The sequence below is a fragment of the Streptomyces sp. HNM0645 genome, from assembly GCF_030056615.1.
In the GTDB taxonomy this organism is placed as follows: domain Bacteria; phylum Actinomycetota; class Actinomycetes; order Streptomycetales; family Streptomycetaceae; genus Streptomyces; species Streptomyces marianii.
The window spans coordinates 57,672-149,512 of sequence record NZ_JASHLT010000011.1; the positions used below are offsets into that span (position 1 = coordinate 57,672).

Consider the following 91,841-nt stretch of genomic DNA (forward strand, 5'->3'; position numbering starts at 1 on the left):
GGCGGTCCAGGTGCCCGCGCCCCCGAGCACGGCGAAGGCGGCGACGGCCGCGAGCCATCGGCTTCGGCGCCGGGGCAGCACGGCTCGTCCGGGGAGTCGGATCCTCATGCCCGAAACCATAAGCGGACGGCCGGCCCGGTTTCCGCTGCCGCCGGTCGGAACTCCATGACCTCCTCGGGTAGTACCGGATGCCCTCGCCGTACACCAGCCGCGGTACACGGAATCAGGAACTCCAGGTGTGCGGGACGGACCGGGCGCGCGTACGGCCAGGGCGCTCGACGGGACGCGCCGGTGGGCGCAACGAGCCGTGCGGGCTTCCGGCCGGGTCTCCGGGACGCCTCGAGCGGAGTGGTTTCACCGTCACCGTCCAGCACTTCACCGCATGTCGCTCATGGCTGGTTCATCCCGATGCGTGACGGGACCGCACAAGCCCGTGCGCACCGTGCGGATGTCGCCGATGTCCGCCAAATTACCCATGCCACCAGGGCTTTTGCTCCAACCCATCGGTAACAACCCCTTGTGTGCCGCATCACCTCACGAGACGCTGTGCCGGCATCCGCACCGCCGCGCGGATGTTTGTCATGCTCCGATCAAAGAGAGAGGTCAGGTGCACGAGATGAGATTCACTGCCCGCCGCTCCATACGTATGGGCGCGCTGCTCTCCGCAGCCGTCGTCGCGGCCGGTCTCCAGTTCGCCGTCACCCCCACAGCGCACAGCGCGCCGCTCGGCGATCTCCGTCTCGCCCCCACTGCAACCGCCGTACAGAACAGCTGGATCGTCGTCCTGAAGGACGACGGCACCCGTGTCTCCGAACTCGCCGCCGCCGAGGACGTGACCCCCAAGCGCGTCTTCCGGTCGGTGCTGAACGGCTTCTCCGCCTCCATGTCCAAGGCCAAGGCCGAACGGCTCGCCGCCGACCCGCGGGTGGCCTACGTGGAGCAGAACAGCGTCATCCGCCTCAACGAGACCCAGACGAACGCGACCTGGGGTCTGGACCGCGTGGACCAGCGCAGTCTGCCGCTGTCGACGACGTACACGTACAACGCGACGGCCGCGAACGTGAACGCGTACATCATCGACACCGGCATCCGCACCTCGCACGCCGAGTTCGGCGGCCGGGCGGGCGTCGGCACGGACACCGTCGGCGACGGCCGGAACGGCCAGGACTGCCAGGGCCACGGCACACATGTCGCCGGCACCGTGGGCGGCAAGACGTACGGGGTCGCCAAGGACGTCAACCTGATCGCGGTTCGCGTCCTGGGCTGCGACGGCTCCGGTACGACCGAGGGCGTCATCGCGGGCGTCGACTGGGTGACGGCGAACGCGTCCAAGCCGGCCGTGGCCAACATGAGCCTGGGCGGCAGCGCCAGCGCCGCCCTGGACGACGCGGTGAAGCGGTCCATCGCCTCGGGTGTCAGCTACTCGATCGCGGCGGGCAACGGCATCCTGATCGGCATCCCCGTGAACGCGTGCAACTACTCGCCCGCCCGCGTCCCCGAGGCCATCACGGTCGGCGCCACGGACAGGAGGGACCGGCGGGCGTCGTTCTCCAACTACGGTTCGTGCCTCGATCTGTTCGCCCCCGGCGTGGACGTCATCTCCGCGTGGAAGGACGGCGACGGCGCCACGAACACCATCTCCGGTACGTCGATGGCCACCCCGCACACCGCGGGTGTCGCCGCGCTCTACCTGGCGAACAACCCCACGGCGTCCCCGGCACAGGTCCGCGACGCCCTCGTCAACAACGCGACCAGCGACAAGGTCACGGACCCGCGCGCGGGATCCCCGAACAAGCTGCTGCACTCGCTGTTCTGATCCCGGCGGCGCGGCCGGGACGAACGGCCCGGTCCGGCGTCCCGGCCAGGGCGATCCCCGCCGCCACGGCGACGGCTCCGGAGCAGCGGCCGTGAGATGCCCGAGGAGCTCCTCCCCGACGGGGCAGGACCGCTCCTCGGGCATCAGCCGTCGTGCGGCTGCGCCCCCGGCGTACCCGGTCGTGCATCCCGTGCGCGGGCGGGGTCATGCCGTCGATGTGCACCGTCCGCTGGTCCGCGAACCGGGGCCGACGCCCCCCAGGCGCGTCCCGGCGCAGCGAGCGACACGACAGGGCCACCGGCCGCATCGGCACGTCGCCCGGAGGAACGAGGTTGCGATCCGCGGCGAGCGGCGTCACGGCCGGGACCTTCCAGCCGCTGCTCGGCTTCTGGTCCGCACCCGGACGCCGGGAGCGGCACACCAGCTCATGCACGACGGATACGACATTCGTCGCAGCATTGAGCAAATACACTCGAACAACAGCCGTGTCCTGCATAGTGAACACTCCACGACACGGGTCATCGGATCAGCCGTCTTCGCCCGTACCCGGCCGGCCCGTGTTCACCGCCGCACGGGAGAGCACCATGGACTCCGGCCACCAGCACGGGAAGCGCCGTACCGGCGAAAACGCCCCGCGCACGCACGAAGCCGGCTCCCGGCCGTCGCGCCCCGGGCTGACGCTGATCGCCTCCTCGCTGTGCATCTTCGTCGTGCAGCTCGACTTCCTGGCGCTGAACCTGGCCCTGCCCCAGATGGCATCGGATCTGGGCACGACCACCACGGACCTCCAATGGGTGATCAGCGGCTACATGCTGGCGCTGGCTGCCGCCCTGATCCCGGGCGGCAGACTCGGGGACATCGTCGGCCGCAAGCGAATGCTGATCATCGGCCTCGTCGTCTTCTCCCTGTGCTCACTCGGCGCCGGTCTCGCCTCCACCCCCGAAGCCGTGACCGTGATGCGGATCGCCCAGGGCGCCGGAGCGGGCGTGCTGTTCCCGCTCGCCATCGCCGTGATCACCGACGCCTACCCACCCGACCGGACGATGCGGGCCATCGGGAACGCCTACGGGGTGGGGGCCCTGGCCCTGGCCCTCGGTCCCGTGTTCGGCGGCGGGGTGACGGAGCTGCTGAGCTGGCGGGTGGTGTTCTTCGTCAACGTCCCCGTGGGTGCGGCGGCCATCGCCATGGTCGTCGCCGGGGTACGCGAGTCGCGTGACACCACGGTGCCCCGCTCCATCGACCTGCCGGGCCTGGTCATGGTGACCTTCGGCATCGCTCTCGTGACGCTCACGGTGGACCGTCTGCGAGCCTGGCCCGCCGGAGTCACCGTGGGTGTCGCCGCCGCCGGGGTGCTGCTCCTGGCCGGGTTCGTGCTGCGGGAGCGGGTGGCGCGCTGGCCGCTGGTCGCGCTCGATCTCTTCCGCAACAAGCCCTTCGTGGTCATCACCCTGATGGCGACCGTCGCGAACATCTCCTTCGTCCTGGCCATGTACGGCGTCACGATCTACCTGCAGCAGGCCGCCGGGCACACGCCGCTCACGGCCGGAATGATCTTTTTGGCCGCATCCGTCGCCGCGGGCGTGGCGGCGCCGCTCTCCGGGCGGCTCGGCGAGCGCTTCGACGTGCCGCGGACGATGGGCGTCATGACCCTGGTCGGCGCGCTCGGCCTCTTCCTCGTGTCGCTCGGCGGCGACTTCCGGTCCTACATTCCCGGTCTCGCGCTGACCGGATTCGGATACGGCATGGGGTGGGCGATGGGCAGCAGCGGCACCCAGGCCGTCGTCCCCTCCGAGCGGGCCGGTCAGGCCTCCGGTGTGGAACTCGCCATCGTCATCGGGGTCGCCGGCGTGTGTGTGGCCGCCGGTGCGACCCTGATCGAAGTCCGCACCAGCAGTGTCGGGCTCGCCTCGGCGATCGACGGCGTACTCCGATGGATCGCGATCGGCAGCGCCGTCGCCGCGACCGCCCTGGGCATCGCCACCGCCCGTGCGACGCCGTCGGAGCACGGTCGCGGTTCCCGAGTGTGAAGCCGTGGCGAGTTCCCGCGAGGGTGCCCCGCGTCTCGCCACCCCCCGGCAGTGGCACCGGCGGGCAATGACGCGCGGCAGCACCGCCGGCCGGATGGCGCCGCCCGCAGTGCTGCCGACCCGCTGCGAGCGACCGGCACCCCGGCGCGCCTTGCCGGTCAGAGCCCGGCGTCGACGGGTGTGTCGAGGAAGGAGCGGACCTCCCGGTTGAACGCGTCAGGGTTCTCCCAGAACGCGAAGTGACTGCCGCGCTCGCCGAGAATCCGCAGGGTGGCACCGGGAATGGCCGAGGCCACCGACTGCGCCGCGGTGGACGGGATCACACTGTCGTTCCCGCCGATGACCAGCGTCGGCACGGTGATCCTGGGCAGGACGTCGCGCCAGTCCTGCATGACGTTGTCCAGCAGCAGCCTGCCGGCGTACTCCCGCGGCAGCAGAAGGTTCTGGGCGAGGACCCACTGGCGGTCCGCCTCGGCGGCGGCCGGCGTCCACATGGCGTCGAGGAAGTCGGCACTGAGTGCCTCGGCGTCCGAGCGCGGGTCGCGGAGTCCCGCGACGACGTCCGCGATCTGCCCGAGGCCGTACAGCGCGCCCAGACGTTCCGCGAGGCCGTCCGGCCAGTACGGCTGCCGGACCAGAACGGCGGGTTCGTCGAAGAGCACCAGGCGCGCCAGCCGGTCCCCGCCGAACAGGTCCCAGTAGGACCATGCCAGCGCGCAGCCCATCGAATGGGCCACCCAGACGACCTCGGTGAGACCCAGGAGCCCGACGAGCTCACGGATGTCGGACGCCAGACGGGCGATCCGGTAGCCGTGATCCGGCCGGTCGGAACCACCGTGACCACGATGGTCGACCGCGATGACATGGTGTGTGCGGGCGAATTCGGCGATCTGGTGTCGCCACTGAGCGGCGGACTGCGACCAGCCGGGCACGAGCAGCATGTCCGGACCGCTGCCGGCCTCGAGATAGTGCAACCGCACTCCGTCGTTGGTCGTGGCGTGACCACTGCGAACGCCGCGCATTCCGTCCTCCTCAGGCACAGCCGCCGCGCCCGGCGGGCCCCCGCGCGAGGAAGCGCGGCGAGGCTCCTCCGATTCCGCACTGCCGCAGACTCGGGAAACGATCATGCCGGTGCCTGCCGTACCGATCAACCTCCCGCACCGGCCGCCCGCTCCGCAGACGGGTGTACACGCTCCCAGCCCGCAGACGGCCAACGCCCGCACGTCATGGGCACACCCCTGCGAACGCGGTGTGACGACCACCCGTCCTCCGGTCCCGCTTCAGACGGGTCCGGGAACCGGCCGCCCCGTGCGGCGGGCATGCCGATCGCAGGAGTCGTACGCCCGGTGGACGGTGATCGTGGTCCCGGTGTGAAGCGCCCGGATCCGGTACGCGGGTGGCGTCATGGCGCTCGAACGCCGCCCGCGAGGGCCGAGGCAACGCCCGTGGTTCTCCCCGGGGCCCGCGGAACCCGGGACGCACGAAGTCCGGCCCCGCGTACGCGAACCCCGCGCCGGCCCGCCGAACGCGGACGGCCCGTGACGCCGCACGCGGCCCGTACGGGTGAGGGTTCCGTACGGGCCGCGTGGCGTCGCGGGCCGGGTGGCGCCGAGGTTCGGCGGGGGCCGTCAGTGGTTGCGCGGGAAGCCGAGGTCGACGCCGCCGTGAGGCTCGGAGGGGTCGGGCCAGCGGGTCGTGACGACCTTGCCGCGGGTGTAGAACTGCACGCCGTCGTTGCCGTAGACGTGCAGGTCGCCGAAGAGCGAGTCCTTCCAGCCGCCGAAGGAGTGGTAGCCCACCGGGACCGGGATCGGCACGTTCACGCCGACCATGCCCGCCTGCACCTCCAGTTGGAAGCGCCGGGCTGCGCCGCCGTCACGCGTGAAGATCGCCGTTCCGTTGCCGAACGGCGAGGCATTGATGAGCGCGAGGCCCTCCTCGTAGGTGTCGGCGCGCAGCACGCACAGGACGGGGCCGAAGATCTCGTCCCGGTACGCGTCGGAGTCGGTGGACACCTTGTCGAGGAGGGAGAGTCCGATCCAGTGGCCGTCCTCGTAGCCGTCGACGGTGTAGCCCGTGCCGTCGAGGACGACGTCGGCGCCCTGGCCCGCGGCACCGTGGACGTACGAGGCGACCTTGTCACGGTGCGCCTTGGTGATGAGCGGACCCATCTCCGACGTCGGGTCGTCGCCCGGGCCGATCTTGATCTTCTCGGCCCGCTCGCGGATCTTGTCGACGAGTTCGTCGCCGACGGCGCCGACGGCCACGACCGCGGAGATCGCCATGCAGCGCTCGCCCGCGGAGCCGTACGCGGCGGAGACGGCGGCATCGGCGGCCGCGTCCAGGTCGGCGTCCGGCAGGACGAGCATGTGGTTCTTGGCACCGCCGAGCGCCTGGACGCGCTTGCCGTTCGCCGAGGCGGTGGTGTGGATGTGGCGGGCGATCGGCGTCGAGCCGACGAAGGAGATCGCCGAGACGTCCGGGTGTTCCAGGAGGCGGTCGACGGCGACCTTGTCACCCTGGAGGACGTTGAACACGCCGTCCGGCAGCCCCGCCTCGGCGAGCAGTTGGGCGATCTTCAGCGACGGGGACGGGTCCTTCTCGCTCGGCTTGAGGACGAAGGTGTTGCCGCAGGCGATGGCGAGCGGGAACATCCACATCGGCACCATCGCGGGGAAGTTGAACGGCGTGATGCCGGCCACGACCCCCACGGGCTGGCGGATCGCCGCCACGTCCACCCGGTTGGACACCTGGGTCGACAGCTCACCCTTGAGCTGCGTGGTGATCCCGCAGGCCAGGTCCACGATCTCCATGCCGCGGGCCACCTCGCCGAGCGCGTCCGAGTGGACCTTGCCGTGCTCCGCGGTGATCAGCTCGGCGATCGCGTCGCGGTTGGCGTCGAGCAGCGCGCGGAAGCGGAAGAGGATCGAGGTGCGCTGGGCGAGGGAGGAGGTGCCCCAGGTCTCGAAGGCGGCCTTCGCCGAGGCGACGGCGCTGTCGACCTCCTCGACCGACGCGAGAGCGACGCTCGTGGTCACGGCACCGGTCGCCGGGTCGGTGACCGGTCCCCAGTTGCCGGACGCGCCCTCGACGATCTTGCCACCGATCCAGTGGTTGACGGTCTTCGTCATGACGGAAAGCTCCTTCGGGTCCCTCAGAGATGGCGGCGCCGGGCTGCGACTTGCCGGTCGTACTCCTCCCGGGCCTTGACCGCCGACGGGCGGGTCGCGGTCTCGGCCACAGGAACATCCCACCACGCCTGTGCCGGGGGTGCGCCCGACACAGTGTCTGCCGTTTCGGTCTCGACGTAGACACATGTGGGGCGGTCCGCCGCGCGGGCCTCGGAAAGGGCTTCGCGCAGGTCACGCACGGTCCTGGCGCGGATGACCCGCATCCCGAGGGATGCGGCGTTGGCGGCGAGGTCGATCGGGAGCGGCTCTCCCGTGTACGCGCCTCCCCCGGTGCCCCCGGGCCCTCCCGGCCCGCCGGCCTGCGACGCCCCCGGCTCCCGGTGGCGGTAGGCGGTGCCGAACCGCTCGGAGCCGACCGCCTCGGAGAGTCCGCCGATCGACGCGTACCCGTGGTTCTGCAGGACGACCACCTTGATCGGGACGTTCTCCTGGACCGCCGTGACGATTTCGGTGGGATTCATCAGATAAGTCCCGTCTCCGACGAGCGCCCACACGGGCCGCCCGGGAGCGGCCATGGCGACCCCGATGGCCGCCGGGATCTCGTAGCCCATGCACGAGTAGCCGTACTCCACGTGGTACTGGTCGCGGGAGCGCGTCCGCCACAGCTTGTGGAGGTCGCCCGGGAGCGAGCCGGCGGCGTTGATCACGATGTCGTCGCCGGTGACCAGGCCGTCGAGGGCGCCGAGGACCTGGGTCTGGGTGGGGCGCGCGTCCTCGTCGGGCGCCTCGTAGGCGGTGCCGACCCGGCGCTCCCAGCGCTCCTTTCCGTCCGCGTACTCCGTCTCGTAGCCGTGTTCGACACGGTGTCCGCGCAGAGCCTCGGTCAGGGCCTCCAGTCCGGTCCTGGCATCCGCGACGAGCGGGAGCGCGGCGAGCTTGTGGGCGTCGAAGCCGGTGATGTTGAGGTTGAGGAAGCGGACACCGGGGTGGCCGAAGAGGGTCGCCGAGGCGGTCGTGAAGTCGGTGTAGCGGGTGCCGACGCCGATGACCAGGTCGGCCGTCCCGGCGAGTTCGTCGGCGGTGGCGGTGCCGGTGTGGCCGATGCCGCCGACGTCCGCCGGGTGGTCGTACGGGAGCGAGCCCTTCCCTGCCTGGGTCGAGGCGACGGGGATCCCGGTGGCCTCGGCGAGGGTCCGCAGGGCGCCCTCCGCCCCGCTGTGGTGCACTCCCCCGCCTGCGACGATCAGCGGCCGGCGCGCGGACCGTACGGCGCGGACCGCCGCGGCGAGTTCCTCCGGATCCGGCCACGGCCGGCGCACGTGCCAGACGCGTTCGGCGAAGAACTCCTCCGGCCAGTCGTACGCCTCCGCCTGCACGTCCTGCGGCAGCGCGAGCGTGACCGCGCCGGTCGCGGCCGGGTCGGTGAGGACCCGCGCCGCGGCGAGCGCTGCCGGGACCAGCGCCTCGGGACGGGTGATCCGGTCGAAGTAGGCCGACACCGGGCGGAGGCAGTCGTTCACCGACACGTCCCCCGCGTACGGGACCTCCAGCTGCTGGAGGACGGGGTCTGCGGGGCGGGTCGCGAAGGTGTCGCCGGGCAGGAGCAGGACCGGCAGCCGGTTGACGGTGGCGAGGGCGGCTCCGGTCACGAGGTTGGTGGCGCCCGGGCCGATGGAGGTCGTGACGGCGTGCGTGGACAGGCGGTTGGACTGGCGGGCGTGACCGACGGCCGCGTGCACCATCGCCTGCTCGTTGCGCCCCTGGACGAAGGGCAAGTCCTCGGACTCGAGGAGGGCCTGCCCGATCCCGGCCACGTTGCCGTGGCCGAAGATGCCCCACATGGCTCCGACGAGCCGCTGTCTGCGGCCGTCGCGCTCGGTGTACTGACGGGCCAGGAACCGCACCAGCGCCTGCGCGACGGTCAGCCTCGGTCCGCTCATCGGTAGCCCTCCGTGTGGTCGGGGTGGAAGCAGATCCGCCACTCTCGCTCGGGCCCGGGGCCCGCCATGACGTTCAGGTAGTACATGCCGTGGCCCGGAGCGGCGATGGAGGGGCCGTGCCAGCCGTCCGGGACGAGGACGGCGTCACCGCTGCGGACCTCGGCGAGGAGATCCGTGCCCCCGGGGCGGGACGGCGAGATCCTCTGGTAGCCGAACCCGTGCTCGCCCTCGATCTCGAAGTAGTAGATCTCCTCGAGTTCCGTCTCCTCGCCGGGGCGGTGCTCGTCGTGTTTGTGCGGCGGGTAGGAGGACCAGTTGCCTCCGGGGGTCAGCACCTCGACGGCGATGAGGCGGTCGCAGTCGAAGGTGCCGGCGGCGGCGAAGTTGTGCACACGGCGGGCGCAGGTGCCCGAACCCCGGTCCTCGACCGGGACCTCCGGCGCGGGGCCGCGGCGAGCGGGGAGTCGTCGCTCGCACTTCGCTCCTGCCAGGGCGAAGCGGCCTCCCGCACCGGAGGCGATCAGTGCCCGGGCGTCGCGCGGGACGTACGCGAAGTCGGTGACTCCGGCGAACACGTTCTCCCTGCCCAGCAGTTCCATGGTCGTGCCTTCGGTGTGCACCGAGCACCCGCCCGCCAGCGGCAGCACGATCCACTCGCTGTCGCCGGTCTCCAGCAGGTGGGAGGCGCCGGGGGCCAGCTTCAGGATCCGCAGCGCGGAGTACCCCCAGCCGGCCGTCCCGGGATCGATGTCGAGCGCGTACGGTCCGGCGGCCGCGGTCCCGGCCCGCAGATGCCGTTCCGGTGCGGTGTTCCTGTGATCCATGAGTCCTCCGTACCCCCTAGAGCAGGCCCACGGCCGTGTCGACCGCCGCCGGGACGTCGCCGTCGACCGGATAGAGCAGTGAACGGCCCGCCACCAGTCCCTGGACCGTGGGAAGTTGCAGCGCCCCGCGCCATTTCTCGTACGCCGCCGCCTGTCCGCCCGCGGGGTCGCCCACGTCGCCTCCGAGCAGCACCGCGGGGAGCGTGGAGGTCTCCATCACCCGTGCCATGTCGTCGGGGTTCTCCGTGACGGGGATCTTCAGCCAGGTGTACGCCGAGGTGCCGGCGAGGCCGGAGGCAATGGCTATGGAACGGGTGACCGCCTCGGCGGAGAGATCGTTGCTCAGCACCCCGTCGACGCGGCGGCAGATGAACGGCTCGACGAAGACCGGCAGCCGGCGGGCGGCCATCTCGTCGATGGCGCGCGCGGTGGAGTGCAGGGTGGCGAGGGAGCCGGGGTCGTCGTAGTCGATGCGGAGGAGCAGCTTGCCCGCGTCGAAGCCGAGCCGCGCGAGGTCCTCGGCACGGTAGCCGGTGAACCTGTCGTCCAGCTCGAAGGCGGCCCCGGCGAGTCCGCCGCGGTTCATCGATCCCATGACGACCTTGTCGTCGAGTGCCCCCAGCAGGAGGAGGTCCTCCAGAATGTCGGCGGTGGCGAGGACGCCGTCCACGCCGGGACGTTCGAGCGCGGTGCACAGGCGCTCCAGGAGGCCCAGCCGGTTGGCCATCGCGTACCGCTGGTCGCCGACGGCGAGCGCGCCGCGGGCGGGGTGGTCGGCTGCGACGATCATCAGTCGGCCGCTGCTGCCGACGAGGGGCCGGCGCCGGCGGCGGGCCGCCGCCTCGGCCACGGCCTCCGGGTGGCGGACCCTGGTCCTGACGAGGTCGGTGAGGTCGACGCGGGTCACGACGCAGCTCCGGGCGCCGCCCCGGTTCCGGGCCCGCCGTCCGTGCCGGGCCGGGGACCGGCGGGCACCTCGGGTTCGGGGTCCGCCTCGGGGCCCGGAGCGTGGCCGTCGAGAAGGGCGTCCACCTCCGCGGCGTAGGGCATGGCCGACGAACAGGCGAGGCGGGCGGCGACGATCGCGCCCGCAGCGTTGGCGAACCGCATCACCCGCTCCAACTCCCAGCCGGAGAGGAGCCCGTGGACCATCGCCCCGCCGAACGCGTCGCCCGCGCCGAGTCCGTTGACCACGTCGACCTTCACCGGCGGCCCCTCCGCGACCGTACCGTCGCTGTGCACGGCCAGAACGCCCTCGGGGCCCTGCTTGACCACGGCCAACTCGACCCCGGCGCCGAGCAGCGCACGGGCGGCGGCGTACGGTTCGCGCTCCCCGGTGGCGATCTCGCACTCCTCGAGATTGCCAACGGCGACGGTGGCGCGGGCGAGCGCCTTCGCGTAGTACGGCCGGGCCCCGTCCGCCGAAGTACCGCCGGCGCTGTCCCAGAACATGGGCCGCCAGTCCAGGTCGAAGACGGTCGTCCCGGACTTCGCCCGGTGCTCGAGCGCGGCGAGCGTGGCCTCCCTGCTGGGCTCGGCGCACAGGCCGGTGCCGGTCACCCAGAAGACCCGCGCCGCACCGATCGCGTCCATGTCCAGCTCTTCGGCGCGCACTTCGAGGTCGGGTGCCTTGGGCTGCCGGTAGAAGTACAGCGGGAAGTCGTCCGGCGGGAAGATCTCGCAGAACGTCACGGGGGTCGGCAGCCCCGGCACCGCGGTGACCCAGCGGTCGTCGACCCGGAACTCGCGGAGCGCCTGGTGGAGGTAGTCCCCGAAGGCGTCCTGGCCGGTCCGGGTGACGACAGCGGCGCGTCGGCCGAGCCGGGCCGCCGCGACCGCCACGTTCGCGGCGGAACCCCCGAGGAACTTCCCGAAGGTGTCGACCTGGGCCAGCGGGACCCCGGCCCGAAGGGGATAGAGGTCCACCCCGATCCGGCCCATCGTGATGACGTCGTACGGCTGAGGCATACGTGTCCCTTCGGTTCCACGCCCGGCTGTCCCCTGGTCTAGCCCGCATCCCTGAGCACTGTCAACATTTTGTCCTTACATTCGGACGAAAGCTTGACACCTTTCTCCGGCGGCCGGAAAGCTGGCCGCCATGACCTCCTCCGCAGCCTCGTTCAACCGCATCCGGATCGGGTCGGCCCCTGACTCCTGGGGCGTGTGGTTCCCCGACGATCCCCGTCAAGTCCCCTGGCAGCGCTTCCTCGACGAAGTGGCACAAGCCGGCTACGAATGGATCGAACTCGGCCCGTACGGCTACCTCCCCACCGACCCCGCACGGCTCAGCGAGGAGACCTCGTCCCGCGGGCTGAAGGTCTCGGCCGGCACCGTCTTCACCGGACTGCACCACGGCCCGGCCGCCTGGGAGAAGACCTGGGCCCATGTCGCCGGCATCGCCGCCCTGACCCGTGCGATGGGCGCGGACCACCTCGTCGTCATCCCGTCCTTCTGGCGCGACGACAGGACCGGCGAGGTGCTGGAGGACCGGACCCTCACGCCCGAGCAATGGCGCCACCTCACCACCCAGACCGAGCGCCTGGGGCAGGAGGTCGGAGACCGCTTCGGGCTGAGGATCGTGGTCCACCCCCACGCGGACACCCACATCGACAGCGAGGAGAACGTCAGCCGCTTCCTCGACGCGACCGACGCCGACCTGGTCTCACTTTGCCTGGACACCGGCCACTACGCCTACTGCGGCGGCGACAGCGTCAAGCTCATCGAGACCTACGGCGAGCGGATCGGCTACCTCCACCTCAAGCAGGTGGACCCGGAGATCCTCGCCGAAGTGGTCGCGAACGAGGTGCCGTTCGGCCCCGCGGTGGCGCGGGGGGTGATGTGCGAACCGCCGGCCGGAGTTCCCGCGCTGGAGCCCGTACTGGCCGCGGCCCAGCGGCTCGACGCCGAGCTCTTCGCCATCGTCGAGCAGGACATGTACCCCTGCCCGCCGGAGAAGCCGTACCCGATCGCCGAACGCACCCGGCGTTTTCTCCGCTCCTGCGGCGCCTGAAACCCCGTTCCCTCCATCTCTTCACCTCCGTCATGTCACAACAGTCACCCCTTCGTCACACATGTCTCGGTTACGCGGGCCTTGCGTCACAGAACCTCGACAGCCCCTCCCCTGTCGTCACTCTGCGTCGTTCAACGGGCACAGGCTGAGTGATCGCCAGCGCCCGCGCCGCAGCTCCCCCGACGGCTCCCCGGCCGCCGCTGCGGCGCATACAGGGAGGTGCCACAGATGACGGACAGAAGACTCTGGTCCTACAAGGACATCGCCGCACACATCAAGGTGCAGCCGGACACGGTCCGTTCGTACCGCAAGCACGGCCTCCTGCCCCCACCGGACCACGTGGAGTCGGGCAAGCCCTACTGGTACGCCGACACCATCCGCGTCTGGGTGGCCAACCGCCCCGGCAACAGGGGGCGCAGGAGCTGAAACACCCAGCCCCGCATCCCCGGGTGCGGGGCCCTACGGGCAAATGACTTGCCCCTCGCACCGCCCCCTTCCGACAATCCCCCGATGACCGAGCGACGACCGGCGGACTTCTCCGTCAAGCCGACCCTCACCGGAGCGAAGGTGGTCCTGCGCCCCTTCTCCGAGGAGGACACCCCCACGATGGCGGCGATCCTGCGCGATACCGAGGCACTTCTCCTCACGGGCTCCGCCGGTACCCCGCCTCTCCCGGACGAGCGGCTGCGCTCCTGGTACGCCACCCGCGGTGATCAGCCCGACCGTCTCGACCTCGGCGTGGTCGACCGTGCCTCGGGCGAGCTCGTCGGCGAGGCCGTCCTGAACAACTGGGACGAGCGGAACCGCAGTTGCAACTTCCGCATTCTGATCGGCCCTCGCGGCCGTGACCGCGGTCTGGGCACGGAGGCCGTCCGGCTCATCACCGGCTACGGCTTCGAGCGGCTCGGGCTGAACCGGATCTCCCTGAGCGTCTACGACTTCAATCCCCGGGCCCGCCGGGCCTACGAGAAGGCGGGCTTCGTCGCCGAGGGCACCGAACGCGAGGTCCTGCGCCACGAGGACGGCTGGGTCGACGCCACGAACATGTCGGTTCTCGCCCGCGAGTGGGCCGTCCACCGAGGCCGGCCCGAGGACTGAACCGGCAGGGGACCAGGCGGCCCGCCCGGCTCGACGATCGCCCCGGCGCCCCATCCATGGCCTGCAGGGCGCGGGGGCGGCTCGATCGGGACCACCGAGATCACCAGCGGATCCGGTCGCAGCGCCCCGAGCGGACCATGCCCGGCGTCGGCCCGCCGGCTCGTACTCCACCCGCTCCCGCCCCGCGGGCACCACCACCGGACCCGGCCCGAACCTAACCGCCCACGGGGACGTTGTCGCGGTCACGGTCGTCGTATCGGCCGTCCCTCCCGTCCGCGGTTCCGCCCCTGCCAGCCGGGGAGAGCCCGCCCCGCTCCTCGGCGTCGCGCTCCTGTGCGACGGAGTCCGCCGGGGCGGGCCCGGATATCCCGCCCTCGCTGAGGCCGAACCTCGCATGGAGCGCCCGCAACGGAGCCGGGGCCCACCAGGTGGCCCTGCCCGTCAGCTTCATCACCGAGGGAACCAGCAGGCTGCGCACCACCATGGCGTCCATGAGCACGGCGAGGGCGATGCCGAGGCCGAGCATCTTGGTGTTGCTCACCCGCGAGGTGCCGATCGCGACCATCACGACCGCGAGGATCACGGCCGCCGCGGTGATCAGCCCTCCGGTGCGGCGCAGCCCGAAGGCCACGGCGTGCTCATGGTCGCCGGTGCGGTCGTATTCCTCCTTGATACGCGAGAGCAGGAACACTCCGTAGTCCATGGAGAGACCGAAGGCGACGCAGAACATGAGCACGGGAAGCGTCGTCTCGATCGCGCCCGTGGCGGTGAAGGAGAGCGGGCCGGAGAGATGCCCCTCCTGGAAGACCCAGACCACGGCCCCGAACATCGCTGTGAGACTCAAGCCGTTGAGCACCACGGCCTGAAGTGGGATCAGCACGCTTCCGGTGAGCAGGAAGACGAGCAGGAGGGTGACGACGACGATGATCGCCGCGGCCCACGGCAGCCGCTCACCGATCGCGTCCTTGGAGTCGACCAGCATCGCCGCCGCACCGGTCACGGACGTCTCGAACGGGGCGGGCTCCGCACGGAGGTCGCGGACCAGCTGCTGCGACTCCTCACCGACGGCCTCCTCCTCGGGCAGCACCGTGAACACCGCGTGCTCACCGGAGACCAGCGGTCCGTCGACACGCAGTACCCCCGGAAGGGCCTCGACGCGCTCGCGGTATCCGGCGTACTCCGCGGGGGTGGCAGCGCCCTCGACGAAGACGTCGAGGCCACCACCCGGGCTTCCGGGGAATCCGTCCCGGATGTGCTGCTGCACGACGTGCGACTCCGCGCCGGACGGGAGCTGGCGGTCGTCCGCCGGCCCGAACCGCACTCCCAGGAAGGGCAGTCCAAGCAGTACCAGCCCGGCGGTGGTGGCCACGGCGAAGACGGGTGCTCGACGCATCACCAGGCGCACCAGGCGAGCCCAGCGCACCCCGTCGGCGTCTGCCGCCGAGCCCATTGCGGCGTTCGGCAGCCCGGCCTCGCCCGCCCCCTGCGGGCGACCGCGGCGGAGCAGCTTCCGCAGATCGAGTGCGTTGACGCGGTCGCCGAGGAGCATCAGCGCGGCGGGGAGCAGCACGAGCGCGGCCGCGGCGGCGAGCAGGACCACGGCGATCCCCGCGTAGGCGAACGACCGCAGGAAGTACTGCGGGAAGACCAGCATCGCGGCCAGTGACACGGCCACCGTGAGCGCCGAGAAGAGCACCGTGCGGCCGGCCGTGCGGACGGTGGTCGCGATCGCCTCCCCGCTCTCCGCCCCGGCAGCCAGTTCCTCCCGGAAGCGGCGGACGATGAACAGGGCGTAGTCGATGGCGAGTCCGAGGCCAAGGGCCGTTGTGAGGTTCTGGGCGAAGACCGAGACGTCGGTGAACTCGGTCAGTCCGCGAAGGACGGCGTTCGTCCCCAGGATGGCGACGATGCCGATACCCAGCGGCAGCAGGGCCGCGACCGCGCTGCCGAAGACCATCACGAGCAGGACCAGCGTCACCGGCAGCGCGATCAGCTCGGCACGCAGAAGGTCCTCCTGGATGATCGTCTCCATGTCGTGCATGACTGCGACCGGCCCGCCGACGGAGACCTGCACCGGCCCGTGCGTGCCCCGGTACCGGGGCACGATGCGCTCCAGCACCCCCGCGGCCGTCTTCTCGTCGCCCTCGATCCGGGCGACGACGAGTGCCTCACGACCGTCCTCGGCACGCAGGGCGGGCGACTTGGTCCGCCAGTAGGAGCCGACGCCCGTCACGCCCTCCTCACCGGTCAGACGCTCGGTCAGCCGCTCGGCCTCGGCAGCGACGGAAGGATCGTCCACACCCTCGGGACCGGTGCCCACGAGGAGGAGCAGATTGGGCCGTGCGGCTGGGAACTCGCGATCGAGGGCTTCGGTCGCATAGGTCGACTGCGCATCGGGGTCCTCCCACCCCCCGCTGCCCATCCGGTCGGCGACTCCGCCGCCCGCCAAGACTGCGAGGGCGGTGACGACGAGGGCGAGGAGCAGCGAAAGACGTGGGCGCGCGGTGACGAAGCGGGTCCAGCCACCCGGCGGCGGCTCGTGATCGACGTCGGACATCGGGTGGTGCTCCCCTCCCCCGAGACCGGTGCCGCGCAGGAGGCAGCACGGGTCGGCCATTGCCATAGACTGGAAAACACGAGTCATCACTCGCGTTCCACAAGAATGCGAGCGCGCACTCGCGTTTGTCAACCGAGCCCGGAGAGCTGGGGATTGGTGGTTCGCATGCCAGAGACACCGGACGTCGGGGAGCGAGGCGGGTCCGCGCAGCCGCGCCGCCGCCAGGCGCGGGGCGAGCGCCGGGTCGCCCAGCTCCTGGAAGCCGCCGCCGGAGTGTTCTGCCGCAGCGGCTACACCGCCGCGAGCACCAACGCCATCGCCCGCGAGGCAGGCGTCTCACCGGGCACGCTGTACCAGTTCTTCCCGAACAAGGAGGCGATCGCCGTCGAGCTGGGCGGTCGACTGATGCAGCGCTGGCGCGAAACCCATGGCGCCGCATTCGACACCCTCGACCCGAGCCTCCCGCTCGACGAGCTGCTCGACTCGGTCCTCGATCCACTGATCGAGTTCAACTGCGAGAACCCCGCCTTCGCCGTCCTCATGCACGGCTCCGAGATCCCCGGCCGGATCACGGAGGAACACGACGCGGTGCACTCGGCACTGCTCGAGCGCGTCGAGCGCCTTCTCGGAGACTTCCTCCCCGAGGCCGGACCCGCCGAACTCAGCCGTGTCGCGAACATGACGTTCTCCGCGGTCAAGGCGGGACTGGAGTTGGTCCTCGCCCACGAGGGAGCACAGCGGGACGCGTACAGAATCGAGCTGAAGGCCATGGTGCACCGCTACCTCCAGCCACTGGTCGACGCCGCCCCACAGCCGGAGAACACTCGCATCGATACCCCCTAGGGGTATAGAGTGGGACGAGCGTCGGGGCTCAGCACTCCCAGGACCCCGGACGCACCACACCTTCACCGGACGAAACGATCGCGAAGCGACACACCCGCACAGAGGAGAACGCCATGACCGCCGAGAGGACCACCGGCACCATCGAGACCACCGGCTCCTGCTGCTCACCCACCGGTTCCCGCCACGGCGGCGCGGCGGGCGCCGAGCCGAGCGGCACCACCTCGGTCTACCTGGTGAAGGGCATGACGTGCGGCCACTGCGAGGGCGCCGTGTCCGAGGAGATCTCCGCGATCACCGGCGTCACGTCCGTCAAGGCCGTCGCCGCGACCGGACAGGTCACCGTGGTCTCGGCCGCTCCGCTCGAGGAGGCGGCCGTACGCGCGGCGGTCGAAGAGGCGGGCTACGAGCTCGTCGGCAAGGCCTGACCTCACCGCACGCCCCGGCCTCACACCTCACCCCTCCCGGCCGGCACCGGTTTCACGGAAAACGTCGACCACACCCCGAAGCCGCCCCTGACTCCACCCGGGGCGGCTTCGCCGCTCCCAGGCCCGCCGAAGCGGCCCCGCGCCCCCGACCGGCCACACGCCCGCCCCCTCGACCCCGCGGGGGAGCCCCGCCGGATCCCGCCCGCCCTCGCCCGCGTTTCCGGGCACTCGGCGACACGGCGTCCGCCGTCCCGGCCCGCCGAATCCCGCGGCCTCGGCCCGCCGAATCCCGCGGCCTCGGGAATTACCAGGACCTACTCATCCGTTTCCGTGGTCAGCGGGAGGCTGCATCTGCGATCCTTCACGTGGTACACAGGACCTTCACAAAGAGACCCAGATCACAGATATTTGTGGGTAACCATTCGGGCTCTTCGCGAGTCTAAGTGGGCGATGCCAGAGCGTCTTGGGGGACGCTCATGGGATGTCTTGGGGGACGTCCCAGGCAAGCGTTGGCCGGGGCACGTACGACCGGGGAGCTTTGAGCGGCCCTCCCGTAGATACGTACCCCGGCAGACCGCGTCGCGAAGAGCTTCTGCTGGACACCAGCAGACGCCCGGCCGGATCCCGTGGGGGGAATCCGCACCGGGGATATGGGAAGCGCCCCGCTTGCCGACCCGTGGGGGGATCGGCAGCGGGGCGCTTCTCTGCGTACAGGACTCCGCCGCACCCGGGCGCGACGGGAACTGCCGAGCAGGCCTCAGCGGGCCTCGACCGGGACGAAGTCGCGCAGGACCTCGCCGGTGTAGATCTGGCGCGGGCGACCGATACGGGAACCCGGCTCCTTGATCATCTCGTGCCACTGGGCGATCCAGCCCGGGAGGCGGCCGAGGGCGAACAGCACGGTGAACATCTCGGTCGGGAAGCCCATGGCCCGGTAGATCAGACCGGTGTAGAAGTCCACGTTCGGGTACAGCTTGCGCTCGACGAAGTAGTCGTCGGACAGCGCGTGCTCCTCCAGCTTCAGGGCGATGTCCAGCAGTTCGTCGGACTTGCCCAGGGCGGAGAGCACATCGTGGGCGGCAGCCTTGATGATCTTGGCGCGGGGGTCGAAGTTCTTGTAGACCCGGTGGCCGAAGCCCATCAGGCGGACGCCGTCCTCCCTGTTCTTCACCTTGCGGATGAAGGTGTCGACGTCGGCGCCGGTGGCCGCGATGCCCTCCAGCATCTCCAGCACCGACTGGTTGGCGCCACCGTGCAGCGGGCCCCACAGGGCGGAGATGCCGGCGGAGATGGAGGCGAACATGTTCGCCTGCGAGGAACCCACGAGGCGCACGGTGGACGTCGAGCAGTTCTGCTCGTGGTCCGCGTGCAGGATGAACAGCTTGTCGAGCGCGGCCACGACGACCGGGTCCAGCTCGTACTCCTGCGCCGGGACCGAGAAGGTCATCCGCAGGAAGTTCTCGACGTAGCCGAGGTCGTTGCGCGGGTAGACGAACGGGTGCCCGATCGACTTCTTGTACGCGTAGGCGGCGATCGTCGGGAGCTTGGCCAGCAGTCGGATGGTGGAGAGGTGGCGCTGCTTCTCGTCGAACGGGTTGTGGCTGTCCTGGTAGAAGGTCGACAGCGCGCTGACCACGGACGAGAGCATGGCCATCGGGTGAGCGTCGCGCGGGAAGCCGTCGAAGAACCGCTTGACGTCCTCGTGCAGCAGCGTGTGCTGGGTGATCTCGCCCCGGAACGCCGCCAGCTGGTCGACGGTCGGCAGCTCACCGTTGATCAGCAGGTAGGCCACCTCGAGGAAGCTGGAGCGCTCGGCCAGCTGCTCGATCGGGTAGCCGCGGTAGCGCAGGATGCCCTGCTCGCCGTCGAGGTAGGTGACCGCGGACTTATAGGCGGCCGTGTTTCCGTATCCGCTGTCCAGGGTCACCAGACCGGTCTGCGCCCGGAGCTTCCCGATGTCGAAGCCCTTGTCGCCGACGGTGCTCTCGACCACCGGGTAGGTGTATTCACCGTCCGCGTACCGCAGTACTACAGAGTTGTCGCTCACGTCATCCCTCACCGACGTAGTGCCTCTTCTTCGAGGTGCCCTGACTGTCTCTACCATCCCCCATTTGGCTGAGGAGAGTGCACTCGGGGTCGACCATTCGGCCGTTCAGCGGCACTCAGTGCCGCCCAGCCTGCTCATCCTGCCCCCTTCGCCCCGGTTCCGGAAGCGTTAGGTGATCTTTCCCACGAACCCTCCACCTGTCAGCCTGTGGTCGAGTGCGGTAAAGCGCCTGCCTGCCGAGACCGTGCGGACCGCCTGCCCTATGGCCCTGCGGGAGCCCACGAGCACGACGAGCTTCCTCGCGCGCGTGACGGCCGTGTAGAGCAGGTTTCGCTGGAGCATCATCCAGGCCCCCGTGGTGACCGGAATCACCACCGCCGGATACTCGCTGCCCTGGGAGCGGTGGATCGTGACGGCGTAGGCGTGGGCGAGCTCGTCGAGCTCGTCGAAGTCGTACGGCACCTCCTCGTCCTCGTCCGTCAGCACCGTCAGCCGCTGATCGACCGGATTGAGCGAGGTCACCACGCCGACCGTGCCGTTGAAGACTCCGTTCTTCCCCTTCTCGTAATTGTTGCGAATCTGAGTGACCTTGTCGCCGACGCGGAAGACCCGGCCGCCGAACCGCTTCTCGGGCACATCGGGACGGGCGGGGGTGATCGCCTGCTGCAGGAGCCCGTTCAGGGTGCCCGCGCCGGCGGGACCCCGGTGCATGGGCGCCAGGACCTGCACATCGCGCCGCGGGTCCAGCCCGAAGCGGGCGGGGACCCGCCGGGCGGCGACGTCGACGGTGAGCCGGCCCGCCTCCTCCGTGTCGTCCTCGACGAAGAGGAAGAAGTCGCTCAGCCCCTGGGTGAGGGGCTGGGCTCCGGAGTTGATCCGGTGGGCGTTGGTGACCACACCCGACTGCTGCGCCTGCCGGAAAATGCGGGTGAGCCGGACGGACGGGACCGGACTGCCGTCCGCGAGCAGATCGCTGAGGACCTCTCCGGCGCCGACGCTCGGGAGCTGGTCCACGTCGCCGACCAGCAGCAGATGAGCACCCGGCGCCACGGCCTTCACGAGCTTGTTGGCCAGCAGCAGGTCCAGCATGGAGGCCTCGTCGACCACCACGAGATCGGCGTCCAGCGGCCGGTCCCTGTCGAAGGCCGCGTCTCCGCCCGGCTTCAGCTCCAGGAGCCGGTGCACGGTGGACGCCTCGGCGCCGGTCAGCTCTGCGAGCCGCTTGGCCGCCCGTCCCGTGGGCGCGGCGAGGACCACCTTGGCCTTCTTGGCGCGGGCCAGCTCGACGATGGAGCGGACCGTGAACGACTTGCCGCAGCCGGGGCCGCCCGTCAGGACGGCCACCTTCCGGGTGAGGGCGAGCCGGACCGCCTGCTCCTGCTCGGGCGCCAGCTCCGCGCCCGTACTCCCGGCGAGCCAGGCCAGCGCCTTGTCCCAGGCCACGTCCCGGAAGGCCGGCATACGGTCCTCGTCCGTGCGCAGCAGCCGGGTCAGCTGGGCGGCGAGGGACAGCTCGGCACGGTGGAAGGGCACCAGGTAGACCGCGGTCACCGGGTCCCCGCCCTGGGGCGAAGGGACCTGCTCCCGGACGACCCCTTCCTCCTCGGCCGCCAGCTCGGCGAGGCAGTCGATCACCAGTCCCGTGTCCACCTGGAGGAGCTTCACCGAATCGGCGATGAGCTTCTCCTCCGGGAGGTAGCAGTGCCCCTGGTCCGTGGACTGGGAGAGGGCGTACTGCAGACCCGCCTTGACCCGGTCGGGGCTGTCGTGGGGTATGCCCACCGCCTGGGCGATGCGGTCGGCGGTGAGGAAGCCGATGCCCCAGACGTCCGCCGCGAGCCGGTAGGGCTGGTTCTTGACGACGGAGATCGACGCGTCCCCGTACTTCTTGTAGATCCGCACGGCGATGGACGTGGAGACGCCCACCCCCTGGAGGAAGACCATGACTTCCTTGATGGCCTTCTGCTCCTCCCAGGCGGCACCGATCATCTTCGTGCGCTTGGGGCCGAGGCCGGGGACTTCCACGAGCCTGCCGGGCTCCTGCTCGATGACGTCGAGGGTGCCGGCGCCGAAGTGGTCGACGATGCGCTCGGCGATGCGGGGCCCGATGCCCTTGATGAGGCCGGAGCCGAGGTAGCGCCGGATGCCCTGGACGGTGGCGGGCAGGACGGTGGTGTAGTTCTCGACGGTGAACTGCTTCCCGTACTGCGGGTGGGAGCCCCAGCGGCCCTCCATCCGCAGCGATTCACCCGGCTGCGCGCCGAGGAGCGAGCCGACCACCGTGAGGAGGTCGGAGCTGCCGCGTCCGGTGTCGACCCGGGCGACCGTGTACCCGTTCTCCTCGTTGGCGTAGGTGATCCGCTCCAGGACCCCTTCGAGCACTGCCAGATTGGACATGCGCCGACGCTACCGCCCGGCTCGGACAACGTGCCCGGCCTGTGGAGGACCCGCGGCCGGCGCTCCCGGGACGGGCGGAGGCAGCCGCCCGTGACGTTCAGGGGCCCGGCCGAACGACCGGGCCCCCCGTTCCCCCACCCTCAGGACTCCTCCGAATCCCCCCGGATATCCCTCCCCAGGAGCCCTGACGCCCAGTACGACCCGCGTCGCGCCGGAAGGGTTGCACGATTGCGGGCAGTTGTTTTTCCGGAATCCCAGAGGGCAGGCACATGGCTCGGGACTTGGCGTTTCCGGCATGGGGGATGATTCACTTCAGCAGGACGTCCTGGCCGAGCTCGGGGACCAACGGCTCCAGGAGGTCGCGGACGCGCTCGGCACCGACACCACGGCGGCCGCGGCCGCCGTGGACACTTCGGTGTCCACGCTCCCGGGCGGGCTGAAGGACGCCGCGGAGACACCCGGTCAGGCCGGCGAAGCGCGCGACGCCCTCGGAGAACTGGCCGAGCCTCTCTTCCAGGGCGGTGGCGGTGGCGGTGGCCAAGCGGACCGCCATGCCCTCGAAGCCCCAGTAGCCGAACTCCCCCGCGCGGAGAGGACCTCGCCGAAGAAGCCGCCCTCCACGAGGCGCTTCAGCTTCAGCAGGCCCGGCAGGAAGACCTCGTCCTGGACGACGCCGTGCCGGATTCCGGCGGCCCGTGCGAGACGGACCAGTTCGAGGGCTCCACCGGTATCGGACGCGGATGGCTTCTCGGTGTGCACGTGCTTGCCCGCCGCGATCGCCTTCCTGACCGCGTCGCCCCGCGCGGAGGTGACCTGCGCGCCGAAGTGGGCGTCCACCGTCCCGTCGGCGAGCACCGCGTCGAGGTCCGTCGACCACTCGGTCAGGCCGTGGCGGCAGGCGTCCCGCGCAGGGCGTGTGCACGGCGGCCGACCAGGGCGGGCTCGGGCCACAGGACCGCACCGTCGCCGAGGTCGAGCCCGCCCCGTTCGGGTATCGCGAGGAGGGAGCGCACGAGGTGCCGCCGGTACCCCATCCACCCCGTGACGCCGTTCATGGCGATGCGCACCGTCCTGCGTGTCACGAAGGTGCCCCCATGTCTCCCCGATTGCTCGAAACGGCGGCGAAATGGTCATGGCAAGCGTTTTCTGCAAATGATGACGCTAGCCTGCGCACAGCAGCCCGGACATGGGCCCGGCCGGATCCCCCTCGGAGGAAAGCGATGACAGTCACGCTGGCTGATGTGGCGGCTCGCGCCCGGGTCTCCCCGGCGACCGTCTCCCGGGTCCTCAACGGCAACTACCCGGTCGCGACCTCGACCCGGGAACGGGTGCTGCGCGCGGTGGACGAACTCGACTACGTCCTCAACGGGCCGGCCAGCTCACTCGCTGCGGCCACCTCCGACCTGGTCGGGATCCTCGTCAACGACATCGCCGACCCGTTCTTCGGGATCCTGGCCGGCGCCGCACAGACCGCGATCGGGGAAGGCGCCTCGGGCCGGGCGGGCGGCGAGAAGCTGGCGGTGGTGTGCAACACGGGGGGCTCCCCGGAACGCGAACTGACCTACCTGACGCTGCTGCAGCGACAGCGGGCGGCCGCGGTCGTCCTCATGGGCGGGGCACCGGAGGACCCGGACCACCTCACCGCCATGGCGGCCAAGCTGGGAAAGCTCGCGGACGCGGGGACCACGGTCGTGCTCTGCGGCCGCCCGCCCGCCTCCGGGAGCGCCGTCACCGCCACGCTCGCCTTCGACAACCGGGGCGGCGGGCGGCGGCTCACGGAACACCTGGTCAGCCTGGGGCACCGGCGGATCGGGTACGTCGCCGGCCCCACCGAGCGCACCACCACACGGCACCGGCTGGAAGGCCATCGTGCGGCGCTGGAAGCGGCAAGGGCGGCCGACGCCGCGAACGGGGGCGCGGGGGCGGCCGGATCCGTGCCGGAGGACCAGGAGCGGCTGACGGTCCACGGCCTGTACGACCGGCGCTCCGGCTACGACGCCACGCTGGAACTGCTGCGCCGCGATCCCGGCCTGACGGCGATCGCCGCGGCCAACGACACGGTGGCGCTGGGCGCCTGCGCGGCGTTGCGCGACCTGGGCCTGCGCATCCCGGAGGACGTCTCGGTGGCCGGATTCGACGATTTGCCGTTCGCGGTGGACGCAGTGCCGGCACTGACGACGGTACGGCTGCCGCTGCACGAGGCGGGGGTGCGCGCGGGCCGTCTCGCCATGGGCAAGGAGGCTCCGCCGCCGGGCGGCATCGCGACGATCGGCGCGGAACTGATGGCACGGGCGTCGACGGCGCCGCCGCGCAAGGGCTGAGAGGCGCACGGCCCGAGGGGCAGACGGCGGACCCACCGGAGGCGGGCCCGGCGCGTGGGGCTCGTCGCGTCCTGCGGGCCCGGTGCGAACCGTACGCACGGCGGAAGCGGCGGGAGTTGTCCACAGGCATTGCCGGGCGTCATCGCCCGAACCTAGCCTTGACTCAGTCAAAGGAAAGGTCGGGGGTTCATCATGGCCGTCCAGGAGATCCGCGCCTTCAACCGCTTCTACACCAACCTCATCGGCGCGCTCGACTACAGCAAGCACCTCTACACGCCGTACACGCTCACCGAGTCACGGGTGCTGTACGAGCTGGCCCACGCTCCGCGGACCGACGCCGCGGACCTCCGACTGGAGCTGTCCCTGGACGCGGGCTATCTGAGCAGGCTGCTCGGCAAGTTCGAACGTGACGGCCTGGTCGAGCGGGCCCCGTCGGAGGAGGACTCGCGGCGGCAGCGCATAACGCTGACACCACGCGGGCGAGAGGCGACAGCCCTGCTGGACGAGCGCTCCCGGGAGGCCGTGGGCAGGCTGCTGGCCGATGTACCCGCCGCGGAGCAGCCCCGGCTGACCGAGGCCATGCGCACCGTGCGCGACATACTGGGCGAGGTCCGGCCGGACCGGCGGGGGCGGAGCGAAGGGCCGGCGCTGCGCGACCCGGTACCCGGCGAGCTGGGCTGGATCGTCCAGCGGCACGGCGCGCTCTACGCGGCGGAGTACGGCTGGAACGCGGACTTCGAAGGGCTGGTCGCCCGGATTGTCGCGGACTTCGCCCAGGACCACGATCCCCATCTCGAGCGGGTGTGGATAGCCGAGTTGGACGGCCGCCCGGTCGGTTCCGTGATGTGCGTACGGGACGAGGCCCCGGCCACCGCCCGGCTGAGACTGCTGCTGGTCGAGCCCGAGGCGCGCGGCCACCGCCTCGGGGAGCGGCTGGTGGGCGCGGTCGTGGATTTCGCCCGGGAAGTGGGGTATCGGGAGCTGGTGCTCTGGACCAACGGCGTCCTGACGGCCGCGCGGCGCATCTACCAGCGCGCAGGATTCACGCTCGTCGCGGAGAAACCGCACCGCTCCTACGGGGCCGACCTGGTCGGCCAGGACTGGCGGTTGTCCCTCCAGGAAGGATCGCCCAAGTGAAGTTCGCCTTCTCCACCCTCGGCGTTCCCGGCATGTCCGTCCCGGAGGTGGCCGCCCTGGCAGCCTCGACCGGATGGCAGGGAGTGGAGCTGCGCGTCCACCCGGAGGAGCCGGTCAACCTGGCCATGGGCATACGCGAACGGGCCGCGGTCGTGGACGAGTTCGCCCGGGCGGGCGTGGAGATCGTGACGGTCGCCGGTTACGCCCGGGTGGCGGCGGCCGGCGACGAGGCGGCCACGGTTGAGGAGCTGGCGGAACTGGTCTGGATGGCGCGGGATTTGGGGGCACCCTTCGTCCGGGTCTTCCCCGGAGGCGGTGACCAGCCCCAGGAGACCGCCGATGCGACGGCGGCGAGGCGGCTCGCCGCAGCAGCCGAGACCGCCGCCGACGCGGGTGTGCGGGTCCTGCTGGAAACCCATGACTCGCATCCCACGGGCACCGCGGTCTCCCGCATCGTGGGCCAGGTCGGGCACAAGCACGTGGGAGCGCTGTGGGATGTCCTGCACCCCTGGCTGGAGGAGGAACCGCCCGTCACCACCCGGGCGGCGCTCGGGCCCTATCTGGGCTGCGTCCAGGTCAAGGACGTCACCTCGGCGGAGGACCTCACTCCGCTGCCACTGGGCACCGGGATCCTGCCCCTCGGGGAGTGCCTGGCGCTCGCGGACGGCGACGGCTGGGTGTGCTGGGAGTACGAGAAGCGCTGGCACCCGGGCACGGCCGAGCTGCCGGGGATACTCGCGGCGGGGCGGGAGCACCTGGAGTCGCTGGTGCGCTGCTGAGCCTTCCGACTCGGTGCCGTGCGCGCTGGGGCCACACCCCGGGCCAGAGCCGGAGGACAGGGAGCCCGCCCATGCCGGGCCGGCAGCTCCGGCCCATGCGGAACGGCAGCCTGACCGATGCCGGCGGCCGGGACGGGTGGGACGGAAGTGCCGAACGGGTGCCGGGCCGGGGCCGGGGGCTCACCCACTCGGGACCTGGGCCGAACCAAGGCCGGACCAGCGAACGGGGGCGCGCAGGACCGGGGTCCGGCCGGGTGGCGGACCGAGACCGCGGCTGACCGATCTCGGATGGGAGGCGGACCGCGGGAGCGGCGGACTTCGGGCGGCGCACCGGGCCTGCCCCATACCGGACGGGAGGCGGACGACGGGCCGGGCACCGTGGCCGTCGACCGGTGGAGATCGCCGGACGAGCCGTCCGCAGTAGGCTGATGTTCATCGGCAACCGCGTGGAGCCCATGGAGACCGCCCATGAGCCGGCACCCTCAGGATCCGAACGCCCGGGCCACGGCCCCCCGCGCCGCGGACGCCCGTGCCCGGCACGGCCAGGACCCCGTCGTCACGGGCTGGCGCCACGGCGACCGCGTCGTGCGCTGGACGCACGGCAGCAGGATCGTACAGAAGGACTTCGCGGGACCGACCCAGGCGGCACTGGCGTGGAACGGCCGGGTGATCGTCGTCGAGGCGCTGGACGACACCCCGTACACGCCCACGGACAACGCGGTCGTATACGAGGCGGACGGGACGGAGCTGGTCCGGTTGGCACCTCCGCGGGACCTGGTCGCCGAGCCGTCATGGGTGTTCGGGTTCTTCACAGCGCACCTGGACGCCCAGGGGCGCCCGGTGCTGGTCGTCGCCACGCAGGTCGGCGACTTCTGGGGGCACCCGGACCTGGCGGCGGGCACGGTCGTGGACGTGCAGGAGTGGCGCTGAGTCCGTGATCGTCCGCCACGGGCCCCGGCGCGGTTGCTCAGATCCAACCCGGGTCGGCGCCTCAGGTCCAACCCGGGTCGTGACCGACCCGGCCCTCGCCGCTCGGCGCGCGCCGTCCCGCCCCCCGACGGAGCCGGGAGATTCTCCGTGCGTGGGGAACCCGTGACGGGGACCCGGCGTCCAAGAGCCGTGCCGCGGACGAGTCACCGCAGAGCGGCGTCGTCGGCCCTCGTTGCTGGCTGCGATCGCTGACTCCCTCCCTGGCCGCCTGCGGCCTGCGGCACGCCGCCACCGGTGCGCCCCCTCCCAGCTCCGGTGGCGGCCCCTCTCACCTCCACGCGCGTCGCCCTCCACGCACTTCCCGGAACCGTCGGATCGCGGCTGCCGCCGCGGCGGCGCGCTCGTCCGGCCGATTCCCTTGACTGGCAGTTACTTTCCGGATATCCGTGGCCCTTGGAAGTTTCCTTCAGGGAAGGAGCACCAGTGCCCGACCGGACCACCCCGTCCAGACGTTCCGTTCTCGCCGCCACCGCCGCGGGTGCCGCGGCCGCAGCCCTCGCCTCCAGCCCGGCGCACGCGGGCTCCGCCGACCGCGGCACCACTCGCGCCCGTCTCCAGCGGCTCATCTCCCGGATGAGCCTTGAGGAGAAGATCGGTCAGCTCTTCGTGATGCGGGTGTACGGGCACTCCGCCACCGCACCCGACCAGACCGACGTCGACGCCAACCTCAGGGAGATCGGGGTCCGTTCGGCCGCCGAGCTGGTCGAGCGCTACCACGTCGGCGGCATCATCTACTTCGTCTGGGCCCACAACACCCGTGACCCGCAGCAGATCGCCGAGCTGTCCAACGGCATCCAGCAGGCCGGACTCGCCCAGCCCACCCCCGTTCCGCTGCTGATCTCCACGGACCAGGAGCACGGCATCGTCGCCCGGGTCGGCAAGCCCGCGACGCTCATGCCGGGCGCGATGGCACTGGGGGCCGGCGGTTCCCGTTCCGACGCCCGGGAGGCCGCACGGATCGCCGGCACCGAACTCGCGGCGATGGGCATCCGGCAGAACTACGCACCGGTTGCCGACGTCAACGTCAATCCGGCCAACCCGGTCATCGGTGTGCGGTCGTTCGGCTCCGACCCCCAGGCCGTGTCGGGGCTGGTCGCCTCACAGGTGCGGGGCTACCAGGGCGCGGGCGTCGCCGCGACGTCCAAGCACTTCCCGGGTCACGGGGACACCGTGTCCGACAGCCACTACTCGCTGCCGACGATCCACCACACCCGCGAGGAGTGGGGCGAGCTGGACGCTCCGCCGTTCCGTGCGGCGATCGCCGCGGGCATCCGCTCGATCATGACGGCGCACATCGTCGTCCCGGCGCTCGACCCGAGCGAGGACCCGGCGACGCTGTCCCGCCCCATCCTCACGGGGATACTGCGCGAGGAACTCGGCTACGACGGAGTCGTCGTCACCGACGCGCTCGACATGGCGGGCGTACGGCAGAAGTACGGCGACGACCGGGTTCCGGTGCTCGCCCTGAAGGCAGGCTGCGACCAGTTGCTCAACCCGCCGAACCTGAGCGTCGCCTGGAACGCCGTCCTGGAGGCCGTGCGGAGCGGCGAGCTGAGCGAGCAGCGCATCGAGGAATCGATCCTGCGCATTCTGCTGCTGAAGGACGAACTGGGTCTCTTCCGGAAACCGTTCGTCACCCGCGAGGGCGTGGACCGCACCGTGGGCAAGCGATCCCATCTGGCCGCCGCCGACCGGATCGCCCAGGAGACCACCACCCTGCTCGCGAATCCGACCGGCCTGCTGCCGCTGTCCCGCCGCAGACACCGCGATGTCCTCGTGGTCGGCGCGGATCCGGCCTCCCCGTCCGGGACGACCGGGCCCCCGACCGCCACTCTCGCGAAGGGCTTCACCGAACTGGGCTTCACCGCGACGGCGCTGTCCACCGGCATCACCCCCACGGCCGCCAGGATCGAGGAAGCGGTGGCCGCGGCGGCCGGGAAGGACGTCGTGGTCGTCGGCACGTACAACGTCTCGGCGACCAGTCCGCAGCGGACCCTCGTCGCCCGGCTGGTGGCCACGGGTGTCCCGGTGGTCACCGTCGCCGTCCGGAACCCGTACGACATCGCACAACTGACGGGCACCGGCTTCGCGGCCTCGCTCGCGACGTACAGCTGGACCGACGTCGAACTGCGGGCCGCGGCAAGGGTGATCGCGGGCCGGGCCGAGCCCGAGGGCCGACTTCCCGTACCGGTGCAGCGGGCCGACGACCCGGCGCAGGTGCTGTACCCGGTCGGACACGGCCTGAGGTATCGGGGGTAGCGCGGCGTAGGCCGCGCTACCGGCACACCACCCTCACGCGGCGGAAAGCCCCCTGCCCCCTGGCGTGCGCCCGCACCGGCGCGCCACGCTGGAGCGACCGAACTGGGGGATCCATGCATGTACGGCGTCTTTGGGTGGGGGTGGTGTGCGCGGTGCTCGTCTCCTGCCGGCCGGGTCCGGGCGGCGCCGGGAGCGAGACCTCACCGTCGCCTCGCGAGAGCTCGGCGCCGTCCGCACGCGGGCCGCTGTTCCTCGGGACGGGGAACTGCAGCGGCCGGGGCCGCGCGGATGTCCGCGAGGTGCCCTGCGGCAGCGAGAAGGCGGCGGCGCGCGTGATCGCCCGCCACGACGGACGGCGGACGGACACACCGTCCTGCCCCGACACGACGGACTTCGTGCTGCACATCTCGGAGCACCGGCCGGCGTTCGACGAGGACGGCGACGGTTCGGTGCCGCGGGGGTACGCCTGTATGCGCAATCTGGAGCCGCCGCATCCCGGCGATCCCGGAGGCGGGGGCGGACCGCACACGGTCGCCGGCGACTGCCTCCACACCTCGCGCCGGGGGCAGGTGAAGGAGACCGCCTGCGACGGGTCCGGTGAGTACCGGCCCGAGTTCAAGGTGGCGTCGGCCGTGGACGAACGCTCCCAGTGCCCGCCGTCGACGGATCTGTTCGTGGAACTGCCCTCCGGCAGAAAACCGGTGGGCTGTGCCCGCCGCCTCTGACATCGCGCATCGCGAGTCGTCGGCGGCGGGACACAGCCCACCGTTCACCGTTCACCGGATGCGATCGCCGACCACCGGTCACGCGTTCCCGGCCACGGTCACCGGTCACCGGTCACCAGTCATCGGTCACCGATCGCATCACCGGCATCCGTCACCGGTCACGGACGCAGCATCGGCTCACGCTCGATGTCCTGCTTGTCAAGCTTCTTGTCCGGCTTCGTCAGCCTCTTCGCCTTGGCCGGGTCCTCCTGGACGGCGGCCGGGGCGACGCCCGCCCACTCCAGGATCCGCGCGGTGGCCTTGGCCCGCTGGTCCGCCTTCAGACCAGCGATGTTGGCACCGTGGTTGGCGCCGGGAGCGGTGAAGACATAGCTGTCACGCGCGCCCTTGCCGAGCCGGAACGGTTCGGCACCCCAGGGGTCGTTCTCGCCGTAGACGAACAGCATCTGCCGTGCGTGGTGACGGACCCAACCGTCCACGTCGTCCATCACCCACGGCTTGAAGCGCATGGGGATCTCCCGTGGCACGAAGTTGCGCGGTGCCTGGTAGCCGTAGCGGCTCAGGCCCTTGAGGTGGGGCAGCTCGATGGCCGGCGCGCCGAGCTCGGTGCCCGCCTGGTAGTAGTACGGGGCGTACGGCTCCAGGCCCTGGTCGGTGTAGAAGGAGAAGCCGGAGATGGCGTCGACGCTGTCCCAGATCTCCTGGTCCGAGGCGGTTGCCGCGACGGGGATCGACGCGCAGTCGCTCACCAGGCTGTACTGCCAGAAAGCCCAGGCGTAGTCGAGGACGACGGCTTCGAAGGCCTTGTCGAGCGAGCCGATCGTCTTGAAGGTGTGGCCGTTGTCGGCCGCGTACTTGGTGTACAGCGCCTCCAGCGAGTCACGGCGGACGAGTGCCTCGCGCTGCACCGCGTTCAGCTTGTCGCGGCACTCGGCGGTGCCGACCTTCTCGAAGAACCGGTCGTAGGCGGAGTCCTCGTTGTTGTTCACGTCGTTCGGTGCGACGTAGGCGACGACACCGTCCATGTCCCGCGGGTAGAAGCGCTCGTAGTACGTGGCGGTCATCCCGCCCTTCGAGCCGCCCGTGGCGATCCACTTCTTGCCGTAGATCTTCTTCAGCGCGGTGAAGACGCGGTGCTGGTCGCTGGCGGCCTGCCAGATGTCGAGCTTGGACCAGTCGGCCGGGTCGGGCCGCGACGGGCTGAAGAACCGGTACTCCAGGTCGACCTGGTTGCCGTCGACGATCTGGGTGGGCTCACGCCGGCGCGGGGTCGTACCGACGTGGTAGCCGCTGGTGTAGAAAACGGTCGGCCGGGTCGTGTCCTTGTGCAGCACGGTGATGCGCTGCTTGAACGTGCCCTTGGACGGGCGCCGGTGGTCGACCGGCTGGGTGTAGTTGAGGACGAAGTAGCGGTAGCCGGGGTACGGCTTCTCCTCGATCAGGCTCATCCCGGGGATCGCGAGGATCCGGTCCTTGATGTCCCGGGACGCGACGTCCTGGGACGCGGTGGGTGAGCCGATGGCGGGTTCGGCGGCGGTGGCCGCGCTCGCCGTCGTCCCCGCGCCACCTATGAGCACCACGAGCGACAGCAGCCATCTCAGTGTTTTCCGCATGCACACACTCCCCTTGGTTCACAGCGGTCGCGGTGAACCTAGCGGGGGCAATGCTCCTATGGCCAGGGTGAGTTGAACGGAAACACGCAACCGGCACCCTCAGCACAGGATCCAGCCGGTCGAGGCGCGTTTTCCGGCGACTGCGCCGGACACCCGGACGCAGCGGTTGAGGGCGTGCACGGTCACGGGCCCCGCCTGCCGGGTGAACCGCCCCTTGTCCACGACGGCGCGCCCGCCGCGCGGCTGGAGGGACACCGACATCGCCCGTACGGCGCCGGGCCGTTTGGCGACGGTGAGTGCGCAGACCAGATTCCGTTTCTTGAAGACGCGCAGTTCTCCCGTGGAGAACCGGACCGCCTTCACCGGACGGCCGGAGCAGACGGATGCGGCCTCCGCCCGCTGGACCCCCGGTCCGGGCAGGGAGAGGGCACCGACGACCGTCAGCACGGCGAGTACATGCCTCAGCAGCTTCCCGAACACGTTTTCTCCCCTCCCGCACCAAGCCGTACTGACGTACGACGCAGCCGGGGTCCGGACGGTTGCCGTCAGGACCCCGGAAGGGCGGCAACCACCGCTCGGGCGGGCCGGATCCGGGCACCCGCCCGCCCGAAGCCGCCCAGACCGATCGACGCCGGCCCCGCGCCCGCTCAGGACCGGGCCGTCGCGGGCTCCTCCTCACCGATGAACGTCCGCCACAGCTCGGCGTACCGCCCTCCCCGCGCGAGCAGTCGGTCGTGCGTGCCGTCCTCGACCACCCGGCCGTGCGCCATGACGACCACCCGGTCCGCGCGGGCGGCGGTGGTGAGGCGGTGTGCGACGACCAGCGTGGTGCGGCGGCCGGTGAGCCGGTCGGTGGCCCGGTTCACCTGCGCCTCGGTCGCCAGGTCGAGCGCCGCCGTCGCCTCGTCGAGCAGCAGCACGTCCGGATCGACCAGTTCGGCCCGGGCCAGGGCGATGAGCTGGCGCTGGCCGGCGGAGAGGTTGCGGCCGCGCTCGGCGACCTCGTGGAGGTAGCCGCCCTCCAGAGTGGCGATCATGTCATGGGCGCCCACGGCACGGGCCGCGGCCTCCACCTCCGCGTCGCTCGCCCCCGGCCGCCCGTACGCGATCGCGTCACGAACCGTGCCGGAGAAGAGGTACGCCTCCTGGGGCACGACGCCGAGCCGGTGCCGGTAGGAGGTGAGGTCCAGGTCCCGCAGATCGGTGCCGTCGACGGTGACGCGTCCGCTCGTCGGGTCGTAGAACCGCGCCACCAGCTTGACCAGCGTGGACTTGCCCGCGCCCGTCTCGCCGACGAAGGCGACCGTCTGACCGGCCGGGATCCGCAGGTCGACGCCGCTGAGCGCCGCCTCCCCGCCACCGGCCCCCTCGCCGCCTTCGCGTACGCCACCGCCCCCCTCGTCTCCTTCGCGTACGCCGGCTTCGCTGCCGCCGGCGTACGCGAAGGAGACGTCCTCGAAGGCGATGTCACCGCGCAGCGACGGCACGTCCAGGGGCACGCGGGGCTGCTCCGTCGACGTCGGCTCCCGCAGCAGCTCCTGGATCCGGCCGAGCGACACGGCGGCCTGCTGGTAGCCGTCGAAGACCTGGGACAGCTGCTGCACCGGGGCGAAGAACAGGTCGATGTAGAGCAGATAGGCGACGAGAGCGCCCGTGGTGAGCGTGCCCGCCTCGATCCGGCCCGCACCCACGATCAGCACGGCCGCCACGGCGACGGAGGACAACAACTGCACGAAGGGGAAGTACACGGAGATCAGCCACTGGCCGCGCACCCGAGCCTCACGGTAGCTCTCGCTGCGCTCGGCGAACCGCCGGTTGCCGGACCGCTCGCGGCGGAACGCCTGCAGGATGCGCAGTCCGCTCACCGATTCCTGGAGGTCGGCGTTGACGACGCTGATCCGCTCCCGCGCCAGCTCGTACGCCTTCACCGACTGCCGGCGGAAGAAGTACGTGCCGACGACCAGGACGGGCAGCGTCGCGAAGACCACGAGGGCCAGCTGGAGGTCGAGCGCGACCAGGGCGACCATGATGCCGAAGAACGTGACGACGGAGACGAACGCGGTGACCAGACCGGTCTGCAGGAACGTCGAGAGCGCGTCCACGTCCGTGGTCATGCGGGTCATGATCCGGCCGGTGAGCTCGCGCTCGTAGTAGTCGAGGCCGAGCCGCTGGAGCTGGGCGAAGATCTTGAGCCGCAGGGCATAGAGGATGCGCTCGCCCGTACGTCCCGTCATCCGTGTGGCGCCGATCTGGCCGGCCCACTGCACGAGCACCGTCAGCAGTGCCAGGGCCGAGGCGACCCAGACCGCGGTCATCACGGCCTGCTCGACACCGTCGTCGATGCCGTGCCGGATCAGCACCGGGAGCAACAGGCCCATGCCCGCGTCGACCGCGACCAGCAGCAGGCTGAAGAGCAGCGGCACTCCGAAGCCGCGCAGCAGCCTGCGCAGGTCGTAGCTGTCCTCGGGGGTCACCGCCCGGACCTCGTCGACCTGCGGGGTGTCGTCGGCCGGAGGCAGCGCCGCGACCTGGGCGAGGAGTTCGGGGGTGGCGCCGGCCGCCTCGTCCTCTTCCTCCTCTTCCTTGCGGACCCACAGCGGGGGCGTGATGCCGCGCTCGGCGTCGAACTCGGCGCGGAGGGTGCGGTCCTCCGGGATCTCGACGGGCAGGGTGTGGCCCGGGGAGACCCCGCCCAGCTCGTCGGGGTCGGTGAGCAGCCGCCGGTACAGCGCGGATCGTTCCTGCAGCTCCTCGTGGGTACCGATGTCGACGAGCCGGCCTCCGTCGAGGACGGCGATGCGGTCGGCGAGGCCGAGGGTGGACCTGCGGTGGGCGATCAGCAGGGTGGTGCGCCCGGCCATCACCCCGCGCAGCGCCTCGTGGATCTCGTGCTCGACCCGGGCGTCCACGGCGGAGGTGGCGTCGTCGAGCAGCAGCAGCCGGGGGTCGGCGAGGATCGCGCGGGCGAGGGCGATCCGCTGGCGCTGGCCGCCGGAGAGGGTCAGACCCTGCTCGCCGACCTTGGTGTCGTAGCCGTGCGGCAGCTCGCTGATGAAACGGTCTGCCTGCGCCGTCCGCGCGGCGTCGGCGATCTCCTCGTCCGTCGCGTCCGGCTTCCCGAAGGCGATGTTGGATCGGACGGTGTCGGAGAAGAGGAAACTGTCCTCCGGCACGAGCCCGACGGCGGCCCGCAGCGACTCCAGGGTGAGCTCGCGGACGTCGTGGCCGCCGACGAGGACCGCACCGTGCGTGACGTCGTAGAAGCGCGGCAGCAGCAGCGAGACCGTGGACTTGCCGCTGCCCGAGGAGCCGACGACGGCCACGGTCTCGCCGGACCGGATCTCCAGGGAGAACCCGTCGAGGACGGGCCGGGCGCCCTCCCCCTCCCCGTAGGAGAAACCGACGTCGTCGAACTCGACGGTCGCCGGGGCGCCGGCCGGGAGTTCCTTGGTGCCGTCCTTGATCGCCGGCTCGGTGTCGACCAGCTCCAGGACCCGCTCGACTCCGGCCCGCGCCTGCTGGCCCACGGTCAGGACCATGGCGAGCATCCGCACGGGTCCGACGAGCTGAGCGAGGTAGGTGGAGAAGGCGACGAAGGTCCCGAGGGTGATCTGCCCGCGGGTGGCCAGCCAGCCGCCGACCGCCAGCATCGCCACCTGCCCGAGTGCGGGCACGGCCTGCAGGGCCGGGGTGTAGACGGCGTTCAGCCTGACCGTGCGCAGCCTGCCGGCGAAGAGCCTGCGGCTGACGTCCCTGAGCTTGCCGGTCTCCTGGTCCTCCTGGCCGAAGCCCTTGACGACCCGCACCCCGGAGACGGCACCGTCGACGACCCCGGCGACCGCGGCGGCCTGCTGCTGCGCGTACCAGGTGGCGGGGTGGAGCCTGAGCCGGCTGCGTCTGGCGATGAACCAGAGAGCGGGGGCGACTGCCAGCGCGACCAGGGTGAGCGGCGGCGACAGCCAGGCCATGACGCCGAGGGAGACGAAGAAGAGCACGAAGTTCCCGATGGTCATCGGGAGCATGAAGAGCAGGCCCTGGATGAGCTGGAGGTCGCTGGTGGCACGGCCCACGACCTGGCCCGTGGACAGCTCGTCCTGGCGGCGTCCGTCGAGCCGGCTGATCGTCCGGAACATGTCGGTGCGCAGGTCGTGCTGGACGTCGAGGGCGAGCCTGCCGCCGTAGTAGCGGCGGACGTAGGTGAGCGCGTAGACGACCAGCGCCGCGGCGATCAGCAGTCCGGTCCAGACGGCCACCGGCCGTGAGCGGTCCCCGATGACGTCGTCGATCACGACCTTGGTGATCAGCGGGACGATGGCCATCACCGCCATACCGGCCAGTGACGAGCCCAGCGCGAGCACGACGTTCCGCCGGTACCGCCATGCGTAACCGGCCAGTCTTCGTGCCCACGATCGCTCTGCCGCCGCCGTCACCAGCTGCCTCCCCGTCGTCCTGATCTGCCGGAAGGCACCAACGCGGGCCGGGCCCGATTTCATCCCGCCGCGACACGGCCGGGCGAAAGAACGGTCGCTGGTCCTGGGCCTGGGCCTAGGACCAGCGACCGTTCCCGACGCGCTCGTGCTCGTGGGCCCACGGGCTCATGTGCGCGGCCCGACGGGCGCCCGCGCCCGCGCGGGTGCGGGCCACTTCCCGTTCGCCCGCGTCGAGGGGACCGACCGGCTACCGGAGCGCCGGGCTCGCGGACACAGCGGCTCCTCGCGTCCACACCGGGCGACGGTCGGATTCCCCGGGCCTGGGACACGGCCCGGCGGAAGGAGTTCCGCGACGGCTTCACAGCGCAGAACGTGCGTACGCGGGCGCGCACGGCGCACCGGGCACTACCTGGGGTGACCGGTGCGCCGCCGCGTCGTCCCGCGAATGCGGCCGGACGCGCCGCCGCGTCGTCCCGCCGCCGCGAGAAGGAGCGCCGAAGCGCTCCTACAGGTGCGTCGGCGCGAACATCCTGAGCACCGCGGGCAGCACGACCACCGAGGGGCCGGGCTGCGCGAGGGCCTTGGCGAGGTCCTCGCGCAGCGACTGCGTGGTGGTGCGCACGGCCGGTACGCCGAAGGACTCGGCGAGCGCCACGAAGTCCGGGCGGGACAGCTCGGTCGCGGCCGCCTCGCCGAAGGCGTCCGTCATGTACTCGCGCAGGATGCCGTAGCCGCCGTCGTCGACGATCAGCCAGGTCACCGGCAGCCCGTACTGCTTCGCCGAGGCCAGCTCCGCGATGGAGTACATCGCGCCGCCGTCGCCGGAGACCGCGAGCACCGGCCTGGTGCGGTCCGCGGCGGCCGCGCCGAGGGCGGCGGGGAAGCCGTAGCCGAGGCCGCCCGCCCCCTGCGCCGAGTGCATGGTGTTCGGCCGGCGGGCGTCGAACGCGGACCAGGCCCAGTAGGCCAGGATCGTCATGTCCCAGAAGCTCGGGGAGTCGTCCGGCAGGGCCTCGCGGACCGCGGCGAGCACCTCCTGCTCCAGGGAAAGCTCCTGGCCGGCGATCCGCTCCCGGACCTTCGCCAGCAGCACGGAGACCCGCTCCGCAGCCGACGGATCACGGCGTTCCGCCACCGTCTCCAGCAGCGCGGTGAGCGCGATCCGGGCGTCGGCGTGGATCCCGAGCCCGGGGTGGTTGGACTCCAGCTTGCCGAGGTCGGCCTCGATCTGGACCACCCGGCCGCGCGGCGCGAACGTGTGGTAGTTCGAGGAGAGTTCACCGAGGCCGGAGCCGACGACGAGCAGGACGTCGGCGTCCTCCAGGAGGTCGGTGGTGTGTCGGTCCTCCAGCCAGGACTGCATCGACAGCGGGTGTTCCCAGGGGAAGGCCCCCTTGCCGCCGAAGGTGGTCACGACGGGCGCGTCCAGCTTCTCGGCGAGCGCGAGCAGCTTGCCGGAGGCGTCGGAGCGCACGACACCACCGCCCGCGATGATCGCGGGGCGCTCGGCGTTCTGGAGCAGGTGCGCGGCGACGGCGGTGAGCTCCGGGCGGGGCACGAGGTCGTGCGGAGTGGCGTCCGGGGCCGTGACGACCGGCAGGGTCGTCCCGGCGAGCAGCACGTCCTGGGGGATCTCCACCCAGACCGGCCCGTGCGGGGCGGTCAGCGCGGACTGCCAGGCGTCGGCGATGGCCGAGGGGATCTGCGAGGCGGTACGCACCGTGTGCACGGACTTCACGACGTCACGGAACGACGCCTTCTGGTCGCGCAGCTCGTGCAGATAGCCGTGCCGGCCGCCGCCGATGCCCGGGCTCGGCACCTGGCTGGAGATCGCGAGGACGGGTGCACTGGCCGCGGCGGCCTCCTGGAGGGCGGCCAGCGAGGTGAGCGCGCCGGGCCCGGTGGAGAGCAGCAGCGGGGTGGCCTGCCCGGTGATCCGGCCGTGGGCGTCGGCGGCGAAGCCCGCGTTGTTCTCCACACGCAGTCCGACGTACTCCAGGTCGGAACGGCGCAGCGCGTCGAACATGCCCAGGGCGTGCTGGCCGGGCAGACCGAAGACGGTGGTGGCGCCCAGACCGGCCAGGGACTCGACGACGAGGTCCCCTCCGTTGCGGCCCGCCGGCGGGTTGAGCGCGGCGGCGACCTGCCGCGCCGTGGGGCGCAGCACGAGGTCGTGGTCGTGGGTCACTTGCCGTTCCTCGACGCGGCGATCTGGCGGGCCATGATCGTGGTCAGCTCGTACGCGGTGTGGGAGGCGGCGACCGAGGTGATCTCGGCGTGGTCGTAGGCCGGGGCGACCTCGACGACGTCGGCGGAGACCAGGTTGCAGGAGGCGAGCCCGCGCAGGATCTCCAGCAGTTCGCGGGAGGTCATGCCGCCGGCCTCGGGGGTGCCGGTGCCGGGGGCGTGCGCCGGGTCGAGGCAGTCGATGTCGATGGAGATGTAGAGGGGGCGGTCGCCGATGCGCTGGCGCAGCTGGTCGGCCACCTCGTCGGCACCGCGGCGGTAGACGTCGGAGGAGGTGACGATGCCGAAGCCCATCTTCTCGTCGTCGGTCAGGTCCTGCTTGCCGTAGAGCGGGCCGCGGATGCCGACGTGGGAGAGGGCCTCGGTGTCGAGGATGCCCTCCTCGACGGCGCGGCGGAACGGGGTGCCGTGGGTGTACTCGGCGCCGAAGTAGGTGTCCCAGGTGTCCAGGTGGGCGTCGAAGTGCAGCAGCGCGACGGGGCCGTGCTTCTTGGCGACCGAGCGCAGCAGCGGCAGCGCGATGGTGTGGTCGCCGCCGAGGGTCATCATGCGGGCGCCGGTGCCGAGGATGTCGTCGGCGGCGGCCTCGACGGTCTCGACGGCCTCGTTGATGTTGAAGGGGTTGGCGGCGATGTCACCCGCGTCCGCGACTTGGGCGAGGGCGAAGGGCGAGGCGTCCTGGGCCGGGTTGTACGGCCGCAGGAGCCTCGACGCCTCGCGGATGGCGTTGCCGCCGAAGCGCGCGCCGGGTCGGTAGGACACCCCGGCGTCGAAGGGCACACCGACGACGGCGACATCGGTGCTGCCGACCTCGTCGAGCCGGGGCAGCCGTGCGAACGTCGCGGGTCCGGCGTACCGCGGGATGCGGGACGAGTCGATGGGGCCGCGCGGCGTCTCGTTGCTGCTCATGACCATGCCTCTTCTTCCTGCGCTTTTCAGCTTATCCGTCGGTTTGCTGTCGTTTGACTGTAACGGGGTTCACGGGGTGGCCGGGACCGACTCCCGTGCGGTCCGCCGCTCGGCCTCGGGGTCGCGGCCCGCGAGGCGCTCGCGCCAGTCGGCCAGGACCGCCTCGTCGGTCGGCCTGGTGGCCAGCGAGACGACCACGTACGTCACGAGGGAGGCGAGCAGGCCGTAGTAGATGGGCTCGTTGGCGAGGATGCCGAACTTCCCCATCAAGGCGATGACGGCCACTCCGCCGACGACGACGGAGGAGAGGGCGCCGTGCACCGTGCCGCGCCTCCACAGCAGTCCGCCGAGGATCGGCACCAGCAGTCCGCCGACGAGCAGGTTGTAGGCGACCGTCAGGGCCTCGACCACGTTGTTGAGGGCGATGGCGATGCCGATCACGGCGACGCCCATCACCAGGATGAACATCCGGTTCCCCTTGACCTCGTCGTGCTGTTCGCCCTCCGCCGGCCGCGTGACGGCGCCCCGCAGACGCTGCCAGATGTCGTTGTTGGCGACGGTCGCGCAGGCGATCAGGGCGCCGGAGGAGGTGGACATCACTGCGGCGAGGGCGGCGGCCAGGACCAGTCCGCGCACGCCCAGCGGGAGTTCGTCCTTGACGATGGTGGCGAAGGCGTCGTCGGCGTTGGCGAGGTTCGGATAGAGCACCTTGGCCGCGGTGCCGATGACGGCGCCGGCGAGGGCGTAGGCGAGGCAGTACGTGCCGGCGACCGTGCCGCCCCAGCGGGCGACCCTGTCGTCGCGGGCGGTGAAGACGCGCTGCCAGATGTCCTGGCCGATGAGCATGCCGAAGGTGTAGATGAGCACGTAGGTGAAGATCGTCTCGCCGCCGATGCCGAACGGGGCGAAGTACTCGGTGGGCAGCCGGGCCTTCATCTCGGCGAAGCCGCCGGCCTTGACGACGGCGATGGGCAGCAGCAGGAGCAGCACGCCGATCGTCTTGACGACGAACTGCACCATGTCGGTGAGGGTGATCGACCACATGCCGCCGAGCGTGGAGTAGGCCACGACGATGGAGCCGCCGAGGACGATCGCGACGGTCCGGTTCATGTCGAACAGGACGTCGAAGATCGTGGCGTAGGCGATGGTCGAGGTCACGGCGAGCATCAGCGTGTAGGCCCACATCACCACACCGGTGATGAGGCCGGCCCGCCCGCCGTAGCGCAGGTCGAGCATCTCGGAGACGGTGTAGACCTTCAGCCGGGCGATACGGGCGGAGAAGAAGACCGACAGGGCCAGGAGGCCGAGGCCGATGGTGAAGACCATCCAGGCTCCGGAGAGGCCGTACTTGTAGCCGAGGCCCACGCCGCCGATGGTGGACGCGCCGCCGAGGACGATCGCGGCCATGGTGCCGGAGTACATCGAGGGTCCGAGCCGGCGGCCGGCCACCAGGAACTCGCTCTTGGACCTGGCACGGCGCATGCCCCACCAGCCCATGGCCAGCATGCCGGCCAGATAGACGACGATCACTGCGTAGTCGACGGCCATGGGGCCCTCCTTCGCTCTCACCTCGGTCGCGTGTCGTGCGGAAGCGCAGGTCGTGCGGAAGTGCAAGGAGACGCAGCGGCTCCTCCGCGGGGGCATCCGCCCGTACCCGCGGCCACTGGACGACTCGACGATAGGTGGCCGAAAAGCGACGATGAAGTGTACGTTTCCTCCATTCCCGAAGACGATCAGGGATGGAACGTCCACCATGCCGGACCCCACCGCTCCCCAAGGTGCCCCTTCGGCCCCGCCGACCCCGCCCGTACCGCTGGCCTCACTGCTGGCCCGGAAGGAGCTCGGGCTGCGGCTGGTCGCGGGCGTCCCCGTGCCGAGGGGCGCGGACAGCGTCCGGATCCAGTGGGTGCACACCTCGGAGATGGCCGATCCGTACCCCTACCTCCTGGGTGGTGAGCTGCTGCTGACGGCCGGGGTCCTGCTGAAGGACCCGGAGATGTACGCGGCGCGGGTCGTCGAGGCGGGCGGCGCGGCGATCGGCTTCGGGGTGGCTCCGGTGTACGACACCGTCCCGGACGCGCTGGTCGCGGCGTGCGAGCGCCGCGAGCTGCCGCTGCTCGAGGTGCCGCCGCAGACCCCGTTCACCGCGATCGCCCGTGCCGTCTGGGGCCTGATGGCCCAGGCCCGGCTCCGGGAGGTGCGCCGGGTGAGCGAGGCCCAGCAGGGTCTCGCCGGCGCGGCGGCCCGCCCCGACCCGGTGCCGGCGGTGCTGCAGCAGCTGGCCTCCCGGCTCGGCGGCTGGGCGGTCCTGCTGGCGCCGGACGGCTCGGCCCTGCACACGGCCGGGCGGGCACCGTCCCGGGAGGCACGCGCGGCCCTGGGGCGGCTGGCGCGACTGGTGAGCCCGGAGCCCGAGGAGCAGGAGTCCGTCGGGGAAGCGGCCACTCCCCCGGCCCTCCGGGTCGCCGCCGAGACGGAACCCGGCGAACCCGCGGGCGCCGGGCGCCGGGCACCCACGTCGGCGACCGACACCGTCGGCGAGACGCACCTCGCGGCCTACGCGCTCGGCGGCGGTGACGGCCTGGTCCTCGGAGTCGCCGCCGAGGGGCGCGAACCGGGCGGGCACACCGTCGCCGGGGTCGCCGTCGTCCTGCTGTCCCTGCTCACCGCGCCGCACCGGGGAGCCGACGCGAGCGGGCGGACCACCGCACTGGTACGACTGCTGCTCGGCGGCACGCCCGCGGAGGTCGCCCGGGACCTCGGCCCCGGCCCCTGGACGGTGGTGCACGGGACACGGCCGGGACAGCCGGACCCGATCGCCGCCTCGGCCCTCGGCGCGGCCCTGGGCAGCACGCTGGTGGACACGGACGGGGAGACCGTACGGGTCCTGCTCTCCGGCGACCGGCGCATCGAGCCGCAGCCGGGCTGGACCCTGGGCGTGAGCGCCCCGGCCACGGCGGAGGACCTGGGCACCGCCGACACCGCGGCCGCCCGCGCCCTGCGCCGCGCGGAGGCGAACCGCGTCCCGCTCGCCCGCCAGCGCCACACGGGCCTCGGCGAGCTGGTCGCGCCCGACGAGGCGGCCGTCCACGCGCGCACCCTGCTCGCGCCGGTCGCCGACTCCCCCGCACTCACCGAGACCCTGCGTGTCTGGCTCTCCCTCCACGGCAGCTGGGACCGTACGGCGGTGGCCCTCGGCGTCCACCGCAACACCGTCCGCCAGCGCGTCGCACGGTGCGGCTCACTGCTGGGCGTGGACCTGGACGACGCGGACGTACGCATGGAGCTGTGGTTCGCGCTGCGGTACAGCTGACCTGTCAGAAGGCGTTGGAGGTGGGCGGGGCGAGACCTTCCAACGGCCCAGTACGGCAACGGTCTTTGCCGTGACGGTGGTTTGGGTTCTGGTGGGGTGCGGCTCCGTCGTTTGTAGTGACGGATGCGGCCTTGGTGCCGGCGTCGGCGGCGCCAGGTGGACCAGTGCAGGACGTGGAGGACGGCTGATCGGGGCCCTGGAGCGAGGAGGGTGATCAGGTGCGTCTTCGTGCGCCGCGCCATGGAGCGGCGCGGACTGGCGCACGCGCTGCTCGCCGCAGCGTCTGAGTTCGGGCAGGCTCAAGGGGACGAGGCCGGAGGATCCGTTTCCGCTTTCCCGGCCTCGAGTTCGGCGGCCGCAGGACGGTCAGGCGGGCGTGGGCGGCCATGGCGAGGGTGATGTGCCGGTGCCAGCCCGGNGCGTCTGAGTTCGGGCAGGCTCAAGGGGACGAGGCCGGAGGATCCGTTTCCGCTTTCCCGGCCTCGAGTTCGGCGGCCGCAGGACGGTCAGGCGGGCGTGGGCGGCCATGGCGAGGGTGATGTGCCGGTGCCAGCCCGGGTAGCGGCGGACTTGGTAGTCGTCCAGACCACACGCCTGCTTCGCGCTCTGGAGACACTCCTTCCTGAAGGGATGCGACCTGGAGACACATGAAACCGTGAGTGCGGACTGCCGGGGCTCAGTACTTGAGCCAGTTGAACGTCCTCTTGCCGTTGCTGCTCTCCGCCATCAGGTTGACGACACCGGTCTCGACGGTGAGGCCGTCGACCACGATCTCCGGCGGGAAGATGAGGTTCACATAGCTGAAGACGAGCTTGTCGTCGAGTGCGTTGAGCTCGGACGTGACGTCTTTGCTGTCGATGCTTACCGGGCTCCCGGAGTTGTCGTACAGGGATGCGTTCTCTCGGAGATTCACGACCACCCGCACGATCTTGCCGCGATAGGTCTCGCCCTTGTCACGTACATCGGCGGCGATCTGCTTGGGAATCTGACTCAGGGCCCGGTCCGTCACACGCACATGGTCACCGACATGTGTAGAGAGATCGTAGAAGGTGGCTGCTTCCTTCGCGGTGCGTATGGTCTTCTCCGCGACATCCTGCTTCCCGAGCTGCTTTTTTGCCGCCTCACTCGCCTTCCGCACCGCCTCCTTGACCTCCTCCTGGCCGGCTTTGCGAGTGCGCTTCACCATGTCCTTGGTCGTGTGCTGCCGCGAGGCGTAGTCCGGCTTCTTGGCGCTGGCTTCGTACGGCCAGGGCAGCAGGTCGCTGTGCTGGATCTCCCAGAGTCGCTTCGCATCAATGTACTCCAGCGTGTAGCGGAGTCCGCTCACGGAGAAGTCCGAGACGATCGGCCCGCCAGGCATCGCCGACCTGGCCAGTTCATGAGCCGACGCTTTGCTGGCACCGGCCACCTTGGCTATCTTACGAAACGTCAGATAGGTTTCCTCTGCGGAGACTTTCGGGTCGGCAAGAGACTCCAGGTAGGCATCGCATGCTGCCTCTACGGCCTTCTTCAGATCCGTGGTCGGGGCCGACGCGAGGAAGTCCCGCAGCGCCTTGGCGAACGGGTTCCGACCGGTCTTCAGCTCCTGGATGTCGACCGTCCAGCCTCCCGGCCATTTGGCCCCGCCGAATCCCGCCTCGTCAAACCACGACATGACTGCTGCCCTTTCTGCCGATGACTGCGGCAGTTCTCAATCCGCCGCAAGGAATACAGGCGGAAGTCGGCGCGCGTCCCGCAGATGTCCGCCGCATAGGCGAAGCTCGGGCGAGCACGGAGACCTCGGAACTTCTCCCGTGCGCCGGAGAATCCAAATAGCCCGCCACCAAAGGCAACAGCAGCCTCCAGCTGCCGGTCAAGTGCATCGAGAATCCCATGGAAGGATGGCCATTTTTCGCCGTACCCCTCCTTCGACTCTCCACGTTCCGGCTGTCCGCCCGCCAACGAACCACCCGGGTGATGAGGGGCTGCAGCATCCGCCCCGGGCCGCCACACGCTCAGTACTCCGATTGCAGTTCGGGGAACGCGCCGTCCGTGCTCACCCCGCCGAACGGCTCGTCCTCCAGACCCACCGGCTGCGTACGGAGGACATCGTCCTCCGGCGTGACCACGAGGGAGGGGAACGTGCCGCCTGCCCTGGTCGGTCCGACCTCTCGGCGACCCGCCGACGGCTGCGGAAGACCGAGCCGCACTCGCTTGACGTCCTCGGCCGAGCACGGGACTTCGCGCGGTGCGGATCGCTGCTGGGGGCTTGGACGACGCGGACCTGCGAACGGAGCTCATGCTCGCACCGCGGTACGGATCACGCACCTGAGCCGGACGATTCAGTAGGGCGTCCAGGCTTCCGTACGGACTCCACGACGGCGGACCCCGAAAGCTGTCCCCATCCACCCAAGTCCCCAGTGTTCGGGGTGTGTTGGAATTCCGGCATGGCCACTGCCGCGAACACGACCACAACCGGCACCCCGGACGGCGAGACCCCGGGCAGCGTGCGTGTCGAGATCACGCGCTTACGGAACGAGGCGACGCGCCAGAAGGCGCTGGCCCACCGGCGCGCCGAGTTCTGGGCCAAGGCCGATGTCGCCCTCGGCTTCCCCGCGGCCCTGCTCGCCGGCACGGCGGGAGCGACGGGACTCGCCACGGCGGACGCGCGCATTCCAGCGGCCCTCCTCGCACTGGCCTCTGCCGGCTTCGCCGCCGGTGCGAGCTTCCTCCGGAGCGCCACGCGGTGCCGGGCCAACAAACGCGCACGGCAGGCCTGGGCCGCGGTGGAGGGCAGGGCCACGGTGAAGCTGGCCCAGGGCACGCCGACCCCCGACGACCTCGGCGAGTTGCTCGACCTGCGCCAGTCCGCGCTGGGGGCCTACAACGGCGAGGACCCGCAACCGGGGCAACCGTCGGTCACGGCGGGCTGAGCGCACACGCCCGCCCACGGTCAGCACTCACCCGCCGGCCGGGCTCTCGCGCCGAGAAGGACGCCCGCCACGGCTCCGCGCGATCCGGTGCACGTCCTGACGAGCGCGGTGTCCTCGCCGCGCAGCACGGCGGTGTGCGGTCGCGCCGGACCCGCCGGACGAGGAACCGTGACCGCGGTCTCCGCGGGGAAGGGCGGCGGCGACGCGGGCTCCGCGTCGGGGCGCACGAGCCGCAGCAGCGACTCCAGCAGGCGGGCGAGCAGGTCGCGCACGTCCATCAACCCCGGCGGTTCGACGAGGTGTCGCTCTGTAGCGATCCGATCACACAGTGGGCCTCGCGCGGCTGGGCTCACCAGGGGGTTCGAGGTGACGGATCGGCAGTCACACGGGAGTTGACGATGGCCAGCATGCACGGGGAATGGCTGCGGGCCCAGCGCGAGGCCGCCGGGCTCACCCAGCAGGAGCTCGCCGACGCGGCGATCACGACCCGCTCGCACATCGCCCATATCGAGGCGGGTCGCCGCGTCCCGTCGAAGGAGGACGCACGGCGACTGGACGGGGCGCTGAACACGGGGAACGTGCTGAGCAGTTTCCTGCCGAAGGACGACGGCCTCGTCGCCGACCGGTTCGCGGCCGCCCGCGCTCGAACAGCAGGCCACGCTGATCCGCGAGTTCGCGCTGTCGTTCATCCCCGGAATCCTCCAGACGGAGGTACGCACGCGCGGTGATGGGCGCCGCGTTCCCACCCTGGAGCGAAGCCGAATGTGACAGGCGGTCGTCACCAGGCTCGAACGCGCACGAGTCCTGCAGGACCCGACGAGGCCCGTGGTCTGGGCCGTTCTGGACGAGGCGGTGCTGCGCCGCCCGACCGGCGGCCCCGGTGTGATGGCGCACCAGATCGCGCACATCACGGACTGGCCGAGTCCGGCCGGGTACGCGTCCATGTGGTCCCGTTCTCCACGGGAGCCCACCCTCTGCTCCAGGGCATGCTTTCCCTGATGTCCTTCGAGGACCAGCCTCCGGCGGCCTACGTGGAGGGGCTGAGCACGGCCACACTCCACGACGCACCCACCGTGGTCGAACGGCTCGAGAACGCCTACGCTCTCGCGTTGGGCGACGCGCTCTCACGCAAGGAGTCAATCGCCCTCTTGAGGGCGGCAGCGAAGGACTACGGACACCATGACCGAGCACAGCACTCCGGTCGCCTCCGCGCCGACCGGCTGGCGGAGGTCGACGTTCAGCGGACCGGAGGCCGACAGCTGCGTCGAGGTCCTCGACGCCCACCCCTCCCACGTCCCCGTGCGCGACTCCAAGCGGCCGCACGGCCCGGCGCTCGCGTTCCCGCGCGGAAGCTGGGGTGCGTTCACCGCCGCCGTGAAAGACGGAACGCCGCCCTGACGCCCATCCCCACCCGCTCCCACGACGGCCCCAGCCGTGTGACGGGGCCGTCGTCACATCCGGCGGCCGCCCCCGCACGTGCCCAGCATCACTCTGGACAGTTTCAACAACCGCCGGGTAACTTATTCTGAGCAAGCGCTTAGACAGCGCTCTGTGCCCAGCCAGTGACCCGACACCGTGCCGAGGAGGCGTCCGTGCGCCGGACCGTATTCAACGAGGACCACGAAGCGTTCCGGGAGACCGTCCGTGCCTTCATCGAGGCCGAGGTCGTCCCCGTCTACGACGAGTGGTTCGCTGCCGGCCAGGCGCCGCGCGACTTCTACCACAAGCTCGGTGAGCTGGGCATATTCGGCATCAACGTGCCCGAGGAGTTCGGCGGGGCGGGTCTGGACACCCACAAGTTCGAGGCCGTCCTCTACGAGGAGACCGCGCGTGCGGGCGTCAACTTCGGCGGCTCCGGCGTGCACGTGCTGCTCGCCCTGCCGTACATCAAGATGCTCGCCACCGACGAGCAGAAGAAGCGCTACCTGACGAAGTTCGTCACCGGCGAGGAGATGTGGGCGCTGGCGATGACCGAGCCGGGCACCGGCTCCGACGTCGCGGGCATGAAGACCACGGCCAAGCTGTCGGAGGACGGCACGCACTATGTCCTCAACGGCGCCAAGACGTTCATCACCGGCGGTGTCCACGCCGACCGTGTGATCGTCTGCGCCCGCACCTCCGCCCCGCGCGAGGACGACCGCCGCTTCGGCATCTCCCTCTTCGCCGTGGACACCAAGTCCGAGGGCTACTCCATCGGCCGCAAGCTGGACAAGCTGGGCCTGCGTACCTCCGACACCGCCGAGCTGGCGTTCGTCGACGTCAAGGTCCCGGTCGAGGACCTGCTGGGCGAGGAGAACAAGGGCTTCTACTACCTCGGCCAGAACCTGCCGTCGGAGCGCTGGGGCATCGCCTTCGGCGCCTACGCGCAGGCCAAGGCCGCGATCCGGTTCGCCAAGGAGTACACGCAGGACCGCACCGTCTTCGGCAAGACGGTCGCGTCCTTCCAGAACACGAAGTTCGAACTGGCCGCCTGCCAGGCCGAGGTGGACGCCGCCGAGGCCGTCGCCGACCGCGCCCTGGAGGCGCTGGACGCGGGCGAGCTGACCCCGGCCGAGGCCGCCTCCGCGAAGCTCTTCTGCACCGAGGTCGCCCACCGCGTCATCGACCGGTGCCTCCAGCTGCACGGCGGGTACGGCTACATGAACGAGTACCCGATCGCCCGCCTCTACGCCGACAACCGCGTCAACCGGATCTACGGCGGCACCAGCGAGGTCATGAAGTCGATCATCGCCAAGTCGATGGGCCTCTGACCCTGTGAGCGAGGCTCTCGACGACCTGCTCGATCTGCTCGACCTGGAGCGGATCGAGCAGGACATCTTCCGCGGCCACTCGCGTCCCACGATCGTGCCCCGCGTCTTCGGCGGACAGGTCGCGGCCCAGGCGCTCGTCGCCGCGGGCCGCACCGTGCCCGAGCACCGTACGGCGCACTCCCTGCACGCGTACTTCCTGCGCATGGGCGATCCGGGTGCGCCGATCGTCTACACCGTCGACCGCATCCGCGACGGCCGGTCCTTCACCACCCGGCGGGTCGTCGCCGTCCAGCACGGCCAGCCGATCTTCCACCTCTCGGCGTCCTTCCAGGCCTGGGAGGACGGGCTGGACCACCAGGCGGTGATGCCCGACGCGCCGGATCCGGAGACCCTGCCGACCGCCGCCGAGCGGCTGCCCCGGTACGCGGGGAACCCCCTTCACCCGGAGATCGTGCGGCGCATGCTCGAGGCCCGCGCCGCGGTCGACATCCGGTACGTGGGCAAGCCCCCGTACGCGAGCATCGGTGAGCGGCGCGAGCCGCACTCGCAGGTGTGGTTCCGCACGAACGGCAAGCTCGCGGACGACCCGCTGCTGCACGTCTGCCTCGCCACCTACGTCTCCGACATGACGCTGCTCGACTCGGTGCTGCTGGCCCACGGGCGCGGCGGCTGGGCGGTCGGGGACGTCGTCGGGGCCTCGCTGGACCACGCGATGTGGTTCCACCGCCCGTTCCGCGCCGACGAGTGGCTCCTGTACGACCAGGAGTCGCCGAGCGCGCACGGAGGCCGCGGCCTCGGCCAGGCCCGCATCTACACCCAGGACGGACGGCTGGCGATCTCGGTGATCCAGGAGGGCGTCGTCCGCGTCCCCCACGACTGACCGCGTCCGAGGCGACCGGCGACGCCCGTCGCGTCCGGGCCCCGTCCAGTCCCCGCCCGCGAGGTCCGCGGTGCGCGGCCGCGGCTGCGGAGCGCGCCGGCCCGGCCGTCCGTCGCCGCGGCCCGCCGGGCGACCGCGGCGACAGGCCCGCGAACGAAGAGGTTCGTCGTCAGTCGGCACCGGGCGGCGACGGCTGCGATCGCGGACCGGCCCCACCGGGCGGCACCCGGCGGGCCGCACCCGAGACGCGCGGGTGGCGCTCCGGGGGTGCGGCGCCGCGCCCGAGCGAGGGGGGCACAACGGACATACGCTCCCCTCATGGCGAGCGAAGAGAGCACCGGCGGCCCGCCCGGGACACCGCGCGTGCCCGGCGGACCGGCCGACGCCCCCGTGCCGGCGCCGGAGGGGATCGAACCCGTCAAGGCGCCGGAGAGCACCTTCACCGTGATCGTCGCGGCGCTCGCCAACCTCGGCATCGCCGTGGCCAAGGCCGTCGCGGGCGTCATCAGCGGATCGAGCGCGATGCTCTCCGAGGCCGCCCATTCGGTCGCCGACACCGTGACGGAGCTGCTGCTGCTGACGGGCCTGCGGCGGAGCGCGAAACCCGCCGACGAGGAGCACCCGCTGGGCTACGGCCCCGAGCGCTACGTCTGGGCGATGCTGGCGTCCGTCGCCACCTTCGTCGGGGGCGCGGTCTTCTCCGTCTACGACGGCGTCCACACCCTCACGCAGAGCGAGAAGCTCGGCAATCCGCTGCCCTCGTACGTCGTCCTGGCCGTCGCCGCCGTGCTGGAGGGCTACTCGCTGCGGACCGGCGTCCGGCAGATCCGCGGCGAGGCGGCCCGCTTCGGCACGCCCGCGCGCCGCTATCTGCGCTACACCCCCGACACGGCGGTCAAGGCCGTGGTGATGGAGGACTCCGCGGCGCTGAGCGGGCTGCTGCTCGCGGCGGGCGGCCTGGTCGGCGCCCAGCTCACCGGCTCCTCGGTCTCGGACGGGATCGCCTCGATCCTCATCGGCCTGCTGTTGGTGTACGTGGCCTGGGTGCTGGTCCGCAGCAACGCCCAGCTGCTCATCGGGCGGCCGCTGCCGCCCCGGATGCGCAGGGCGGTGCACGAGGAACTGCTCACGGTCCCGCACATCGTGGAGGTGCTGGAGCTGACGACCCTGGTCCAGGGGCCGGCCGAGACCCTGATCGCGGCCAAGGTGAACTTCCGGGACGTCGCGTCGGCGGAGCAGGTGGAGTGGGCGTGCGAGGACGCCGAGGAGCAGCTGCGCCAGCGCTTCCCGGCGATCCGCCGGGTGTACCTCGACCCGACGCCGGGCGTGCACCGGGTGCGGCCGGCCTCGGCCGGGGAGCCGCCGGGATTCAGAGGAGACCGGCCGCGTCCAGGAGGTACGCCGTCATCGGGTCGTAGAAGCGCGGGTCCGTGACATGGTCGTCCAGCGGGACCGTCACCCGGACCGTGCCCTCCGCCTCGCCGATGAACAGGGCCGGGTCGTTGCAGTCGGCGAAGCCGACCGCGTCGACGCCCCGCTGTCCCGCGCAGCCCGCCCAGCCGTGGTCGGCGACGACGAGGTCGGGCCGGGCCCGTCCGTCCCGCTCCAGCCCGTCCAGGATGGCGGCCATCGGCGCGGGGGAATGGGTGTGCCACAGGGTCGCGCCGCGCTCGAGCACGGCCACGTCGGCGAACTGGTAGACCATGCCCTCGTCCGCGGTGAGTCCGGAGGGGATCCGGACGATCTCGCAGCCCGTGGATCTGAGCGCGTCGGCGATCTGCCGGTGGACGTCGAGCAGCCCGCCGGGGTGCCCGGTGGCGAAGAGGACCGACTCCCGCCCGGCGGCGGCCTGCTTGAGCCGGGCCGCCATCCGGTCCAGGGCGTCGACGGTCAGCTCGGGGTCGATGGTGTCCTGGCCGTACCGGTACTGCGGGTCGTCGTTGACGCCGCAACGCTCGGCCATGACGGCCAGGACGTCCTGCTCGTCGCTCCAGCGGTCGCCGAGCTCGAGGCCCAGCCAGTAGTGGCGGTCCCCGTTGGCGAGCTTGCGGTAGTGGGAGAGGTTGTTGTCGCGCGGGGTGGCGACGTCTCCGGCGATACGCGTGCGGACGAGATGGTCGACGAGGGCGGCGCGGTTCGGTATCGGCATGCGCCCATTGTGCCGCCAGGTGTGCGGAGCGTGCCCGGCGTCCCGGTGGCCGGACACCCGGGGGACCGCCGGCCGCCGGGGGCCGCTCCCTACGACAGCGAGGCGAGCGCCCCGTGGGCGAGCCTGCGCAGCAGGTCCTCCATGGCCGCGCGGCCCGGCAGCCCGTTTCCGTACGAGCCCAGGTGCGGGGTGGAGTTCAGCAGGCCGAAGACGGCGTGGACGGCCGCCCGGACCTGGCCCTCGCCGGTCCCGGGGTGCAGCTTGCGGACGACGTCCACCCACAGTTCGACGTACTGGCGCTGGAGCTGGCGCACCAGCTTGCGGTCGCTGTCCCGCAGCCGGTCCAGCTCCCGGTCGTGGAGGGTGATCAGCGGGCGGTCGTCGAGGGCGAAGTCGATGTGCCCGTCGATGAGCGAGGAGAGCACCTGCTCGGGGATGCCGTCCGCCTCGGCGACCCGGCGCCTGCCGCCGTCCAGGAGCCGACCGGAGATGCCGACCAGCAGTTCGGCGAGCATCGCGTCCTTGCCGGGGAAGTGGCGGTACAGCCCGGGGCCGCTGATACCGACGGCGGCGCCTATCTCGTCGACGCCGACGCCGTGGAAGCCGCGCTCGGCGAAGAGGCGCGCGGCCTCCTTGAGGATCTGCTCGCGACGGGTCGGAGCGTCGGTCCTGGTGCTCATGCCACTGATTCTAGACAAGACTGTTAGCGATCGTTAACCTGAACGCGTGGGTTAACGCCCATTAACACGAACGATGCTCTGACAGGGGGCACGACACGATGCGGCAAGCACCTGTGCTGACGAGTGCGGAGGATCCCGCCTCGGACGCCTGGCAGGCCAACGAGGCGGCGCACCACGCCCTGGCCGACACCCTGCGCGCGAAGCTGGCGGCGGCTCGGCTCGGCGGTGGCGAGAAGGCACGGGCGCGCCACACCGCGCGCGGGAAGCTGCTGCCGCGCGACCGGGTGGACACGCTCCTGGACCCCGGCTCGCCCTTCCTTGAGCTGGCACCGCTCGCGGCCGACGGCATGTACGACGGGCAGGCCCCGGCGGCCGGGGTGATCGCCGGCATCGGCCGGGTCGGCGGCCGCGAGGTCGTCGTCGTCGCCAACGACGCCACGGTCAAGGGCGGCACGTACTACCCGATGACGGTCAAGAAGCACCTGCGCGCCCAGGAGGTGGCCCTGGAGAACCGGCTGCCGTGCGTCTACCTCGTCGACTCGGGCGGCGCCTTCCTGCCGATGCAGGACGAGGTCTTCCCCGACCGCGAGCACTTCGGCCGGATCTTCTACAACCAGGCGAGGCTCTCCGCGGCGCGCATCCCGCAGATCGCCGCGGTGCTCGGCTCCTGCACGGCCGGCGGCGCCTACGTCCCCGCGATGAGCGACGAGGCCGTGATCGTGCGGAATCAGGGCACGATCTTCCTCGGCGGCCCGCCGCTGGTGAAGGCCGCGACCGGTGAGGTCGTCACGGCCGAGGAGCTGGGCGGCGGCGAGGTCCACTCCCGGGTCTCCGGTGTCACGGACCATCTCGCGGAGAACGACGCGCACGCCCTGAGGATCGTGCGGAACATCGTGTCCACCCTCCCCGAGCGCGGTCCGCTCCCCTGGTCGGTGGAGCCCGTCGAGGAGCCCAAGGCGGACCCGCTCGGGCTGTACGGGGCGGTGCCGGTGGACTCCCGCACGCCGTACGACGTCCGGGAGATCATCGCCCGCATCACGGACGGCTCCCGCTTCGCCGAGTTCAAGGCGGAGTTCGGCACCACGCTGGTCACCGGCTTCGCCCGGGTCCACGGCCACCCGGTCGGCATCGTGGCCAACAACGGCATCCTGTTCGCCGAATCGGCCCAGAAGGGCGCCCACTTCATCGAGCTGTGCGACCAGCGGGGCATCCCCCTGCTGTTCCTGCAGAACATCTCCGGCTTCATGGTCGGCAAGGACTACGAGGCGGGCGGCATCGCCAAGCACGGCGCCAAGATGGTCACGGCCGTGGCCTGCACCCGGGTGCCGAAGCTGACCGTCGTTGTCGGTGGCTCGTACGGCGCGGGCAACTACTCCATGTGCGGCCGCGCCTACTCGCCCCGCTTCCTGTGGATGTGGCCCAACGCCAAGATCTCGGTGATGGGGGGCGAGCAGGCCGCGTCCGTGCTGGCCACCGTCAAGCGGGACCAACTGGAGGCGCGCGGTGAGGAGTGGCCCGCCGATGCGGAGGAGGCGTTCAAGGACCCGATCCGCGCCCAGTACGAACAGCAGGGCAACGCGTACTACGCCACGGCCCGGCTGTGGGACGACGGAGTGATCGACCCGCTGGAGACCCGCCAGGTGCTGGGGCTCGCCCTGACCGCCTGCGCCAACGCCCCGCTGCCCGAGAGGGACGCCTCGGCGCCCGGCTTCGGCGTATTCCGGATGTGAGGACCACTGTGACGTTCGAAGGACAGCGGATGTTCGACACCGTTCTGGTTGCCAACCGAGGCGAGATCGCGGTCCGCGTCATCCGTACGCTGCGGGCCCTCGGTGTCCGCTCGGTCGCCGTGTTCAGCGACGCCGACGCCGACGCCCGGCACGTCCGCGAGGCGGACACCGCCGTCCGGCTCGGCCCGGCGCCGGCCGCCGAGAGCTATCTCTCCGTCGAGCGCCTGCTGGAGGCGGCCCGCCGGTCCGGCGCCCAGGCGGTCCACCCGGGCTACGGCTTCCTCGCGGAGAACGCCGGATTCGCCCGCGCCTGCGAGGAGGCGGGCCTGGTGTTCATCGGGCCGCCCGCCGACGCCATCTCCCTGATGGGCGACAAGATCCGCGCCAAGGAGACGGTGCGGGCGGCCGGGGTCCCGGTCGTGCCGGGCTCCTCCGGCTCGGGACTCACCGACGACCAACTGGCCGAGGCGGCGCGCGAGATCGGCATGCCGGTCCTGCTGAAGCCCTCCGCGGGCGGCGGGGGCAAGGGCATGCGGCTGACCCGCGTGGAGTCCGCCCTGCTGGAGGAGATCGCGGCCGCCCGGCGGGAGGCACGCGCGTCGTTCGGCGACGACACCCTGCTGGTGGAGCGGTGGATCGACCGTCCCCGGCACATCGAGATCCAGGTCCTCGCGGACGGCCACGGCAACGTGGTCCACCTCGGAGAGCGCGAGTGCTCCCTCCAGCGCCGCCACCAGAAGATCATCGAGGAGGCACCCTCCGTCCTGCTGGACGAGGAGATCCGTGCCGCGATGGGCGAGGCGGCGGTCCAGGCGGCCCGCTCCTGCGGCTACCGGGGCGCGGGCACCGTCGAGTTCATCGTCCCCGGCGGCGACCCGTCCTCGTACTACTTCATGGAGATGAACACCCGGCTCCAGGTCGAGCACCCGGTGACCGAGCTGGTCACCGGCCTGGACCTGGTGGAGTGGCAGCTGCGGGTGGCGGCGGGCGAGGAACTGCCCTTCGGCCAGAAGGACATCGCGCTCACCGGCCACGCGGTCGAGGCCCGCATCTGCGCGGAGGACCCCGCCCGCGGCTTCCTGCCGTCGGGCGGCACGGTCCTCTCCCTGAGCGAGCCCCGGGGAGACGGGGTGCGCACCGACTCGGGCCTCAGCGAGCGCACGGAGGTCTCCAGCCTCTACGACCCGATGCTGTCGAAGGTCATCGCGTACGGCCCCGACCGCGCGACCGCGCTGCGCAGGCTGCGCGCGGCCCTGGCGGACAACGTCACCCTGGGCGTGCCGACGAACGCGGGCTTCCTGCGCCGGCTGCTCGACCACCCCGAGGTGGTCGCGGGAGAACTGGACACGGGCCTCGTCGAGCGGGAGGCGGACTCCCTCGTCGACGGCACGGTCCCACCGGAGGTGTACGCCGCCGCCGCGCTGCTGCGGGAGGCGCCCGCGCCGGTGGACGCGTCCGGCTGGACCGACCCGTTCTCCGTCCCCGGCGGCTGGCGTCTCGGCGGTGAACCCGCCTGGACCGTCCACCACTTCCGGGTGCCTGGCCACGACCCGGTGGAGGTCCGACTGCGCGGCTCCGAGGCCGTGCTGGACGGGCTGCCCGTCCGGCACGTCCGGCGCGCGAAGGGCGCAGCCCCGGCCGCGGGCGCGGGCAGCGCGACGATCGGTGTCGAGATCGACGGCCTCGCCCACACCTTCCACCACGTCGCCGCCCCCGGCGGGACCTGGCTCGGCCGCGACGGCCACTCCTGGTACGTCCGGGACCACGACCCGGTCGCCGCGAGCCTGAGCGGGGCGGCCCGGCAGGGCGCCGACACGCTCGCCGCGCCGATGCCCGGCACCGTCACGGTCGTGAAGGTGGCGGTCGGGGACGAGGTGGACGCCGGCCAGAGCCTGCTCGTCGTGGAGGCGATGAAGATGGAGCACGTCATCTCCGCCCCGCACGCCGGGACCGTCACCGAGCTGGACGTCACCCCGGGGACGACCGTCGTCATGGACCAGGTCCTGGCCGTCGTCGCCCCGCACGACGACGAGGGCAAGGAGGACACGGCATGACCGAGGGACTGCCGATGGAGATGCCCGTCACCGGTCTGCCGTCACGCGTGCGGATCCACGAGGTCGGGCCCCGCGACGGACTGCAGAACGAGAAGGAGGTCGTCCCGACCGAGGTGAAGGCGGAGTTCGTCCACCGTCTAGCCGGGGCCGGGCTGACGACGGTCGAGGCGACCAGCTTCGTCCACCCCAAGTGGGTGCCCCAGCTGGCGGACGCCGAGGACCTGTTCCCGCGGCTCGCGGACATCGGGGGCGTGGCTCTGCCGGTCCTCGTGCCGAACGAGCGCGGGCTCGATCGTGCCCTCGCGCTGGGCGCGCGGCGGATCGCCGTCTTCGCGTCGGCGACGGAGACCTTCGCCGCGCGCAACCTCAACCGCACGGTCGAGGAGTCGCTGGCCATGTTCGAGCCCGTGGTGGCCCGGGCGAAGGACGACGAGGTCCATGTCCGCGGCTATCTCTCGATGTGCTTCGGCGACCCGTGGGAGGGCGCGGTGCCCGTCCACCAGGTCGTCCGCGTGGCCCGGCGGCTGATGGACCTGGGCTGCGACGAGCTGAGTCTCGGCGACACCATCGGCGTCGCCACCCCGGGCCATGTCCAGGCGCTGCTCGCCCGGTTGAACGAGGAGGGTGTGCCCACCAGCGCCATCGGGGTGCACTTCCACGACACCTACGGCCAGGCACTGGCCAACACCCTCGCGGCGCTCCAGCACGGCGTCACCACCGTGGACGCCTCCGCGGGCGGCCTCGGCGGCTGCCCGTACGCGAAGAGCGCCACCGGGAACCTCGCCACCGAAGACCTCGTGTGGATGCTCCACGGCCTCGGCATCGAGACCGGGGTCGACCTCGGCCGGCTCACCGCCACGAGCGTGTGGATGGCCGAGCGGCTGGGCCGTCCCAGCCCTTCACGCACCGTTCGCGCCCTCGCGGGCACGGCTTCCCACAAGGAGTCCTAGCCATGTCGCTCGACCACCGCCTCGCCCCCGAGCACGAGGAACTGCGCCGCACCGTCGAGGAGTTCGCCCACGACGTGGTCGCCCCCAAGATCGGCGACTTCTACGAGCGGCACGAGTTCCCGTACGAGATCGTCCGCGAGATGGGCCGGATGGGCCTGTTCGGCCTGCCCTTCCCCGAGGAGTACGGCGGGATGGGCGGCGACTACCTCGCCCTCGGCATCGCCCTGGAGGAGCTGGCCCGCGTCGACTCCTCCGTCGCCATCACCCTGGAGGCCGGGGTCTCGCTCGGCGCGATGCCGGTCTTCCGGTTCGGCACCGAGGAGCAGAAGCGGGAGTGGCTGCCCCGGCTCTGCTCCGGTGAGATCCTCGGCGCCTTCGGGCTGACCGAGCCGGACGCCGGCTCGGACGCGGGCGGTACGAAGACCACGGCCGTGCGCGACGAGTCGACCGGCGAGTGGGTGATCAACGGCTCCAAGTGCTTCATCACCAACTCCGGCACCGACATCACGGGCCTGGTCACGGTCACCGCCGTCACCGGCCGCACGGACGCGGGCAAGCCGCTGATCTCCTCCATCATCGTCCCGTCGGGCACCCCGGGCTTCACCGTCGCCGCCCCGTACTCGAAGGTCGGGTGGAACGCGTCGGACACCCGGGAGCTGTCGTTCTCCGACGTCCGCGTGCCCTTCGCGAACCTGCTGGGCGAGGAGGGCCGGGGGTACGCCCAGTTCCTGCGCATCCTCGACGAGGGCCGGATCGCCATCGCCGCCCTCGCCACGGGTCTGGCGCAGGGCTGTGTCGACGAGTCCGTGAAGTACGCCAGGGAGCGCCGTGCGTTCGGCCGTCCGATCGGCGACAACCAGGCCATCCAGTTCAAGATCGCCGACATGGAGATGCGGGCGCACATGGCCCGGATCGGCTGGCGCGACGCGGCGTCGCGTCTCGTCCTCGGCGAGCCGTTCAAGAAGGAGGCGGCGCTGGCGAAGCTGTACTCCTCGACGGTCGCCGTCGACAACGCCCGTGACGCCACGCAGATCCACGGCGGGTACGGCTTCATGAACGAGTACCCGGTGGCCCGCATGTGGCGCGACTCCAAGATCCTGGAGATCGGCGAGGGTACGAGCGAGGTGCAGCGGATGCTGGTCGCCCGCGAGTTGGGGCTGCAGTCGTAGGACTCACGGGCCGTCCGGCGGTGCCCCGCCCGCCCTCGAAGGCCCTGCCCGCAGCTCGGTGATCAGCGTCACGTGGGGGCGACCTCTCGACAAGATCTGAGGTTAGGCTAACCTACCTTGGACTTGCTCAGAGCCCGCCCCCACCGGCACGCACCGAAAGCGAACCCTTTCATGCCCAATGCCCGCGCTTCCCAACTCACCCGTCGCGGTCTGCTCGCCGCGGGCGGCGCTCTCGGCCTCACCGCCGCCCTCTCCGCCTGCGGTTCCGAGGACAAGGGCGAGTCGGCCTCGGACGCGAAGCAGTCCGGCCCCTGGCGGTTCAAGGACGACCGCGGCCAGGTCGCCAAGACCAAGGCCACGCCGAAGAACATCGTCGCCTTCACCGGCATGGCGGCCGCGCTCCACGACTTCGGCATCGAGGTGAAGGGCGTCTTCGGACCCACCTACGTCGAGGACAAGGCCAAGGGCACCAGGACGCCGGACGTCCAGGCGGGTGACCTCGACATCGACAAGGTCAAGGTCCTCGGCAACGTCTGGGGCGAGTTCAACGTCGAGCAGTACGCGGCCCTGGCGCCGGACGTGCTCATCACCGACATGTGGGAGAAGGACGCCCTCTGGTACGTGCCGGACCAGTCCAAGGACAAGATCCTGAAGCTGGCCCCGAGCGTCGCCCTGTGGGCCTCCGACCACTCCATGCCGCAGGTTCTGCAGCGCCACGTCGAACTGGCCGAGTCCCTGGGCGCCGACGTCAGGACCAAGAAGGTCACGGACGCCAAGGCCGCCTTCGAGAAGGCCGCCGCCCGGCTGCGCGCCGCCGCGAAGGCCAAGCCCGAGATCAAGGTGCTGATCGGGTCGGCGAGCGCCGACCTGTTCTACGCCTCCACCCCGGCCCGGCCGACCGACACGCTCTACTTCAAGGAGCTCGGCGTCAACTTCGTGACGCCCGGCAAGCTCGACGCCGGCGGCTGGTTCGAGGGCCTCAGCTGGGAGAACGTCGACAAGTACAAGGCCGACATCATCATGATGGACAACCGCGCCTCGGCCCTCCAGCCCGAGGCCCTGAAGTCCAAGCCGACCTGGGCCCGGCTGCCCGCGGTCAAGGCCGGCCAGGTCGTCCCGCGCGTGACCGAGCCCATCTACTCGTACGAGAAGTGCACGCCGATCCTCGACGACTTGGCCAAGGCCATCGAGAACGCGAAGAAGGTCGCCTGACCCGTGCCGACAGCCGCAGCCGCCCCGTTCCGCTTCTTCCCTCTCCAGGTCGTGCGGACGCGGCGGCTCGGGCCGTCGCTGATCCGGGTCACCTTCGGAGGGGAGGCCCTCCGGGGTTTCGCCTCCGGCGGGCGCGACCAGTCGCTCTCGCTCTTCCTGCCGCACCCGGGACAGGAGGAACCCGTCATCCCGCTCCCCGGCGAGGAGGACATGTACGCGCGGCTCGGCGCCTGGCGGGCCCTGCCGGACGACGAGCGGGCCGTACTGCGCTCGTACACGGTCCGCGAGCAGCGCCCCGATGCCGGTGAACACGGCGAAATGGACATCGACTTCGCCGTCCACGAGGACGGCGGCCCGGCCTGCCGCTGGGCGCAGAGAGCCTCCGCCGGCGACCGGGTGACGGTTCTCGGTCCCGCGACCGCCGACAACACCGCGGTGCGCTTCCGGCTGCCGGAGGATGCCGACTCGGTGGCGATCTGGGCGGACGAGACCGCCCTGCCCGCCGCCTCGGCGATCCTGGAGTGGCTGCCCGCCGGGATCCGCGCGCAGGTCTGGATCGAGGTCCCGCACGCCGGTGACCGGATCGAGCCGGAGACCGCGGCCGACGCCACCGTCACCTGGCTGGTGCGGGGCGAGGGCGCGCCACCGGCCGTCGAGGCCCTGCGCGCCGCCGAGTTCACCGGCTCCGCCCCGTACGCCTGGATCGCGGGCGAGTCGGGCTCCGTCAAGGCGTTGCGCCGTCATCTCGTGGGCGAGCGCGGGCTCGACCGCCGCCGGGTCACCTTCGTCGGCTACTGGCGCAAGGGCCTCAGCGAGGACGCCCTGCGCGAGACGCCCGACGACGACGCGTAGGCCCCGGGCCTTCCGCCTCGCTCCACGCCGTTGCCCGCGGCCCCGTCGACACCTGCGACGGGGCCGCACTGCCGCGCGCCCCTCCGGGCCGGCCTGAGCCGGATATGAGCCAACTCGCCGCCGTTTCCGTGGAGTAGGGGGCGGACGGAGGCGAAGATTCAGGTTAGGCTAACCTAAGTTCCAGCCGCCCTACTCTCCGCTCCCGGCCCAGGGGGCGGTCCTGTCACGTCCCCGCACCGGGAGGACCCTCACCATGCGCTCGCACCTGCTCAACGGCACAACGGCGGAGCTCTACCGCAGCTCCGTGACCGAAGGAGTCGAGCGGGTGGCGAACAAACTCGCCACGACCAGGCGCCCGTTCACGGGAGCGACACCGGAGGAGCTGGCCCCTACGATCGCCGCCGTCGACCTCGACCAGCCGCTCGGCGACTCCTCCGCCGCGCTGGACGAGTTGGAGCGGGTGTACCTGCGGGACGCGGTCTACTTCCACCACCCGCGCTACCTCGGCCACCTCAACTGCCCGGTCGTCATCCCCGCCGTGCTGGGCGAGGCCGTCCTCTCCGCCGTCAACTCCTCGCTGGACACCTGGGACCAGAGCGCCGGCGGCACACTGATCGAGCGCAAGCTCATCGACTGGACCACCCGCCGGATCGGCCTCGGCCCCGCCGCCGACGGCGTCTTCACCAGCGGCGGCACCCAGTCCAACCTCCAGGCGATGCTGCTCGCCCGCGAGGAGGTCAAGCCCGCGGACAGGGACGACCTGTCGAAGCTGCGCGTCTTCTCCTCCGCGTGCAGCCACTTCAGCGTCCAGAAGTCCGCGACCCTCCTCGGCCTCGGCCGGGACGCCGTCGTGTCCGTGCCCGTCGACCGCGACCGGCGCATGCAGACCGTGGCCCTCGCCGCCGAACTGGAGAAGTGCCGGCGCGCCGGGCTGGTCCCGATGGCGGTCGTCGCCACCGCCGGCACCACCGACTTCGGCTCCATCGACCCGCTGCCCGAGATCGCCGCGCTGTGCGACGAGTACGGCACCTGGATGCACGTCGACGCCGCCTACGGCTGCGGGCTGCTCGCCTCGCCGACCCGCCGCGGGCTCCTCGAGGGCGTCCAGCACGCCGACTCGGTGACCGTCGACTACCACAAGTCCTTCTTCCAGCCCGTGAGCTCCTCCGCCCTGCTGGTGCGGGACGGCGCCGCACTGCGGCACGCCACCTACCACGCGGACTACCTCAACCCCCGGTGCACGGTGGAGGAGAGGATCCCCAACCAGGTGGACAAGTCACTCCAGACCACCCGTCGCTTCGACGCCCTCAAGCTGTGGATGACCCTGCGCGTCATGGGCGCGGACGGTGTCGGGCAGCTCTTCGACGAGGTGTGCGACCTCGCGTCCGAGGGCTGGCGGCTGCTCGCCGCCGACCCCCGCTACGACGTCGTGGTCGAGCCCCGGCTGTCCACCCTGGTCTTCCGCTACGTCCCGGAGCGGGTCACCTCCGCCGCGGAGATCGACCGGGCCAATCTGTACGCCCGCAAGGCCCTGTTCGCCTCCGGGGAGGCCGTCGTCGCCGGGACGAAGGTCGACGGCCGCCAGTACCTGAAATTCACCCTGCTGAACCCCGAGACGACCGTGGCCGACGTCGCCGCCGTCCTCGACCTCATAGCCGGCCACGCCGAGCAGCACCTTGGAGAAAACCTTGTCCACGCCTCCTGAGTACCGTGACATCCACGATTTCATCGGTATCGGACTCGGTCCGTTCAACCTCGGCCTCGCCTGCCTGACCGAGCCGGTCGACGAGCTGAACGGCCTCTTCCTCGAGTCCAAGCCGGACTTCGAGTGGCACTCGGGCATGTTCCTCGACGGCGCCCACCTGCAGACCCCGTTCATGTCGGACCTGGTGACGCTCGCCGACCCGACGTCGCCGTACTCCTTCCTCAACTACCTGAAGGAGAAGGGCCGACTCTACTCGTTCTACATCCGCGAGAACTTCTACCCGCTGCGGACCGAGTACAACGACTACTGCCGCTGGGCCGCCGGCAAGCTGAGCAGCATCCGCTTCGGCACCACGGTCGCCCGGGTCGAGTTCGAGGCGGAGGACGAGGTCTACGCCGTCCGCACCACCGACGGCGAGACGTTCCGCGCACGCAGACTCGTCCTGGGCACCGGCACCCCGCCGTACGTCCCGGACTCCTGCCAGGGCCTCGACGGCGACTTCATCCACAACTCGCACTACCTCCAGGCCAAGGAAGAGCTGCAGAAGAAGGAGTCGATCACCCTCGTCGGCAGCGGTCAGAGCGCCGCCGAGATCTACTACGACCTCCTCGCCGAGATCGACGCGCACGGCTACCGGCTCAACTGGGTCACCCGTTCACCGCGGTTCTTCCCGCTGGAGTACACCAAGCTGACGCTGGAGATGACCTCCCCCGAGTACGTGGACTACTTCCACGCGCTTCCGGAGGCCACCCGCTACCGGCTGGAGACCCAGCAGAAGAGCCTCTTCAAGGGCATCGACGGCGACCTCATCAACGAGATCTTCGACCTGCTCTACCAGAAGAACCTCGGCGGCCCGGTGCCCACCCGTCTGCTCACCAACACCGCGCTGTGCACGGCCGCGTACGAGGACGGCGCGTACAGGCTGGGGCTGCGCCAGGAGGAGCAGGAGAAGGACTTCGAGATCCGGACCGAGGGCCTGATCCTCGCCACGGGCTACAAGTACGTCACCCCGGAGTTCCTGGGGCCCGTGCTCGACCGGCTGCGCCGGGACGGCCGGGGCCGCTTCGACGTCGCCCGCAACTACTCGATCGACACCACGGGGCGTGGCGTCTTCCTGCAGAACGCGGGGGTGCACACCCACTCCATCACCTCGCCCGACCTGGGCATGGGCGCGTACCGCAACGCGTACATCATCGCCGAGATGCTCGGCAGCGAGTACTACCCCGTGGAGAAGACCATCGCATTCCAGGAGTTCGCCGTATGAGCACCACCGCCCCCGCCCTGGGGACGTTCTCCTTCCGTCCCTTCGACCCGTCCCCTACCTCCGGTGGGGAGACCCCAACCCCTACCTCCGATGGGGCAACCCCAACTCCCGCCTCGGGCGGGGGGACCCCAACCCCTACCTCGGGTGGGGAGACCCCAATCCCTACCTGCGGCGGGGAGACCCCGAGCGACGCCGAGCTGCTGCACCGCTGGGTCACCGACCCGAAAGCCGCGTTCTGGATGATGCAGGACGCCCGGCTGCAGGACGTCGAGCGCGAGTACATGAGGATCGCCGCGCACGAGCACCACGACGCCTTCATCGGGCTGCACGACGGCGAGCCGGCCTTCCTGATGGAGCGCTACGACCCGCGCCACGTGGAGCTGGTCGGTCTCTACGACCCCGAGCCGGGCGACGTCGGCATGCATTTCCTGGTCGCACCGACCGACACCCCGGTGCACGGCTTCACCCGGGGCGTGATCACCGCGGTGATGCGTGAGCTGTTCGCGGACCCGGCGACGCGGCGGGTCGTCGTCGAGCCGGACGTCCGCAACAAGGCCGTGCACGCGCTCAACGCGGCCGTCGGCTTCGTGCCCGAGCGCGAGATCCGGAAGCCCGAGAAGACGGCGCTGCTGAGCTTCTGCACGCGTGAGCAGTTCGAGGCGGCCGTCGGTGACGTGGAGGTGCCGCGATGAGCACGGCGATCGACAGCGTCGCCCATCTCACCCCCGAGCTGTGGGCTGAGGCCAACCGGCTGCTGATCCGCAAGGGTCTCGCCGAGTTCTCCCACGAGCGACTGCTCGCGCCGAAGGACCTCGGGGACGGCCGCTGGGCGGTGCTCAGCGACGACGGCAGGACCGAGTACCGGTTCGCCGCCGGGCGGCTGGCGCTCGACCACTGGCAGGTCGAGGCGGACTCCGTGACCCGCCACCGCGACGGCGCGGAACTCCCGCTGGACGCGCTGGAGTTCATCACCGAGTTGCGCGGCGCGCTCGGCCTGTCCGACGAGATCCTGCCGGTGTACCTGGAGGAGATCTCCTCCACCCTGTCCGGCACGGCGTACAAGCTCACCAAGCCCGAGGTGTCCGCGGCCGAGCTCAGCCGCGCCGGGTTCCAGGACATCGAGACCGGGATGACCGAGGGCCACCCCTGCTTCGTCGCCAACAACGGGCGGCTCGGCTTCGGCATCCATGAGTACCACCGGTACGCCCCGGAAGCCGGGGCCCCGGTCCGGCTGCTGTGGGTGGCCGCGCACCGCTCGCGTGCCGCGTTCACCACCTGCACCGACCTCGGCTACGAGAGCCTGATGCGGGCCGAGCTGGGCCAAGAAACGCTCGACCGGTTCGACGCCCGGCTGCGCGGCCTCGGGCTGGATCCGGCGGACTACCTGCTGATGCCCGTCCACCCCTGGCAGTGGTGGAACAAGCTCTCCGTCACCTTCGCCGCCGAGGTCGCCCGACGGCGGCTGGTACCGCTCGGGGAGGGCGACGACGAGTACCTGGCCCAGCAGTCGATCCGCACCTTCTTCAACACCAGCGACCCGTCGAAGCACTACGTGAAGACGGCGATGTCCGTCATCAACATGGGCTTCATGCGGGGGCTGTCCGCCGCGTACATGGAGGCCACGCCCGCCATCAACGACTGGCTCGCCGGACTGATCGGGAGCGACGAGGTGCTGACGGCGGCGCGCTTCTCGATCATCCGCGAGCGGGCCGCGGTCGGGTACCGGCACCTGGAGTACGAGGCCGCGACGGACCGCTTCTCCCCTTACCGCAAGATGCTTGCCGCGCTCTGGCGCGAGAGCCCGGTGGACACCCTGGAGGACGGTGAGCGGCTGGCGACGATGGCCTCGCTGCTGCACACCGACCGCTCCGGGAAGTCCTTCGCCGGCGCGCTCATCAACGGGTCGGGGCTGGCGCCCGAGGTGTGGCTGCGCCGCTACCTGGACGCCTACCTGCTGCCGGTGCTGCACTGCTTCTACGCGTACGACCTCGTCTACATGCCGCACGGGGAGAACGTCATCCTGGTGCTCGGCGAGGACGGCGCGGTACAGCGCACGATCTTCAAGGACATCGCCGAGGAGATCTGCGTGATGGACCCGGACGCGGTGCTTCCGCCCGCCGTCGAGCGGGTCCGTGCCGAGGTCCCCGAGAACATGAAGCTGCTGTCGGTCTTCACGGACGTCTTCGACTGCTTCTTCCGGTTCCTCGGCGCCGCCCTGGTCACGGAGGGCGTGCTGGACGAGGACGCGTTCTGGCGGACGGTCGCCGAGTGCGTCACGGGCTACCAGGAGTCGATGCCGCACCTGCGGGAGAAGTTCGCCCAGTACGACATGTTCGCCCCGGAGTTCGCGCTGTCCTGCCTCAACCGGCTCCAGCTGCGCGACAACAAGCAGATGGTGGACCTGGCCGACCCGTCGGGCGCCCTCCAGCTGGTGGGTGACCTGGAGAACCCGATCGCGCGGTTCCGGTAGCCCTCACGGGCCGCGGACCGGGCGGGCGCCCGGCGGAGTACGGTCCTCCGCCGGACGCCCGCCCTCTTCGCGCCCACTCGCGTGCGGGCCCGATGCCCGCTCCTTCGCACCGGCGCGCCGGGGGCCGCCCGCTGCCGCCCGGCCGCGCACCGCTCCCCGCGCGGCGGCACTCGGCCGCGTCAGTCCGCGGGCCGGGGCACCCGCGGCGAGCGGTGGTGGTCGATGAGCGCCGACATCCGCGGCCCCTGCGCCGCGAGACGCACCCTGCAGGCGTCCCAGTCGTGCGCGGACGCCGGGGACCGGCCGAACTCGGCGACCCGGGCGTCCGCGGGAAGGCCATGAAGCCCAGGAGCGGTCAAGGTGTAGACCACTTCCCGGTGCCGGTGCAGACCACTTCGCCCGTGCGGTCGCCGACCGTGCCCGGGTGCGGACGCAGCCCGCCTCCCCCTCGACCGCGCGGACCGCCCGCTCCCTTCGCGCCGCCTTCGGACTCCCGGACTGCGGTGCGACAATCCCACAATGGCGGAAATCATCCAGAAGGACGGCACCTGGGCCTTCGACGGGCGGACCGTGCGCATCGTCCCCGGCACCGGCAAGACGCATCCCCTGCGGCAGGCTCTCGGTGAACTCGCCGTCCCGCTGGAGGCGTTGGCCGGTGTCGCGTTCGAGCCCGGACGCCGCGGCGGGCGGCTGCGGCTGAAGCTGCGGGACGGCAGCGATCCGCTGCTGCTGGCCGCCGACGGACGACTGCCGGAGAGCGGCGACCCCTACCGGCTGCCGGTGGAGAACGACCGCTGCGGCGTGGCCGAGTACTTCGTGGACGAACTGCGCAACGCCCTGCTGCTGGACCAGGTCCCGGACGGACCGGTGGACCGCTTCCTGCTGCCGGGCCCGGCGGTGCCGGTCTCGGGCGGCGGGGGCGACGGCACGGCCTCCTTCGACGGGGACACGATCCGCCTCACCTGGAACTGGAAGGCAGAGGAGTCCAAGGCGTCGTCCGGGGCGAGCACGTTCCCGCTCTCCGAGGTGGGCGGCGTGCGCTGGCTGCCGGCGATCGGCCTGGAGAACGGCCATCTGCGCTTCCTGCTGAACGGCCGACCCGCCCAGCGGCCCGCCAAGCACGACCCGTACGCGCTCGACCTGTGGGGCATGTCGCGCAAGGAGTACACCGCCGTCCTGGTCGCCGCCGCCGTGACCGCCCGGCTCCCGCACCCGAGCGCCCCGCCGCGAACGTCCGGGGAACTGCCGTCCGCCGCCGCCCCGGCGACCGACGATCACGACGCGCTGCTGCGGCGGCTGCGGGAGCTCGGCGAACTGCACCGGACGGGGATACTGACCGACGAGGAGTTCTCCACGGCCAAGCAGGCCGTCCTCAAGCGCATGTGAGCACCCCCGGAGAACGAACCCGTAAGGCGGGCGTAAATATCGACTGTAACCATGATCACGCAGGCTTCTGCCCGAATTCGGGCAGGAATCTTGCGTTCAGGCCGGGCGGCACCCCAATATCTACGGGTGCTCGATCGCCGCACGTCGCATGACGACCTCATCGACCATCTGGTGCGCAGCACCGCGCTCCAGCGCGGTGAGGCGGCCCGGGTGGTCCTGGACGTGCTGGCGTTCTTCGACGAGACGACCGAGGAGTTCGTGCGCCGCCGCCACCGGGAGCTGCAAGCCGGCGGGGGCGTGAACACGGAGATCTTCGAGCGGATCGCGGCCGAGCTGCCGCACCGCGCGGTGGCTCCCCCGGACCTCTCGCTCAGGCAGCTGCGCCGCATCGTCTACGGCTGAGCCGCCACGGAGGCCGCGTGCACCGCGCACACCGCGCGGCGCGGCCGGGCACACACAGGAACGTCGTTGGAGGGGCAGAGACTCTATGTGCGGAATCGTCGGTTACATCGGGAAGCGCGACGTCGCGCCGCTGTTGCTGGAGGGCCTGGCGCGGCTGGAGTACCGGGGCTACGACTCCGCGGGCATGGTGGTCACCAGCCCCAAGAGCACCGGCCTGAAGATGGTCAAGGCCAAGGGCCGCGTCCGCGACCTGGAGGCCCGGGTCCCCAAGCGCTTCGCCGGCACCACCGGCATCGCCCACACCCGCTGGGCGACGCACGGCGCTCCCAGCGACCACAACGCGCACCCGCACATGGACCCCGAGAACAAGGTCGCGGTGGTCCACAACGGCATCGTCGACAACGCGTCCGAGCTGCGCGCCAAGCTGGAGGCCGACGGCGTCGTCTTCGCCTCCGAGACCGACACCGAGGTCCTCACCCACCTGATCGCCCGCTCCCAGGCCGAGACCCTTGAGGAGAAGGTCCGCGAGGCGCTCAAGGTCGTCGAGGGCACCTACGGCATCGCCGTGATGCACGCGGACTTCAACGACCGCATCGTCGTCGCCCGCAACGGCTCCCCCGTCGTCCTCGGCATCGGCGAGAAGGAGATGTTCGTCGCCTCCGACGTCGCCGCGCTGGTCGCCCACACCCGTCAGGTCGTCACCCTCAACGACGGCGAGATGGCCACCCTGAAGGCCGAAGACTTCCGCACCTACACGACCACGGGCACGCGGACCACCGCCACCCCCGAGACCGTCGAGTGGGAGGCCGCCTCCTACGACATGGGCGGCCACGACACCTACATGCACAAGGAGATCTCGGAGCAGCCCGACGCCGTGGACCGCGTGCTGCGCGGCCGCATCGACGACCGGTTCTCCACGGTGCACCTGGGCGGTCTGAACCTGGACGCCCGCGAGGCCCGCGGCATCCGCCGGGTCAAGATCCTCGGCTGCGGCACCTCGTACCACGCGGGCCTGATCGGCGCCGGGCTCATCGAGTCCCTGGCCCGGATCCCCGCCGACTCCGAGCCGGCCTCCGAGTTCCGCTACCGCAACCCGGTCGTGGACCCCGACACCCTCTACATCGCCGTCTCCCAGTCCGGCGAGACCTACGACGTACTCGCTGCCGTCCAGGAGCTCAAGCGCAAGGGCGCCCGCGTCCTCGGCGTCGTGAACGTGGTCGGCTCCGCGATCGCCCGCGAGACGGACGGCGGCGTGTACGTGCACGCCGGCCCCGAGGTCTGCGTCGTCTCCACCAAGTGCTTCACCAACACGGTGGTCGCGTTCGCGCTGCTCGCGCTGCACCTGGGTCGCATCCGCGACCTGTCCGTCGCCGACGGCAAGCGGATCATCGAGGGCCTGCGCAGGCTGCCCTCCCAGATCTCCGAGATCCTCGAGTCCGAAGACGAGATCAAGAAGCTGGCCGCCGAGTACGCCGACGCCAAGTCGATGATGTTCATCGGCCGGGTCCGCGGCTACCCGGTGGCGCTCGAGGCATCCCTGAAGCTCAAGGAGATCTCCTACATCCACGCCGAGGCCTACCCGGCCTCCGAGCTGAAGCACGGCCCGCTGGCGCTGATCGAGCCGGCGCTGCCGACGGTCGCGATCGTCCCGGACGACGAGCTGCTGGAGAAGAACCGCGCCGCACTGGAGGAGATCAAGGCCCGTAGCGGCCGGATCCTCGCGGTCGCCCACCAGGAGCAGGAGAAGGCCGACCACACGATCCTGGTACCCAAGAACGAGGACGAGCTGGACCCGATCCTCATGGGCATCCCGCTCCAGCTCCTCGCCTACCACACGGCCCTGGCCCTCGGCCGGGACATCGACAAGCCGCGCAACCTGGCCAAGTCGGTCACCGTGGAGTAGTCCCGTACGGCCCCGCGCCTACGGACGGCGACCCCCTTGCGCACGCCACCAGTGCCGCAAGGGGGTCACCCCTTTCACCGCCGGCGTCGAGACGGCTCACGCCTGCGGCCCGCCGCTCAGCCGGTGGCCGTCACACCCCGGCCTGCGGCACGCCCGGAGAAGGTGGGCCAGTGCGCCAGCGCCGCGGTGGCGCCGTACCAGGCCACGAGTCCCGCGACCGCGGCGGCCCAGCCGCCGGCCTTCGCCAGCCCGTCGTTCCCCGCGAACGAGGCGATCGCGAGAAGCAGCATCGACACGCACAGCAGTCCGTACACGCCCTGGCCGAGGATCCCGCTGCCGGACGCTCCCGCGGTGAGCGTGAGCGCCAGAAGCGCGAACAGGAGCATGAACAGCCCGGCGGCCTCCGCCGAGACCTCCGCGCCAATGCCGGTCCCCCAGGTGAACCAGAGGGCACCGAGGCCCGCGAAGGCCGTACCCGTACCGCCGTTGCCCGCACGGAACTCGAGCAACCCGACGACGAACAGTGCGACCCCGCCCACCCAGGTCGCGAGGGCTGCGGCGTCGGACGCCGCGACATTGTCGATCACACCGGTGTTGCCGATCCCGAAGGCCAGCAGCGTCAGGCCCAGTGCGAGGTGGCCGAGAGTGGTTGTCGTGGCGCTTCCCGCGGAGACGTCCTTGTCCACGGCGGGCTCCCTTCGTGCGCGCTTGGTGCTGATTCCCAGCCACCCTTATCTACCCTTCACAAGCGCACAATCCACCCCGTACGACCGAGTAGCCATGACGGTCGTCAAAAAGTTACAAAACCCGCGCCGACCTGCGAGAACAATGGTGCGAAAGGGGCTCGTGGGGCGTCTTGGGGGCTATGGGATGACGATGACGGGCCGCTGAGCACGGCGTGCCAGCCGCCCCGCGACCGAGCCGAAAATGCGCCCCACGATGCCGTGGGTGGAGCCGACCACGATGGCGTCGGCCGAATACTCCCGGCCGACCTCCTCGAGTTCGTGACAGATGTCGCCGCCGCGCTCCACGAGGATCCACGGAACCTCGGAGAGGTAGTCGGCACAGGCGAGTTCGAGCCCCAGCACCTCGGTGCGGTGGTCCGGGACGTCGACGAAGACCGGCGGTTCGCAGCCCGCCCACACCGTGGTGGGAAGGCGGTTGGCGACATGCACGATGATCAGGCCCGAACCGGAGCGCCCGGCCATCCCGATCGCGTACGCCAGCGCCCGCTCGCTCGAGGTGGATCCGTCGAAACCGACCACGACCCCGTGCCGGAAGGCGGGATCGCAGGAATGGCACGACTGTTCCGCCGCCTGCAGATCCGACAGGGGGTCGGCGACCTGCTTGCGGTCCGCGGGTTCGGGAATTTCGTGACCGGCCATCGGTTGTCTCGGCGTTCAGATCCTCATGGGAGGGCGACGGTTGGCTGCGGAGCTCTGTCCGGGAATCAACTTCCCAACCCCATACCCTCAAGGGTACGGCGACACTCCTCGCCTGCCCAGAGCTCGGGGTTCCTACTCCCGGCGAGCCGACGGAGCACGCGTCCCAGGGAGCATGCACGAGCACGCTCCGTATGGCAATGGCGCCTGCACCGTACAGGCTTCGCCCGGAACGCCCACCGGAACCGCCCGCGGCCCGCCCGTCCAGGGCCGGAGCCGACAGTCGGGAGAGGAGCGGAAGGACCCGGGGGAACCGCCGAGGGAACAAGAAGGCGCGGCAGTGACCGGAGGGCTCCGCCCCTCGTTGGTCTCCCGTCGCCCCACCGGCGGGACGGATCCGCCGACTCCACCGCGTCCCCGCCGAACCTCCGCCCCGAGGAGTTCCCGTGCCCGCATCACCGGCCGCCCGCACCTCCGCCCCGCCCCCCGACCGGACCCCCTCACGGGGCCGCCGCCGGGCGCCGCGGACGGCGGCCGCGCGCCCGGCGGCGGTGCCGGCACCGGCCGCCCCGGCGGCTTCCGGAAGGCCCCGCCGAACCGCCGAGCGCGCGAACCCCGCCACCCGCTCCACCGGAGAGGGTCCCGGAACGCCCATGAGTCTCGCCTCACGCACCCCGGCGGGCGACGCCGCGGGCGAAGTGGTTCGATGGGCAACTTTCGGCTGTGTCGTCGTCCCGGTCGTCCTTGTGGCGTACGACACATCCGTCGGCGGCGCGGTCGCGGTCGCGGCCGGCCTGGCCGCCGTGACCGGCGCCTGCCTGGCGTTGATGCGCCGGTCCGAACGGGCTCCGCGGCGCACCGCGGGGATGCGAGGACGCCGCGGCGGCGGCCGTCGGGCACGACCCGCTCCACGGGACTGACGGATTCGCACACATGCACCCGCATGTTTTAGGCCAACTTCACCTGCTCGGGCGTTCCTTGGAGAAATGGTCCGTCAACCCCCGTGTGACCAGGGAGGAAAGGACCGCACACGCCGCTCGCACCCTACGGGGATGGGCCATGCATGCGTCGCGCACTTCCCTGCGCGGCCTCCGGATGCAACGCTTCGTGATCGAATGCTTCGCGCCAAGTTGCCTTGTCGACAATGTGCCGGTTCCGGAACTTGTCACGCCGGCACCACGGGACGCAGTAGATTCGATCATGAGTATCGAAGGCTGGGGACTCGTGCAAAACCGAGGGGAAACGTGCAGGAGCGACAGGCCCGACAAGAACGGGGAGACGCGAACACCGAGGGGGGCTTAGCGTCATGAGTCAGGACTCCGCCGCGCCGGAGGCCGTAAGGAAGCTGTCCGGGCGCCGCCGCCGGGAAGTCGTCGCGGTGCTGCTGTTCAGCGGCGGTCCCATCTTCGAGAGTTCCATTCCACTCTCGGTGTTCGGAATCGACCGCCAGGATGCCGGAGTTCCCCGCTACCGGCTGCTCGTATGTGCCGGTGAGGAGGGCCCCCTGCGGACCACAGGGGGACTCGAACTCACCGCGCCCTACGGGCTGGAAGCGATCGGCAGAGCGGGCACGGTCGTCGTGCCGGCCTGGCGGTCCATCACCTCACCACCGCCACCCGAGGCCCTCGAGGCGCTGCGCCGCGCCCACGAGGAGGGCGCCCGCATCGTGGGGCTGTGCACCGGGGCGTTCGTACTGGCCGCCGCGGGGCTGCTGGACGGCCGCCCGGCGACCACGCACTGGATGTACGCGCCGACGCTCGCCAAGCGCTATCCGTCGGTCCACGTGGACCCGCGGGAGCTGTTCGTCGACGACGGCGACGTCCTCACCTCCGCCGGCACCGCGGCCGGCATCGACCTCTGTCTGCACATCGTGCGGACCGACCACGGCGCGGAGGCGGCCGGGGCACTCGCCCGCAGGCTGGTCGTCCCGCCGCGGCGCAGTGGCGGGCAGGAGCGCTATCTCGACAGGTCTTTACCGGAGGAGATCGGCTCCGACCCGCTCGCCGAGGTCGTGGCCTGGGCGCTGGAACACCTCCACGAGCAGTTCGATGTGGAGACCCTGGCGGCCCGTGCGTACATGAGCAGGCGGACCTTCGACCGCAGGTTCCGCTCGCTCACCGGGAGCGCTCCCCTGCAGTGGCTGATCACCCAGCGGGTGCTGCAGGCGCAGCGGCTGCTCGAGACCTCCGACTACTCGGTCGACGAGGTCGCGGGGCGGTGCGGCTTCCGCTCCCCGGTGGCGCTGCGCGGGCACTTCCGCCGCCAGCTCGGCTCCTCCCCGGCCGCGTACCGGGCCGCCTACCGGGCCAGGCGTCCGCAGGGCGACCCGGTGACGTCCGGCGCGTCCGAGCCGGTCGTACCGACCCAGGCGTCCGCGGGGCACACGAGGAGGCCTCCGGCCGCCACGGGTGCGTCCCACGGTCCCCCGGAACCGGGCAGGCCCGGCTCGGACGCCTACGCCACCGGGCGTCCGGCGCTCCCCGGCCAGCGGAGTGCGCCATAAGGTAGGACGCATGAACGATCGCATGGTGTGGATCGACTGCGAGATGACCGGGCTCTCGCTGGCCGACGACGCACTCATCGAGGTGGCCGCGCTGGTCACCGACTCGGAACTGAACGTGCTCGGCGAAGGGGTGGACATCGTGATCCGCCCGCCGGACGCGGCGCTGGGGACCATGCCCGAGGTGGTGCGGCAGATGCACACCGCCTCGGGCCTCCTCGACGAGCTCGCGGCCGGCACGACCCTGGCCGACGCCGAGGAGCAGGTCCTCGCGTACGTGCGTGAGCACGTCAAGGAGCCGGGCAAGGCGCCACTGTGCGGGAACTCGGTCGGAACCGACCGCGGCTTCCTGCTCCGCGACATGCCGAAGGTGGAGGAGTACCTCCACTACCGGATCGTCGATGTCTCCTCGGTCAAGGAGCTGGCCCGGCGCTGGTACCCGCGGGCGTACTTCAACAGTCCGGAGAAGAACGGCAACCACCGGGCCCTCGCCGACATCCGCGAGTCGATTGCCGAGCTGCGCTACTACCGCGAGGCGATCTTCGTCCCCCAGCCGGGCCCGGACTCGGACACGGCGAAGACGATCGCGGCGCGCCACGTGGTGCCCGCGGCGCAGTAGGCCGCACGCGCGCCGGGCGGAGCAGCGACCGCTGCCCGCCCGGCGCGGGCGTGTCCGGGGTCCGGTGCCGGGGCGTCCCCGCCCGCCTTCCCGGTCCGGGCACCCGGGTGCCTGCGCGACGGGATCGTCGCGCCCGGGCGATCCGGCTCCGGCTCCGGGCGACGGATCCCGCTGCCCACGTCCGCTCCAGGGCCCCGGGTCGGCGTCGAGGGCCCTGCACTGCTCCTCGTACACGGCCCCGCACGGCGCGCGTGGACGGCACCTTGGTGCGGACGCCGGTGCAGGGGCTCCCATCCAGGGTGCCCGTGTCACCGTGCGGCCGCGCCGGTTGTCCGCACCGGGCCGCGTCTTCCTCCGGACGGGCGGGTACGTCCCAGGTCGCGAGGCCCGTCCCGCCGCGCACGCGGGGTACACGCCGGGCCGACGTAAACGCGGGCGCGAGCACCCTCCCGGACCCTGTACACTTTTTCTCGGCCGGTCGGGAGAACGACCGGTCATGGTGGGTGTAGCTCAGCTGGTAGAGCACCTGGTTGTGGTCCAGGATGCCGCGGGTTCGAGTCCCGTCACTCACCCTGCGCGCCGAGGGGCCGATCCGTGAACGGATCGGCCCCTCGGCGTGTGTGCCCTACATGCCCCTCGTGCGCGCCCTCGGCTGTCGGTCCGCGCGGCAGGTCCCACCGGCGGCTGGGCCACCGGGCGGGCCCACCGCCCTGGCCGTCGGCGGGCTTCTCGCCGGTCCGCCGTCGGATCCGCCGTCAGGACGAGTCCCTGACCACCAGCTCCGTCGGCAGGATGACCCTCGGCCGGTCCGGGCCGCCGCGGTCGGCGATCTCGCGGAGGAGGAGGCCGGCCATGGTGCGGCCCATCTCCTCGATCGGCTGGCGGACGCTCGTGAGGGCCGGGTCCATGTGGCGGGCCACCGCGGAGTCGTCGAAGCCGACCAGGGCGACGTCGTCGGGGATGCGCCGGCCCGCCTCGCGCAGTACCTGGCGGGCGCCGGCGGCCATGACGTCGGAGGCGGCGAAGACCGCGTCCAGCGAAGGGCGTCGGTCGAGCAGGGCGCGCATGGCCAGCCGGCCGCCGTCCTCGGTGAAGTCGGCCGGCGCCACCAGCCGCTCGTCGGCCACGGCACCCGCCTCCGCGAGGGCGGCCCGGTATCCGCCGAGGCGGCACTGGGCACCGTAGACGTCGAGCCGCCCCGTGATCGTCGCGATGGTCCGGCGCCCGCGGGACAGCAGATGGGCGACGGCCGCGCGGGCGCCCCCGGTGTTGTCGGAGTCGACCGCGGCGAGGGGGTCGGAGGCCGAGCGGCGACCGCTGATGACGGCCGGGATCCCCAGTTGTTCCAGCAGGTCGGGCAGCGGGTCGTCGGCGTGCACCGACACCAGCAGCACACCGTCCACCCGGCCGGCCGCGAGGTAGTCGGCCAGTCTCCGGCGTTCGCGCTCCGAACCCGCGAAGGTGAGGAGCAGTTGCATGTCGGTCTCGGCGAGGGCCGCGCCGACACCGCGCACGATGTCGGAGAAGTACGGCTCCGCGAAGAACCGCGCCTCGGGCTCGGGGACGACGAGCGCGATGGCGTCGTTGCGGTTGGCGGCGAGTGAGCGGGCGGCGCGGTTGGGGACGTAGCCGAGTTCGGTGACGGCCGCCTCGACGGCGGCACGGGTCGCCTCGCTCACCCGGGGCGACCCGTTGATGACCCGCGAGACGGTGCCGCGGCCGACGCCGGCCCGTGCCGCGACCTCCTCGAGCGTCGGTCTGCCCCCGCTGCGGCCCGATGCCCTGGCCCCTCCGCGGGAGGCGGCGCGCACATCGCCCCTCACGGGGAAACCGGCATTCCGACGATCCACCATGATCCGCCTCCCGTTCTCCCTGCCCCGGAACATTACGCGCCGGGAGCCTTGACACCCCTGCGGGGAGCCGCGACCCTTCAAGCCATCACTCATGGGAGCGCTCCCACATTACCGCCCCATTCAGAACCCGCACGTTCCCCGCCCGAGCACAGCTTCAACCGATGGGCACGCCGTGAGAGTTGGCCGGGGGGTCGGCACGTCAGGTCACTAGGAGGACGCAATGCGCAGGACCGTAATCCTGGCGGTCGTCGCGGCACTCGGCGCCGGGCTGCTGGCCGGCTGTGCCGAGGACGGCGAGGGACCCGGCGGCAGCTCCGCGAACGGCGGGGGCGGCGGCAAGGGCAGAACCACGATCACCGTGGGGGTCTTCGGGGCCTTCGGCCTCAAGGAGGCCGGGCTCTACGACGAGTACATGAGGCTCCACAGGGACATCGAGATCAAGCAGACCTCGATCGAGCGGAACGAGAACTACTACCCGCAACTGCTCACCCATCTGGGCAGCGGCAGCGGGCTGGCCGACATCCAGGCCGTCGAGGTCAACAACATCGCCGAGATCACCGCCACCCAGGCGGACAAGCTCGTCGACCTCGGCCGGACCGAGGGCGTCGACAAGGACGCGTTCCTGCCCTGGAAGTGGGCACAGGCGACGTCCAAGGACGGGAAGACCGTCGGACTCGGCACGGACATCGGCCCGCAGGGCATCTGCTACCGCAAGGACCTCTTCGCCAAGGCGGGTCTCCCGACGGACCGTGAGGCCGTCGGCAAGCTCTGGGCCGGCGACTGGAACAAGTACCTGGCCGCCGGCAAGCAGTTCAAGGCCAAGGCACCCAAGGGCACCGCCTTCGTGGACTCCGCCTCCGGGGTCATGGCCGCGATCACCGGCAGCAGCGCCAAGCGGTTCTACGACGGGAACGGCGAGGTCGTCTACAAGACCAACCCGGCCGTGAAGCATGCCTGGGACATCGCCGCCGCCTTCGCGACCGAGGGACTGACCGGCAGGCTCCAGCAGTTCACACCCGCCTGGGACCAGGGCTACGCCAACGGCACGTTCGCCACGGTCTCCTGCCCGGCGTGGATGCTCGGCTACATCCAGGACAAGGGCGGTGCGGCCGGAAAGGACAAGTGGGACGTCGCGCCCGCGCCGAAGCCCAGCAACTGGGGCGGCTCGTTCCTGATCGTGCCCGAGGCGGGCAGGAACAAGACCGAGGCGGCGAAGCTCGCGGCCTGGCTGACCGCACCCGAGCAGCAGGCGAAGCTCTTCGAGAAGCGCGGCAGCTTCCCGAGCGCCAAGGCCGCGTACTCGCTGCCCGCCGTGGCCGACGCCAAGCACGACTACTTCGGCGGCGCCCCGATCGGCGAGATCTTCTCCCGGGCCGCCGAGGGCATCCCGGTCACGGTCATCGGTCCGAAGGACCTGGTGATCGCCCAGAACCTGGCCGACGTCGGCATGCTCCAGGTCGACCAGAAGGGCCGGTCGTCCAAGGAAGGCTGGGACGCCGCCGTGAAGGCCATCGACAACGCGCTGGACCAGTGACCGGACCGGTGACTCCCGTGACCGGCACGGCCGGTGGCTCCGCCGGCACCGCGCCCTCCCGGGCGGAGGGCGCGGCCCCGGCGCGGCGGCCGACCGACCGGGAAACCGCCGCGGCCAGGCGGCGGCGGGAGCGGCGCAGCCGCCGGTACCGGCGGGACGTGCGGTGGAGCCCTTACGCCTTCGTCGCCCCCTTCTTCCTGTTCTTCGCGGCCTTCGGGCTCTTCCCCCTGCTCTACACCGGCTGGGCCTCGCTGCACCGGGTGGAGCTGACGGCCCCGACGGACATGGAGTGGGTGGGCCTGCGGAACTTCGCACGGCTGCTCGAGGACGAGTTCTTCTGGAACGCACTGAAGAACACCTTCACCATCGGGATCATCTCGACGGTGCCGCAGTTGCTGATCGCCCTGGGTATCGCGCATCTGCTCAACTACAAGCTGCGCGGCTCGATGTTCTTCCGGGTCGCGGCGCTCACCCCGTACGCCACGTCCGTCGCGGCGGCCACGCTCGTCTTCGTCCTGATGTTCGGCCGGGACTACGGGATGATCAACTGGGCGCTGGGGCTGGCCGGGATCGACCCGGTCGACTGGCAGAACGGCGAGTGGACCTCCCAGATCGCGGTCTCGACGATCGTCGTCTGGCGCTGGACCGGCTACAACGCGCTGATCTACCTGGCGGCCATGCAGGCGATCCCCAACGACCTGTACGAGTCCGCCGCGCTCGACGGCGCCTCCCGCTGGCAGCAGTTCGTGCACGTGACCGTCCCGTCGCTGCGGCCGACGATCCTGTTCACATGTGTCGTGTCGACGATCGGCGCGACCCAGCTCTTCGGCGAGCCGCTGCTGTTCAACGGCGGCGCCGGGGCGACGGGCGGCGCCGACCACCAGTTCCAGACGCTCGGGCTCTATCTGTACGAGCAGGGCTGGGTGAACCTCCATCTCGGCCGGGCGTCGGCGATCGCCTGGACGATGTTCCTGATCCTGCTGCTGATCGGCGCGGTGAACTGGCTGCTCGTCCACCGACTCCGCAAGAGCGCCTAAGGGGATGACGTGCTGACGACCACCCATGAACCGGCCGCCACCCGGCCCGCCACCACCACCGGGCGCCCGCGGGGCCGCGCCGGCAGGCACCTGCACGGCGGGCGCATCACCCATGCCGTGCTGATCGTGTTCACCCTGGGCTCGCTCTTCCCCCTGGTGTGGACGGCGGTCGCGGCGTCCCGCGACAACACCCGGCTCGCGCAGACGCCCCCGCCCTTCTGGTTCGGCGGCAACCTGCTCAGGAACCTCGAAATCGCGTGGACCGACGCCAACATGGGCACGGCGCTGCTCAACACCACGGTCGTGGCGGGGTCCATCGCGGCGGGCACCGTGGTCTTCTCGACCCTCGCCGGCTTCGCCTTCGCCAAACTCCGCTTCCGTTTCAAGAACGTCCTGATGCTGCTGGTGATCGGCACGATGATGGTCCCGCCGCAGCTCGGCGTCGTCCCGCTGTACATGCTGATCGCGGAGCTGTCCTGGACCGACCGGCTGCAGTCCGTCATCCTCCCCACGCTCGTCAGCGCCTTCGGCGTGTTCTTCATGCGGCAGTACCTGAGCGAGGCGCTGCCGACGGAGCTGATCGAGGCGGCCCGGGTGGACGGGGCGAGCAGCTGGCGCGTCGTGTGGCACGTGGTCTTCCCGGCCGCCCGGCCGGCGATGGCGGTCCTCGGCATGCTCACCTTCGTGATGGCGTGGAACGACTTCTTCTGGCCGATCATCGCGCTGACGCAGAACGGCAGCCCCACGGTCCAGGTGGCGCTCACCGGGCTGGGCCGCGGCTACATCCCCGACCAGTCGGTGATCATGGCCGGTGCGCTGCTGGGCACGCTGCCGCTGCTGCTCGCCTTCGTGCTCTTCGGCAGGCAGATCGTCGGCGGCATCATGCAGGGCGCGGTCAAGGGCTGACACCGTCCACTTCCTTCCTCCTCACACTTCGGGAGCTCCTCCATGTCCGTCAGCTTTCCGCCCGGCTTCCTGTGGGGCACCGCCACCGCCGCCTACCAGATCGAGGGCGCCGTGCGGGAGGGCGGCCGCACGCCGTCGATCTGGGACACCTTCAGCCACACGCCCGGCAAGGTGAAGAACGGGGACACCGGCGATGTGGCCGTGGACCACTTCCACCGCCGCGCGGACGACGTCCGGCTCATGGCCGGGCTCGGCGTCAACGCCTACCGCTTCTCGGTCTCCTGGCCGCGGGTCCAGCCCACGGGCCGCGGCCCGGCCGTCCAGCGCGGTCTCGACTTCTACCGGGCGCTCGTCGACGACCTGCTGGACCACGGGATCACTCCCGTGTTGACGCTCTACCACTGGGACCTGCCGCAGGAACTGGAGACGGCCGGCGGCTGGCCCGAACGGGACACGGCGCACCGCTTCGCCGACTACGCCCGTATCGTCGCCGACGCGCTGGGCGACCGGGTGGAGCGCTGGACCACGCTCAACGAGCCCTGGTGCAGCGCGTTCCTGGGATACGCCTCGGGGGTGCACGCGCCGGGCCGCACGGATCCCGTGGCCTCGCTCCGTGCCGCGCACCATCTGAACCTGGGCCACGGGCTGGCCGCCCAGGCGCTGCGCACCGCTCTGCCCGCCCGCGGCCAGGTGTCCGTGAGCATCAACCCCTGCGCGGTCAGGGCCAGGAGCGGCTCGGAGGCCGATCTGGACGCGCGGCGCAGGATCGACGCGCTGGCCAACCGCGTCTTCACCGACCCGATGCTGCACGGCACGTACCCCGCGGACCTCCTCGTGGACACGGAGCACCTCACGGACTGGTCCTTCGTCCACGGTGACGACCTGGCCGTCATCCGGCACCCCCTCGACTCGCTGGGCATCAACTACTACTCACCGTCCGTTGTATCCGGCGCCACTGACAGTGACGGTGCGCCGGAACGGAACGACGGCCACGGCGGCGGCCCGCACTCCCCCTGGCCGGGCGCCGACGCGGTCGCCTTCCACCGGGCACCGGGCGACGTCACGGACATGGGATGGCCGGTGGACCCGACGGGCCTCTACGACCTGCTGATGCGCTACTCCCGCGAAGCCCCGAGGCTGCCGCTCGTCGTCACCGAGAACGGCGCCGCGTACCCCGACAAGCCGGGCGACGACGGAACCGTCCACGACCCCGAGCGGATCCGCTACCTCCACGGCCATCTCTCCGCCGTGCACCGCGCGCTGGCGGACGGCGCGGACGTCCGCGGCTACTTCCTGTGGTCCCTGCTGGACAACTTCGAGTGGGCGTACGGCTACGGGAAGCGCTTCGGCGCGGTGTACGTCGACTACGACACCCAGGCCCGCATCCCGAAGTCCAGCGCCTGCTGGTACGGCGAGCTGGCTCGGACGGGGGTGCTCCCCGACTGCTGACCCGCCGCGGCAGAGGCGTGCCCCGGCCGGGTGGGAGAGTCACCGGCCGGGGCGCGCCGCAAGGGGGCGGTGGCCGCGGGCCACCGGCGGTGCGGGAGGGGGCTCCTCCGGACGCCCGCGGGCATGGGGCGGGCGGCTACCCGTAGGCGGCGAACGCCTTCGTGAACGCCAGCGGCTGCTGGAGGATCGAACTGCAGGTCGCGTCGGCGGAGTTCTGTGCCCCGCCCGGGCACTGCCTGTCGCGGGTCGAGGACCACATGGCCAGCCACCCGATCCCCTTCGACCGCGCGAAGCCGACCAGCTGTGTCGCGTCGTCGACCGTGAAGATCTCGGTGGTGACGTCGTTGACCCCGATCATCGGGGTGACCGCGACGGTCTTCCACGCGGCGGCGTCGGAGAGACCGAGGACGCCCTTGATCTGGGCCTGGGTGGCGGTGGCCGCCTGGATGGCGTAGGTGCCCATGTCGCCGCTGTAGGCGGGCCCGTAGTCCATCGCCATGATGTTGACCGCGTCGATCCGCACGCCGTTCCTCCTGGCGTCGGCGAGCAGGTCGACCCCGGGCTGGGTGAGCCCCTCGGGCATGACGGGGAGGGTGAGGGAGACGTCCAGTCCCGGGTGCTTCTTCTGGAGCTGGGCGATGGCCTGCGACCGGCGGGTGTTGGCGGCCGCGTCGGGCAGCGCGGCGCCCTCGACGTCGAAGTCGACCTTGGTGAGCCGGTACCGGTCGACGACCTTGCCGTACGCCGCCGCGAGGTCGCCGGGAGACGTGCAGTCGAGGGCGAGCTCACGGCCGGCCGCGCCGCCGAAGGAGACCCTGACGTCGCCGCCCTCGGCGCGCAGCGCGGTGATCTGGGCCGCGACCCTGTCGTTCGCGAGGTCGGTGACGCCGCCCCACAGCGGGGCGCAGCCGCCGCCGGAGGTGACGAAGGCGAGCGTGAAGTCCTTCACCCCGGTCCTGGCCGCCGTGTCGAGCATGTCGTACGCCGGGTACAGGGACGTGTCGACGTACGGGGCGAACCTCGCTCCGCTGCCGGCGGCCGGGGGCGTGGCGGTGACCGTGGCCGTCGGTGCGGCGGTGGGCGACCGCGGGGCCGTCGCGGTGGGGGCCGGGGGCTCCGTCGTGCCGGTGACCGTGGGGGACGGCGCGGGCTGCCCGGTCGGGCTCCCGCCGGGCGTGGGCGGGTCGCCCGCGTCGGGGGAACAGGCCACCTCGTCGATGAGGCAGCCGGACGGGTCGCCCGCCTCGCCGCTCGCGGAGGCGACGAAGCCGACGGTGACGGACGCACCGGGTGCGAGCTGCTTGTTCCAGCTCGCCGGCTTCACGGTGACGTGCCGTCCGCTGACGGTGTGGTCGCCGTTCCAGAGGGAGCCGATGCGCGTGCCGGCGGGCAGGTCGAACTCGAGCGTCCAGCCGGACCGGGCCTCGCCGGTGTCGTTGGTGACGACGTACTGCCCGGTGTAACCGCCTGCCCAGGAGCTGGTCCTGGTGTACGCGGCGCCCACCGCGGCCGCCTGCGCCGTCCCGGAGATCGCGAACGCCGCGCCGCCGACGAGCGCGGCGGCCACGACAGCACCGATCGTCCTCGTTCTGCCGCTCACCCTGCGCCGGTGCGTGCTGGTGCCCATCGCGTGTGCCTGCCTCTGCGTGACGGAAGTGGGGTGCGGCAGCACGCTAGCGACCCCGGAACGGACAAAGCTCCCCATCCCGACGGTCGTTGTGGTTCTGAGGGTGCGCTTAAGGACGGCATCGGAGGCGGTTAATCCCTCGTCACTCCCATGTCCTGTGCACGGGGAGGTCCCGCGCTCCCGCGCCCGTCCGGCGTCAGACCTCCGCGCCCCTGCGGCTCCCGGCCCCGCCCTTCCTGCGCCGCTTGGTGCGGTGGCCGAGCCGGCCCTGCGGACGCTTCGGGGGTCCGACGAGCCCGATCCAGATGCGGATCTCCGTACCGCCCAGCACCGAGTGCCCGATGCGCACATCGCCGCCGGTCGACTCGGCGACCCTCCGCACGATGTCCAGGCCGAGCCCCGTGGAGCCGTCCCTGGCTCCGCTGTTGCCGCGAGTCAGGGCCGCCTCCGGGTCGGCTATGCCCGGGCCGGCGTCCGAGACGAGCACGATCACGGCGTCCTCGCCGTTGTGCACGTCCACCGAGAAGGCCGTGCCCTCCGGCGTGTGACGGAAGACGTTGCCGAGCAGCGCGTCCAGGGCGGCGGCGAGTTCGGGCCGGGCCACCGGGATGCGCACCGGTCGGTCCACGCCCGCGAGACGCACCTTGCGCCCCTCGTCCTCGGCGAGCGCAGACCAGAACTCCATGCGCTCCCCCACGACTTCGGAGACGTCGCAGCCCGCGCCCGGCCCGGTCGCCTGGGTCTGCGGCTTGGCCTCGCGCGCCGTACGGATGATCGTGTCGACCTCGCGTTCCAGTTGCTCGACCGCGGCCCTGGTCTGGTCGGCCGCCGGGCCCGTGCCCAGAGAGGCCGCGTTGAGCCGGAGCACGGTCAGCGGGGTGCGCAGCCGGTGCGACAGATCGGCGGCCAGCTCGCGTTCATTGGCGAGCAGCTGGACGACCTGGTCGGCCATGGAGTTGAACGCGACTGCGGCGGACCGCAGTTCGGTGGGCCCCTCTTCCGGGACCCGTGCCCCCAGCCGCCCTTCGCCGAGGTCGTGCGCGGCGCCGGCGAGCCGCTGGGCGGGCCGCACCATCCGTACACCCAGCCGGTCGGCGACGGCGACGGAGCCGACGACCAGTGCCGCACCGACGCCGGCGAGCACCAGCCAGGCCGTGGTCACCCCCTTGCCGACCTCGTCCTCCGGCACGTACACCTCGATGATCGCGATCTTCCCCGAGCTGAGCGCGGTGGGCTGGAGCAGCGCGGAGCCGTCCGTGACCTCCGTGATGGACGCGCGGCCGATCCGCTGCGTGGTGGCGAGGTCCTTGACCGCGGCCCGCCGGGTGCCGATCTCCAGCGTCTGGCCACCGGTCTCGTCGGAGGCGGGCACGTGCACGGCCATCCGCCCCGCCGCACCCGCCTGCGTGGAGGCGACGGCACGCTCCAGCTGGCGCCGGTCGGTGGTGATGGACAGCGTCGGGCCGATCGCGGCGGCCTGCCGCTCGGCGTTGGAGAACGCCCGGTCCCGGGCCATCTCCTGGATGACGAGCCCGAGCGGTACGGCGAAGGCCAGCACGACCATGGTGGTGACCGCCAGGGAGACCCTGACCAGCGCCCATCTCATCTCGGCGGCTCCAGTTTCACCCCGACGCCGCGGAGGGTGTGCAGATAGCGGGGGCGCGCGGCGGTCTCGCCCAGCTTCCGCCGCAGCCAGGAGAGATGCACGTCGATGGTCTGGTCGTCGCCGTAGGACTGCTGCCACACCTCGGCGAGGAGTTCCTTGCGGGGCACGACGACGCCCGGACGCCCGGCGAGGAAGGCGAGCAGGTCGAACTCGCGCCGGGTCAGATCGAGTCGGTTGCCGTCCAGTTCCGCCTGGCGGCGGAGCGGGTCGATGCACAGCCCGCCGACCTGGATGACCCTGCTGGGCGGGGCCTCGTCCGCGGCGGCGCGCGACCGGCGCAGCACGGCCGACATCCGCGCCGACAGGTGTTCCACCGAGAACGGCTTGGTGAGGTAGTCGTCCGCGCCGTCGTTGAGGAGCCGCACGATCTCCGTCTCGTCGTCCCGCGCGGTCGCGATGATCACGGGTACGTCGGTGATTCCGCGCAGCATCTTCAGCGCCTCGGCTCCGTCGAGATCAGGCAGTCCGAGGTCCAGGATGACCACGTCGAAGCGGAAATGGGCCACTTCGCGCAGCGCCTCCAGGGCCGTCCCGACGCTCCTGACGGTGTGGGAGGCCTCGGTCAAGTGCCTGATGAGGGCGGAGCGCACGAACTGGTCGTCCTCGACCACGAGCACACTTGCCATGGGCGGCACCGTACGCCATCCGGAGTAACGGAGTCCCCCTGGGACGGGGACGGCGGGCGTGGTGCAGTATGGCCCGGATGCGGAGAGGACTCGTACACGCCATGGCGTGGTCGCTCGCCACGGGCGCGGCGGTCACGCTCTCGTGGTGGGGTGTGCACACGGTGATGGCGGGCACTGCGTACGACCGGCCGCGGGCCCTGCCCATCACGGCCGACGCCCGCACGCCGCAGGCCTCCGCGACCCGGTCGTCCCCGACCTCGGACCCCGGGACTCCGGATCCGGCCCCGTCGTCCGGCGACGAGCCGGGGAGAGGCGGCGGTTCTCCGGCGGCGACTCCGCCCGCCGAGAAACCGGAGGCGTCGCCCGGCAGGAGCAGGAGCCCCTGGTCGCCACCGCCCTCGGGCAATGTGAAGAGCTACACGGTCGAGGGCGGACGGGTCGCGTTCGACATCGGTCCCAGCTCGGCCGAGTTGGTCTCGGCGACTCCGTCGGGCAGTTGGACGATGCAGATCTGGAAGCAGCCGACCTACATCCGTGTGACGTTCTCACTGAACGGCCGGGAGATCGACGTCTTCTGCACCTGGCACGACACGGCGCCGCGCGTCCAGATCGAAGAACGCTGAGCAACGCCGCGGAACGCCGTGGCCCTGCTCCCCCGGAGCCCCCGGGCCGGACCCGGCGCAGCAGGGGGCACCTCGGCGAACGCGGTCGGCTCTCAGTGGAAGACCGAGGACGGCGGCGCCGGCGAGGGTCTGGCCGCCGCGTCGGTCACGGCGACCGCGCCACCGGTGAAGTCCGTGAGCGCCTTGCCATGCTCGACCCGTCCGGCGTGGGGGTCGCTCGCCACCCTGCGGGTCAGTTCGGCGACGGGTAGCGGCTGGTCCGAAGCCACCAGCACGGCGTTCCCGAAGCGCCGGCCGCGCAGCACGGTGGAGTCGGCGGCCAGGGCGAGTTCGGGGAAGACGGCCGCCGCGGTGGCGATCTGCCCGCGCAGATGGGCGAGCGGCGGGCCGTCCGCGAGGTTGGCGGCGTAGGTCCCGCCGGGCTTCAGCACCCGCCGCACCTCCGCGAGGAACTCGGTGCTGGTCAGGTGCGCCGGGGTGCGCGCACCGCTGAAGACGTCGGCGATGACGAGATCGGCCCAGCCGTCGATGAGCTTGCCGAGTCCGTCCCGGGCGTCGACGGACCGGACCCGTATCCGGGCGCCGGGGTCGAGCGGGAGCCGGTCGCGGACGAGGCGGACGAGGCGTTCGTCCACCTCGACGATCTGCTGGGTGGAGCGCGGACGGGTCGCCGCGAGGTACCGGGCGAGAGTGAAAGCGCCACCGCCGAGGTGGACGGCGTGGAGCGGCCGGCCGGCGGGTGCGGCGAGATCGACGACGTGCCCGAGACGGCGCTGGTACTCGAAGGTCAGCAGGGCGGGATCGTCCAGATCGACGTGGGACTGGGGCGCTCCGTCGATCAGCAGCGTCCATCCGTGGGGCCGGTCGCGGTCGGGTATCAGCTCGGCGAGCCCTCCGTCCACGGCCTCCGCGACCCCTTCCGCCGCCTCTGACCGACCGCGCCGTCCGTTTCTCGCCATACGGCCATTATCGGCGGGCGCCGGCCCGCCCGCGCGCGCCGGTCACGGACGGGGCCCCACCGACGGGCGTACCCGCGCGCGGCCCGGACCGGAGAGTGCGGTCCAGGGGCGTGCCGGTGGCAGCGGCAAGAGCGCGTCATACGGCCAAGAGGCGGTGGGCGAGACGGACGGGCATGAAGAGCGCCTGTGGGTCAGAAAGTCTCCCCTCCTGACCCACAGGCATTCGATGACCACATCGCGTCGCAGCCGGGCTCGGAGATCAGAGTCTCACAACGGCATCTGACCCAGTCACCTGGCCAAGAAGCGGCACCGCTAAGGCATTACGCCTTACCCGAACAGTGAGCTGTACTCCCGCCGGGCGTCCCGACCGACAGGTAAACGGTACGCCCTTCCGGAATATCGAAGTCCACGGTCTTCGAATTACCGGAGCCGAGGTCGAATTCCCACGTCCTCTCGATACGAGAGCCGTTTGCTGTCGTCCACTGGAGCTTGTAGCCCATCATGGCCTTCGACCAGTTGCTTATGCTCAGCGTCTCACTGCTTGCCTTGAAGGACGCGCGAGCGCCCTTGGTGGCGTCGTTCGACCGCCAAATGGTGGCGAGCAGGTCGTGGGCGCCGGGGTCGTTGGCGGCGGCCGACTTGTCGCAGTCGACCTTCCAGTAAGCGCTGGGCGCTGCCTGTGCCGTCCCCGGTACGGCAAGGACGAGCGCCGCGACGGCCGTGGTCGTCAGCCCGACAACGCTCGTGAGTGTGCTCTTCTTGAAGATGCGCATGGTTCTGTATCCTCCAGACTGCGTGAATCGAGCAAGGAGTACGGACTCACATCCCTATTCGGACGACCCAATTCCCCCTGCGCACTGGAGGCTTTAGGCCTCTTGTGCGAACACGACTCTTCCATGATCTACGACTGTTGGTCAATGAGACTTTCCGAAAGTAGGGATGACGGCCACATCGCGTCCTCACCTCTGGAAGCTGCCGTAGATCCCCATGGCACTGCCCTCGACCCGGATCCGCTGATCGGTGACGGGCTGCGGGAGGGAGTGACGCACGAGAAAGCCCACTCAGCCGGGATGACGAGCGTTCTCACGCTTCCAACGGACCCGACCGGCACCGCACCTCGTCCGCGAACTCATCGCCACCATCCGCGAGACCGCCCGAAGTGCACCGCGTTCACCGATGGGGCCGAGAGCCACCACACCACCGCCCGGCTCTGACCCGCCGGGTGCTGCGGCCGAATAACGCCCACGACCCGGACTGGTCGAGCGAGTTGTAGAAGTTGTGGCACCTTCACGCGGTGTTCATCGACAGCGCCGAATTGTTTGCCGAAGCCGAGCGGCGCGACCGCGAGCACGCCCCCTGCAGCTTCGCCGATCCGTGGGACTCCGCACGGGGCCACCCGTCATCGATGGAGTCCACCGCGAACGCCGCGTGGCCACCTTGGCCGCCTTCGGCCACAGTCTCCCCCGCGCTGAGTACGCTTCCTCAGATGCTGTCCGCCGCCTCGATCATGCGGGCCGCCTCGCCCAGGGCTTCGCGCAGCATCACCGGGTCGGTGAGCGGAGCCTGGTCGGTGCCGCCGGGCGGCAGCAGCCAGTTCGAGGCCGCCATCGAGGACTCGGAGGCCGGGCCCACCGGACAACCCGCCGAGGCGCCGGGGATCCGGATACCCCGGCCCGAGGTCTCCGTGCACGCACTGCCCGGCATGTCCCAGCCGGCCGCCGTACCGGGCGGCACCAGGAAGCCGAGGGTGTCGCAGCTGCCGTCGTGGAGCACGGGCCCGACGACGGGGGCGCCACCCCGGCGCAGGATGTCCACCGCCTCGAGCCCCTGCCGGGCCGGCACCATCACCAGGTCGCAGGGCTCGACGACTCCACCGGGAGCCGGTGCGGCCCGGCCCGGTGCCACGCTGCACTCCTGGGTGGGCAGGTGCTGGGCACTCGTCCGTGAGCCGCCGCTGGTCTCCACGCCAACCTCCAACAAGGGAACCCTCCTCGCCGAGCAGGGGCACGTAGTGCGTCCCCGCATGGTTCAACGCCCGTCGGCGTCAAGGGCTACGGCGGCACGCCGCCGCAAAGGGTGGCAGTTCATGGCAGATCGTGGGTGAGATATCCCGTTTGTAGCCAAACGCTGCGTGGCCGACCCCTCACAGCCGGTACGTTCTTCCTCCGCCGGAGCCAGGCATCCCACATCCGAACGGACCGGGAGGGCTCCGGACGTGGCACAGGAGAGGGCTCGGCCATGGCGTCGTCACGGGCAGTTCCCAACCTCAAGTTCCGTCAGTTGCGCGGACAGCGCTCGCCCGGCGAGTTCGCCGCGCTCGTCCGGCGCGCGGCGCGGGAGATCGGTGAACAGGTCGCCTGCGACGCCCGCTACATCGGGCGGGTCGAGGCCGGCGAGATCCGCTGCCCCAACTACGCCTACGAGCGGGTCTTCCTCCATATGTTCCCGGGCCTGACGCCGGCGGATCTGGGGTTCTCCGCCCGCGAGGAGGTACGGGGCCGCGCAGCCCGCGGGCGAACGCCACGGCGCCCGGACCCGTACTACAGCACCAACGGCACCACCCGCACCAACGGCACCTACAGCAACGAGGAGAGCGACGTGCTGCGTCGCGCGTTCATGACCGGCGGCACCGTCACCGTGGCGGCCGCGTCCCTGGGGTTCGGCCCCCTGCCCGGCACCGAGGCCCTGCGTTCCGACCTGCCCCGGCAGCGGGTCGGCGCGTCCGAGGTGAATGCCGTCGAGGCCGCGGTGCGGCAGATCCGGCTGCTCGACGACCGCCACGGCGCGGACGGGCTCTACCAGCGGGCCGCGCAGCCGCTGCGCGCCGCCTACGCGCTGCTCGACGCCGGTGCCACCACCCGCGGCTCGACAGCGGACCGGCTGGCCGCGGGCGCGGGCGAACTCGCCATCTCCGTCGGCTGGCTGGCCCATGACTCGGGCCGGCTGGAGGACGCCCGCTCCCACTACGCGGAGGCGCTGGCGACCGCACGTGTCGCCGGGGACGCGGCGCTGGAGGCGCACGCCTTCTGCAACACCTCCTTCCTCGCCAGGGACGCAGGCCGGCACCGGGAGGCGGTGCGGGCCGCGCAGGCCGGGCAGCGCGCGGCGGGACGACTCGGTTCGGACCGGCTGCTGGCCCTGCTCACGCTGCGCGAGGCGGGCGCCTGGGCCGGTCTCGGCGACCGCGCGGGCTGCGAGCGCGCGCTGTCCCGCGCCCATACGCTCTTCGGCCGCGGACCCGCGGACACGGACCCGGAGTGGATGTCGTTCTTCGGCGAGCCGGAACTCCAGGCCCTGGAGGCCCAGTGCTGGTCGGCGCTCGGCGAGTGGCCTCGCGCCGCCCGGCACGCGCACCGCGCCGCCGCACTGCAGGACCCGCACTTCGCCCGCAACCTCGCCCTCTACCGGACCCAGCTCGCCGCGGACCTCGCCCGAGCCGACGCACCCGCCGAGGCCGCCGCGGTCGGCGAGCGGGTGCTCGACGCCCTCGAGGACGATGTCGAGTCCACCCGCATCCGCGCGATGCTCGCCGACACGGCGCGGGTGCTCGGGCCGCGCCGGAGCACGGCCGGTGTGGCCGCGTTCCTGGACCGCCACGCGGCGGCCGAGGCCGCGGCCCGGGTCTGAGCGGGGCTCAGGTGCCGAGGTGCCCCGTGTCGTTCCAGCGGTCGACCGCCGGGGCGCCGTAGGCCCAGCCGAGCACCGAGAGGCTGGCCGGGCTCAGCTTGATGCGGGAGGCGAAGGAGACGTCCTCGCCGATCCAGCGGGCGCACAGGACCCGCAGGATGTGGCCGTGCGCGAAAGCCAGCACGTCGCGGTCGGCCGAGCGCACGTACTCGATGACCCCGTCGGCGCGGTCGGAGAGCTCTGCGAGGGTCTCCCCCCGCGAGGGCGCTCCGGTCACCCCGACGGGAACGCCGTCCCGCCAGATGAACCAGTCGGGGTCCGTCTCCTGGATCTCGGCCTGCGTCCTGCCCTCGTAAGCGCCGTAGTCCCACTCCATCAGCGCGTCCCAGTCCTGCGCGCGGTCGCCGAATCCGGCGAGGTCGCAGGTCTCGCGGGCGCGGGAGAGCGGGCTCGTGCGGACCTCGACGTCCGGTAGGCCGTCCCAGGGGGACCTGTGCAGCCGCTCCCCGAGGAGCTTCGCCGTGCGGCGGCCCTCGTCGAGGAGCGGGATGTCCGTCCGGCCGGTGTGCCGGCCGAGCAGGGACCATTCGGTCTGGCCGTGCCGGGCCAGGAGTATGCGCGGTGCCATGGGTCCATCATCCCCGTCGGGACCGGCGGCCGCCCGGCGGTGGGGCGGGACCGGCGGGAGTCGCCCACCGGTACGACGGAGGGACCTTCCCGTGCACCGTACGTCGAACGAAGGCCCACGCGTCACGGTCCGCGACGGCATCCGGCCGGTGAGCGCTGCGGACCCGGTGGCGCCAGGGCGCACGGGGCGGGGCGAACGGGCGTGCGAGCCCGGGCGCGGACCTGCCGGGCAGGGCACGGACCGACGGGCGGACCGGTTCGCGCGACGGCGTGCGGGGCGCCGTCTCCGGGAACCGCTCCCCCGTTGTCGGTGGCGGATGCGAGACTTCCGCGGGTGAGCACATCCCTCGACAGCGGACCTCTCCCACACGCGCCGGCGACAGCACTCCGGCAGCGAATGGCCGAGCTGCGCGGGCCGTCCACCGCGCCGCATCCGCTCGACGCCCGGGCGCTGGCCGCCCTCGCCGCGAACCCCGGTTGCCGGCGGCGCGCGCTGCTGGACGGCGCGGGAGTGGACAAGGCGGCGCTCGCCCGGGCGCTGGGCTCGCCCGCCACCTTCGGCCAGTCCCAGTTCGCCTTCATGCGGGGAAACGCGTTCGAGGCCGGGGTCAAGGCCGACGGCGGCACGGAACTGCTCGGACTGCTCGGGGTGGCCGATCCGCACCGGGCGCTCGTCCCCGATCTGACGGCGGCCGGTCCGGAGGGCCGCGCGGGGCGCACCGCACTGGCCCTGCGGGAGGCCACGGGAGCCGGGGCGTGGACGCTGCTGGACCACCCGATGCTGGCACTGGAGGTCGCGGGCTCACCAGCGTTTCTCGAGCCGGACGCGGTCGTCGTGCATCCCGACGGCCGGTGGACGGTCGTCGAGATCAAGTCCTTCCCGATGGTCGACGGCTCCGCCGACCCGTCGAAGGTCGGCGCGGCGGCCCGCCAGGCAGCGGTGTACGTACTGGCGCTGGAGCGGGTCGCCGCGCTGACGAAGGGCGCGTCCGTGGACCACTCCGTACTGCTGGTCTGCCCCAAGGACTTCTCCAACCTGCCGACCGCGTCGGCCGTCGACGTACGCAAGCAGCTCTCCGTCACCCGGCGGCAGCTGGCGCGGCTGACCCGGGTCGAGGAGATCGCCTCGGCGCTGCCGGACGGGGTCGGCTTCGACCTGGAGTCCTGCTCGGCCGACGAGCTGGCCTCGGCGGTCGGGTCGGTGCCCGCCGCCTATGCCCCGGAATGCCTGTCCGCCTGCGAACTCGCCCTCCACTGCCGGGAGCGGGCCCGTTCCGCCGGCGCGGTCGAGTCACTGGGCCGGGCCGTACGGGGCGAGCTGGGCGGGCTGACCGCGGTCCCCGAGGTCCTCTCCGCGGCCCGCGGCGAATCCGGCGATCCGGCGGACCCGGCGGTCGCCGCGCTGCGCCGCGCTGCGCGGCTCCGCACCGAGGCCCTCGGCGCGGGTGCGCCCGGGGCGCGGGCGCCGGTCGCGGGCACCGGCGAGGACTCGGCCGGCGC

General features: G+C 71.5%; 72 protein-coding genes, 1 tRNA gene and 3 pseudogenes (1 of these 76 only partly in view). 43 read left to right on the forward strand and 33 right to left on the reverse strand.

What is annotated here, in order from left to right:
• On the reverse strand, positions 1–108 hold the 5' end (the start) of the coding sequence (locus QMZ92_RS09190; protein ID WP_283296742.1) for an alpha/beta fold hydrolase. It extends 2,724 nt beyond the left edge of the window; the window shows 108 of its 2,832 coding nt (coding positions 1–108); its start codon is at positions 106–108; its stop codon lies beyond the left edge, outside the window.
• A gap of 538 nt (positions 109–646) precedes the next feature.
• Here QMZ92_RS09190 and QMZ92_RS09195 point away from each other — a divergent pair.
• Together QMZ92_RS09195 and QMZ92_RS09200 are read left to right on the forward strand one after the other, a co-directional pair.
• On the forward strand, positions 647–1,816 hold the full coding sequence (locus QMZ92_RS09195; RefSeq protein WP_283296813.1) for a S8 family peptidase: 1,170 nt from the start codon (positions 647–649) through the stop codon (positions 1,814–1,816).
• Positions 1,817–2,373: 557 nt separating this feature from the next.
• On the forward strand, positions 2,374–3,843 hold the full coding sequence (locus QMZ92_RS09200; RefSeq protein WP_283296743.1) for an MFS transporter: 1,470 nt from the start codon (positions 2,374–2,376) through the stop codon (positions 3,841–3,843).
• Between the two features lie 158 nt (positions 3,844–4,001).
• Here the strand turns inward: QMZ92_RS09200 and QMZ92_RS09205 are convergent, their stop codons facing one another.
• The 6 genes from QMZ92_RS09205 to iolC form a co-directional block, all read right to left on the reverse strand.
• Positions 4,002–4,865, reverse strand: coding sequence for an alpha/beta fold hydrolase (locus tag QMZ92_RS09205; RefSeq protein WP_283296744.1), 864 nt, complete (start codon positions 4,863–4,865; stop codon positions 4,002–4,004).
• Between the two features lie 606 nt (positions 4,866–5,471).
• A complete protein-coding gene (locus tag QMZ92_RS09210; RefSeq protein WP_283296745.1) occupies positions 5,472–6,974 on the reverse strand; it encodes a CoA-acylating methylmalonate-semialdehyde dehydrogenase in 1,503 nt (500 codons plus the stop codon).
• Between the two features lie 23 nt (positions 6,975–6,997).
• Positions 6,998–8,914 (reverse strand): 3D-(3,5/4)-trihydroxycyclohexane-1,2-dione acylhydrolase (decyclizing), encoded by a 1,917-nt coding sequence (iolD, locus tag QMZ92_RS09215; protein WP_283296746.1) that lies wholly within the window; start codon positions 8,912–8,914, stop codon positions 6,998–7,000.
• Complete coding sequence (gene iolB, locus QMZ92_RS09220; RefSeq protein WP_283296747.1) at positions 8,911–9,738, reverse strand: 5-deoxy-glucuronate isomerase; 828 nt, start codon at positions 9,736–9,738, stop codon at positions 8,911–8,913. The genes iolD and iolB overlap by 4 nt, the downstream gene beginning before the upstream one ends.
• 16 nt (positions 9,739–9,754) lie before the next feature.
• On the reverse strand, positions 9,755–10,645 hold the full coding sequence (locus QMZ92_RS09225; RefSeq protein WP_283296748.1) for a Cgl0159 family (beta/alpha)8-fold protein: 891 nt from the start codon (positions 10,643–10,645) through the stop codon (positions 9,755–9,757).
• Entirely contained in the window at positions 10,642–11,706 is a 1,065-nt protein-coding gene (iolC, locus tag QMZ92_RS09230) for a 5-dehydro-2-deoxygluconokinase (protein WP_283296749.1), read from the reverse strand. The genes QMZ92_RS09225 and iolC overlap by 4 nt, the downstream gene beginning before the upstream one ends.
• A gap of 130 nt (positions 11,707–11,836) precedes the next feature.
• Between iolC and QMZ92_RS09235 the strand changes: the two genes are divergently transcribed.
• From QMZ92_RS09235 to QMZ92_RS09245, 3 genes are all read left to right on the forward strand, one after another.
• Positions 11,837–12,748 carry a sugar phosphate isomerase/epimerase family protein gene (locus QMZ92_RS09235; RefSeq protein WP_283296750.1) on the forward strand — a complete coding sequence of 304 codons (912 nt, stop codon included), beginning with the start codon at positions 11,837–11,839 and terminating at the stop codon, positions 12,746–12,748.
• A gap of 228 nt (positions 12,749–12,976) precedes the next feature.
• Positions 12,977–13,174, forward strand: coding sequence for a helix-turn-helix transcriptional regulator (locus QMZ92_RS09240; RefSeq protein WP_283296751.1), 198 nt, complete (start codon positions 12,977–12,979; stop codon positions 13,172–13,174).
• A gap of 84 nt (positions 13,175–13,258) precedes the next feature.
• Positions 13,259–13,846 (forward strand): GNAT family N-acetyltransferase, encoded by a 588-nt coding sequence (locus QMZ92_RS09245; protein WP_283296752.1) that lies wholly within the window; start codon positions 13,259–13,261, stop codon positions 13,844–13,846.
• 214 nt (positions 13,847–14,060) lie between these two features.
• On the opposite strand, the gene QMZ92_RS09250 is transcribed toward QMZ92_RS09245, so the two are convergent.
• The gene (locus QMZ92_RS09250) at positions 14,061–16,403 is read right to left on the reverse strand and encodes an MMPL family transporter (protein ID WP_283296753.1); all 2,343 of its coding nucleotides are present in this window, start codon (positions 16,401–16,403) and stop codon (positions 14,061–14,063) included.
• Between the two features lie 165 nt (positions 16,404–16,568).
• On the opposite strand from QMZ92_RS09250, the gene QMZ92_RS09255 reads away from it, so the two are divergent.
• Both QMZ92_RS09255 and QMZ92_RS09260 read left to right on the forward strand, forming a co-directional pair.
• The gene (locus QMZ92_RS09255; RefSeq protein ID WP_283296754.1) at positions 16,569–17,246 is read left to right on the forward strand and encodes a TetR/AcrR family transcriptional regulator; all 678 of its coding nucleotides are present in this window, start codon (positions 16,569–16,571) and stop codon (positions 17,244–17,246) included.
• 113 nt (positions 17,247–17,359) lie between these two features.
• A complete protein-coding gene (locus QMZ92_RS09260) occupies positions 17,360–17,671 on the forward strand; it encodes a heavy-metal-associated domain-containing protein (RefSeq protein ID WP_283296755.1) in 312 nt (103 codons plus the stop codon).
• Positions 17,672–18,428: 757 nt separating this feature from the next.
• Here QMZ92_RS09260 and QMZ92_RS09265 read toward each other — a convergent pair.
• The 4 genes and pseudogenes from QMZ92_RS09265 to QMZ92_RS09280 form a co-directional block, all read right to left on the reverse strand.
• Positions 18,429–19,718 (reverse strand): citrate synthase, encoded by a 1,290-nt coding sequence (locus QMZ92_RS09265; protein WP_283296756.1) that lies wholly within the window; start codon positions 19,716–19,718, stop codon positions 18,429–18,431.
• 168 nt (positions 19,719–19,886) lie between these two features.
• The gene (gene recD2, locus QMZ92_RS09270) at positions 19,887–22,115 is read right to left on the reverse strand and encodes an SF1B family DNA helicase RecD2 (RefSeq protein ID WP_283296757.1); all 2,229 of its coding nucleotides are present in this window, start codon (positions 22,113–22,115) and stop codon (positions 19,887–19,889) included.
• A 307-nt stretch (positions 22,116–22,422) separates the two neighbouring features.
• Positions 22,423–22,656 (reverse strand): hypothetical protein, encoded by a 234-nt coding sequence (locus QMZ92_RS09275; RefSeq protein ID WP_283296818.1) that lies wholly within the window; start codon positions 22,654–22,656, stop codon positions 22,423–22,425.
• Between the two features lie 12 nt (positions 22,657–22,668).
• Positions 22,669–23,197 (reverse strand): annotated as a pseudogene (locus tag QMZ92_RS09280) (Gfo/Idh/MocA family protein); the annotation flags it as partial.
• A gap of 138 nt (positions 23,198–23,335) precedes the next feature.
• On the opposite strand from QMZ92_RS09280, the gene QMZ92_RS09285 reads away from it, so the two are divergent.
• The 6 genes from QMZ92_RS09285 to QMZ92_RS09310 all read left to right on the forward strand — a co-directional run bounded on the left by QMZ92_RS09285 (position 23,336) and on the right by QMZ92_RS09310 (position 30,326).
• Positions 23,336–24,436: a LacI family DNA-binding transcriptional regulator gene (locus QMZ92_RS09285; protein ID WP_283296758.1), complete on the forward strand. Its 1,101-nt coding sequence runs from the start codon at positions 23,336–23,338 to the stop codon at positions 24,434–24,436.
• A gap of 192 nt (positions 24,437–24,628) precedes the next feature.
• A complete protein-coding gene (locus QMZ92_RS09290; protein ID WP_283296759.1) occupies positions 24,629–25,573 on the forward strand; it encodes a bifunctional helix-turn-helix transcriptional regulator/GNAT family N-acetyltransferase in 945 nt (314 codons plus the stop codon).
• Positions 25,570–26,352 carry a sugar phosphate isomerase/epimerase family protein gene (locus tag QMZ92_RS09295; RefSeq protein WP_283296760.1) on the forward strand — a complete coding sequence of 261 codons (783 nt, stop codon included), beginning with the start codon at positions 25,570–25,572 and terminating at the stop codon, positions 26,350–26,352. The genes QMZ92_RS09290 and QMZ92_RS09295 overlap by 4 nt, the downstream gene beginning before the upstream one ends.
• Before the next feature lie 468 nt (positions 26,353–26,820).
• Positions 26,821–27,282: a hypothetical protein gene (locus tag QMZ92_RS09300; RefSeq protein ID WP_283296761.1), complete on the forward strand. Its 462-nt coding sequence runs from the start codon at positions 26,821–26,823 to the stop codon at positions 27,280–27,282.
• A gap of 483 nt (positions 27,283–27,765) precedes the next feature.
• Complete coding sequence (locus tag QMZ92_RS09305) at positions 27,766–29,601, forward strand: glycoside hydrolase family 3 protein (RefSeq protein ID WP_283296762.1); 1,836 nt, start codon at positions 27,766–27,768, stop codon at positions 29,599–29,601.
• A 113-nt stretch (positions 29,602–29,714) separates the two neighbouring features.
• The gene (locus QMZ92_RS09310; protein WP_283296763.1) at positions 29,715–30,326 is read left to right on the forward strand and encodes an LppU/SCO3897 family protein; all 612 of its coding nucleotides are present in this window, start codon (positions 29,715–29,717) and stop codon (positions 30,324–30,326) included.
• Positions 30,327–30,484: 158 nt separating this feature from the next.
• On the opposite strand, the gene QMZ92_RS09315 is transcribed toward QMZ92_RS09310, so the two are convergent.
• The 6 genes from QMZ92_RS09315 to QMZ92_RS09340 all read right to left on the reverse strand — a co-directional run bounded on the left by QMZ92_RS09315 (position 30,485) and on the right by QMZ92_RS09340 (position 41,073).
• The gene (locus QMZ92_RS09315) at positions 30,485–31,939 is read right to left on the reverse strand and encodes a S28 family serine protease (RefSeq protein ID WP_283296764.1); all 1,455 of its coding nucleotides are present in this window, start codon (positions 31,937–31,939) and stop codon (positions 30,485–30,487) included.
• Between the two features lie 99 nt (positions 31,940–32,038).
• Entirely contained in the window at positions 32,039–32,419 is a 381-nt protein-coding gene (locus QMZ92_RS09320; protein ID WP_283296765.1) for a hypothetical protein, read from the reverse strand.
• Between the two features lie 167 nt (positions 32,420–32,586).
• A complete protein-coding gene (locus tag QMZ92_RS09325) occupies positions 32,587–36,432 on the reverse strand; it encodes an ABC transporter ATP-binding protein (RefSeq protein ID WP_502962024.1) in 3,846 nt (1,281 codons plus the stop codon).
• 442 nt (positions 36,433–36,874) lie between these two features.
• On the reverse strand, positions 36,875–38,557 hold the full coding sequence (locus QMZ92_RS09330) for a thiamine pyrophosphate-binding protein (protein ID WP_283296767.1): 1,683 nt from the start codon (positions 38,555–38,557) through the stop codon (positions 36,875–36,877).
• Positions 38,554–39,525, reverse strand: a complete 972-nt coding sequence (gene speB, locus QMZ92_RS09335) for an agmatinase (protein WP_283296768.1) — start codon at positions 39,523–39,525, stop codon at positions 38,554–38,556. Before speB ends, QMZ92_RS09330 begins: the two co-directional genes overlap by 4 nt.
• 69 nt (positions 39,526–39,594) lie before the next feature.
• Entirely contained in the window at positions 39,595–41,073 is a 1,479-nt protein-coding gene (locus QMZ92_RS09340; protein ID WP_283296769.1) for a sodium:solute symporter family protein, read from the reverse strand.
• Between the two features lie 205 nt (positions 41,074–41,278).
• On the opposite strand from QMZ92_RS09340, the gene QMZ92_RS09345 reads away from it, so the two are divergent.
• The gene (locus QMZ92_RS09345; RefSeq protein ID WP_283296770.1) at positions 41,279–42,838 is read left to right on the forward strand and encodes a PucR family transcriptional regulator; all 1,560 of its coding nucleotides are present in this window, start codon (positions 41,279–41,281) and stop codon (positions 42,836–42,838) included.
• Positions 42,839–43,277: 439 nt separating this feature from the next.
• On the opposite strand, the pseudogene QMZ92_RS09350 reads toward QMZ92_RS09345, so the two are convergent.
• A pseudogene (locus tag QMZ92_RS09350) lies at positions 43,278–43,459 on the reverse strand (IS701 family transposase); the annotation flags it as partial.
• Positions 43,460–43,514: 55 nt separating this feature from the next.
• Complete coding sequence (locus tag QMZ92_RS09355; protein WP_283296771.1) at positions 43,515–44,492, reverse strand: hypothetical protein; 978 nt, start codon at positions 44,490–44,492, stop codon at positions 43,515–43,517.
• A 772-nt stretch (positions 44,493–45,264) separates the two neighbouring features.
• Between QMZ92_RS09355 and QMZ92_RS09360 the strand changes: the two genes are divergently transcribed.
• Entirely contained in the window at positions 45,265–45,750 is a 486-nt protein-coding gene (locus QMZ92_RS09360) for a hypothetical protein (protein WP_283296772.1), read from the forward strand.
• 20 nt (positions 45,751–45,770) lie between these two features.
• On the opposite strand, the gene QMZ92_RS09365 is transcribed toward QMZ92_RS09360, so the two are convergent.
• Complete coding sequence (locus QMZ92_RS09365; protein ID WP_283296773.1) at positions 45,771–46,028, reverse strand: hypothetical protein; 258 nt, start codon at positions 46,026–46,028, stop codon at positions 45,771–45,773.
• Between the two features lie 120 nt (positions 46,029–46,148).
• Here QMZ92_RS09365 and QMZ92_RS09370 point away from each other — a divergent pair.
• The 5 genes and pseudogenes from QMZ92_RS09370 to QMZ92_RS09390 form a co-directional block, all read left to right on the forward strand.
• Positions 46,149–46,934: pseudogene (locus QMZ92_RS09370) on the forward strand (helix-turn-helix domain-containing protein); the annotation flags it as partial.
• Positions 46,930–47,148, forward strand: a complete 219-nt coding sequence (locus tag QMZ92_RS09375; RefSeq protein ID WP_283296814.1) for a DUF397 domain-containing protein — start codon at positions 46,930–46,932, stop codon at positions 47,146–47,148. The pseudogene QMZ92_RS09370 and the gene QMZ92_RS09375, both read left to right, overlap by 5 nt.
• 194 nt (positions 47,149–47,342) lie before the next feature.
• On the forward strand, positions 47,343–48,500 hold the full coding sequence (locus tag QMZ92_RS09380) for an acyl-CoA dehydrogenase family protein (protein ID WP_283296774.1): 1,158 nt from the start codon (positions 47,343–47,345) through the stop codon (positions 48,498–48,500).
• Between the two features lie 4 nt (positions 48,501–48,504).
• Positions 48,505–49,380 (forward strand): acyl-CoA thioesterase II, encoded by an 876-nt coding sequence (gene tesB / locus QMZ92_RS09385; RefSeq protein WP_283296775.1) that lies wholly within the window; start codon positions 48,505–48,507, stop codon positions 49,378–49,380.
• Between the two features lie 318 nt (positions 49,381–49,698).
• Entirely contained in the window at positions 49,699–50,814 is a 1,116-nt protein-coding gene (locus tag QMZ92_RS09390) for a cation diffusion facilitator family transporter (protein WP_283296776.1), read from the forward strand.
• On the opposite strand, the gene QMZ92_RS09395 is transcribed toward QMZ92_RS09390, so the two are convergent.
• The gene (locus tag QMZ92_RS09395; protein WP_283296777.1) at positions 50,750–51,529 is read right to left on the reverse strand and encodes a phosphatase; all 780 of its coding nucleotides are present in this window, start codon (positions 51,527–51,529) and stop codon (positions 50,750–50,752) included. The two genes, QMZ92_RS09390 and QMZ92_RS09395, sit on opposite strands and share 65 nt — an antisense overlap.
• An 89-nt stretch (positions 51,530–51,618) precedes the next feature.
• Positions 51,619–52,209, reverse strand: a complete 591-nt coding sequence (locus QMZ92_RS09400) for an SACE_7040 family transcriptional regulator (protein WP_283296778.1) — start codon at positions 52,207–52,209, stop codon at positions 51,619–51,621.
• 98 nt (positions 52,210–52,307) lie between these two features.
• Between QMZ92_RS09400 and QMZ92_RS09405 the strand changes: the two genes are divergently transcribed.
• The 13 genes from QMZ92_RS09405 to glmS all read left to right on the forward strand — a co-directional run bounded on the left by QMZ92_RS09405 (position 52,308) and on the right by glmS (position 69,306).
• Positions 52,308–53,939, forward strand: a complete 1,632-nt coding sequence (locus tag QMZ92_RS09405; RefSeq protein WP_283296779.1) for a carboxyl transferase domain-containing protein — start codon at positions 52,308–52,310, stop codon at positions 53,937–53,939.
• Positions 53,940–53,968: 29 nt separating this feature from the next.
• Complete coding sequence (locus tag QMZ92_RS09410; protein WP_283296780.1) at positions 53,969–55,993, forward strand: acetyl/propionyl/methylcrotonyl-CoA carboxylase subunit alpha; 2,025 nt, start codon at positions 53,969–53,971, stop codon at positions 55,991–55,993.
• Positions 55,990–56,943, forward strand: coding sequence for a hydroxymethylglutaryl-CoA lyase (locus QMZ92_RS09415; protein WP_283296781.1), 954 nt, complete (start codon positions 55,990–55,992; stop codon positions 56,941–56,943). The genes QMZ92_RS09410 and QMZ92_RS09415 overlap by 4 nt, the downstream gene beginning before the upstream one ends.
• Before the next feature lie 2 nt (positions 56,944–56,945).
• Positions 56,946–58,112, forward strand: a complete 1,167-nt coding sequence (locus QMZ92_RS09420; protein ID WP_283296782.1) for an acyl-CoA dehydrogenase family protein — start codon at positions 56,946–56,948, stop codon at positions 58,110–58,112.
• A gap of 171 nt (positions 58,113–58,283) precedes the next feature.
• Positions 58,284–59,324: an ABC transporter substrate-binding protein gene (locus QMZ92_RS09425; protein WP_283296783.1), complete on the forward strand. Its 1,041-nt coding sequence runs from the start codon at positions 58,284–58,286 to the stop codon at positions 59,322–59,324.
• 3 nt (positions 59,325–59,327) lie between these two features.
• Positions 59,328–60,176 carry a siderophore-interacting protein gene (locus tag QMZ92_RS09430; RefSeq protein ID WP_283296784.1) on the forward strand — a complete coding sequence of 283 codons (849 nt, stop codon included), beginning with the start codon at positions 59,328–59,330 and terminating at the stop codon, positions 60,174–60,176.
• 253 nt (positions 60,177–60,429) lie between these two features.
• The gene (locus tag QMZ92_RS09435; protein ID WP_283296785.1) at positions 60,430–61,881 is read left to right on the forward strand and encodes a pyridoxal phosphate-dependent decarboxylase family protein; all 1,452 of its coding nucleotides are present in this window, start codon (positions 60,430–60,432) and stop codon (positions 61,879–61,881) included.
• Positions 61,865–63,145, forward strand: a complete 1,281-nt coding sequence (locus QMZ92_RS09440; RefSeq protein WP_283296786.1) for a lysine N(6)-hydroxylase/L-ornithine N(5)-oxygenase family protein — start codon at positions 61,865–61,867, stop codon at positions 63,143–63,145. Before QMZ92_RS09435 ends, QMZ92_RS09440 begins: the two co-directional genes overlap by 17 nt.
• Positions 63,142–63,837 carry a GNAT family N-acetyltransferase gene (locus QMZ92_RS09445; protein WP_283296787.1) on the forward strand — a complete coding sequence of 232 codons (696 nt, stop codon included), beginning with the start codon at positions 63,142–63,144 and terminating at the stop codon, positions 63,835–63,837. The genes QMZ92_RS09440 and QMZ92_RS09445 overlap by 4 nt, the downstream gene beginning before the upstream one ends.
• Positions 63,834–65,615 carry an IucA/IucC family protein gene (locus QMZ92_RS09450; protein WP_283296788.1) on the forward strand — a complete coding sequence of 594 codons (1,782 nt, stop codon included), beginning with the start codon at positions 63,834–63,836 and terminating at the stop codon, positions 65,613–65,615. The genes QMZ92_RS09445 and QMZ92_RS09450 overlap by 4 nt, the downstream gene beginning before the upstream one ends.
• Before the next feature lie 519 nt (positions 65,616–66,134).
• Entirely contained in the window at positions 66,135–67,001 is an 867-nt protein-coding gene (locus QMZ92_RS09460; RefSeq protein ID WP_283296789.1) for a DUF4429 domain-containing protein, read from the forward strand.
• Positions 67,002–67,127: 126 nt separating this feature from the next.
• A complete protein-coding gene (locus QMZ92_RS09465; protein WP_138055133.1) occupies positions 67,128–67,403 on the forward strand; it encodes a hypothetical protein in 276 nt (91 codons plus the stop codon).
• Positions 67,404–67,488: 85 nt separating this feature from the next.
• On the forward strand, positions 67,489–69,306 hold the full coding sequence (gene glmS, locus QMZ92_RS09470) for a glutamine--fructose-6-phosphate transaminase (isomerizing) (RefSeq protein WP_283296790.1): 1,818 nt from the start codon (positions 67,489–67,491) through the stop codon (positions 69,304–69,306).
• 116 nt (positions 69,307–69,422) lie between these two features.
• Here glmS and QMZ92_RS09475 read toward each other — a convergent pair whose 3' ends face one another.
• On the reverse strand, positions 69,423–69,992 hold the full coding sequence (locus tag QMZ92_RS09475) for a GPR1/FUN34/YaaH family transporter (RefSeq protein WP_283296791.1): 570 nt from the start codon (positions 69,990–69,992) through the stop codon (positions 69,423–69,425).
• 177 nt (positions 69,993–70,169) lie between these two features.
• Positions 70,170–70,691 carry a universal stress protein gene (locus tag QMZ92_RS09480; RefSeq protein WP_283296792.1) on the reverse strand — a complete coding sequence of 174 codons (522 nt, stop codon included), beginning with the start codon at positions 70,689–70,691 and terminating at the stop codon, positions 70,170–70,172.
• A 1,303-nt stretch (positions 70,692–71,994) separates the two neighbouring features.
• Here QMZ92_RS09480 and QMZ92_RS09485 point away from each other — a divergent pair.
• The 3 genes from QMZ92_RS09485 (at position 71,995) to QMZ92_RS09495 (ending at position 74,379) form a co-directional block, all read left to right on the forward strand.
• Positions 71,995–73,191 carry a helix-turn-helix domain-containing protein gene (locus tag QMZ92_RS09485; protein WP_283296793.1) on the forward strand — a complete coding sequence of 399 codons (1,197 nt, stop codon included), beginning with the start codon at positions 71,995–71,997 and terminating at the stop codon, positions 73,189–73,191.
• A gap of 10 nt (positions 73,192–73,201) precedes the next feature.
• A complete protein-coding gene (gene orn / locus QMZ92_RS09490) occupies positions 73,202–73,807 on the forward strand; it encodes an oligoribonuclease (protein ID WP_283296794.1) in 606 nt (201 codons plus the stop codon).
• 499 nt (positions 73,808–74,306) lie between these two features.
• Positions 74,307–74,379: transfer RNA gene (locus QMZ92_RS09495), tRNA-His, on the forward strand.
• Between the two features lie 183 nt (positions 74,380–74,562).
• Here QMZ92_RS09495 and QMZ92_RS09500 read toward each other — a convergent pair.
• Positions 74,563–75,660, reverse strand: a complete 1,098-nt coding sequence (locus tag QMZ92_RS09500) for a LacI family DNA-binding transcriptional regulator (RefSeq protein ID WP_283296795.1) — start codon at positions 75,658–75,660, stop codon at positions 74,563–74,565.
• Between the two features lie 220 nt (positions 75,661–75,880).
• Here QMZ92_RS09500 and QMZ92_RS09505 point away from each other — a divergent pair, with 220 nt between their 5' ends.
• Genes QMZ92_RS09505 through QMZ92_RS09520 form a run of 4 tightly spaced genes read left to right on the forward strand, consistent with a single transcriptional unit; the run spans position 75,881 to position 80,586 of the window.
• Complete coding sequence (locus QMZ92_RS09505; protein WP_283296796.1) at positions 75,881–77,194, forward strand: ABC transporter substrate-binding protein; 1,314 nt, start codon at positions 75,881–75,883, stop codon at positions 77,192–77,194.
• 17 nt (positions 77,195–77,211) lie between these two features.
• Positions 77,212–78,231 (forward strand): carbohydrate ABC transporter permease, encoded by a 1,020-nt coding sequence (locus QMZ92_RS09510; RefSeq protein WP_283296797.1) that lies wholly within the window; start codon positions 77,212–77,214, stop codon positions 78,229–78,231.
• A 9-nt stretch (positions 78,232–78,240) separates the two neighbouring features.
• Positions 78,241–79,137, forward strand: a complete 897-nt coding sequence (locus QMZ92_RS09515; protein WP_502962025.1) for a carbohydrate ABC transporter permease — start codon at positions 78,241–78,243, stop codon at positions 79,135–79,137.
• 42 nt (positions 79,138–79,179) lie between these two features.
• Positions 79,180–80,586, forward strand: a complete 1,407-nt coding sequence (locus tag QMZ92_RS09520; RefSeq protein ID WP_283296798.1) for a GH1 family beta-glucosidase — start codon at positions 79,180–79,182, stop codon at positions 80,584–80,586.
• 136 nt (positions 80,587–80,722) lie between these two features.
• Here QMZ92_RS09520 and QMZ92_RS09525 read toward each other — a convergent pair whose 3' ends face one another.
• The 3 genes from QMZ92_RS09525 to QMZ92_RS09535 all read right to left on the reverse strand — a co-directional run bounded on the left by QMZ92_RS09525 (position 80,723) and on the right by QMZ92_RS09535 (position 84,505).
• A complete protein-coding gene (locus tag QMZ92_RS09525) occupies positions 80,723–82,213 on the reverse strand; it encodes a glycoside hydrolase family 18 protein (RefSeq protein WP_283296799.1) in 1,491 nt (496 codons plus the stop codon).
• Positions 82,214–82,409: 196 nt separating this feature from the next.
• Positions 82,410–83,819: a sensor histidine kinase gene (locus QMZ92_RS09530; RefSeq protein ID WP_283296800.1), complete on the reverse strand. Its 1,410-nt coding sequence runs from the start codon at positions 83,817–83,819 to the stop codon at positions 82,410–82,412.
• Positions 83,816–84,505, reverse strand: a complete 690-nt coding sequence (locus tag QMZ92_RS09535) for a response regulator transcription factor (RefSeq protein ID WP_283296801.1) — start codon at positions 84,503–84,505, stop codon at positions 83,816–83,818. The genes QMZ92_RS09530 and QMZ92_RS09535 overlap by 4 nt, the downstream gene beginning before the upstream one ends.
• A 68-nt stretch (positions 84,506–84,573) precedes the next feature.
• Between QMZ92_RS09535 and QMZ92_RS09540 the strand changes: the two genes are divergently transcribed.
• Entirely contained in the window at positions 84,574–85,128 is a 555-nt protein-coding gene (locus tag QMZ92_RS09540) for a hypothetical protein (RefSeq protein WP_283296802.1), read from the forward strand.
• Positions 85,129–85,220: 92 nt separating this feature from the next.
• Here QMZ92_RS09540 and QMZ92_RS09545 read toward each other — a convergent pair whose 3' ends face one another.
• The 3 genes from QMZ92_RS09545 to QMZ92_RS09555 form a co-directional block, all read right to left on the reverse strand.
• Positions 85,221–86,087, reverse strand: a complete 867-nt coding sequence (locus tag QMZ92_RS09545; protein ID WP_283296803.1) for a spermidine synthase — start codon at positions 86,085–86,087, stop codon at positions 85,221–85,223.
• A 320-nt stretch (positions 86,088–86,407) separates the two neighbouring features.
• The gene (locus QMZ92_RS09550) at positions 86,408–86,860 is read right to left on the reverse strand and encodes a hypothetical protein (protein WP_283296804.1); all 453 of its coding nucleotides are present in this window, start codon (positions 86,858–86,860) and stop codon (positions 86,408–86,410) included.
• A 709-nt stretch (positions 86,861–87,569) separates the two neighbouring features.
• A complete protein-coding gene (locus QMZ92_RS09555) occupies positions 87,570–88,052 on the reverse strand; it encodes a hypothetical protein (RefSeq protein WP_283296816.1) in 483 nt (160 codons plus the stop codon).
• A 273-nt stretch (positions 88,053–88,325) separates the two neighbouring features.
• On the opposite strand from QMZ92_RS09555, the gene QMZ92_RS09560 reads away from it, so the two are divergent.
• A complete protein-coding gene (locus QMZ92_RS09560) occupies positions 88,326–89,714 on the forward strand; it encodes an NsdA family TPR-like regulatory protein (RefSeq protein ID WP_283296805.1) in 1,389 nt (462 codons plus the stop codon).
• 7 nt (positions 89,715–89,721) lie between these two features.
• Here QMZ92_RS09560 and QMZ92_RS09565 read toward each other — a convergent pair whose 3' ends face one another.
• Positions 89,722–90,342 (reverse strand): histidine phosphatase family protein, encoded by a 621-nt coding sequence (locus QMZ92_RS09565; RefSeq protein ID WP_283296806.1) that lies wholly within the window; start codon positions 90,340–90,342, stop codon positions 89,722–89,724.
• Positions 90,343–90,675: 333 nt separating this feature from the next.
• On the opposite strand from QMZ92_RS09565, the gene QMZ92_RS09570 reads away from it, so the two are divergent.
• The coding region (locus QMZ92_RS09570) for a hypothetical protein (protein ID WP_283296807.1) at positions 90,676–91,841 on the forward strand (1,166 nt) is incomplete at its 3' end.

Coding starts and splice junctions, on each gene's coding strand:
- speB (WP_283296768.1), bottom strand. CDS start 39,525: ATGAGCAGCAACGAGACGCCGCGCGGCCCCATCGACTCGTCCCGCATC.
- QMZ92_RS09500 (WP_283296795.1), bottom strand. CDS start 75,660: ATGGTGGATCGTCGGAATGCCGGTTTCCCCGTGAGGGGCGATGTGCGC.
- QMZ92_RS09260 (WP_283296755.1), top strand. CDS start 17,360: ATGACCGCCGAGAGGACCACCGGCACCATCGAGACCACCGGCTCCTGC.
- QMZ92_RS09245 (WP_283296752.1), top strand. CDS start 13,259: ATGACCGAGCGACGACCGGCGGACTTCTCCGTCAAGCCGACCCTCACC.
- glmS (WP_283296790.1), top strand. CDS start 67,489: ATGTGCGGAATCGTCGGTTACATCGGGAAGCGCGACGTCGCGCCGCTG.
- QMZ92_RS09375 (WP_283296814.1), top strand. CDS start 46,930: ATGACCGAGCACAGCACTCCGGTCGCCTCCGCGCCGACCGGCTGGCGG.
- QMZ92_RS09480 (WP_283296792.1), bottom strand. CDS start 70,691: ATGGCCGGTCACGAAATTCCCGAACCCGCGGACCGCAAGCAGGTCGCC.
- QMZ92_RS09290 (WP_283296759.1), top strand. CDS start 24,629: ATGGCCGTCCAGGAGATCCGCGCCTTCAACCGCTTCTACACCAACCTC.
- QMZ92_RS09485 (WP_283296793.1), top strand. CDS start 71,995: ATGAGTCAGGACTCCGCCGCGCCGGAGGCCGTAAGGAAGCTGTCCGGG.
- QMZ92_RS09405 (WP_283296779.1), top strand. CDS start 52,308: ATGCGGCAAGCACCTGTGCTGACGAGTGCGGAGGATCCCGCCTCGGAC.
- recD2 (WP_283296757.1), bottom strand. CDS start 22,115: ATGTCCAATCTGGCAGTGCTCGAAGGGGTCCTGGAGCGGATCACCTAC.
- QMZ92_RS09300 (WP_283296761.1), top strand. CDS start 26,821: ATGAGCCGGCACCCTCAGGATCCGAACGCCCGGGCCACGGCCCCCCGC.
- QMZ92_RS09355 (WP_283296771.1), bottom strand. CDS start 44,492: ATGTCGTGGTTTGACGAGGCGGGATTCGGCGGGGCCAAATGGCCGGGA.
- QMZ92_RS09210 (WP_283296745.1), bottom strand. CDS start 6,974: ATGACGAAGACCGTCAACCACTGGATCGGTGGCAAGATCGTCGAGGGC.
- QMZ92_RS09360 (WP_283296772.1), top strand. CDS start 45,265: ATGGCCACTGCCGCGAACACGACCACAACCGGCACCCCGGACGGCGAG.
- QMZ92_RS09410 (WP_283296780.1), top strand. CDS start 53,969: ATGTTCGACACCGTTCTGGTTGCCAACCGAGGCGAGATCGCGGTCCGC.
- QMZ92_RS09395 (WP_283296777.1), bottom strand. CDS start 51,529: ATGCCGATACCGAACCGCGCCGCCCTCGTCGACCATCTCGTCCGCACG.
- QMZ92_RS09235 (WP_283296750.1), top strand. CDS start 11,837: ATGACCTCCTCCGCAGCCTCGTTCAACCGCATCCGGATCGGGTCGGCC.
- QMZ92_RS09255 (WP_283296754.1), top strand. CDS start 16,569: ATGCCAGAGACACCGGACGTCGGGGAGCGAGGCGGGTCCGCGCAGCCG.
- QMZ92_RS09390 (WP_283296776.1), top strand. CDS start 49,699: ATGGCGAGCGAAGAGAGCACCGGCGGCCCGCCCGGGACACCGCGCGTG.
- QMZ92_RS09420 (WP_283296782.1), top strand. CDS start 56,946: ATGTCGCTCGACCACCGCCTCGCCCCCGAGCACGAGGAACTGCGCCGC.
- QMZ92_RS09315 (WP_283296764.1), bottom strand. CDS start 31,939: ATGCGGAAAACACTGAGATGGCTGCTGTCGCTCGTGGTGCTCATAGGT.
- orn (WP_283296794.1), top strand. CDS start 73,202: ATGAACGATCGCATGGTGTGGATCGACTGCGAGATGACCGGGCTCTCG.
- QMZ92_RS09250 (WP_283296753.1), bottom strand. CDS start 16,403: ATGTCCGACGTCGATCACGAGCCGCCGCCGGGTGGCTGGACCCGCTTC.
- QMZ92_RS09460 (WP_283296789.1), top strand. CDS start 66,135: ATGGCGGAAATCATCCAGAAGGACGGCACCTGGGCCTTCGACGGGCGG.
- QMZ92_RS09325 (WP_502962024.1), bottom strand. CDS start 36,432: ATGAAATCGGGCCCGGCCCGCGTTGGTGCCTTCCGGCAGATCAGGACG.
- QMZ92_RS09340 (WP_283296769.1), bottom strand. CDS start 41,073: ATGGCCGTCGACTACGCAGTGATCGTCGTCTATCTGGCCGGCATGCTG.
- QMZ92_RS09505 (WP_283296796.1), top strand. CDS start 75,881: ATGCGCAGGACCGTAATCCTGGCGGTCGTCGCGGCACTCGGCGCCGGG.
- QMZ92_RS09445 (WP_283296787.1), top strand. CDS start 63,142: ATGAGCACCACCGCCCCCGCCCTGGGGACGTTCTCCTTCCGTCCCTTC.
- QMZ92_RS09530 (WP_283296800.1), bottom strand. CDS start 83,819: ATGAGATGGGCGCTGGTCAGGGTCTCCCTGGCGGTCACCACCATGGTC.
- QMZ92_RS09450 (WP_283296788.1), top strand. CDS start 63,834: ATGAGCACGGCGATCGACAGCGTCGCCCATCTCACCCCCGAGCTGTGG.
- QMZ92_RS09525 (WP_283296799.1), bottom strand. CDS start 82,213: ATGGGCACCAGCACGCACCGGCGCAGGGTGAGCGGCAGAACGAGGACG.
- QMZ92_RS09285 (WP_283296758.1), top strand. CDS start 23,336: ATGACAGTCACGCTGGCTGATGTGGCGGCTCGCGCCCGGGTCTCCCCG.
- QMZ92_RS09520 (WP_283296798.1), top strand. CDS start 79,180: ATGTCCGTCAGCTTTCCGCCCGGCTTCCTGTGGGGCACCGCCACCGCC.
- QMZ92_RS09545 (WP_283296803.1), bottom strand. CDS start 86,087: ATGGCGAGAAACGGACGGCGCGGTCGGTCAGAGGCGGCGGAAGGGGTC.
- QMZ92_RS09550 (WP_283296804.1), bottom strand. CDS start 86,860: ATGCGCATCTTCAAGAAGAGCACACTCACGAGCGTTGTCGGGCTGACG.
- QMZ92_RS09415 (WP_283296781.1), top strand. CDS start 55,990: ATGACCGAGGGACTGCCGATGGAGATGCCCGTCACCGGTCTGCCGTCA.
- QMZ92_RS09365 (WP_283296773.1), bottom strand. CDS start 46,028: ATGGACGTGCGCGACCTGCTCGCCCGCCTGCTGGAGTCGCTGCTGCGG.
- QMZ92_RS09540 (WP_283296802.1), top strand. CDS start 84,574: ATGGCCCGGATGCGGAGAGGACTCGTACACGCCATGGCGTGGTCGCTC.
- QMZ92_RS09565 (WP_283296806.1), bottom strand. CDS start 90,342: ATGGCACCGCGCATACTCCTGGCCCGGCACGGCCAGACCGAATGGTCC.
- iolB (WP_283296747.1), bottom strand. CDS start 9,738: ATGGATCACAGGAACACCGCACCGGAACGGCATCTGCGGGCCGGGACC.
- QMZ92_RS09205 (WP_283296744.1), bottom strand. CDS start 4,865: ATGCGCGGCGTTCGCAGTGGTCACGCCACGACCAACGACGGAGTGCGG.
- QMZ92_RS09425 (WP_283296783.1), top strand. CDS start 58,284: ATGCCCAATGCCCGCGCTTCCCAACTCACCCGTCGCGGTCTGCTCGCC.
- QMZ92_RS09310 (WP_283296763.1), top strand. CDS start 29,715: ATGCATGTACGGCGTCTTTGGGTGGGGGTGGTGTGCGCGGTGCTCGTC.
- QMZ92_RS09195 (WP_283296813.1), top strand. CDS start 647: ATGGGCGCGCTGCTCTCCGCAGCCGTCGTCGCGGCCGGTCTCCAGTTC.
- QMZ92_RS09535 (WP_283296801.1), bottom strand. CDS start 84,505: ATGGCAAGTGTGCTCGTGGTCGAGGACGACCAGTTCGTGCGCTCCGCC.
- QMZ92_RS09345 (WP_283296770.1), top strand. CDS start 41,279: ATGCCGGACCCCACCGCTCCCCAAGGTGCCCCTTCGGCCCCGCCGACC.
- QMZ92_RS09560 (WP_283296805.1), top strand. CDS start 88,326: ATGGCGTCGTCACGGGCAGTTCCCAACCTCAAGTTCCGTCAGTTGCGC.
- iolC (WP_283296749.1), bottom strand. CDS start 11,706: ATGCCTCAGCCGTACGACGTCATCACGATGGGCCGGATCGGGGTGGAC.
- iolD (WP_283296746.1), bottom strand. CDS start 8,914: ATGAGCGGACCGAGGCTGACCGTCGCGCAGGCGCTGGTGCGGTTCCTG.
- QMZ92_RS09400 (WP_283296778.1), bottom strand. CDS start 52,209: ATGAGCACCAGGACCGACGCTCCGACCCGTCGCGAGCAGATCCTCAAG.
- QMZ92_RS09435 (WP_283296785.1), top strand. CDS start 60,430: ATGCGCTCGCACCTGCTCAACGGCACAACGGCGGAGCTCTACCGCAGC.
- QMZ92_RS09240 (WP_283296751.1), top strand. CDS start 12,977: ATGACGGACAGAAGACTCTGGTCCTACAAGGACATCGCCGCACACATC.